Origin of the sequence: Ornithinimicrobium sediminis (genome assembly GCF_021272345.1) — a bacterium.
In the GTDB taxonomy this organism is placed as follows: Bacteria; Actinomycetota; Actinomycetes; order Actinomycetales; family Dermatophilaceae; genus Ornithinicoccus; species Ornithinicoccus sediminis_B.
The window spans coordinates 1-109,922 of record NZ_JAJSDQ010000007.1; the positions used below are offsets into that span (position 1 = coordinate 1).

The window sequence follows — 109,922 nt, forward strand, 5'->3', positions numbered from 1 at the left end:
CAGCACCTTGCGGGCCACCGGGGACAGCCAGTGGTTGGACGTGTGCTCCACACCAGCCAGCTCGTCATGCGTGCCAGTGGGAGTCTCAGGACGGTTCGTGGTTGCCATAACGGCATCAAATCCTCTGTGCGACAGGAGCGGGACCTTCCCGCTGACACCCACCCTCCCCGAACACCACCGGCCCCCACAGAGCACACCGTCCCCACCAGCACAGGACCAAGGTCCCGACTTCTCAGCGCCGCCGGACCAGCCGAGGTCGTGCTGCCAGCGTGGGACCTACCTGCCCGCAATCGGCTCTGCGGTCGGGCTGAGCAACATCTGGCGCTTCCCCTACGTCGCCGACGAGAACGGCCGCGGGGCGTTCATGCTCCCCTACCTCGTCGCGCTGCTCACCGCGGGCCTGCCGCTCCTGCTGCTCGACAATGGGCTGGGGCACCGCTCCACCGCGACCTCTGACCCCGACCGGTGGACTGCTCAGCCGTCGAGCAGGCCACGGATGTCGTCGGCGGTCAGCCCGCCGCCGGTGTACTCCCCCTCGTCCACGACCCTGCTGAACAGGTCACGCTTGCGCTGCTGCAGGGCCACGACCTTGTCCTCGATCGTGTCGCTGGAGACCAGGCGGTAGACCATCACCGGGCGCTCCTGGCCGATGCGGTGGGTGCGGTCGACCGCCTGTGCCTCGGCCGCAGGGTTCCACCACGGGTCGAGGATGAACACGTAGTCGGCCTCGGTGAGCGTCAGCCCGAAGCCCCCCGCCTTGAGGCTGATGAGGAAGACCGGGTCGTCACCCTCGCGGAACGCCGCGATGCGCCGGGGCCGGTCCCGGGTGCGACCGTCGAGGTAGCTGTAGCCGATGCCGGCCGCGTCGAGGCGCTCGCGCACCAGGCCCAGGAAGCCGGTGAACGAGCTGAACACCAGGGCCCGGTGGCCCTCGGCGGCCACCTCCTCCAGCTGCTCCAGCAGCGCCTCCACCTTGGCCGAGGCGCCCTTGCCGGCATACGCCTCGTCGACGAGCACCGGGTCGAGGCTGAGCTGGCGCAGCAGCGTCAGTGCCCGGAAGATGGCGACGCGGTGGCGGTCCATGTCCTCCAGCAGGCCCAGCACGCGCTGCCGCTCCCGCTGCAGGTGCTGGCCGTAGATGCGTCGGTGTGCTGGCGACAGCGCGATGTGCACCACCTGCTCCTGCTTCGGCGGCAGCTCCGGTGCGACCTGGTCCTTGGTGCGGCGGAGCAGGAAGGGCCGCACCCGCCGGCGCAGGGCCTGCAGCTGCTCCGGCGCCGCGCCCGTCTCGATCGGCCGGCGGTAGCGCTCGGCGAACACCTCCGGCCGCGGGAACAGCCCCGGGGCGGCCAGGGACAGCATCGCCCACAGGTCCATCAGGGAGTTCTCCAGCGGCGTGCCGGTGATGGCCAGCGTGAACGGCGCCCCGAGCCGCCGGGCCGCCTGGTAGGTGCGCGAACGGTGGTTCTTGACGAACTGCGCCTCGTCGAGCACCAGCCCGCTCCAGCGCAGCGCCTGGTAGTCGTCGGCCTCCAGCCGCAGCAGGGTGTAGGAGGTCACCACGACCTGTGCGCCGTCCACCGCCCCGGCCAGGCTGGTCCCCCGACGCCTCCCGGTCGCGGTCACCGGCACGACCCGCAGGCCGGGGCTGAACCGTGCGGCCTCCTCGACCCAGGTGCCGACGACGCTCGCGGGTGCGACCACCAGCAGCGGGTCGGCGAGCTCGCCCCGCTCGTGGGCGCGCACCGCCATGGCCAGGGCCTGCAGCGTCTTGCCCAGGCCCATGTCGTCGGCGAGCACGCCGCCGAGCCGGGCGTCCCACAGCATGGCCAGCCACTGGTAGCCCTGCTCCTGGTAGGGGCGCAGCGTCGCCTGCAGCCCGGCCGGCACCGCCGGGGCCTGCTGCTCGGCGGACCCCAGCAGACCGGAGACCGCCTCGCCCCACCGAGCGCTCTGCTGCTCGACGACGCCCAGGGCGACGAGCTCCTCCCAGAGCCCGACCTGGTAGCGGGAGACCCGCAGCGTGTCGCCGTCGGCGTCGCTCAGCTCACGGGCCTCCTCGATGAGCGCGCGGAGCGACGTGAGCTCGGGGCGGTCGAGGGGGAACCAGGTGCCGGAGTCGAGCAGCATCACCTCCTCCCCCCGGGCGAGGGCCGCGAAGAGCGGCGCGAACGGCACCTCCTGTCCGTCGACGCTCACGGTGACGTGCAGGTCGAACCAGTCACCCTGGTGCTCGTCGGTGTCGCGGGTCTCCAGGTGGACGACGGGTGCCTGCTCCGCCTCCTCGTAGGCCGGGGGCTCGCCGGTGACGTCGACGTGCACGTCCTCCCGGGCCTGGAGTGCGGGCAGCACCTCGGTGGTGAAGGTGACGGTGTCCATGCCGACGAGGGCGCTCTGCGGGCTGGGGTGCAGCGCGCCCGTGGCCGACCGGTGCCGCAGCCGCGGGAGGGCGTCCAGCTCGGTCAGGCCGGCCAGCAGGGCGTGCTCGTGCTCCAGGTCACGGGGCGGGTCGGTCGGACCGGGGGTCAGGCCCACCCGCACCTCGGCGGGCTCCGAGCCGCCGTGGGCGGGCACCTGGTAGGCGAAGCCCCACCGCAGCTCCAGGCGATGGCCGGGACGGTAGGTCGCCTCCAGGGTGAGCATCGTGGTGACGCCCTCGGGCAGGGCGACGCTGTCGTCCGAGGAGCCGACGGCCAGCCGGCGCGCCAGGACGGGGTAGTACAGCCCCAGGAACCGCGGCACGTCGGGGCCGGGCACCTCCACCGTGGTGCCGGCCTGCAGCAGCGCACCCAGGGCCGCCGGCGGTGGGGCCGCGAGCGGGGCCAGGGTGAGGGTGCCGTCGGCGCCCAGCACCGCCACCCCGTGGGCCGGGTCACCGAGCAGGAGCCTGGCCCCGACCGGGGTCGCCTCCCCCATGGCCAGCACCGGCCGCACGGTGAGCCCGTCCTCGTGCCGACGCACGTCGACCCGCACCTCGGCGGCGGAGGGCACCAGGGTCACCTCGGCGAGCCCGTCGCCGGCGGCCACCAGCGGTATGCCGACGAGCTCGCAGCGTCGCAGGAGCGGCCAGACCGCGGGGCCGAGGTCGTCGACCTCCACGTCGGGGCTGCCGTAGCCGTAGTAGCCCGCGGCGGTCGCGCGGTGCAGGGCGAGGATGTCGCCAAGCACCGCACGATGGTCGGGGCGGACGTCCGGCCGGCCCCAGCTGCGGGTGAGGTCCGACCAGCCGGCGCCCTGCCTGACCCAGGGCTTGTTGCGGCCCTCCCGCAGCGGCCGGATGCGCACCCGGCGTGCTGTCGTGCCGCGCGTGGGCGCCAGCGCGGTGACGAGCGAGACCTCCAGGCCCAGCCCGGGCAGACCGTCGGCCGCCGCCGGAGCACTCTGCACGAGGGGCGCCAGCATGCGCTCCCAGCCGCGCTCCTCGGCAGGCGTGTCCGCCTGCAGGGCCTCCCGGGCTGTGAGCAGCACCGCGGCGGTGTGCTTGCAGTCGAAGCCCACCGGGCAGCTGCACGACCCCGACCACCGCGGCACACCGGCGTCGTCCAGCAGCCGGACGACCGTCTGGTAGCCGGCCGGCCGGCTCCCCGACACCGTCGCGAGCAGCACCCGCCCCCGGTCACCCTCGACGAGGGTGCGCACGGCGCCGGTCACGGCATACCCCCGGGCGCGGCCCAGGCTCGCCTCACCCACGACGCGGCCGATGTCACGGTCGGTGAGCCGGCCCACCCACGTCGCTGCACTGACCTTGACTGCCACGCGGCCGACGCTACCGCCGGGCGCCGACAGGCGGGCGCACCGTCCACGATGCTGCACCTGACGGCCCCTGTGCCCGATCCGCGCTCCCGTGTCGGTCTCGAGGCGTGCACCCGAGCGCACATCGGTCACCCGCGGCCCTGCCCGGGGGCCGGCGGTCCTGCACGATGGGTCGTATGACGCTCCTGCTCACCGTGCTCGGTGCCGCCCTGGTCCTGCTCGCCCTGTGGGACATCTTCCACACCCTCTGGCACCCCCGCGGGTTCGGCTTCGTCGCCCGTGTCCTGTTCCGGGCGCTGTGGGCGGTGAGCCGCTGGTGGAACCGCCGCACCGGTCGGTCCAGCGAGCTCGCAGGCCCGGTCGGGCTGCTCGCCACGGCGATCGCGTGGGCCGCCGTGGTCGTGCTGGGCTTCGCGCTCGTCTACTGGCCGCACATGCCCGGCGGCTTCTTCTACGCAGCCCCGCCCCCGCCAACGGCAGACCTCTGGTCCGCGCTCTACCTCTCGCTGGTCTCGGTGACGACCCTCGGCTTCGGCGACATCGTGCCCGCCACCGACCCGCTGCGCATGCTCGTGCCGATCCAGGCCCTCATCGGCTTCGTGCTGCTCACCGCTGCGATCTCCTGGATCCTGCAGGTCTATCCCACGCTGGTGCGTCGGCGCAGCTTCGCACGCCGGCTCACCAGCATGGCCAGGACCGACACGCTCGAGGTCGTCCGCCACGGCGACGTCAGCGTCGCCTGCGCGCTGGTGGACGAGGTCAGCGTGGGGGTCACCACCGTCGAGGTGGACCTCATGCAGTACGCGGAGAGCTACTTCTTCCGGGAGAACGAGCCCACCCACTCCCTCGCGGCTACGCTGCCCTTCGTCTCGTCCCTGGGCGAGGCTGCCGCTGCCGCGGACGCGATGGAGGTGCGCCACGCCGGTGCCATGCTCGAGCTGGCCGTCGACAGCCTGGCCGCCACCCTGGCGGAGAGCTACCTCGACGGGCAGGACGACACCGAGCGGTCCTTGCTGGCCTTCCAGGAGGACCACCAGCAGCCGCGGGTCAGATGACCAGACCCAGCCGGTCCAGGGCGGGCACGAGCTCCTGCTCCTCGACCCGCAGGTGGTCGAGCAGCGCCACCGCGAGCGCCTCGAGCGCCTCGGCCACCGGCTGGACCTCCTCCGGGGTCCGTGCCTCGGGGCCCATCTCGACCAGCGCCACGTCCAGCTCACGCAGCAGCCCGCCGATCCGCACGTGGTCGGCGGTCAGGGCGTCGACGACGGGCTGCAGGCTGGGGTCGGCCTCGGCCAGGGCCGGCAGCATGTGGACGTCCTCGATGCCGTGGTGCCCGTGGACGAACCGGCAGTACATCGCGCAGAACGCACCGAACTGGCTGTAGGTGCGGCTCAGCTGGGAGTCCTGCACCTGGGCGCGCACGTCCTCCACCGGCACCTCCCCGGCCGCCAGCAGGCGGGCCGCGTGCCGCAGGGTGCCCAGCTCGTGACGCAGGTGGTCGTGGATCGCGACGAGGAACTCTCCGGAGCCACCGGGGACGGGGGTCACGCCCGCACCGTGCTCGTGTCCACCGCTCATGCCGGGCTCGTTTCTCTCACGGGACGACGCTGACCGGGATCTGCAGGACCCCTCCACTCCCCCGCACGCCTGACCCTACGACACGGCATACCCGGAACAGCACAGGCCTCCCCCGCGTTAGCGATCGGCATGACTTCCACCAGCCCCGTCACCGCACCCACGAGCACGGCCCCGCTGACCGTCGAGGTGTGGTCTGACGTCGTGTGCCCGTGGTGCTACATCGGCAAGCGCCGTCTCGAGGCAGCCCTCGACCGGCTCGCCCTGCCAGAGGTGCAGGTCGTATGGCGCAGCTTCCAGCTCGACCCGTCGGCCCCCCGGCCCGGTGAGCCGGGCCACGGGCAGAGTGTCGCCGAGCACCTGGGTGAGAAGTACGGCGGAGGCCGGGAGGCCGGTCTGCGGATGAGCGCCCAGATGACCGAGGTGGCCGCCGACGAGGGGCTGGTCTTCCGTCTCGAGGACGCCGGGCGGGGCAGCACCGTGGACGCGCACCGGCTGCTGCACCTCGCGGCCGACGTCGAGGCGCAGGGCGCTCCCGGCCTGCAGGACGCCGTGAAGGAGCGTCTCCTGCGTGCCTACTTCACCGAGGGCGCCGACGTGTCCGACCCCCGGGTGCTGCGCGGGCCGGCCGTGGAGGCGGGGCTCCCCGAGGTGCGCGTGGACGAGGTGCTGGGCTCCGACGAGTACGCCCACGACGTGCTGGCCGACCAGGAGCAGGCCCGGGCCTACGGCGCGAGCGGCGTCCCGTTCACCGTTGTCGACGGGCGCTACGGCATCTCCGGCGCCCAGCCCGTCGAGGTCTTCGTCGACGCTCTCACCCGGGCGCGCGCCGACCGCACCTCGGTCCTCGTGCCGGTCACCGCTGACGGCGGTGCCGAGGGTGGGTGCGGCCCCGACGGGTGCGCCGTCCCGGGAGCCGACCAGGACCGCTGAGACAGCCGGACCCGGTCAGGCCGTGCCGAGGTCGCGGCCGGACAGGCGCAGCACGCCGCGCAGCAGGGCGGAGTGGTCGAGGTCGCCGTCGCCGTTGGCGCGCGCCGAGGCCAGCAGCTGCGCGGTGAGCGCCGCGACCGGCATCACGACGCCCGCGTCCCGGGCGGTGTCCAGCACGATGCCCATGTCCTTGTGGTGCAGGTCGACCCGGAACCCGGGCCGGAACTCGCGCCCCGTCATCAGGGACCGCTTCTGCTCCAGCACGCGCGAGCCGGCCATCCCGCCGGCCAGCACGTCGAGCGCCACCTCGAGGTCGACACCCTGCGACTCCAGGAGCACCACCGCCTCGGCCAGCACCTCGACGTATCCGGCGACCACGAGCTGGTTGGCAGCCTTGACGGTCTGCCCGGCACCGCTGGGTCCGACCCTGAGGACGGTGCGCCCGACCGCGGCGAAGACCTCGGCGCTGTCGTCGAAGGCCTCCTGGTCACCCCCGACCATCACCGACAGCACACCGTCCACCGCACCCTGCTCGCCCCCGGACACCGGCGCGTCGAGCAGGCTCAGCCCGCGCTCGGCGGCCTGCGCGGCGAGATCGCGGGTCACGTCGGGACGGATCGTGGAGAAGTCGACGACCACCGTGCCCGGTGCGCAGTGCGCGAAGGCCCCCTCCTCGCCGGTGAGCACCTGGACGACGTCGGGGGTGTCCGAGACGTTCACGCACACGACCTGCGCACCCGCCACCGCCTCGGCGATGCTGCCGGCCTCCGTGCCGCCCGCCGCGAACAGCGCGTCGGCCTTGCCGGGGCTGCGGTTCCACCCACGCACCGTGTGACCGGCACGCTGCAGGTTGACCGCCATCGGGCTGCCCATGATGCCCAGGCCGAGATAACCGATCGTGCTCATCACGTGCTCCGTTCTGCAGGGACCATCCGTCACGACCACACTAGGTGCGGGCGCCGACACGCGACGGACGAGGAGGGGTGGCCATGATCCGGGTGGGCATCTCGGGCTGGCGCTACGCCCCCTGGCGCGGGGTCTTCTACCCGCCCGGACTCCCCCAGCGGCGCGAGCTGGAGTATGCCGCGCAGCGCCTGGGCAGCATCGAGCTCAACGGCTCCTTCTACTCCCTGCAACGGCCCAGCAGCTACCGCACCTGGGTCGAGCAGACACCGGAGGACTTCGTCTTCTCCGTCAAGGGCGGCCGCTTCGTCACGCACATGCTGCGGCTGCGCGGTGTCGAGACCGCCCTGGCCAACTTCTTCGCCTCCGGCCCGCTTGCGCTGGGCCCCAAGCTCGGCCCGGTGCTGTGGCAGCTGCCCGAGCGGCACCCCTACGACGCACAGGAGCTCGGCGCCTTCCTCGACCTGCTGCCCCGGACCACGGGGCAGGCAGCGGCGCTCGCCCGGCAGCACGACGCCCGGGTGGAGGGCCGGGCGTGGACCAGCACCGACCTGGACCGCCCGCTCGAGCACGTGCTCGAGGTGAGGCACCCCTCCTTCCGGACGCCGGACTTCCTCGACCTCCTGGCCCGGCACCGCGTCGGCGTCGTGGTCGCCGACACCGCAGGCCGCTGGCCGGCCTTCGACGCGGTGACCTCACCGGTCGTCTACGTGCGGCTGCACGGCGAGGAGGAGCTGTACGTCAGCGGCTACGGCGCCGAGGCCCTCGACCGGTGGGCCGACCGGGTGCGCGTCTGGGCTCGCGAGGCCGACGTCTACGTCTACTTCGACAACGACGTCAAGGTGCACGCACCGCACGACGCCATGGCGCTGGCCACCCGGCTGGGCGTGGGGCCGTCACCACCCGCGCAGGGCTGAGCGCGCCCGGCCGCCGGCCCCTTCCTCGACCACCGTTGTCACGGCATACGCAGGACTTTTGTCACTGCCGGGCACACACTCGGCGTGCCTAGGGTAGGAGGCACCACCACCCGCCGGCCGAGCCGGCGAGACCACTCGGAGGGGACGCAGTGAGCATCCAGGAGACCCAGGCACCGGTGCTGGTCGTGCGCGACCTGGTGCGCCGGTTCGGTGACCTCACCGCGGTGGACGGGGTGTCCTTCGCGATCGCTCGGGGAGAGACCTTCGGCCTGCTCGGACCCAACGGTGCCGGCAAGACGACCACCATCTCGATGGTCGCCGGGCTGATCCCCGCGGACGCCGGCACGGTCACGGTCGGGGGTGAGCAGATGAGCCCGCGCAGTGTCGCGCCGAAGCGTCTCATCGGCCTGGTCCCACAGGACCTCGCGATCTACCCCGAGCTCACGGCCCGGGAGAACCTCACCTTCTTCGGCCGGCTGCAGGGCATCGGCGGGGCCGCCCTGAAGTCACGGGTCGAGGAGGTGCTCTCTCTCATCGGGCTGGGTGAGCGGGCCAAGGAGGCGACGAAGAACTTCTCCGGCGGCATGAAGCGCCGGCTCAACATCGGCATCGGCCTGCTGCACCAGCCCGAGCTGCTGATCCTCGACGAGCCGACGGTCGGGGTGGACCCGCAGTCGCGCAACTCGATCCTCGAGTCGGTGGAGGCGCTGTCCGGCGAAGGCATGGCCGTGCTCTACACGACGCACTACATGGAGGAGGCGGAGCGGCTCTGCGACCGCATCGCGATCATCGACTCCGGGACGGTCCAGGCCGAGGGCACCCGCGACGAGCTGATCCGGCTCACCGGCGGTGTCGACCACATCCGGCTCGAGGGCAGCGGCGACACCGCCGCCGCGGCCACCCTGCTGCGTGAGCTCCCTGCGGTGCAGGCCGTCGACGCCGACCGGCACAGTCTCGTGCTCACGGTGCGCGACGCCCCGACCGCCGTCGCGGGCATCGTCAACGGGGCCACGAACGCGGGCATGTCGCTGGCCGACGTGCAGATCTCGCGTCCCGACCTGGAGTCGGTCTTCCTGCACCTCACCGGCAAGGCCCTGCGGGACTGAGCATGCGACAGCTCCTCACGATGACCGCCTCCGACCTGCGCCAGCGGGTGCGTGACCGCTCGGTCCTCATCTTCGCTCTCGTGGTGCCGCTGGCCCTCATGTACGTCTTCAACCTCGTCTTCGGCGGCATGACCGAGATCGAGCTGGAGCCCGTCACCGTCGCCGTCGCCGCACCCGCCGAGGACGAGCTGGCTCCGGTGCTGGAGGACGTGCTGACCCAGGTCGACGGTCTGGACGTGACGCTGCAGGAGGTGCCGGCCGACCAGGTGCGCAGCGTCGTCGACGCCGGCGAGGCCGGTGTCGGGGTTGTGGTGCCGGAGGGTTTCGGGGCCGCCGTCATGCAGGGGGAGGCTGTCACCGTGCAGGTCATCGAGGGCGACGGCACGGGGCTGGAGGCCGGTGTCGTCATCTCGGTGCTCGACGGGGTGCTCGCCCAGCTGACCGCCGCGACCGTCACCGCGACGGCTGCCGCCGGGTCGGGCCTGCCTCCCGAGCAGCTCGCCGAGATCGCCCAGGCGTCACTGGCGTCGGGGCCGCCGCTGGAGGTCACCGAGGGGCAGGCCGCCGACGAGCAGCTGGGCCCGGCCGCCGGCCTGGTCGCCGGGCAGACGGGTCTCTTCCTGCTCTTCACCGTCGGCTTCGGTGTGCTCGGCCTGGTCACCGAACGGGAGCAGGGCACGCTCGCCCGGCTGCACGCCATGCCGATGCGCCCCGGCCTGATCATCGCCGCCAAGGGTCTGGTGAGCTTCGTGCTGGGCGTCGTGGCGACCTCCGTGCTGCTCACCGTCGGTGGTCTGCTCTTCGGGGTGAGCTTCGGCTCCCCGGTCGCCGTGGCGGTGCTCGTCGTCTGCGTCGTCGCGGCCGCGACGTCCCTGATGTTCATCATCGCGCGGGTCGCGCGCACTGCCGAGCAGGCCGGCATCGCCCAGTCGATCGTCGCCCTCGTGCTCGGCATCGCCGGTGGCGCGTTCTTCCCCATCACGGGCACGGGTGCGCTGGCCCAGGTGCTGGACCTCAACCCGATCGCGGCGTTCACCCGCGGCCTGGGCATCACGGCCGGCGGCGGCGGGGTCGCGGACCTCGGGGTGCCGGTCGCCATCATGCTCGGGTTCGGCGTGGTGATGGTCCTGGTGTCCCGACTCGTCCCGGACCGGGGGGCCGCGCTGTGACCAGGGCGCTCGCCATCGCCGGGGTGGAGCTGCGTCGCTTCCTCAAGGACCGCTCCAACATCTTCTTCGTCTTCATCTTCCCGTTGCTGCTGGTGGTGGTCATCGGCGCACAGTTCGGTGGCGGAGGCTCCACCGGGCGGGTGGCCGTCGCCGCCGAGGACAGCACCCTGCGCACCGCCGTGGTCGAGGTGCTGGAGGACGACGGGCTCACGGTGACCTTCGCCGACGCCGAGGGCGTCCGCGAGCAGGTCGCCAGAGGCCGCACCGACGCCGGGGTGTTCATCGACGCCGCAGCCGCGACGGCCTACACCGCCGGTGAGGGCGTCCGCCTGGAGGTGGTGCCCTCCTCGCAGTCGCAGTCCCAGGCGACCATGCAGCGCATCCGCACCGCGGCGGAGGCGGTGCGGGTGGAGCAGGCGCAGGTCGTCGTCCTCACCGAGCGCGGCGTCCCAGCGGACGACGCCCAGACCGCGCTGGAGGCCGCCCGCGAGAGCGTCGCCGGACCCACGCTGCGGGTGGAGAGCGTCAACGAGATCCAGCAGGAGTTCTCCGGGCTCGGCCAGTTCGACCTCGGCGCCTCCTCACAGCTGCTGCTCTTCGTCTTCCTGTCCTCCCTGGCAGGCTCGGTGACGCTGATCCAGGCACGGCGTCAGGGGGTCATCGCCCGCACGCTCGCAGCCCCGGTCTCGACCGCCCAGGCACTGGGCGGACAGGCACTGGGACGCTTCGTCATCGCCCTGTTCCAGGGCTCATACATCATGGGGGCGACGGCGCTGCTCTTCGGGGTGGACTGGGGCAACATCTGGCTGTCGCTGACGGTCCTGACCGTGTTCAGCACCGTCGCCGCCGGAGCGGCGATGCTCGTCGGCGCCCTGATGGACAACGAGGGTGCCGCCTCCGGTGTCGGCATCGGTGCTGGGCTGGTGCTGGCCGCCCTCGGCGGCTGCATGATGCCGCTGGAGTTCTTCCCCGACACCATGCGCACCATCGCCAACATCACGCCGCACGCCTGGGCCTACGAGGCGTTCGCCGAGATCCAGCGGCAGGAGGGCACCCTCGCGGACATCCTGCCGCAGCTGGGCGTGCTGCTCGGCATGGCACTCGTGCTCCTGGCACTCGGGACCTGGGCCCTGCGGCGCAGCCTCGTCCGCTCCATGTGACGTGCCGACCCGCCCAGGGCGACGTGCGGACCCGCGGAGGCGGTCAGGAGCGGGCGTCCAGCATCTCCTGCATGCGTTCGATCTCGATGGCCTGCTTGGAGCTGATGTCGTTGGCCAGCTCCTCGGCGCGGGGGTCCAGGGCGCTGACCAGCACCGGCTGGGCCATCTCGATCGCCCCCTGGTGGTGGGCGATCATGTACGTCAGGAACTTGCGCTCGAAGTCCACCCCACGCGCCTCCTCGAGCAGGGACATCTGCGCCGGGGTCACCATGCCCGGCATGCCGGCGTGGCTGCTGTGCGCCCCGTGCTCCGACGTGGGCTCGACCGGCGGGACCTCGAGACCCCGGTCGGTCAGCCAGGTCTGCATGACCTCGATCTCCGGGGCCTGGCCGATGGCGATGCGCTCGGCGAAGACCTGGAGCTGCTCGTCCTCGGCACGGTCCTCCGCCAGCTGTGCCATCTCCAGGGCCTGCGCGTGGTGCGGGATCATCTGCTCCATGAAGACCACCTCGGCCTCGGTGTAGCCCCGACCGAGGACCTCCCCGGTCTCGCCCTGCTCGATGACCGTCGGCTCCTCCCCCGGTCGGCCGGGCTGGATGACCCGGGCGTCGGCGGTGAACGTCTCCGCGGTGGGGGTCACGCCGCGGTCGGCGACCTCCTGCTCGGGCCCACCACTGCTGCAACCGGCCACCAGCATCGCCGCCGCAACCATGAGCAACCCACGCCGAACACTCCCGCAGCCGCACGACATACGCACTCCTCGACTTGACCAACACTTGACCAAACGCTTGTAACATCTTGACGCAATGCGGTGTTACCGGCGTCACACTACACGCTAGGTTGAGGTGTCAACTTCCACCGCAGCACCACCAGGAAGGTGGGTCCCTTGCGATCACCACTCAGGAGATTCTCCGCCATGGCGGCGACGGGCGTGCTCGTCGCCGGCATGTCCGTCGGGCTGGCGTCCATCCCCAGCGCCGCGTCCGACGACGACGCCACGTCCACCACCACGGTCGACGCGGAGGCGGCCGAGGCCGCGGCCGCGTTCGACATCCTCGAGCCGGGCGAGACGGCCAGCACCGACAACCTCGAGCTCGTCGCCAACCTCCAGAAGCAGGAGCCGTTCGACACCGAGGGCGCCTACAACTCCGACATCGCCTTCCAGGGCAAGCACGCCTTCGTCGGCAACTACAACGGCTTCACCGTCTACGACATCAGCAACGCCAAGAAGCCGTCCATCGTCACCACGGTCGTCTGCCCCGGCGCGCAGAACGACATCACGGTCTACGGCGACCTGCTCTTCCTGTCGACCGACTCGGTGCGCAGCGACGACTCGTGCGACAGCACCACCGGTCAGGCCAACAACCCCACGATGTGGGAGGGCATGAAGATCTGGGACATCTCGGACATCGAGAACCCGGAGTACATCACGTCGGTGCGCACCGCCTGCGGCTCGCACACCCACACCCTCGTCCCGGACGGCGACAGCGTGCTGATCTACGTCTCGTCCTACAGCCCCAGCGTCAACAACGTCTACTGCCAGCCCCCGCACGACGCCATCAGCATCATCGACGTGCCGCTGGACAGCCCCACCGACGCCGAGGTCATCGACGTGCCGGTGCTCTTCCCCGGTGACACCGGCATCGCCCGCACCTCGGGCTGCCACGACATCACGGTCTACCCCGAGCTCGACCTGGCCGCCGGTGCGTGCATGGGCGACGGCATCCTGATGGACATCTCCGACCCGCGCAGCCCGGTCGTCACCGAGCGCGTGCGGGACATCGAGAACTTCGCCTTCTGGCACTCGGCGACGTTCAACAACGACGGCACCAAGGTCGTCTTCACCGACGAGCTCGGCGGCGGCGGCGGCGCGACCTGCCGTCCGGCCTTGCGTGCCAACCAGGGCGCGAACGGCATCTACGACATCGTCGACGGCCAGCTGGAGTTCCGCAGCTACTACAAGATCCCCCGCGAGAACACCACCACCGAGAACTGCGTCGCGCACAACGGCTCGCTGGTCCCGGTCAACGGCCGTGACGTCATGGTGCAGTCGTGGTACCAGGGCGGCATCTCGGTGTTCGACTTCACCGACTCCGCCAACCCGGTGGAGCTGGCCTGGTTCGACCGGGGCCCGCTGTCCGCCGACCGGCTCATCCTCGGTGGCACCTGGTCCTCGGCCTGGTACAACGGGCACATCTTCTCCAGCGACATCCAGCAGGGCTTCGACGTGCTCACGCTGAGCGAGCCGAGCCTGCAGAGCGCCAACGGCGTGAAGTACAAGGAGTTCAACGCTCAGACCCAGCCGTCCTACCAGGACGCGCCGGGCCAGTCGAAGGGCAAGAGCAAGGGCAAGGGCTGAGCAGCGCCACCGCCTGAGTGACGGAGCCCGGCACCCCACGGGGGTGCCGGGCTCCACCACGTCACGGCCTGTCGGGCACCCGGCAGTGCCACGCTGCGGGCTCGACCGTCCAGGTCCGCCGCAGACAGGGGCCGCTCACCTCACCGTCGGCGTTGACGTCGAAGGCCTCGTCCTGGCTCACTGCCTCGACCGTGACGACCCGGCCGCGCACGAGCGTGACGTCGTCGCGGCGGGTGTGCTCACCCCGCGAGAGGTCGCGCGCGAAGGAGACGCGGTCGGCTGCCCCCGTCACGGTCGCGACCATGACGTCGGCCAGCCCGTCGGTCGGCGAGGCCTGCGGGGTGACCGGGGTGCCTCCGCCGACCGACGACCCGATGCCCGTCGAGACCAGGAGGGTGCGCCGGGCACCGTCGACCACGACCTCGTCGTCCACGACCACGCGCAGGCGCCACCCGTCGCTGGTCAGGCCGGCGCGCACCGCTCCTGCCGCGTAGGCCGTGGCGCCCAGCAGACCCTTGACCTCGTCGGCGTGCCGGGTGGCCTCCGCGCCCAGGCCGGCGTGCACCACGTTGACGACGATGCCGCCGGCGTCGTCGCGCAGCAGGTCCATCGGCCGGAGGTGCCCACGCACGGCCACGCGGGCCGCGTCCTTCGGGTCCGTGGGCAGGCCGAGCGTCCGCGCCAGGTCGTTGCCGGTGCCCATCGGGACGATGCCGAGGGAGGCGACCTCGGCGAGGTCGCCCATGGCGTCGAGCTCGGCGACCACGGCATGCACGGACCCGTCCCCGCCCATCACCACGAGGTCGCGGCCCCGCGCGCCCGCGAGCGCCAGACGCAGACCACCCTCGTCCGGGACGACCACCTCGACGTCGGCCTCCTCCCGCAGCGCGGCCAGGACGGCCTCGACCGCCTCGTCGTCGGCGGATCCGGCGGCGGCGTTGGCGAGCACGAGAACGGGTGAGGATGCTGACATGGCTCCCAGTCTGCCTTCTCGCCCGCGCACGCTCGCATCGGCTCCGATGCTCGGGCCGTCAGGGCGCGCGACGCACGACAGGCTGCTCGCGGGCCGGCTCCTCGAGCACGCCTGCGGCACGCGCGAGCTCCACCGCCTGGTTGCGTGAGGTGGCGCCCAGCTTGCGGTAGATCGAGGCGGTGTGCGACTTCACGGTGTTGCGGGAGAGGAACAGGCGACCGGCGATGTCCCCCAGGCTCAGGCTCGTCGGCAGCAGCTCCAGGACCTTGCCCTCCGCTGCGGTCATCGTCCAGGGCCCGTCGGGCAGCACCTGCTCCGCGGCCTCGACCTTCGCACGCAGGACGGCGAGATAGGGCGCGGCACCGTTGTCCTCCGGCTCGTAGCGCAGGTGCTCGGTGACCTCCCGGAGCAGCTGGCGGCTCAGCGACCGGTCGCCGAGCAGCAGCGACGTCCGCAGCAGGGCGAGCCGGGCCAGGACGTTGAACCAGGGACCTCCCTCGCGGTAGCCGGAGAGGTGGCGCCGGGCGAGGTCGACGGCCTGGACAGCACCCTCCCGGTGGCCGGCACGGGCCTCGCTGAGCGAGTGCATCGACGCCACGAGAGCCGTGGTGGGGACCAGCTCTGCCTGCCGTTCGCGCAGGATCCGGTGCGCATGCTCCCCGGCTGTCGTGGCACGGGCGCGGTCGCCCGTGAGGTCGGCGAGGATGGCGCGTGCCCCCAGAGAGTTGGCCTGCAGCAACGGGGACTGCGCCATCTCGGCCTCGAAGGCGGCGTCGTCGAGCAGCGCACCGGCCCGCTCGTCACCGGTCAGGAACAGCAGCCCGCCCAGGGCCAGCGCGGCGATGCCACGCCAGGACCCCGGCGGGAGCCCGTCCACCGCCTGCTGCGCCAGGGGGACCAGCTCGCCGGCCGGGCGCTGCTCCAGCGTCGCGCGCACCGCCATCGAGCGCAGCCTCAGCGGGTCGTCCGCCGCTGCCTCCGCGTCCGGTGCCTCGACGATGCCGCGCAGCACGGAGGACCAGCGCAGTGCCCGCACCGCGTCCCCGAGGTGCAGGGCGTCCATCACCCCCAGCGAGGCGAGCGCGGCCGACGAGCGGACCACCTCCGGAGGCAGGGCACCGAGCCAGCGCCGGACCGTGCCGTGCAGGCCGGAGGTGTAGTAGGCCATCCCGTGCTCGGCCACCAGCGACCGGCACAGCTCCGTGTCGCCCGCGAGGCCCGCGTGGTCGAGGGCCAGGTCGATGTCGCCGTGTCGCTCCCACCACCTGGCCGCCCCCAGGTGGATCTCACGCCACCGGCGACGGTCCCGCTCCTGGAGCTCGGCCTCCAGGTGACCGGCGAGCAGGGGGTGCATGCGGTACCACTCCCCCCGCTGGTCCAGCGGGATGACGACCAGCCCGTCCCGGTGCAGGTCGCTCAGCCGCCCGCCGGAGTCCGGCCGGCCGGTGACCGCGTCGCACATCTCCGCGGTGAACCGGCGCAGGCAGGCGACCTCCCGGAGGAAGGCGGTGTCCTCCTCGCGGAGCTGTGCCCACTCCGAGCGCAGGTAGGAACGGACGAACCCGTCCGCGGCCACCTCGGTGACCGTCGCAGGGACCTGCCCGGGCCGCCGCGTCAGGGCCTGTCCCGCGAGCCGGAGGCCGGCCGGCCATCCCTCGAAACGCTCGCCGACGGCCGACAGCTCCTGCGGTGTGAGCCGGGCCCCCAGCCCGGCCAGGAGCCGTCCGGTCTCCTCCAGGGTGAGCGCCAGGTCCTGGGCTCCGACGTCCACGACCCCCGGGTGCAGCCGGAGACGGGCGACCGCACCGTCCAGCGGGTGGGCCCTGCCGACGAGCACCAGCGTGCAGGCGGACGGCAGGTGCTCGGCGACCATGTCGACGACGACCTCGGCCGGTGGGGAGGTGATGGTGTGCACGTCGTCGAGCACCAGCACGAACGGGGCGGTGCAGCCGGCCAGCGAGTCGGCCACGGCCCGCGCGAGGGAGTCGGCCACACCGTCGGCGTCCCGCGGGCCGCCCGGAGGTGCTGCGGCGTCGAGGTCGCAGATGCTGGTCATGGCCTCGCCGAGCGCCGAGAGCAGGGCGAAGGGGTCGTTGTCGACCAGCTCGAGGTCGACCCAGCCCACCGCGCGGGGGTCCGTTCCCACCCACCGGGACACGATGGTGGACTTGCCGTACCCGCCCGGGGCCAGCACGCGCAGCACGCGGCCTGCTGCGGAGCGGTAGAGGTCGTCGAGGCGGGTCCGGGCGATGATCGCGGGGTCGACGTCCGGCACGACGAAACGCGCGCGGTTGCGCAGTGCGACGGCCTGCTCCACGGCGCCCCCCTGCTCGACGTCCCGGCAATCCGCCAGGGATTGGTGCAGGTCAGTGTGCCACGGCAGGTCCGAGCAGGTCCACGGGCAGACCGTGGTCACGCGCCTTCACCCACACCGGGTGGTGCCGGCATACGGCTGCACCGGCAAGACTGCGGCCGGCGACGGCGCACCGCGGACGCCGCAGGCGCAAGGAGGTCTGCATGGGAGACGGCCCCGGACACGACCGGCAGGCTCGGGCGTCGAGGCCCGACGCTCGAGGCCGCACGATGTCGGCGCTCGTCTCGCCCTTCGACCACCTCCGACCCGGCCTGTGGCCGACCGGCGGCACGGCGAAGGGCCGCCTGCCGACGGCCCTGCTGCCCCCGGTCGACGGGCCCGGGGGGCACCCTCCCCCCACACCGGAGCACCTGCTGGCGGTGACCCGGTCGGTCACCCGGCTGGTCCTGGCGGACCCGTCCCTGGTCACAGAGGCGGCCCTTCTCGACGTGGAGCGCCTGCTCGCCGACGACGTCGTCACCTGGTCCCCGGCGCTGCACACCGGGTCGCGCGCCGCCCTCCTGGCGGCCCTCGCGGACGGTGACGACGCGGTCACCGACGTGCAGCTCACCGTGGTGGGCGAGGCTGTGGCGGGGACGACGGCCTACGTCGAGTGGCAGCTGTGCGGCAGGTTCGACAACGCCGGGTTCGTCAACGACGACATCCTCGTCGAGCCGTCCTGCGCGCCGGTGGTCTGTCCCGGGGTGCTCGTGCTGACCTTCGTGCGAGGCCAGGTGGCACTCATCCGGTGCTACTACGACGCACTGTCCCTGGTGGAGCAGGTGCTGCCTGCCGAGGGCCGGCTCGACCTCCGGCGCGGGCCCTCCGCGGGCTGACGCAGCGGCGGGCTACCAGGTCTGTCGCAGCAGACCGATGGTCTCCGACAGGTCCAGCCCGCGCCGCCGGGCCGCGTCCACCAGGGCACGGGCCGCGAGCAGCGTCTCGTCGGCCGCTGCGGCACCGGCGGGCGGCAGCACCACCGTGCCGTTGCGCCCCCGGGTCTCGACGTGCCCCTCGGCCTCGAGCTGCCGGTAGGCCTTGGCCACGGTGTGCGGGGAGACGGACAGGTCGGCCGCCAGCCGGCGCACCGTCGGCAGGCGGGTGCCGGGCAGCAGCGCCCCGTCCCGGACGGCGGCGACCACCTGGTCGCAGATCTGCTGGAAGGCCGGCGTCGAGCTCGCCGGTGCGACGGAGAACACGGCCCTCAGCTGATGATGCCGTGCATGGCGTTCCACCGCTGCGCCCCGCGGTAGGCGTCCCAGATGCCGTAGACCCAGAGCAGGAACGGCACCCAGACCAGGAACCAGCCGATGAGGACGAAGGTCAGCAGCCACACCCCGAGAGCCGTCACATAGGTGGTCCCCATGATCAGCAGGCCCTTGGCGAACTCCCCGTTGAGCATCGTGCCCAGCCCGCTGACGACGGCAGAGACCAGACCGTGCAGCGCCGGGTTCTTCGCCTGCACCTGCCGGTATGCCGGGACACGCTGGTGTGAGGTCATGCTCTCCCCCGCAGTGGTGACGGACGTCGTGCCGGCCAGCCTACCTGCGCAGTCACCCTCACAGGGCGATGACGAAGTGGCCCGGCCGGCGCTACCTTCACGACCATGAACGTCATCGGCACCGTGACGCCCACCGACATCGACCGCATCACAGGCAAGCTCTTCATGACCGAGGGTGACCGGGCACGGAACACCAGTGCCTTCTGGGTGCTGCTCGTCCTGTCCGCCGTCATCGCCTCCGCAGGGATCGTCGCCGACTCCACCGCTGCGGTGATCGGCGCGATGATCGTCGCCCCGTTGATGACCCCGATCCTCGGGACCGCGCTGGCGATCGTGCTCTCCGACCGCTCGCAGATGACGCGCTCGCTCGCCCTGGTGCTGGGAGGTGCGGTGACCGTCGTCGCGGTCGGCTTCGTGCTCGGCCTCCTGGTCCCGCTCGACGTGGTCGCCACCACCAACGGCCAGGTCGCCGGCCGGGTGAGCCCCCGGCTGGTCGACCTGGTGGCCGCCCTGGCGACGGGTCTCGTCGGCGCGTTCGCGCTGCTGCGCTCGGAGGTCTCCGACACGCTGCCGGGGGTGGCCATCGCGATCAGCCTCGTGCCGCCCCTGGCCGTGGTGGGGCTCACCCTGGAGTCCGGGGCCTACGACCAGGCGGCCGGGGCGCTGCTGCTCTTCGGCACCAACGTGGCTGCGATCATCGCCACCGGCACCCTCCTCATGCTGGTCGCGGGCACCCGGCATACGGCCCAGGAGCATGGCCAGCAGATCGGTGAGCTGCGCGGGCGGACCCTGGCCACGGTGGGTGCCCTCGTGGTCCTGGTGGCGGTGCCGCTGGGGCTCGGCAGCTGGAACGTGACCCAGGAGCAGCTGCTGGTCACCCGCTCACAGGGAGTCGCGGCGGAGTGGGCCGAGGCCGCCGGCTGGACCGTGACCGACGTGTCCCTGCGCCAAGGGGCGCTGCACGTCGTCGCGATCGGCAGACCTCCGGAAGCCTCGGAGGAGACCCTGCGTCAGGCGCTGGACCGGGACGGCCTCGCCGAGGTCGACGTGTCGGTGACACTCCTCTACGGCGGGTCCCGCGTCCTCACCGCCGACGGGGCGGAGGGCTGAGCACGTGAACCCCACCCTGGGCACGGTCCAGCCCCTCGCACAGGCCATCGCGAACGCCTCCACCTGGGGCACCGCGGAGTGGGTCGTCTTCGTCGGCACCTCCGTCGTGGCCCTGGACGTCCTGATCCGGGTGGTCGCCCCCGGCACGGTGCCCGCCAACCGGCGCCCCTCCTCCGGCATGGCCTGGGTCATCCTCATCCTCGTGGTGCCGTTCGTCGGCTTCCTGACCTGGCTGACCTTCGGGCGCACCTCCATCGGCCGGCGCCGCGACGAGCGGCAGGCGCAGGCCAACCGGGTCGTGCGCGAGCGGGTCTCCGACATCCTCGAGCCGGCGCTGGCCGAGGACGCCCCCGAGTACCTCGCGCCGGCGCTGCACCTCAACCGCCAGCTGGGGGCCTTCCCGCCGGTCAGCACGTCCGGGGCTGTCCTCTACAGCGACTACGACGGGTCCATCGCCGCGATGGCGGCGGCCGTCGACCAGGCCACGGACCGTGTCCACGTCGAGTTCTACATCATGGCCTGGGACAAGACCACCGAGCCCTTCTTCGCCGCCCTGGTGCGGGCGACCGAACGCGGTGTGCCGGTGCGGCTGCTGTTCGACCACCTGGGCACCCGCGGCCTCCCGGTCTACAAGGAGCTCAGGCGCAGGCTGGCGGAGACCAGCATCGAGTGGCACCCGATGCTGCCGCTGCGACCGCTGCGCGACATCACCCGGCGCCTGGACCTGCGCAACCACCGCAAGATCCTGGTCGTCGACGGCACGGTTGCCTTCATGGGCTCGCTCAACATGACCGAGCCCGGCTACAACAAGCCCAAGAACCACCGGGCGGGACGGAGGTGGGTCGAGCTGACCTGCCGGGTGGAGGGCGCTCTGGCACGGTCGCTGGAGGCGGTCTTCCTCACCGACTGGTACACCGAGACCGGTGAGGCCCTGTGGCCGGCCGTGCGCCCGGCCCCGCTGGTCGCCGACGAGCGTCCCGGCAGCCTCATCGGCCAGATCGTGCCCAGCGGCCCGGGCATCGTCGCCGAGAACAACCTGCGGCTGTTCACCACCCTCATCTACGGGGCGACGACGCGCCTGTCGATCACCAGCCCCTACTTCGTGCCGGACGAGTCCCTGCTGTATGCGGTGACGACCGCCGCCCAGCGCGGGGTCGACGTCGAGCTGTTCGTCGGTGAGGAGGGCGACCAGTTCATGGTGCACCACGCCCAGCGCTCCTACTACCGTGCCCTGCTGGACGCCGGGGTGAAGATCTACCTCTACGAGGCCCCGCTGGTGCTGCACTCCAAGCACTTCTCGGTGGACGACGACCTGGTCGTGCTGGGGTCGAGCAACATGGACATGCGCTCGTTCGCGCTCAACTACGAGGTGTCGATGCTGCTCGTGGGCACGGAGGTGGTCGACCAGATGCGCGCGGTCGAGGACGCCTACCGGGCCCGCTCACGGCTGCTGACCTCGGAGGAGTGGGACCGGCAGCCCTACCACAGCACCTACCTCGACAACCTCATGCGCCTCACGGCCGCGCTCCAGTGAGCCGGGACTCGACGCTCCCGTCGTCGTGGCCGCCGGGGTCTCAGTCCAGCTGTCCACCGGCGGCCACCGCGGCATACCAGTGGGCGCTGGCCTTGGGCGTGCGCTCGAGGGTGTCGTAGTCGACCCGGACGATGCCGAAGCGCTTGCTGTAGCCGAAGGCCCACTCGAAGTTGTCCAGCAGCGACCACAGGAAGTAGCCGCGCACGTCCGCCCCCTGCTCCATCGCGTCGTGGACCGCGTGCAGGTGGTCGCGCACGTACGCGATGCGGTCCTGGTCGTCGACGAAGCCGTCGGCGTCCGGACGGTCGGCGTAGGCCGCGCCGTTCTCGGTGACGAAGAGCGCCGTGCCGGCAGGACCGGTGTAGTCGCGCTGCAGCCGCAGGAGCAGGTGGGTCAGCGCCTCGGGCAGCACCTCCCAGCCCATGTCGGTGGTCGGCAGCCCGCGGGAGACCGTCGCGACGTGCTCCGACCCCGGGTTGGCCGACGGTGCGCCGGACCCGCGGGCCGAGCGGGCCGCTGCCGGTGCCTCCTCGGGAGCAGCGCCGGTCACGGCGTCGCCGAAGTAGTAGTTGACCCCGAGCACGTCGACCGGTGTCGAGATGGTCGCCAGGTCGCCGTCGTGGACGAGGTCCCCGGGCCACAGGTCGCGCACGTCCTCCAGCACGTCGGCGGCATACTCGCCGCGCAGGATGGGCTCGGCGAAGAAGCGGTTGGCGAGCCCGTCGATGCGGCGGGCGGCGTCCTGGTCGCCGGGGCTGTCGGGGTCGGCGGGCCGGATGTCGGTGAAGTTGAGAGTGAGCCCGAGCTCCAGCGAGGCGTCACGGGAGCGCAGCTCCTGCACGGCGAGGCCGTGGGCGAGCATCAGATGGTGTCCGGCCCGCAGGGCGTCCGTGCCGTCGGTGCGTCCCGGCGCGTGGTGACCGTTGCCGTAGCCGAGGAAGGCCGAGCACCACGGCTCGTTGAAGGTCGTCCAGTAGTGCACGCGGTCGCCCAGCGCGTCGTGCACGGCCCTGGTGTAGTCGACGAACCGGTGTGCGGTGTCGCGTGAGGGCCACCCGCCCGCGTCCTCCAGGGCCTGCGGCAGGTCCCAGTGGTACAGCGTGAGCCACGGCGTGACGCCCTGCTCGAGCAGCTCGTCGACCAGGCGCGAGTAGAAGTCGACCCCCGCGGGGTTGACCGGACCGCCGTCGGGCATGACGCGTGCCCAGGACACCGAGAAGCGGTAGGCACCGAGGTTGAGCTCGCGCATCAGGGCGACGTCCTCGGCATACCGGTGGTAGTGGTCGCACGCGACCGACCCGTCGTCCCCGCCGAGCACCGCCCCGGGCCGGCGTGCGAAGACGTCCCAGATCGAGTCGGTGCGCCCGTCCTCGGACCCGGCTCCCTCGATCTGGTAGGCGGCCGTGGCCGACCCCCACAGGAAGTCGTCGGGAAAGCTGACCGGTCCGGCCATCGTGGTGCTCCGTTCTGCTGGGTGTCCTCGCAGGGCTGGTCAGCGACCACTCTAGGCGTGACCACCGACGTCGGTGAGATGTCCGAATCGTTACATCCCCGTTACGTGACACAGCCCACAACCGCAACGCAAACGGTTACATTGTTGGGCATCCCTCACTGCCGAGGCGCCTCCCCGCCTTGGCCGACCAAGCGAAATGGAGGCGGGCACATGCCCTCACGCAAGACATCCCGTCGCTTCCTGGCCCTCACGGCCGGCATGGCGACGATCACTCTGGCTGCCTGCGGCGGGAGTGACGACGGTGACGACGGTGGCGACGCCGGCGCCGGCGCCGACGTGACCAGCAACGTCGACTGTGCTGCCTTCGAGGAGTACGGCGACCTGGAAGGCACCTCGGTCAGCGTCTACACCTCGATCATCTCCCCCGAGGACCAGCCGCACATCGACTCCTACGTGCCCTTCGAGGAGTGCACCGGTGCGACCGTGAACTACGAGGGCTCCCGTGAGTTCGAGGCCCAGCTGCAGGTGCGTCTCCAGGCAGGCAACCCGCCGGACATCGCCTACATCCCCCAGCCCGGTCTGATCCGGACGATCGCCGAGGGCTACCCCGACGTGATCCAGCCGGTCGGCGAGCAGGCCGAGGCCAACGTCGACGAGCACTTCGACGAGCAGTGGAAGGAGTACGGCACGGTCGACGGCAGCTACTACGGCGCTCCGCTCGGCGCCAACGCCAAGTCCTTCGTCTGGTACTCCCCGAGCATGTTCGAGGAGGCGGGCTACGAGATCCCGACCACCCTCGACGAGCTGATGGAGCTGACCGAGACCATCGCCTCCGAGCAGGAGTCGCTGCCCTGGTGCGCCGGCATCGAGTCCGGCTCGGCCACCGGCTGGCCGGCCACCGACTGGCTCGAGGACATGATGCTGCGTGTCAACGGTCCGGAGGTCTACGACCAGTGGACCAACCACGAGATCCCCTTCGACGACCCGCAGGTCGTGGAGGCCCTCGACGCCGCCGGGGAGATCCTGAAGAACCCCGACTACGTCAACGGTGGCCTCGGCGACGTCCGCTCCATCGCGACCACCGGCTTCGGTGACGCAGGCCTGCCCATCCTCGACGGCAACTGCTGGATGATGCGCCAGGCCTCGTTCTACCAGGCCAACTGGCCGGAGGACGTGACCGTGGCCGAGGACGGCGACGTGTTCGCGTTCTACCTGCCCAGCACGTCGGCGGACGACCAGCCGCTGCTCGTCGGCGGTGAGTTCACCGTGTCCTTCAGCGACCGTCCCGAGGTGGAGGCCTTCCAGGCCTACCTGACCAGCCCCGAGTGGTCCGACGTGAAGGCGCAGACCTCCGGCCCGGGCTGGGTCTCGGCCAACCGGGACATGGACCCGGCCAACCTGGAGTCGCCGATCGACCAGCTCTCCTACGAGCTGTTCGCCGACGAGAACACCGTGCTCCGCTTCGACGCCTCCGACCTGATGCCGGCCGAGGTCGGTGCCGGCACTTTCTGGAGCGCCATGACCGACTGGATCGCCTTGGACGAGAGCTCCGAGGACGTCCTGTCCGGTGTGGAGAGCAGCTGGCCCAGCGAGTGATCACCAGCGAGTGACGACAGCGGGGCGGGTGGTGAGCGCAGCAGTGCCTTCACCACCCGCCCCTGTCGGTCCCGGCGACCGCGACCGGGACGCTTCCACGCCTGACACCAAAGGAGGTAGGTAGGTGGATTTCCTTCTCACGGCCACGACACCTGGCCAGAAGTTCCTCGTCATGTTCATCGCGATCCTGTTGTTCGTTGCCGTCATGGGCATCGTCCTGTGGATCTCGGACCGTCCACGCATCCCCAGCTGGGTGACCGTCCTGGGCTTTCTCGCGCCCGCTGCACTGTTGCTTCTCTTCGGGCTGATCTATCCCGCGTTCCTCACGATCAGGGACTCCTTCCGGGACCGCAGTCGCAGCGACTTCATCGGGTTCGACAACTACGCCACGATCTTCAGTGATGCGGGCTTCCGCACCGTCCTGGTCAACACCGCGCTATGGGTCGTCCTGGTGCCGCTGCTGTCGGCCGGGTTCGGGCTCATGTATGCGGTGCTCGTCGACCGGGCCTTCGGCGAGAAGTTCGCCAAGACCCTGATCTTCCTGCCGATGGCCATCTCGATGGTCGGCGCGTCGATCATCTGGAAGTTCGTCTACGAGTTCCGCCCCAACCAGGCCGGCATCGAGCAGATCGGTCTGCTCAACCAGATCCTGGTGTGGATCGGGCTGGAACCTCAACAGTTCCTGCTCAACCCACCGACGAACAACTTCTTCCTGATCGCCGTCATGGTCTGGATCCAGTCCGGCTTCGCCATGACCGTGCTCTCGGCGGCCATCAAGTCCATCCCGGACGACATCATCGAGGCAGCCAAGATGGACGGCGTCTCCGGCTTCCGGATGTTCCGCTACGTCACGCTGCCCTCGGTGCGGCCGGCCGTGGTCGTGGTCATCACGACCATCGCGATGGCGACGCTGAAGGTGTTCGACATCGTGCGCACGATGACCGGTGGTCAGTTCAGCACCTCGATCGTGGCCAACGAGTTCTACGACCAGAGCTTCGTCTTCGGCCAGCCCGGCATCGGTGCGGCCCTGGCCGTGCTGCTCTTCGTGCTGGTGATCCCGATCATCCTCTACAACATCCGCCAGATGAAGCTTTCGGAGGAGCAGCGATGAGCAACGCACCTGTCACTCCCGACACCCCGGACGACCTGGTCGACAAGGGACGCAACCTCGACGAGGGCCCCGCCGGCACCCAGGTCAAGAGCACCAAGCAGCGCAAGCTCACGCGGGCGGAGCAGCGTGCGGTCGACGCCAAGACGCGGCTGGCCTCGCCCTGGGCCTCGGCGTTCGCCATCGTCATGGCGATCCTGTGGTCGATCCCGACCTTCGGGCTGTTCTTCAGCTCGTTCCGCCCGGAGCGCGAGATCAAGACCACCGGTTGGTGGACCTACTTCCAGAACCCGGGTCTGACCCTCGACAACTACGACGAGGTGCTGTTCGGGTCCTCGACCAACTTCGCCAACCTCTTCGTCAACACGGTCGTCATCACGCTCCCGGCGGTGATCATTCCGATCACCCTGGCGCTCCTCGCGGCCTACGCGTTCGCGTGGATCGACTTCAAGGGACGCAGCTGGCTGTTCGTCGGTGTGTTCGCCATGCAGGTCATCCCGATCCAGATCGCGCTGATCCCGCTGCTGACGCAGTACGTCAGCTGGGGCCTGGCCGGGTCGTTCTGGGTGGTCTGGTTGTCGCACTCGATCTTCGCGCTCCCGCTGGCGATCTTCCTGCTGCACAACTTCATGATGGACATCCCGCGCTCGCTCATCGAGGCTGCGCGGGTCGACGGCGCCGGGCACGTGAAGATCTTCTTCCAGGTGCTGCTACCCCTGCTGGTGCCGGCGATCGCCTCGTTCGCGATCTTCCAGTTCCTCTGGGTCTGGAACGACCTGCTCGTCGCGCTGACCTTCGCCGGCGGCTCGCCCAACGTGGCGCCGTTGACGGTCCGCATCGCCGAGCTCTCCGGCAGCCGCGGTGCCGACTGGCACCTGCTGTCCGCCGGTGCGTTCATCTCGATGATCGTGCCCGTCGTCGTGTTCCTCGGCCTCCAGCGCTTCTTCGTCCGCGGCCTGCTGGCCGGCGGCGTCAAGGGCTGAGCCCGGAGACGACATGAGCACCATCTCCGACGTGGCGCGGGCGGCCGGGGTCTCTGTGGCCACGGTCTCCCGCGCCCTTCGGGGCGTCAGCACGGTCAACCCCGCGACCCGGGAACGGGTCCTGCGGGCAGCGACCGAGCTCGACTACGTCGCCTCCCCGACGGCGGCCTCCCTGGCGTCCGGACGCACCCGCGTCATCGGCATCGTCACCCCCTTCCTCACCCGGTGGTTCTTCGCCACCGCGATCAGTGCCATCGAGAAGACCCTGCGGGAGTACGGCTTCCACGCGCTGCTGGTCGACCTCGAGGCCGACAGCGCCCTGCGCCGCCGCGAGCTCACCAACCAGATGCTGAGCAAGCGCGCCGACGGCTTCATCACGATCAACGTCCCGCTGCGCGAGGACGAGCTCGCCCTGCTCGACAAGCTGGGCCTGCCGGTGGTCGCGATCGGCAACCCCGTCGCGGGCTACCCCCTCATCCACATCGACGACCAGGCAACCGTGCGCACCGCCGTCGACCATCTCGTCGACCTCGGGCACTCGCACATTGGCTATGTCGGTGCGGTGCCCGCCGAGGCCGAGCACCGGCTGGTCCCCTGGAGCAGGCTCACGGGCTTCCGGGCCGTCATGGCCGACCACGGCCTGCGGGTGCACGAGGAGTGGGTCATCCCGTGCGACTGGTCGGCCCAGGACGCTGCCCGCCAGGCCGCGGCGCTGTTCCTCCACGACCCCGCACCGACCGCCGTCGTGGCCGGCAGCGACGAGATGGCCATCGGCGTCATGGCCGCTGCCACCGAGTCCGGGCACCGCGTCCCCGAGGACCTCTCGGTCATCGGCATCGACGACTTCGTGCTCGCCGACGTGCTGCGGCTCACGACCGTGCGTCAGGACGTCGTCGCGCAGGGCCGTGCGGCAGCGACGACGCTCCTGCACCAGCTGCTCTCCGGCAGTGCCGAGCCCTCCCCTGCGCTGCCTGCCGGGATGACCAGCGACGGCCGGCTCACCCTGGACACCACCCTGGTCAAGCGCCGGACGACCAGCAGGCTCCGGGGCACGGTCAGCTCGCACCCGCCCCTGCTGGGCACCCCCGCCGACCGCCCCTGACCCGTTGCCAGGGGTTTTGCCCCTCAGCCGCCCCGTTGCCAGGGCTTTCACACCCGCCCACCCCCGTTGCTAGGGGTTCTCCACCCGCGACGCCCCCGTTGCCAGGGGATCTCCACCCGGACCGGGACGCGTGCCCCGGCCTGTCGCAGGTGCAGACCGGCGTGGTGTTTCCCTCGCAACGCAGCACACCAGCGGGGATCTCCCTGGCAACACGGGTGAGGATGCCGGGATCTCCCTGGCAACGCGGGTGAGGATGCCGGATCTCCCTGGCAACGCGGGAGGGGAAGCCGGGGTCTCCCTAGCAACGGCGGCCGGAGACCCAGGTGGCACGGCAGCGCAGCGTGTCCCGTCGAGCACCGTCATGTCGGCCAAGGCCCCGGGACGCAGCTCGCCCAGCTCGGTGTGCCCCAGGGCACGGGCCGGGACAGCCGTGGCCGCACGCACCGCGGTCACCAGGTCGACCCCGACGGACACGGCGCGCCCGATCGACTCGTCCATCCTGGCCCCCGAGCCGGCAAGCACGCCGTCGGCACGCCTCGGGGGCTGCCCCTCCTGCACGACGAGGTCGACCCCGCCGAGGCGGTACTCCCCCGGCGGCATACCCGCCGAGGCGACGGCATCGGTGACGATCATGACGCGGCCGGGTGCGGCGGCGAAGGCCACCCGCACGGCGTCGGCGGCCACGTGGTGCAGGTCCACGATGAGCCCCAGGGTCAGCCGGTCGTCGGCCAGGGCTGCGCCCACCACCCCGGGTGCCCTGTGGTGCAGGGGGCTCTGCGCGTTGAAGAGGTGCGTCACCAGCCTCGCCCCGAGGTCGGCCGCACGGTGGACCGTCGCGGCATCGGCCTCGCTGTGCCCCAGCGACACCCGCACCCCGGCGTCGACGAGCGCCGTCACCGCTGCCTCCGCGTGCGGCAGCTCCGGGGCCAGGGTGAGGTAGCCCAGGTCCTCCCCACCGGCGTCGACCAGCAGCGCGACGCGTGGCGGTGTGGGCTCGCACAGCCACTCTGCGCGGTGGGCGCCGCTGCGCGTCGGTGCGAGGAAGGGGCCCTCGACGTGCGCGGGCAGCAGCCGGGCGCGCGGCCGGTCGTCCCGGGCGAGCTCGGCCCGGAGGGCGCGGTAGCGGCGCAGCCGGTCGGCCAGCTGCTCCACCGGCGCGGTGACGAAGGTCGGCACCCAGGCCGTGACCCCGGTCCGCGGCAGGCGCTGGGCGATGTCGGCCATCTCGGCGCCGCCGGCCTCGGCGACGTCATGGCCGAACGCGCCGTTGACCTGGGCGTCGACGAGCCCCGGCACGAGGATGCCCTCGTCGACGTGCTCGTCTGCCGTATGCGGTGGCGCGCCGTGACCGGTCGCGACGACCCGGTCACCGGCGATCCTCAGCCACCCCGGACCCGGTGCCTGACCCGCCGGGGCGTCGAAGAGGACGACCGCGCTCGCGCTGACGAGGCGGCTGGGGGCAGGGTGCACCCACAGGACACTATCCGGGTGCTGCCGTGCCCCATGGACCTGAGACACGGCAGCACCCGGACGGAGGGGGTCAGCTGTAGCGGCGCTCGCCGGCCTCGCGACGCGGCCGGTAGCTGGAGCGGCCACCGGTCGGACGGCCGCCACCGCGACCGCCCTGGCGGCCTCCGGGACGACCGCCCCGGTAGCCGGGACGACCACCCTGGCGGCGTGGGGGCCGCAGCACGTCGTCGAGGCGGGACTGCGGGATCACCTCGCCGGACGGCATACGGCCACCGGCGGTCTCGATCACGGCCTGGTCCTCCGGGCCCGCGTTGACCGGCCTGGCGTCCACTCCGGCCGCCTCGAGCATGCGGCTCAGCTGGCGCTTCTGGTGCGGCAGCGCGAGGGTCACCACGACACCGTCCTCACCGGCACGTGCGGTGCGGCCCGAGCGGTGCAGGTAGTCCTTGTGGTCCGCCGGCGGGTCCACCTGCAGCACCAGGCTGACGTCGTCGACGTGGATGCCGCGGGCCGCGACGTCGGTGGCCACCAGGACCGGGATCTCGCTGGCCTTGAACGCCTCCAGCACCCGGGTGCGCTGCGCCTGGTTCAGGCCGCCGTGCAGGGCAGCAGCGAAGACGCCGGACTCGCGCAGCTGCAGCGCGACGCGGTCGGCGCCGAGCTTGGTGCGCACGAAGACGAGGGTGCGGCCGGTGCGGTTGGCGATGGCCGCCGTGACCGTCTTCTTGTCGTGCGGGTGCACGAGGAAGACGTGGTGGTCCATCGTCGACACGCTGGCGCGCGCGTCGTCGGTGGAGTGGGTCACCGGATCGTGCAGGTAGCGTGCCGCGATCTTGTCGACGCCGTGGTCGAGGGTGGCGGAGAAGAGCAGGCGCTGGCCCGACTCGGGGGTCAGGTCCAGGATCTCCGAGATGGCCTCGACGAAGCCCATCTCGGCCATGTGGTCGGCCTCGTCCAGGACGGTGATGCGCACGTCCGACAGGTCGGCTGCGCCACGCTCGATGAGGTCGGACAGCCGGCCCGGGGTGGCGACCAGCACGTCGACACCCTCGTCCAGCGAACGCAGCTGCGGGGTGTAGGACATGCCGCCGGCGATCAGCTGGTGGCGCAGACGCATCGCCGACATGAGCGGCTTCAGCGCGTCCACGATCTGCATGGCGAGCTCACGGGTCGGCGTCAGGATGACGGCGTGCGGCTTGTGCGGCCGGGCGCGGTCCAGCTCGGCCAGACGGTGCAGGGCCGGGAGCCCGAACGCCATCGTCTTGCCGGATCCGGTCTGGCCGCGGCCGAGCAGGTCCCGCCCGGCGAGCGCGTCGGGGATGGTCGCGGTCTGGATCGGGAACGGGGTCGCGATGCCCTGGCGGGCGAGGGCGGCGACCAGGTCGCCGTGCAGCCCGAGGGCGGCGAAGCCGTTGTCCTCGGTGACCGGCACGGGGCCGGCGGCGGGACGGGTGGTCATCGGACGCTCCGTCCGGTCGGGGCGCGGAGTGCGCTGGGGGCGGTCGGTGCGCTCATGGCGGTTGGCCTCATGCTCTGCTCGGTCGCGACGGGAAGGACGTCGGTCGACGTCCTGGCGCTCGCGACGGTCGGGGCGACCGGCGAACTCCTCGCGGTGGGTGCGGAAGGTGTGCTCACGGTGCTCGGAGCCTCCGTCGCGGCGCCGGTCCTGGCGCTCGCTGCGGTGGCCACGGTCGAAGTCGTTGCGGCGGGGGGCGCCGCCGCGCTCGGGACGGTCGCCGGAGGAGCGACGCTGCTCACGGTCACCGTATGCCGGGCCCGAGCTGCGGTCGGCGAAGGAACGCGACTGGTCGCGGTCACCGGAGGAACGACGCTGCTCACGGTCACCGTATGCCGGACGCGAGCTGCGGTCGGCGGAGGACCGGGACTGGTCGCGGTCACCGTAGGAACGACGCTGGTCGCGGTCACCGAAGGAACGCGACTGGTCACGGTCACCGTAGGAACGACGCTGGTCGCGCTCACCGTAGGAGGGGCTCGTCGTGCGGCCGTCGCGGTAGGCACGGTCCTCGCGGGCCGCCTCGTCGCGGGCACGCCCGGACGGGCGGTGACCACGGGCCTGACGGGTCCCCTCGCTCCAGCGGGGTGACTTCGTGCGCTCGTCGCCGCCCTGCTGACGGCTCTGGTCGGGGGTGGGCTCGCCGCGCGACATCCGCGCCGCCTTCTTCTGGGCAGCGGTGTGACGGGGCTTCTTGGGCGCGCCGGAACGCGCGGGCTTCTTGGCCATGAGTGGCAGTGCTCGCTTCGGGTCGTCGAGGTAGGTGCGCCTCAACGCTTCGATGTGAGCGTGACCGGACCAACCCCCAGGCGCGTCTGTCGGCGCCCGATGGGCCGCGTGGATCGGATCGTCCCGCGGCGTTGGATGAGCCGCACTGTCGCAGTGCAGCCCCGCAAGGTTACCAGACCGTGATCATCGCTCCGAACCGGAGCCGAGCACCCGGGCGACCCTGACCTCGAGCTCCTCGAGCTGGGCGGTGACCGGCAGGTCCGTGTCGAGGACGTGCACGGTCAGCACGTCGCCCTCGAGGGCGACCGAGAGCGTGCCCGGCATGAGGCTGGTGAGGTCGGCGACCGCCACGCGCGGGAGACCGGCGGGCAGCGACAGCCGGTGCTCCACGAGGCCCGGTGCCAGGTCGAGGGGGCGGCTCAGGGCGCGTCGGGCGACGTCGACGCCGCCCGCGACCGACCGTCCGAGAAACCACGCCACGAGCTGGGCCAGCGCCCAGGCACGGCGGTGCGGCGGCCCCTGACGTGGCCGCGGCGGCAGCAGCCACAGGCTCGTCCCGGTCGCGAGCGGCACCAGCGCCACGGCATACGTCCATGTCGTCGGGTCCCCCTCGGTGAGGACCCACCACAGCACGACCATCAGCAGCACCCGCTCGAGAGCCCCGCGCACCAGCACCATGCTCACCACGCTCCCACGGCCAGGACGAGCAGGAGCACCGCCAGCAGCACCGCGCCCGAGACCTGCCAGCGCGCCAGCCCCGCGTCACCCGTGGCCGCGAGCGTCGTGGGTGACGGCGACCGGTCCGCCACGAACAGGCCGGCACGCCCCAGCACCTGCCGCGCACGCGCCACCGCCACCTCGACACGGCGCTCCAGGTGCAGCAGCCGGCGCACCATGGCCTCCTCCGGGACCAGCAGGTCACCCGGTGGCAGGAGCCGACCGTCCGGATGCGCAGCCCATGCCGGCAGCCGCTCCCGGGCTGACAGCCACCACCCCAGCCCCGCCAGCCCGAGCCCCAGGAGCACCGGCCACGCCGCGTCCCACAGGGTGACCGGCTCCAGGCCCGGCACCGACTCGACCGGCACCCAGCGCCCGGCCAGCAACCAGGTCAGCGTGATCCCACCGACGACGAGCACCGACCAGGCCACCAAGGTCGCCAGATCTCCCGGACGCTCGTCGCGCCTGCCCCGCAGCAGCAGCCAGCCGCCGCGTGCCAGCAGCAGTGTCGAGCCGGTCCCCACCAGCGGCAGCAGCAGGGCGAGGTCGACCCCGAGCACCGTCGCGGACCCGACGGACTGCTTGGCGGCATACTTCGCCACCGCTCCGCTGCTCAGCGGCGCCCCGGCGACCGCCAGGGCGGCGACGCCGAGCCCCACCAGCACCCAGGGACGCGCCGGACCGGCGCCGTGCGCCCGCCACACCCCCACGCCGAGGAAGAGCGCACCCTTGGCCAGGCCGTGGTGGACCGCGTAGAGCACGGCGGCCACGACGCACGCCTCCGCCAGGTCCGGCCTGGCCAGCGCGACCCCGACGAGCACGGACAGGAAGCCCATCTGGCTGATGCTGCTGTAGGCCAGCGCCACCTTGGGGTCTGCCTGGAGCAGACCCGCGGGCACCGCCAGGAACGCCCCGAGCACGGCCAGCACGACCAGGGTGGCCCCCCACCCGGGCATGGCCACCTCGCCCAGCGGCAGGTAGCGCAGCCAGCCGACCAGCCCGGCTTTGAGCATCGCACCGGACAGGACCGCGCTGGCCGCCGGCGGCGCCGCAGGGTGGGCCAGCGGCAGCCAGACGTGCAGGGGCACCGTGCCGGCCTTGACGCCGAAGCCGAGCAGCAACAGCAGCACGATCACGCCACGCGCCTCGGAGCCTGCCACCACGTCCGCGGCGTCCGCGACGAGCAGACCACCCTCCTGCACCACGAGCAGCAGGCCGGCGAGGATGAACATCTCACTGGCCACCGCCAGGACGATGTAGACCCGTCCCGCTCGCCGGGCCGAGGCGGTGTTCTCGTGCACGACCAGGCCGTATGCCGCGAGGCTCATCACGGTGAAGCACAGGTAGAAGGTCACCGTGTCGGCGGCGACGAAGACGCCTGCGTTGCCGACGAAGCTCATGAGCAGGAAGCCGCTGAGCACCGGGGCCCTGGTCGTGCGTCCGGGCCGCACCGCCACCAGCGCGACGCCGTAGAGCAGCACCGCGAGCAGCAGCAGCGGGCGGCCGAGCTCGTCGACCTCCAGGCGCGTGCCCAGGACCAGCCAGGGCACGTCGACCGCTCCGGCGCGCGGCCCGGCGAGCGCCAGCAGGCCGGCGGGCAGCACGGCCAGCGGTGCCCACCGCACGAGGGTGGTGCGCCCTCGTGCGGAGACCTCGCGCGGTCCGAGTCCCACGACGGCCAGCAGGAGCACCGTCGTCACGGGAGCGAGCACCGCCACCACCCACAGCGCACTCATCCGTAGCTCAGCTCCGCGATGAAGCGCGCCATGTCCAGGGGCGCGTAGGGCGCGGCGGCCAGCAGACCCGCTGCCAGGGCCAGAACGGCGGTGACCACGGCAGGCAGGAGCAGGGCCTTGGGCGCCTCGACCGCCGGCCGCTCACGTCGCTGCTCGACGTGCCACTGCACCCCCTCCTCGGGGGTCCGGAGCCACAGGGCGTAGACGACCGGCAGGAAGTAGGCGGCGTTGAGCAGGCTGCTGAGGACCAGCACCACGACGACCCAGGACTGCCCGGCCTCGATGGAGCCCAGGCCCAGCTGCCACTTGGAGACGAAGCCTGCCATCGGCGGCAGCCCGATCATGCCGAGCGCGGCGACGGTGAAGGCCGCACTGGTGAGGGGCATCCGGCGGCCCACCCCCGGCAGCTCGCTCACCTTGTGCAGGGAGAGCACCTCGGCGAAGAGCCCGGCGCAGAAGAAGAGCGTGATCTTCATCAGGCCCTGGTGGACGATGTGGACCACGCCGCCGGTCGTCGCGAGCACGCTCACCATCGAGACACCCAGCGTCACGTACGCCACCTGGCTGACGGTGGAGTAGGCCAGACGCCCCTTGATGCTGTCCTGGCGCAACGCCCGCACGGAGCCGTAGACGATGGTGACGCAGGCCAGCAGCATGAGCGGGAGAAGGACCCCCAGCGCCTGCGCCACCTCCGGGCCGTAGGTGTGGTGGACCAGCCGCACGATGCCGAAGACCCCGGCCTTCACCACGGCGACCGCGTGCAGCAGCGCGCTCACCGGGGCCGGCGCCACCATGGCCTTCGGCAGCCAGCCGTGCAGGGGCACCAGTGCCGCCTTCACGGCGAGCCCGGTGAGGATCGTGCCGAACACGAGCGTGGCCACCACCGGCTGCTCCTGCGCCAGGCGGGCGACCTCCTCCACGCCGCCGTCGGTGAACTCCACGGGCCCGACCAGGCTGGTCAGCCACGCGACGCCGAGGAGCAGCACCACGCCCCCGGTCAGGGTGTACGCAAGGTAGGTGCGAGCACCCGCCAGCGCCTCGGGGGTCTGGCGGTGGGCCACGAGAGGGTAGGTGGCCAGGGTGAGCAGCTCGTAGAAGATGAGGAAGGTGACCCAGTTGCCCGACAGGGCGATGCCGGTGGAAGCGGTGACGCACAGGCTGAAGAAGCCGAAGAAGCGGCTGCGGTGCGGCGCCTGCTCGAAGTAGCCGATCGCGAAGACGGTCGTGACCAGCCACAGCACCGCCGACAGCCCGGCGAAGAAGAGGGACAGCGGCTCGGCGCGCAGCACCAGGTCGATGCCGGGGACCAGGGTCGAGCGCCACTCCAGCCGGGTGCCCCCGACGACCGGCGGCACGAGCCAGATGACCAGGCCCACCTTGGCCAGCGCGCCGCCGAGGTTCAGCACGGTGCGCAGCCGCACCTGCTCCTCGCGCAGGAAGAAGATGAGCACCGCCGGCGTCAGGGAGGCCAGCAGCATGACGAGCGGGACGAGGTCGTTCTGGACGGGCACCTCCCCGGGGGTCACGGCAGGCTCCCCAGGACGGACCCGACCTCGACCAGGGCCAGCAGCTCGACCGAGCGCAGCCCCAGCGCCACCGCCAGCACGGCCAGCACCAGGGGTGCCACCACCATCCGGCGGGCCACCGGCCGCAGCTCGACCAGCTCGTCGGCGCGCTGCGGCTCGTCGAACATCGCCCGCAGTCCGGCGGCGGTGTAGGCGAAGGTCAGCAGGCCACCGACCAGCAGCACCGGCACCCACCACCACTGGCCCGCCGCCAGGGCGGCCTGCACCAGCTGCCACTTGCCGACGAAGGCCAGCGTCGGCGGCAGCCCGGCCAGGCACACGCCCGACAGGGCGAAGGTCATCGCGACCGCCGGCATACGGGTGACCGCGCCGTGCAGGTCGTCCAGCCGGTCGGAGCCGTGGGCCCGCGCCAGGGTGCCCGCGCTCATGAACATCGCCGACTTGGCCAGCCCGTGCGCCACCACCAGGGCGGCCACCCCTGACCAGGCCAGCCTCGCCGCGTCCGCCTCCGCCGCCCCGGCCGGCGCGGCCAGGCCGGGCACCGCCAGGGGCAGGAGCAGGAACAGGTAGCCCACCTGGGCCACCGTGGAGTAGGCGACCATGCGCTTGAGGTGGGTCTGGCGCAGCGCGACCACGGCGGCCCAGACGACACCGACCGCGCCGAGGACACCGACCAGGGTGGCCACCGCCATCGCGCCGTCCGCACCCGGGAGGCCGAACCACAGCCGCACCACGACGTAGAACGAGGCCTTGACGACCAGGGCCGACAGCAGCGGGCTCACGGCCGCGGGCGCACCCGAGTGCGCCGGCGGCAGCCAGGCGTGCAGCGGGAACAGCGCGGTCTTCAGGGCCATCCCGACGGTCATGAGGCTTAGGGCCGTGACCATGACCACCCCGCCCTCGAGCCGCTGCCCGGCGGTGGCGATGTCGAGGGTCGCGGTCTCGGCATACACCAGACCCACCCCGAGCAGGTAGGCCAGCGAGCCCAGCACAGCCACGAACAGGTAGCGCAGTGCGGCGGCCAGGGCCGCCGGACCGCCGAGGGCGACCAGGCCCACCGCGCCCAGGCCGACCAGCTCCAGGGCGACGTAGGTGTTGAACAGGTCGGCGGCGAGGTAGACCGCGTTGAGCCCCGCCCACAGCACCAGCCAGACCGGCCAGAACAGTGCACCACCACGGGCCGCGGCCGAGCCGGAGGCGTAGACGCTGACGAACGCACCGACCACACCGGTCAGCAGGACCATGAGGGCGCTGAGGCCGTCGGCCCGCAGCCCGATCCCCAGAGGGATGCTCCAGTCCCCCAGCGCCGCCTCCAGCACGCCGGAGCTGCCGACCTCCAGGGCCAGGAGCACCGACCCGGCCCCCAGCGCGAGGGCCACGACCAGCCCGACGCGCCCGGCAGCGCGCGCGGGCAGCAGTGCCGTCACGACGGCGGCCCCGAGGGGCACCAGCACCAGGGCGGCGAGCAGGTCACTCATGGCTCGCCTGCCGGTCCTGCTCGTCACGCTCGACCCGTCGCACCATGGCGAGCGCGAGGCCGGTGACGCTCACCGTGATGACGATGCCGGTCAGCACCAGGGCGTGCAGCACGGAGTCCGGCTCCTCGGGGTTGCTGCGGTAGGCCACGGCGACGAGCACCATGAGCACCCCGCTGCCGGCGACGTTGAGCGCCACCACGCGCCGCAGGTGGTCCCCCGTCAGCACCAGCCGAACCGTGCCGAGCACCGCCAGCCCGACCCCCAGCAGGAGGAAGACGTCGCCGTCCGTCACGGTTCCTCACCCCGCCCGGTCCCCGCGGCGGGGCGTCGACCGGCGACGAACAGGACCGCCAGGCAGGCGCCGATGCTCACGGTGAGGACCGCCTCGAGCAGCAGGATGACGGTGCCCTGCCACGGCTCCGCCAGCACCAGCCAGCCCTGGCCCAGGGCGACGGTGACGTAGCCCAGCGTCAGGAACGCGGCCAGTCCGACGAGGACCGCGGGCCGCAGCCACCGGCCCGTCGGCACCGCGAGACGTATGCCGCCGAGCCGGAGCAGGATCAGGGCACCGGCCAGGAGCGCCCCGGCCTGGAAGGCACCGCCGGGCCGGGACGACCCGGCGACCAGCAGCCAGCCGGCTCCCAGGACGATGACCGGCACCGCCAGGCGCACCAGCGCGTCCGGCACGGGCGAGGCGGCGCCGGGCGCCGGCACCGTCTCGAGCCTTCCGTCGCGGTGCAGCGACAGGACCACGACCACGGCCAGCGTCAGGACCGCGACCTCGAGCAGGGTGTCGTAGGCGCGGAAGGCGAGCAGGACGGCGGTGACCGGGTGGCTGACACCGCTGTCGTCGGTCCGGTCGAGGACGGTAGGCCCCAGCCCGGTCCCAGGCTCGACGGGACCTGCCTGCAACGCGGCCGCCCCGAGGAGCACGACCAGGCCGGCTCCGGCGACAGCACCGAGCAGTGGCATCAGCCAGCGTGGGCCCACCCGCCGGTCCGGGCCGCGCCGGGGTCGCTCGGTGACCGCGTCGAGCAGCAGGGCGCCGGTGACCCCTGCCGCGATCGCCGCCTCCGCCAAGGCCACGTCCGGCGCTCCCAGGCGTGCCCAGACCACGGCCAGCACGAGGCCGAAGACGAGGAACATCATCACCGAGGCCACACGCCCAGGCACGAAGAGAGCCAGCCCGGCACTGACCAGGACCGCCGTGACCAGCACGAGGTCGAGCACCAGCCCCACCGTCATGTCTGCTCCTCCGGGGCGTCACGCCCGAGCAGGTGGCTGCTGGTCGCCGCCGCGACGAGGGCCAGCGCCCAGATCAGGAGGAGCTTGGCGGCCTCGGCCACCGAACCGGCCTGTGGCACCAGGGCCAGGACGACCAGCCCGAGGCCGAGGTTGTCGGCCTTGGTCAGGGCGTGCAGGCGGGTGCGGAGGTCCGGGAAGCGCAGGAGGCCCAGCGTCCCCACCGCGAAGAAGGCGCACCCGGCCACCAGGAGCAGCCCGGTGAGCACGTCCAGGATCACGACCCACGCTCCTCGGCGGACACCCGCACCAGCACGACCAGAGCGGCCAGCGCGACCAGGGCCAGTGCAGTGTCCCGGAGGGCAGGAAGGTCCCAGGCGGTGCCCAGGACGACCAGCACGGCGACGCCGGTGGTCGAGAGCAGCAGCAGGGCCGTCAGCCGGTCGCGCGCCGTCGGCCCGCGGACGACCCGGACCAGCCCCACAAGGACCGTGCCGAGGAGGAAGACGGCGACCGCGACCAGCAGACCGTCGAGCACGGCATCAACTCCAGTGGCACACGGGGTGTCAGGGGGCGCTCCCACCCTAGGGATGTGGCTCTGACCTGCCAAACGGTCCTATCGTGGACCCATCTCACCGAAGGAGCCCTGATGACCCTGCCCCTGCGCGGCCTGCGCGCCCTTGTCGGCGTCGGCGCCCTGTCCGTCCTGCTGGTGACCGGGTGCGGGTCCGGGCAGGACGGGGAGCAGGCCGGCACCCAGGACGGAGCCCCGGTCACCGTGCACTCGCTCGAGGGCGAGGGCTACACCGCGCTGGTCCGGACCTCCGGTGCCGACGGCCAGGACGCGGGGCCGCTGACGGGCACGCTGGTCGTGGGGCCGGGCGACTGCCTGGCGCTGAGCGCGCAGGACCAGCCGCACCTCGTGGTCTGGCCCGAGGGCGCCGCCACGCTCGACGGTCAGCCGGGCATGACACAGCCCGGGCACGGTGAGATGCGGGTCGGCACCGACGTCACGATGGAGGTGCGGCAGGTCGACCTGACCGAGCTCGACGGCATACCGGAGCAGTGCCGGCAGGGGTTCGCCGAGACCGTGCTGGTCGTCGTCGACGAGTGAGGGTCCCCGGAGCCCCCGGGCGACGAGAGGACCCCGCGCCGGGAGGTGCCGTGCTCAGGCGTCGATGCGGTCGCGGTCGAGGTCGTGCGCGGAGTCGACGATGAAGTCCTTGCGCGGGGCGACGTTGGTGCCCATGAGCAGCTCGAAGACCTCCTCGGCCTTGGCGGCGTCGGCCATGGTGACCCTGCGCAGGGTGCGGTGCCGCGGGTCCATCGTCGTCTCCGCGAGCTGGTCGGCGTCCATCTCGCCCAGGCCCTTGTACCGCTGCATCGGCTGCTTGACCGTGCGTCCGCGCTTGGTCAGCGCGGCCATGGTGCGTCGCATCTCGGCCTCGGTGTAGGTGTAGATCATCTCCTTCTTGGCGCGCCCCGAGGCGTTCACCTCGAGCCGGTGCAGCGGAGGCATCGCGGCATACACCCGCCCCGCCTCGACGAGGGGGCGCATGTAGCGGAAGAAGAGCGTCAGCAGCAGGGTGCGGATGTGGGCGCCGTCGACGTCGGCGTCGGTCATGATGATGACCTTGCCGTAGCGCGCCAGGTCGAGGTCGAAGGAGCGCCCGGAGCCGGCGCCGATCACCTGGATGATCGCCGCGCACTCGGCGTTGTGGAGCATGTCCGAGACCGACGCCTTCTGCACGTTGAGGATCTTGCCGCGGATGGGCAGGAGCGCCTGGTAGTCGCTGGAGCGCGCGAGCTTGGCGGTGCCCAGGGCGCTGTCGCCCTCGACGATGAAGAGCTCGGAGCGCCCGGTCTCGGTGGTGCGGCAGTCGGCCAGCTTGGCGGGCAGGGTCGAGGACTCCAGGGCGTTCTTGCGGCGCTGCGTCTCCTTGTGCAGGCGTGCCGAGATGCGTGACTTCATCTCGGCGACGACCTTCTCCAGCAGCAGGGCGGACTGGGCCTTGTCCCCCCGCCGGGTCGAGGTGAGCCGCGCCGTGAGCTCCTGCTCCACCACCTTGGCCACGATCTGGCGGACCGCCGAGGTGCCGAGGACCTCCTTGGTCTGGCCCTCGAACTGGGGCTCGGCGAGCCGCACGGTGACCACCGCGGTCAGGCCGGCCAGCACGTCGTCCTTGTCGATCTTGTCGTTGCCGGCCTTGAGCCGGCGCGCGTTGACCTCGACCTGCTTGCGGAAGACCTTGAGCAGGGCCTGCTCGAAGCCGGCCAGGTGGGTGCCTCCCTTGGGGGTGGCGATGATGTTGACGAAGCTGCGCACCGTGGTGTCGTAGCCGGTGCCCCAGCGCAGGGCGATGTCGACCGCGCAGTCACGCTCGACCTCGGTCGAGGTCATGTGACCCTTGCTGTCCAGCACGGGCACGGTCTCCCGGAAGGTCGCCGACCCCTGCAGCCGCCAGGTCTCGGTGACCGCAGGGTCGATGGCCAGGAACTCGGCGAACTCCGCGATGCCGCCGTCGTGCTGGAAGACCTCCTCGTGCGGGCCGTCGGCTGCGGGAGTGTCCGGCAGGCCGCGCTCGTCCCGGATGACCAGGGTCAGCCCCGGCACGAGGAAGGAGGTCTGGCGGGCCCGGGTCACCAGCTCGGGGTAGGCGAACTCCGCCTTGGCGAGGAAGATCTGCGGGTCGGCCCAGTAGCGCACCCGGGTGCCGGTGACACCACGCCTGGCCTTGCCGCTGACCCGGAGCTCGCTGTTGCTCTCGAACGGGGTGAACGGCGCGTCGGGAGAACGCTCACCCGTGTCGCTGAACACGCCGGGCTCCCCGCGGCGGAAGCTCATCGCGTAGGTCTTGCCCGCCCGGTCGACCTCGACGTCGAGCCTGGACGACAGGGCGTTGACCACCGAGGCACCGACGCCGTGCAGGCCCCCGGACGCGGTGTAGGAGCCGCCGCCGAACTTGCCGCCGGCGTGCAGCTTGGTGAACACGACCTCGACCCCGGACAGTCCGGTGCGGGGCTCGGCGTCGACCGGGATGCCGCGGCCGTTGTCGCGCACCTCGACCGAGCCGTCCGGCAGCAGCACCACCTCGATGCGGTCGGCGTGACCGCCCAGCGCCTCGTCGACCGAGTTGTCGATGACCTCCCAGAGGCAGTGCATGAGCCCCCGCGAGTCCGTCGACCCGATGTACATGCCCGGGCGCTTGCGTACGGCCTCGAGCCCCTCCAGCACCTGCAGGTGCCGTGCCGAGTAGTCCGTGGCCACCGTGGAGCTCCTTCGTCGACGTCGTGCGGGGCGGGCGCTGCGGGCGCCTGTCCTCGCAGGTTAACCGAGGGCAGCGACAGACCCGGTCAGGCGCAGCGTCCGCCGGGTACGTCGGCTCACCCGGTCGGAGCGGCGGTGCTGGTCGTGACGTCCCCGTCCGGCGTGCGGCTCACCTCGGCGGCGGTGGACGGTGTGGCGGTGTCGACCGCCGCGTCCTGCGTCTCGACAGGGGCGGTCTCCGCCGAGGGGAGGTCGGGCTGCGACGACGTCGGCCCGGTCGGTGCCGGCGTGGTCTCGGTCGGTGCCGGAGTGGGGTCGGTCGGTGCCGGAGTGGGGTCGGGCTCGGAGACAGAGGGCTCCGGATCCGGCTCCGCCGTCGTCGGCTCGACCTGCTCCGTGGTCTCGTCGGTCCGCGCCGTGTCGGTGTGCAGGTCGACCGGCTGCTGCCAGGAGTGCAGCCGCCCTGCGTCCACCTCGAGGGAGGACGCCGACGCCAGCGCCCCTCCGAGGCCCACGGTGACGCCGGCCACGAGCACCGGCAGCAGGAACCGGCTACGCATGCTCGAGCTCCTTGTCCTGCTTCGGCTCCGCATGCTCCTCCGGGCGCCGGTTGAGCAGCATCACCGTCGTGAGGCCACCGACGATCGCGGCGAGGAACGGCGGGGACCGTAGCTCGGCGATCATGGTGCCGACGTTGGGAGCCGTCACCCACGCCTCCCCGAGCACCTCGTCGGTGCTGGGCGTCCAGTCGTCGACACGGTCCTTGTTGTCACCCTGCATGACGAACCCGTCGGTCCCTTCCCCCACGATGCGGTGGACGACGAGCGACCCGGCCCCGGGCTCTCCCTCGGGCACCGGGAAGGTGACGATGTCACCCACCTCGTATGCCGGGCGGTCACGGAGCACGACCAGGTCGCCGTCGTAGAAGGTGGGCTCCATGCTCTCCCCGCTGACCACGATGTAGGAGGCCGGACCGCCCAGAGCCACCGGGCGCAGGAACAGCACCCACCCGAAGGCAAGGACGCTGAGGACCAGCCACGGCACCGCCTTGCGCACTGTGGTCACCCTTCTGAAGCACATTGTGCCCGCCTGTCATGCATGGAGCGGTGGCGGCGCCTGCACGCCGCCACCGCTGTTGCCAAGCGTCAGCCCGAGATGGACACGCGAACGTTCTCGATGTCCTGGGCCTCCAGCGGGGTCGCGAAGTCCACGCGCTCAGAGCCGGCGGAACCGATTGTTGAGATGATGGCGTCGGCCCCGTCGATGTTGACGTAAAGCTCAGCACCCTCACACTCGCTGGCGATGTCGGACACGGTGAGCCAGTAGACAAGGGCGGGCTGGCCGACCGAGACGTCGTCCGTCTCAAGGGCCCAGGCAAGGTCGACGCCGTTCTCGTCACAGGTGGTCGAGGCGTCTCCCGTCTGCAGGGTCGCCCCGCTGTTGATGTCCAGCAGAGAGGCGGAGGCGAAGGCGAGGGTGGCGACGGCGGCGCCGCCGGCGAGGGCGGTGATGATGCGCTTCATGATGTTCCCTTTGTGAGTGCTGACGACGGGACCCCCCGTCGGGACGGCGTCAAGGTAGGAGCCGGACCGACCCTGACGCAACGTCACAGTGCGGTCACGAAGGTCACGAATCGTCTTCTCCTGTGGCGGTGGGCAGGCGCCGCTGCTAGGCGTGTCAGGGGCCGGTTGTCGTGCTCCCACGATCGCGTCCGGACCGAGACACTGCGACAGAACAACCCCTCCCCGATGCGCTGGCGGTGCCCAGCCCTGCCACCAGCTCCCCACCGGCTCATGAGATGGATCACACTGTCCGACACCAGCTGTCGCAGGCTTTGCGACACAGTGCGGCCCTCAGCCCTCCAAGGGGATCGCCACCACCGGCTCCGAGGTCGGCTGCTCGGAGCCGCCCTCGGGCTCCACACTCAGCGCCACGGCGGTGCTGCCCTCCGGGTCGCCCTCCAGTGCGGCGTCCGACGCAGGGTCGGCGACGACCCCCGCGGAGTCGATGACCCCGTCCTCCCGCACGAACCAGGCCTGGTACACCTGCCCGGCCGGAAGGTCCGGCAGGTCGGCCGCCTCGAGCACCGCACGGTCCTGCTCGGCCGAGGTCACGACGACCACGGGGACGCCGTCCAGCTCCGCCTCGTGGCGCACCGCGTCCTGGGCCTGCACCACCTGGTCGACAGCGGTGAGCTGCTCGTCGAACACCTGCCACACACCCCAGGCGCCCACGGCCACGAGGCCGGCCGCGGCCACGCCCCAGACCCACTGCGGACCGCGGCGGCGACGCAGCGGGCGGACCACGTCGGCCTCGGCCGCGACCTGCTCGAGCAGGCGCTCACGCACCCCTGGCGGCGGCGCCAGCTCATGCCCGTCGCTGAGGCCCACCACCGCCTCACGCAGGTCGGCCAGCTCGCGACGACAGTGCGCACAGGTCTCCAGATGGTCCTCGACCCGTGCGCGCTCGGCGTCGTCGACGGCGTCGAGAGCATAGGGGGCGAGCAGGTCGTCGACGTGCCCCTCGGTCTCGTTGCCGTTCATGCCCGACCTCCCATCTGATCCCGTAGTCTGCGCAGCCCGTCCCTGATCCGGGTCTTCGCCGTGCCCAGGGGCACCCCGAGCCGTTCGGACACCTCCCGGTGGGTCAGGCCCTCGAAGTAGGCCAGCTCGAGCGCCTCCTGGTGCGGAGGCCCGAGCTCCTGGACGGCGGAACGGACGGCCTGTCCCTGCATGCGGTGCTCGACCTCCTCCGCCGTCGGGTCCGGCGCGGGCCGGTCATGGCGTGATTCGTAGGCCTGGTCACGGTCGGATTGCGCCTGAGCCGAGCGGACCCGGTCGACCGCCCGGCGATGGGCCAGCGTGAGCAGCCACGACCGGGCGCTGCCCCGGGTGGGGTCGAAGGAGGACGCGGTGCGCCACACCTGCAGGTAGACCTCCTGCGTCACCTCCTCGGCCTGGGCGTGGTCGCGCAGGATGCGCACGACAAGGCCGTGGACCCGGGCGCCGGTGCTGTCGTAGAGCAGGGCGAAGGCCTGCTGGTCGCCGCCGGCGGTGGCCCTCAGCAGTTCGCCGAGGTCAAGGTCCGGGGGCGGTGACATGAGGCCATGATGAACCACCGTTACGCCGTGGGCAGAACCGGACACATATCGGCGCTGCGCGGCGTTGCCCCACCAGGTGACATGTTTGACTGGATGTCACCTCGGAAGGTCCCGCCGGGGCCGCCGAAGGAGATGGAGAGGAGCACAGACGTGAACGCCACCCTGGCACCTGAACTGACTGCCGCCGACCGCTGCGACCGCTGCGGCGCGCAGGCCTACGTCCGCGCTCGCCTGGCCGACGGACTCGAGCTGCACTTCTGCGCCCACCACGGGCGCCAGCACCTGGACAAGCTGCGCGGGCTCGGTGACGTGAAGATCACCGACGAGTCCCACAAGCTGCACCAGGACACGTCCTCGTCGGTCTGACCCGAAGGGCCCCGGCAGGGTCCCTGCCCCTGGCACACTGGCCGCCATGACATTCGTCGTGGCGGTCTGTGCCGTCGTGATGGCGGTCGGGCTGCTGGGCATCGTCGTGCCGGTGCTGCCCGGGCTGCTGCTGGTCTGGCTGTCGATCCTGGCCTGGGCACTGGTCGAGAGCTCGACCACCGGGTGGGTCGTCCTGGGCCTCACGTCCGTGCTGTATGCCGTCGGGATGGTGCTGGAGTTCCTGATCCCCGGACAGCGCATGCGCCGTGCCGGTGTGCGCACCAGCACCCTGGTGGTCGCGGTGGTCGTCGCGATCGTGATGGGGGTCGTGATCCCGTTCATAGGCTTCCTGATCGGCTTCCCCCTGGGGATCTACCTGGTGCAGCGCGTCCGCCGGTCCACGCACGACCACGCTTGGGAGGCGACCGTGCACGCGCTCAAGGCGGTGGGCCTCAACATCGTCATCGAGCTGGCCACAGCGCTGCTCATGATCAGCACCTGGGTGTTGGCACTGGTGCGGACCACCTGACGGCGACATCCTGGACGTGGCCGTCCTCGACGTCCTCGACGCAGCCGCCGCGCTCGCTGTGCCCTAGAAGGAGCTGCCTCCGCGGCGCTTGTCCCACCGGTGCTCGAGACGCTCCATGAACGTCCCGGAGGGACGCTGCTTCTTGCCCTTGCCGGCGGGCTTGCTCACCGAGCCGTCCTGCTGCACGGCGCCGATCTTGGGCGTCGGCCGGGGGGAGAACACCCATACGCCGCCGAGCACCATGGCACCGAAGCCGAGGCCACCGATCCAGATCATCTGCAGGGTGACACCGAGGACGACCAGCCCCAGCCCCGCGATGGCGACGAGCGCGCCCACAGCAGCCCGACGACGGGCCGCGGCTACCTGACCTGTGGACTTCAGGTTGGAGGCGAACCGCGGGTCTTCGGCGTAGAGCGCCTGCTCCATCTGCTCGAGAACACGCTGCTCGTGCTCGGAGAGCGGCACGGGGACCTCCCGGGTGGTTCGGGCGGACCGTCGTCAGACGGTCCGTCGGTGGGGTGACACAGTCGGCACATCTGACGGCTGTGTCCTTCTATGAGGATATGTCGAGAACGTACGAAGTACTACCCCATGTTCCCGCGGGCTCCGGACGAGTCCGGATGTCGCATCGCTCCGGCGCTCCGGCCGACCAGGCTGGCCGGTCTCACCGCACCGTGGCCGAAGCGGGACGTCGCCCGGTCCACCGCCCGCTCTGCGTCACGCCAGCCGTGCAGAGGCTCGTCCAGCCGGCCCTGCACCGCGGTGTGCTCGCTCTCGGTCAGCCCCTCGACCCGGACCCCCAGCAACCGGATGCGGACGCGCTGCAGCCCCAGCGAGGCGTAGGCACCGCAGGCCGCCGCATACACCTCGCGGCTGACGTCGGTGGGGGTCCGGAGCGTGCGGGACCGGGTGATGGTGGTGAAGTCGGAGAAACGGACGGTGAGCACCACCGTGCGCCCGAGCATCCCGGCGTGACGCATGCGGGTCGCGGTGCGGTCACTGAGGTGCAGCAGCTGACGCCGGATGACCTCCGGGTCGTCGATGTCGTGACCGAACGTCTCCGACGACCCCACGCTGCGCTCGACCCGGGCAGGGGTGACCCGGTCGGTGTCACTTCCCCAGGCCAAGGCGTGCAGGTGCTCCGCGGTGGCCTTGCCGAGGGCACGGCGCAGCGTGTCGGTCGGCAGGTGGGCGATATCGGCGACGGTGCGCAGACCGAGCCTGTGCAGGGCGGTCTCGGTCGCCTCCCCCACCCCCCAGAGCGCGCCGACGGGCATCGGGTGGAGGAACGGCACGACCCGGTGCGGCGGCACCATGCACACCCCGTCGGGCTTGGCGGCCCGCGAGGCCATCTTGGCGACGGCCTTGGAGGCCGCACCCCCGACCGAGCAGGTGACCCCCTGCTCGTCGGCGATGGTGTCGCGGATCCACCGGGCGATCTGTGCGGGCGACCCGAGACGGCGACGGGCTCCGGAGACCTCGAGGAACGCCTCCTCCATGGACACCGGCTCCACCCTGTCGGTCACCTCGGCGAAGACCGCCATGACCGCCTCGGACACCCGCCCGTAGCTGTCGTAGTCGGGCGGGACGACCGTGGCGGCCGGGCACAGCCGCCGGGCTCTGGCCATCGGCATGCCCGAGCGGACCCCGAACTCCCGGGCCGGGTAGGTGGCCGAGAGGACCACGCTGCGCCAGCCACCACCGATGATGACGGGCAGGCTGTGCAGGTCGGGGTGGTCCAGGAGCGACACGGAGGCGTAGAAGGCGTCCATGTCGACGTGGAGGACGGCACACTGCCGGTCGTCGACGTGGTCCTCGGCCGGCTGGTCCGGGAGGCCGGGTGGTCCGTCGCCCCTGCCGAGGGTGCCCGCAGGGTCGTGCAGGAGCGCGTCGGTCACCATCCCGAGCTCCCGGGGCTGGAGTGCCAGAGCTTGCCGACCGACCCGCGCACGTCTCCCCCGGCCGGGCCCACGTCCGCGTAGGGCGACTGGCGGAACCCGGAGGCGTGCACCATCACCCGTCGACCTCCGGGGTGGTCGACGGCTGCGACCTCGGCGAGCGCGGAACGCGAGGCCTGCTCCATCGCGTCGCGGACCGCCTCGATGCCCTCGGTGTCGTAGAGGTGGGCCAGGTGGGTCATCTCCCAGGCCCCGGTGGCCCGCACCGACCGGCCGCGAGGACCGGTGCGTCGGAGCACGCCGCGGACGACGAGCAGCCAGGAGTGGAAGACGGTGGCGGCGTAGGGGCCCTGTGCGTCCTCGAAGAACGTGGCGTCGCTGGGGCCGGTGCCGTCGTCGAGGGTGAGGAACACCACCCTGCGACCGGACCGGATCGGGGGCGTCTGGGTGGCCACCTTGGCGCCGGCGATGAGCACCTCGGCCTGGTTGCGACAGTGCAGGAGCCGGTCCGACGGGGTGACCCCGAGCGCACGCAGCATCGGCTGGTAGGTGGTGGTCACGTGCGCGCTGACGTCCATGCCGAGGACCTCGAGCTCGGCCAGGGTCTGCTCCTGGGGGGTCATCTCGGGCAGCCCGCTGCCCGTGTGCACCCGCGGCTCGTCGCCGAGGTCGAGCGCGAGCTGGGTCGGGGCGGCGGGACGGGTGTGCCAGCTGCGGGCGCCCCGGGCCTGCGCCGAGGTGCGCTCCGCCACCTCTCCCGCGGCGCTCGCGGTGCCCACCGCGTCGGCGGCACCGGCCGCGCGGACAGCGTCCGGGCCGGGAGGAGCCACGCGACGGCCACGAGCGCGACCGGAGGCGGTGCGTGACTGGCGGGTCCACCGCTCCAGCTCGGCGACGTGCAGGAGCAGGTCCCTGCGGGTCGGGCCCGACCGGCGCACCCCGCGGCCGGCGCCGACCCCGTGGAGCTCGTCGAGCCCGCCGGCCACCACCAGCCGTTCGACGACCGGTCGGCTCACCCGGGCCCGCTGCCAGAGGTCGGTCAGTGAGGCGAAGGGCTGTCCGGCGACGATCCGCGACACCTCCTCGTCGGTGATCCCCTTGACCTCCGCGAGGGACAGACGGATGCCGTAGTGCGAGGCGCGGCGCTCGACCCGTCCCATCTCCACCTCGACCCGGTCCCCCGGGCCGCCGTCCTTCTCTGCACGGTGCCGCGGCACCGGGTCGCAGCGCTCGACGCGGTAGGTCGCGCCGGAGGCGTTGACGTCGAGCCCGAGCACCTGGACACCCATGGTGCGGGCCTCGTCGAGGATCAGCCGCTTGGGATACATCCCCGGGTCGTGGGTGAGCACCCCGGCGAGGAACGCCGCCGTGTGATGGGTCTTCAGCCATGCCGACTGGTAGGTCGGCAGCGCGAACGCTGCCGCGTGCGCCTTGCAGAACCCGAAGGAGGCGAACGACGCGAGCACCCTCCAGATGCGTTCCACGTCCTCCGGTGTGTAGCCCCGCGCGGCCGCCGCGGGACGCCACCACTGCTCGACCTGCTCCTGCCCGTGAGGGCTGCCCATCGCCCGGCGGACCTCGTCGGCCTGGGCCAGGCTCACCCCGGTCGTCTCGGCGACGATCTGCAGCACCTGCTCGTGGAAGACGACCACCCCGCACGTGCTGCGCAGCGCAGGGACCAGCGTGGGGTGGAGGTACTCCGGGGCGCCCCAGCCCTGCCGCGCGTGCAGGAAGGGCCGGATCATGTCGGACTTGACCGGCCCGGGACGGAACAGGGAGATGTCGATGATGATGTCCTCGAAGGTCTCCGGTGCGAACTTGCCGACCAGCTCACGTTGCCCGGGTGACTCGATCTGGAAGCAGCCCAGGGTGCGGGTGGACTGGATGAGCGCGAACGTCGACCCGTCGTCCAGGGGCACCTGGTCCTGGTCGTCGAGGTCGACGTGGAGCCCGTCGACCCGCTCCACCTCGGCGACGGCATGGGCCATGGCCGACTGCATCCGGATGCCGAGGACGTCAAGCTTGAGCAGGCCGAGCTCCTCGACGTCGTCCTTGTCGAACTGGCTCATGGGGAAGCCCAGCCAGCTGGCCTCGACCGGTGTGCGGTCGAGCAGCCCGGTGTCGGACAGGATGACCCCGCACGGGTGCATCGCGATGTGCCGGGGCAGGCCGTCCAGACCCTCCACGAGCTCGAACAGCATCTGCATCCGGGGCGCGTCGAACCCGAGCCGGCGCAGCTCCGGCAGGTCCTGGACGGCTGCGCGGGCGTCCTTGGCCCGGATGTGCGGGAAGGCCTTGGCGATGACGTCGATCTCGCCCGGTGGCATCCCGAGCGTGGCGGCGACGTCACGGATGGCGTGCCGGACGCGGTAGGTCTCCATCATCGACACGCAGGTGACCCGTTCGGAGCCGAACCGCTCGAGGATGCGCTCGTAGATCTCGGTCCGCCGGGCCGACTCCACGTCGATGTCGATGTCGGGCAGCTGCGCCCGCAGCGACGAGCAGAAACGCTCCATCAGCAGGTCGTGCCGGACGGGGTCGACGCCGCTGATGCCGAGGAGGTAGGTGACCAGGCTCCCGGCCCCGGAGCCGCGCGCAGCGACCCGCACACCCTGCTCCCGGATCAGGTCACACACCTGGGCGACGGTCAGGAAGTAGGTCGGGTAGCCCAACCCGGCGATGACACCCAGCTCCTCGTCGAGACGCCGCTGGACCTGCTCCAGGTGAGCACGCGACCCGGTGGGGTAGCGCCGGTGGACCGCAGTCCGGCAACGCTCGGTGAGCACCTGCTGGGCCTGACCGATACCGGTGACCCCCAGCACCTCCGGCTCGGGCAGGTGGACCGCGCCGATGCCCAGGTCGGACCGTGCGTCCTGATGACACTGCTCGGCCACGCGCAGCGTCTCCTCCAGCAGGTCGTGGGCCCGGGCGCCCGGCCCGGCGGCGTCGGCGACCTGCCGGGCCACCGCCACCATGTCGGCGGTGCCGGCGAGGTGCCCTGCCGTGCTGACCCGGTCGAGGTGACGCTCGTCCAGAGGCACCATCCGCCGGGCGGCGTCCAGCACGTCGACCACCCGTGCCTCGGGCACCGTGGCGTGCCGGACCCAGGCGCTGAGCACGGCGGGAACACCACGCTCCTGGGCCAGGCCCCACATCCGGGCGGCGTGGGTCAGGCTCGCCGGGGTGTGCGGCGGACCGCCGTGACAGACGACCTCCACCCGCACCGTGTCTGCGGGCAGCACCCGCAGCCACCGGTCCAGCAGCGCACGTGCACGTTCGCGACGCCCGTGCAGCACGGCCCGGCCGACGTCGGAGTCAGGGCCCAGCATGAGCACGACCGGAGGGATGTCGTCGACCGGCACGGCAGCGCGGGACAGGAGCTCCGGCGAGGTCCGGGGGCTGCCGCGCTCTCCCGCCAGGTGGGTGTGCGTGACGAGCCGGCACAGCCGGGACCATCCGACACCCGGGGCGAGCCCGGCCTGCTGGCCCCGGGCCAGCACGGTGACCCGCGGGTGCTGGTCGTCCACGAGGGCCCCGCCCTTGACCGGGTGCGCCCGCCCGCGGGGTGGTGCCCCCTGGTCTCCGGCCAGCGCCAGGTCCACGCCCAGCACCGGGGCGATGCCGGCGTCGCGACAGGCCCGGACGAAGCGCACGGCGCCGTAGAGGCCGTCGCGGTCGGTCAGCGCCAGGCTCGGCTGACCGAGCGCAGCGGCCCGCTGCACCAGGGCCTCAGGGGCACTCGCCCCGTAGCGCATCGACGAGCTGGAGGCCACGTGCAGGTGAGCGAACCCCTCCTCCACGCCGGCTCACCGCACGCCGGTGGCGACGAGCCCTGCCGGCAGCGGCTCCGCTGCCGGCAGGTGCAGGGCGGTCCGGACGATCTCCAGGAACCGCTCACCCTGACGGACCAGGTCGTCGGCGTCACGCCGGCTCACCGACTCGCTGCCGCGCTCGACGGCGAGCCGGCGTCGCCCGGAGGCGGCGTAGAGCACCGCCCACTCCGTCAGCTCCGGGGCAACGGTCGGCAGCACCTCCCACACGCTGCGAGGCCGAGAGCGGCGGGAGGGCAGCGTCCGCGCCGCGATGAGTGCCGAGGCCGCCCGCAGGGCCGCGAGATGGGCCTGGGTGTAGCGCTCGGCGGGTGTCGGGCTGTGACAGGCCTGCAGCAAGCCCTCCCGTGCCCGGTCGAGCAGGTCCAGCACCGTGGACGTGCCCGCAGCACCTGTCCCCGATGTCGTGCCGGATGTCCGTGTGGTCGTGCTCATCTGTCCGTCTCCCTCGTCTCGTCGCCCATGGTGTGTCCGGTCCCTGCCGGGTGCGTGCTCAGTCGGCCATCCGCACCAGCTGCCAGTGCTCGCCCTCGGCGAGGTCGTACACCCCGATGCCCTGGTGCCGTCCCGCCGAGGCCTCCACCCGCCATACCCGGTGCTCCAGGACCTGCTGCACCGCGGTGTCCTCGTCCTCCCACGCGGAGCGCCACCAGGGCAGGCGCTGGGTCCAGTGCGCCACCACCGCATGCACCACGTGGACCCTGCCCCTCCAGATGAACGCGGTCGGGACCGCGCCACCGGCACCGAGACGCTCCGTCGACTCCGGCAGACGACCCAGCAGGGGGTCACCCACCTGGACCTCGACGCGCTCGTGGTACTGCCGGCTCATCGCCCTCACCCCTTCGCACCTGCTCCGCATCATCGAACCTGTGTTCGATACGAACGAATGTACGACACCCCACCGACAGGGTGTCAACACCCCCTGCGCACCGGACGCCGAACGGACCCCGGGGCCGTGGGAGGCGGGCCAGGACCCCGTTAGGCTCGGAGGCGACCGCCCTTCCTCTCAGGAGACCCTGTGCCCCCGAGCGATCCACCCCGTGCCGAGCAGGTCGAGACCCTGCCCGGAACCGAGCGCCTGCACCCCCTCGACGGGGTCGACCTGCGGCGACGGGTCCAGCAGGCCCTCGACGAGCACGTCGCGCGCCAGCGTGAGGTGCTGGCCGAGGTCGGCGCCCCCGTGACCGAGCTGGTCGACGCGGTGGCGGACCTGCTCTCCGGCGGCAAGCGGCTGCGGGCGGCCTTCCTGTACTGGGGCCACCGCGCCTTCAGTGACGACGACTCGCCGGCCCTGGTGCGGGCGGCGAGCGCCATGGAGGTCTTCCAGGCCGCCGCCCTGCTGCACGACGACGTGATGGACAACAGTGACCTGCGCCGCGGACGGCCTACCGCGCACCGCGCCTTCACCACCCGGCACGCCGAGGCCGGGTGGGCCGGCGGCTCGGCCGAGTTCGGGCAGGCCGCGGCGATCCTGGCCGGGGACCTGTGCCTCAACTGGTGCGACGAGATCTTCGCCGGCTCCGGCCTCCCCCCGGAGCAAACCGCCCGGGCCCGTCCGGTCTTCGACACCATGCGCACCCAGCTCATGGGCGGGCAGTACCTCGACGTCCTGCAGTCGGCCCGGGACTGGACGGCTCTGAGCCATACCGAGCGCATCGCCCAGTGCCGCACGGTCATCCGCTACAAGAGCGCGAAGTACTCCGTCGAGCACCCGCTGCTCATCGGCGCGGCGGCGGCGGGCGCACCCCCGGAGTCGATGGCGTCGCTCTCCCGCTACGGCCTGGCCCTGGGCGAGGCCTTCCAGCTGCGCGACGACGTCCTGGGGGTCTTCGGTGACCCGGCAGCCACCGGCAAGCCCGCCGGGGACGACCTCAGGGAGGGCAAGCAGACCGTGCTCATGGCGCACGCTCTCGAGCACGGCAGCGCGGCAGACGTGACGGTGCTGCAGGGGTCGCAGGGACGCCCGGACCTCACCGAGGTCGAGGTCGAGGCCTGCCGGGACATCCTGCGCCGCAGCGGCGCCCTGGCGCTCACCGAGGAGATGATCGACGCGGGGTGCACGCAGGCGTGCCACGCGCTGGAGGCCGTCGCCGGGCTGCGGGCTCAGGGGCGTGCGGCGCTGGAGGACCTGGTCGCCATCAGCACGGCCCGGGCCACCTGAGCACGGCCCCGGGAGACCAGCTCACCCGGCCGGGACTCACCACGCGGTCTCCTGGGCCCGCCTGCGGACCTCGGTCTTGTTGCCCGTGCGCAGCGAGCCGATGGCGCTCCCCCCGGCGAGGCTGTCGTCCGCCCTGTGCAGCCACTCGATGATCTCGCCGTCGTCCATGCCGCTGTCGGTGAGCACGGTGATCGTGCCGCGCAGGTGCTTCAACGGCCCTTCGGGGGTCACGAAGGCCGCCGGCACCATGAGCGCCCGGTGCGGCCCCCGCCGCACCCCGACCAGCTCCCGCTCCTGGATCCAGGTCTTCACCGTCGGCAGGCTCGCGCCGGTGACCTCCATGATGTCGGGCACGGCCAGCCACGCGTCGTCCGGAATTACATCGGTGTCGTTTACCACATTATCTAGTCTTTCATACGGATCGACACGCCGTCGATGTGGCGCATGTCCGTGATCTTCGGTACTGTCCCATCCGTCACACAGGCAACGCTGCCGTACGCACGACGCGGTAGCCACACCTGTCACTCGGGGAACGACATCTCACCTACCACCGAAGGGACGCCATGAGTCCGCTGCCGGCTGCTCTGCCCCCGTTCGACGTCCCTGCCCCCGCTGCCGCCCATGCCGCGGTCAGCACCGGCCCGGCGGCTCTCGCCTCGACTCTCGCCACCGAACGGACCTGGACCAGCTACACGGTCCGCCCGGGCGACACCCTCTACGACATCGCGGAGGCGCGCGGCACCACGGTCCAGGCCCTGGTCGCCCGCAACTCGCTGGCCCAGGGCGGCCGCTGGCTGACCCCCGGGCAGCGGCTCAGCGTCCCCGGCAAGGCCAGCTCCAGCTCGGACACCTCGTCGCAGTCGAGCACGACCACCAGCAGGAGCAAGGGCGCCACCGTCACCGTGCGCCCCGGCGACACCCTGTCGCACATCGCGCTGCAGCACGGCGTCAGCGTGCGGGACATCATGAAGGCCAACAGCGTGACCAACCCGCGGCTGATCTTCCCGGGTCAGAAGCTCACGATCCCCGGCACCGAGAGCTCCTCGTCCTCGCGCAGCAAGGACACCTCCTCGTCCCGGAGCAGCTCCTCCGGCTCGAGCAAGAGCAGCACCAGCAAGAGCAGCACCAGCAAGAGCAGCAGCAAGAGCACGAGCAAGGGCGCCACCGTCACCGTGCGCCCCGGCGACACCCTGTCGCACATCGCCGCCCGCCACGGGATCTCCCTGTCCGCCCTGCAGTCGGCCAACCCCGGCCTGGACCCCCGACGTCTCTGGGTAGGCCAGAAGGTCGTCGTGCCGGCAGGCTCCTCGTCCTCGTCCTCGTCCGGCACGGTGACGCGCCCCTGGACGCCCGCGACCATCGGCGACACCAAGAAGGGCGAGAAGGTGCAGGACACCTTCCTGCACTACACCTACAGCTCCGCGGTGGCCCGCTCGGCCGCTGCCAACCGGGAGTACCTCGCCGAGGTGCCGGTGCCCTCACGGGCGGAGACCAAGAAGCTCATCACCGACACGGCGCGGCGTCATGGTGTCGACCCCAAGCTCATGCTGGCCCTGGCCTACCAGGAGTCGGGCTGGAACCAGCGGGCGGTCTCCCCGGCCAACGCGATCGGCATCATGCAGGTCATCCCGACCTCTGGCGAGTGGGCCTCGATGCTGATCGGTCGGGACCTCAACCTGCTCGACCCCCAGGACAACGTCACCGCCGGGGTGGTCATCATGCGGGCGCTGCTGCGCTCGGCCTCCACCGAGCAGAAGGCCATCGGTGGCTACTACCAGGGGCTGGCCAGCGTCAACCGGCACGGGCTGTTCTCGGACACCAAGCACTACGTCGCCTCGATCCGGGCGCTGCGCGACCGGATGTGAGACCCCGCAGGTCCCCGGATCTGCCAGCAGGTCTTCGTACACTCGCGATGTGAGCACCGCGACCCCTCCTGCGATCGACCGCGTCGTCGACGGTCGCTACCGGGTGGACGCGCACCTGGCCGAGGGCGGGATGGCCTCGGTCTACCGCGCTCACGACCTGCGCCTGGACCGGCCCGTCGCGCTCAAGGTCATGCGCCCGGACCTGGCCCGGGACGCCGACTTCGTGACCCGCTTCCGTCGCGAGGCCCGCGCGTCCGCCCGGCTCTCGCACCCGCACGTCGTGTCCGTCTTCGACCAGGGCGAGGACGGCGACATCGTCTTCCTCGCGATGGAGCTGGTCGAGGGACGCACGCTGCGCGAGGTCGTCGCCGCCGAGGCGCCCCTGTCGACGCGGCGCGCGACCGAGATCGTGGACCAGGTCCTCCAGGCGCTCGCGGCGGCGCACCGGGCCGGCATCGTCCACCGCGACATCAAGCCGGAGAACGTCCTCGTCAGCAGCAACGGCCCGGCCAAGGTCGCCGACTTCGGGCTGGCCCGCGCGGTGACGGCAGGCACGACGAGCCGCACCACCGACCTGCTGTGGGGCACGGCGGCGTACCTCTCCCCCGAGCAGGTGGAGCACGGCCGCTCCGACGAGCGCACCGACGTGTATGCGGTGGGCCTGCTGCTCTTCGAGCTGCTCACCGGTGTCAAGGCGTTCGCCGGGGAGAGCCCGGTGCAGGTGGCCTTCCAGCACGTGCACGGCGAGGTCGCCCGTGCCTCCGACCTGGTGTCGACCGTGCCGGCCGAGATGGACGCCCTCGTCCGGCACGCCACCGCCACCTCCCCCCAGCAGCGGCCCGCCGACGCCGGGGAGCTGCGACGTGAGCTGCACCGGGCGGTCTCCCAGCTCTCCGACGCCGAGCTCGACGCCACCCCGCGCACCGTCCCGCAGGAGCGCACGGAGCGCATCGACCTGCGTGCCGACGCCACACGCCCCGTGCACCACGCCACGGCCGTGGTCCCGGTGCAGACGCCCCGGCGGGAGGGCACCTACGCCCGCACCACCGGCAACCGTGTCGCCGCTGCCCCGGCCCCGGTCCCGGTCCCGGGTGGACGCGACGCCCGTGCCGGGGGTCCACGGCGCCGGCTCGGGGCGTTGCTGACGGTCCTGCTGCTGCTCATCGGCGTGGGTGGTGCCGCGACGGCGTGGTACTTCAGCGCCGGGCCGGGCATCCACTCCCCGGTGCCCACCCTCGTCGGGCTGTCCCAGGGCCAGGCGGTGCAGGCCCTGCAGAGCCAGGACCTCGGGGCCGAGGTTGTCCAGGACTACTCCGAGACGGTGCCGGCGGACACCGTGCTGGAGGCCTCCGAGAAGCCGGGCACCTCGGTGCGGCACGGGACGGTGGTCACCCTCACCGTCTCCCAGGGCCCCGAGCGGTATGCCGTGCCGGCGGTGGTCGGCAGCACGCTGGAGCAGGCGCAGGCGGCCCTGGAGGAGGCCAACCTGGCCCTGGGCGAGACGACCGAGCGGTTCGACGAGGCCGTCCCGGCCGGGCAGGTCATGTCGGCCGAGCCGGCCGCCGGTGAGCCGCTGCCGCCGGGCACGTCGGTCGACCTCGTGGTCAGTGCGGGTCGGGAGCCGGTCGAGGTGCCGCAGGTCCGCGGCGCGACCGAGGGCGAGGCCCGGGCGACCCTCGAGGACGCCGGCTTCGTGGTGCAGGTGGAGGCCGAGCGGGTCACCGACGACGAGGTCGCCGAGGGCTCGGTGAGCGCGCAGACCCCGTCGGAGGGCACGGCCTTCCGTGGGGACACCGTCACCCTCACCATCTCGGAGGGCCCCGAGCTGGTGACGGTGCCCCGGCTCATCGGCATGTCGTGGCCGGAGGCGGAGTCGCTGCTGGGCGACCTGGGCCTGGAGGTCGTCCGCGAGGAGATCGCCGGCGGGTTCTTCGACACGGTGCGCTTCCAGAGCATCGAGGAGGACGAGGAGGTGCCGGTGGGCACCGAGGTCGTCCTGACCGTGCTCTGAGCTCAGTCGCGGTAGGCGTAGCGCTCCTCGCGCTCGACCCTCCCGCGGGGGTGGTAGCCGTGCTGCTCCCAGTAGCCCCGGGGTGTCGTGTGGTGGTAGTCCATCGCCAGCACCCACTTGGGGCCCTTGAACGCATAGAGGTGCGGCAGCACGATGCGCGCCGGCCAGCCGTGCTCGGGGGTCAGCGGCTCTCCGTCCAGGTGCGTGGCCAGCAGGGCCGAGGGGTCGTCGAGGTCGGTCAGGCGCACCGCGGCGCTGTAGCCGTAGGCCGCCGAGAAGAGCACGTGCTCGACCCCCGGCTCCGGCGGGGCCAGCCGCACGATCTCGGCCAGGGGCACACCCGACCAGGTCAGCCCCGCCACGCTGACCTTCGAGACGCAGTGCAGGTCCGAGTGCACCGTGCGGCGCGGCAGGTCCTGCAGCGTCGCCCAGTCGACGACGGTCTGGCCACCGTCCTCGGTCGCACCGCCCACCGTGAACGACCAGCGGTCCAGGTGCAGCCGCGGCACCCGGCCGTAGTGCATGGGCACCAGGGCCGGGACGTAGCGCTGACCCGGGGGCGATGCGTCCTGGCTCACGTCGGGCCCTCACGCACCATCTCGGCCAGCACCCCGGCCGCGTGGTCGCTCTGCTCCTGGGTGACGTCGAGGTGCCAGACCAGACGCACCTGGCTGGGCCCGGTCGCGAACCCGAGCACGCCGCGCTGGGCTGCCACCGCCACGAAGTCCGGCGCCCGCCAGCCGACCGCGCCGACGTCGAGCACGAGGATGTTGGTCGGCACGTGGTCGGGGTCGACGACCTCGGGGCGGGCGTCGTGCACCGCTCGGGCCGCCTGGGCGGCGCGGGCGTGGTCCTCGGCCAGCCGCTGCACGTGGTGGTCGAGGGCGTGGAGGCCGGCCGCGGCCAGCAGCCCGACCTGGCGCATGCCGCCGCCGAAGCGCTTACGCCATACCCTCGCCTGGCTGACCATCTCGGCGGACCCGACCAGCACCGACCCGACGGGCGCGCCGAGCCCCTTGCTCAGACACACGGACACCGTGTCGGCACAGGCACCGTAGTCGGACAGCGCGACCCCGGTCGCGACGTGGGCGTGCCACAGGCGGGCACCGTCCAGGTGCACCGCGACCCCCCGCTCCCGCGCCAGGCGGGCCACCTGCTGCATCGCCTCCAGCGGCTGGACGGTGCCGCCACCGAAGTTGTGCGTGTTCTCCAGCACGACACAGGCGGTGCTCACCAGGTAGGGCCCTGCCTGGGGGGCCATCATCCGGGCGGGCTGCTCTGGGTCCAGCAGGCCGCGCGGTGCGTGCCAGCTGCGGCTGGTGATGCCCGACAGGACCGCCGCGGCACCCATCTCGGCGCGCAGCACGTGCGCCAGCTCGTCGCTGAGCAGCTCCTGTCCGGGCTGCACGTGGTGGCGCACCGCGAGCTGGCCGGCCATCGTGCCGGTGGGGGTGAACAGCCCCGCCTCGTGGCCCAGCAGGCCGGCCACCCGCTGCTCGAGCACCGCGACGGTCGGGTCCTCGCCGTAGACGTCGTCGCCCACGAGGACCGACTCGGCGACCATGGCCTCCCGCATGGCGCGGGTGGGCCGGGTCAGGGTGTCCGAGCGCAGGTCGGCGGTCGGCATCAGCGCGTGCCCTGCTCCAGCATCTCGGCCACCTGGAAGGCCATCTCCAGGCTCTGCTGGTGGTTCAGGCGTGGGTCGCACAGCGTCTCGTAGCGCAGCCCGAGGTCGTCCAGGTCGACGGCGTGCGAGCCCCCGACGCACTCGGTGACGTCGTTGCCGGTCAGCTCCACGTGGATGCCGCCGGGCCAGGTGCCGACCTGCCGGTGGGCCTCGAAGAAGCCGCGCACCTCGGCGACGACGTCCTCGAAGGCCCGGGTCTTGTAGCCGCTGGGAGAGGTGAAGGTGTTGCCGTGCATGGGGTCGCACACCCAGGTGACGTGGTGGGCAATCTCCCCCACCGAGGTCAGCAGCTCGGGCAGCAGGTCACCGATGCGCTGCGCGCCCATCCGGGTGATGAAGGTCAGCCGGCCGCGGACCCGGTCGGGGTCCAGCAGGTCGACCAGCCGCAGCACGTCGTCGCGGGTGGCCGTCGGGCCGAGCTTGACCCCGATCGGGTTGTGCACCCGCCGGACGAAGTCGATGTGCGCCCCGTCCAGGTCACGGGTTCGCTCGCCGACCCAGACGAAGTGCCCCGAGGTGGTGTAGGGGTTGCCGGTGCGCGAGTCGCGGCGCACCATGGCGCGCTCGTAGTCGAGGACCAGCGCCTCGTGGCTGGCGTAGAGCTCCACGCGCCGCAAGGTCTCCGCGTCGGCGGCGCCGGAGGCCTCCAGGAAGCGCATCGCACGGTCGATGTCGCCGGCCATCTGCTCGTAGCGGGCCTGGGCCGGCCCGGACAGGAAGCCCTTGTTCCACATGTGCACACTGCGCAGGTCGGCGAACCCGCCGTCGGTGAAGGCCCGCACCAGGTTGAGTGTCGCCGAGCTCGCGTGGTAGGCGCGCAGCAGCCGCTCCGGGTCGTGGGCGCGGGCCCGCTCGGTGAACTCGAAGCCGTTGACCATGTCACCGCGGTATGCCGGGAGCGTCACCCCCTCACGGGTCTCCTCGTTGGAGGAGCGCGGCTTGGCGAACTGGCCGGCCAGCCGCCCGACCTTCACGATCGGCATACCGGCCCCGTAGGTGAGCACGACGGCCATCTGCAGGATCGTCTTGATCCGGTCACGGATGTTGGGGCCGGTGACGCCGGAGAGCGTCTCGGCGCAGTCACCGCCCTGAAGGACGAAGGCCTTGCCCTGCGAGGCGAGGGCCAGCCGGTCGCGCAGCGCGTCGCACTCGCCGGCGAAGACCAGCGGCGGGTAGTGCGACAGCGTGGTGAGGACCTCGGCGAGCGCGGCGGGGTCCGGCCACTGCGGCTGCTGCTTGGCCGGGAGGTCCGGCCAGTCGAGCACGTGGCCTACGGGGACGGCGGTGACGTCGGAGTGCACCCGACCATCGTAGGAGCGTGGCAGGGGTGCTCGTGTCACTCGGTGCCGGTCGGACGCTCACGAGGCACCGGCACGGACTGCTCGTCCGCCTGCTCCTCGAACTCCTCGTCCCTGTCCTCGTCGTCCCGGCCGAAGCGCTGCGACAGCCCGGTCGTCACCTGGTGCGTGGTGTCGCGCACCTGCTCGCGGGCCTGGTCCACACCCGCCCTGGCCTGCTCACGGGCCTGGTCCACCCCCGCCCGGGCCTGGTCGACGGTGGCTCGCGCCCGCGCGGCCACCCGCTCCTTGATGGTGGCGGCGTACTCGTCGACGTACTGCTGCCCCGAGAGCCGGGCCAGCTCGTACATGACCTCGTCGGTGATGGAGCGTAGGACGAAGCGGTCCTCCTCCATGCCGGCGTAGCGGGAGAAGTCGAGCGGGCGACCGAAGCGCACGCCCACCGGGTGCAGGTTGGGGATGGCCTGGCCGGTGGGCTGGGCCTTGTCGGTGTCGATCATGGCCACCGGGATGACGGGCACCCCGGCCTCCAGCGCCATCCGCGCCACGCCCGTCTTGCCCTTGTAGAGCTTGCCGTCGGGTGAGCGGGTGCCCTCGGGGTAGATGCCGAACAGCTCTCCCCGGCGCAGCACCTTCAGCCCCTGCTTCAGGGCGGCCATGCTCGCCTCGCCGCCGGAGCGGTCGATCGGGATCTGGCCCGCGCCGGTGAAGAACATCTTCGTGGCCCAGCCCTTGACGCCCTTGCCCGTGAAGTACTCCATCTTCGCGGGGAAGGTGATGCGCCGCGGCACGACCAGCGGCAGGAAGATGGAGTCGGAGAAGGACAGGTGGTTGCTGGCGAAGATCGCCGCACCCTTGGTCGGGATGTGCTCCGCGCCCTCGACCTTCGGCCTCCACAGCACCCGGACCACGGGTCCGACGAGGATCATCTTGAGCAGCCAGTAGATCACGTCGGGCCTCCTCACCTCTGACCGCCGAAGCCTACGCCACACGGCGTGCGGTAGCACCCGTGACAAGATCGGAGGCATGCAGACCATGTCCGGGGTCGAGGAGTTCCACAGCATCGGCAGCGGCACCCGTGCCCGCACCGGTGTGCTGGTGGTCCACGGCATCACGTCGACCCCCCAGGGCATGGGGCCGGTCAGCGCGCACCTCGCCGAGCTGGGGTATGCCGTGAGCGCCCCGGTGCTGCCCGGTCACGGCACGTCGGTGGCGGACATGCTCCCCACCCGCTACGCCGACTGGCTCGCCCGGGTCGAGGACCGGGCCGAGCAGCTGCGCCTGCGCTGCGACCGGGTCGTGGCCGTCGGCATGAGCCTGGGCGGGGCCCTGGCCACCGACCTGGCTGCCCGCCGCCCCGACCTGGTCGACGCCCTCGTGCTGATCAACCCCGGGTTCGGCTCCGAGGACCCGCGGCTGCGGCTGCTGCCGGTGCTCAAGCACGTCATGCCCACGTTCCCCGGTCTGGCCGACGAGATCCGCAGGCCGGGTCCGCCCCGCGAGCTCGCCTACGAGCGCCTGCCGCTCAAGGCCTTCGCCAGCCTGGTCGAGCGCTGGCCGGGCCTGCGGGAGGACTTCGCGAAGGTCACCCAGCCGGTCCTGCTGTTCCGCTCCGCCTACGACCGGGTCGTGCCCCCGAGCGCCGCCCGTGCCTTCCTCGAACGCGTCGGCAGCGAGGACGTCACGGAGGTCTGGCTGCGCGACTCCGGGCACGTCGCCACCCTCGACTACGACCAGGCCGAGCTGCTGCGGCGCACGGCCGCCTTCGTCGCGCGGATCGGCGAGGAGCCATGAGCGGCTCCGCGGGTCGGCCCGGCGAGGAGGAGCCCTCCTCGGACGACATCGACCGCCGGTTCTCCGAGATCGTGGCCGGGCTGCGCAGCACGCCCCCGCACACCGACACGAGCCCCGACCCGGAGGTGACCGACACCGGTGCGGACCCCCGGGTGGACGACACCGGCGCGGGCCGTCGGGAGGGCCCTGAAGACGACCGCCCGGAGCAGGACACCGACGGCCGGCGTCCGCAGGACGAGGGCCCGGAGCCGTCCACCGTCCCCTTCAGCGGCAGCGGGTACGGCGTGCCTCCCGGTGGCGTCGCCGGCAAGCCCGCACGGTGGCGGGAGAGCGAGGAGGTCGAGGAGGACGACCACTTCGTGCCCCCGCCTCCCCCGCCGCTGCCGGCGGGCGACCTGCACTTCTGGGCCATCGTGGTCGGCCTGACCGTCGGCCCGCTGCTGCTGGTGCTGAGCAACGCGCTCCCGGTGCTGGACGAGGACTGGGGCTGGGTCGGCATCGGCCTGGCCGTCGCCGGCTTCGTGCTGCTCGTGCTGCGCCAGCCGTTCCGGGACCGCGAGGACGACTGGGGCGCCCAGGTCTGAGGAGCCCTCGGCTGCCTACAGCACCAGGTCCGCCCAGACCGGCAGGTGGTCGGACGCCGCCCGGAGCGCCGCGGCGTCCAGCGCGACCGGCTGCTGCGGGGCCGGGCGCACACCGCGCGAGGCGAAGACCGCGTCGATCGTCCGGTGCGGACGCGCCGAGGGGAAGGTCGGTCGCAGCGGTGTGACCAGGGTGAGCTCCTCGGCGAGGACCTGCCAGGCGTCACCGTGCTGGTCCTCGTTGAGGTCGCCTCCGACGACCCACGGCAGCCCACCCAGCAGCGGGTCCACCCGCAGCTCGGACAGCACCTGCCGGGCGTGCTGCCGGCGCCGGTCCGGCAGCAGCGGCAGGTGGAGGCTCACCGCGGCGAAGGCCGGCCCGCCGGGGCGGGCCACCCGCACCGCCGTGTAGCTGCGCGGGTTGCCCAGCAGCTCGACGGGCAGCGACCTGTCCTGAGCGGGGTCGGCGACGACCCGGGGCCCGACCAGCACGGACGTGCCCGAGAGAGCTCGGGTGCGGCCCGCCCATCGCAGGCCGCAGCGGTGGGCGAAGGACCTCACCCGGGGTGCCGAGAGCGGATGGCGCGGGACCTCCTGCAGCAGCAGCACGTCGGGGTCGAGGTCGCGCACGACGGCCACGGCGGCGTCGGTGTCGTCCTGCAGCGCCCGGAGGTTGTAGGACGCCACCCGCACCGCCCGCTGCTCCGTCGAGCGGTGGCTCACGTCGACCCGGCGCCGGGGAGCGCGTGGTCGGCCCGGGCGAGGTCCGCGGCACCGATCAGCCCGGCCCACGGGCCCAGGCTCGCCGCACGCACGGGGGCCGTCGGCCGGTGCCCGCGCCCGGTGAGATGGCGGGTGAGGCTCTCGCGAGCGGGCCCCAGCAGCAGCTCGCCGGCGGTGCTGACGCCACCGCCGACGACGATGGTGCCGGGGTCGAGGGCGGCGACCAGGTTGGCCAGGCCCAGCCCCAGCCACTCGCCGACGTCGGCCACGATCTCCCGGCACGCCTCGTCGCCCTCACGGGCCAGCTCGGTCACGTCCTCCCCGCGCAGCAGCTCGACCCGGCCGCCGCAGCGCGCCGCCAGCGCCGCGACATACGGTCCTCCCGCCTGCAGCCGCTCGCGCGCCTCGCGCCGCAGGGCCGAGCCGCTGGCGTACTGCTCCCAGCAGCCCCGGTTGCCGCACTCGCACCGCCGGCCGTGCGGCACCACGACCATGTGGCCGTACTCCCCGGCCATGCCGTGACGGCCGCGCTCGACCCTGCCGTCCATGACGAGGCCCCCGCCGATGCCCGTGCCGAGGTTGACCATGAGCAGGCGCGGCTCCCCCGCCCCGGCGCCGAAGCGGAACTCGGCCCACGCCGCGGCGTTGGCGTCGTTGTCGAGGGTCACCGGCAGCCCGAGCCGGTCGCGCAGGCGGGAGCGCAGCGGCTCGTCCCGCCAGGACAGGTGCGGGGAGAAGACGACCGTGCCCCGGTCGGCGGACACGAACCCTGCTGCCCCGATGCCGACGCCCACCACCGGCCGGTCGACCACGAGGGGGTGGCGCAGGACCGACTGCACCTCGGCGACGATCAGGTCCTCGACGACACGCGGTCGGGTGCTGCGCCCCGGCGTCTCCCGGCGCACCTCTGTGACGACACGACCCTGGTCGTCGACCGCACCGGCAGCGACCTTCGTGCCGCCGATGTCGACCCCGACGGCCAGCGCCGCCGGCCCGGCATGGACGGTGCCCAACGGCTCAGGAACGGGCGCGCAGCGCGGCGAGGTCGGCGGCGCCGATCATGCCGGCGTCGTTGCCCAGCCGGGCCGGGACCATGGGCGGCTCGGGACGGTGCCCCCGGCCGGTGAGCTGGCGCTGGAACGCCGCACGGGCGGGGTCGAGCACCAGGTCTCCGGCGGCGCTGACACCGCCGCCGACGACGATCATGTCGGAGTCGAGCACCGCGATGAGGCTCGCCACACCCTCACCGACCCACCGCCCGAGGTCCTCCAGCAGCTCGCGGGCGGCCTGGTCACCGTCCTGGGCGGCCTCGGTGACCATCTGGCCGGTGAGCCGGTCGGCGTCACCCCCGCAGCGCGCCTCGAGCTCGGCGGCGTGCGGGCTGCCGGCGCGCACCATCTCACGGGCCTCCCGCACCAGGGCCGAGCCGCTGGCGTACTGCTCCCAGCAGCCCCGGTTGCCGCAGCCGCACCGGTGGCCGTCGGGCACGACCCGCATGTGCCCGATCTCGGCAGCCATGCCGTGCGCGCCGCGCAGCACCTGGTGGCGGCTGATGATGCCGCCGCCGACGCCGGTGCCCAGGGTGACCATCACCATGTCGTCGACGTCGCGCGCCGCGCCGAAGCGGAACTCACCCCAGGCGGCGGCGTTGGCGTCGTTCTCCAGCAGCACCGGCATGCCGGTGGCCTCGCGGATCCGCTCGGCCAGCGGTTCGTCGCGCCAGGCCAGGTTGGGCGCGAAGAGCACCACGCTGCCGGTGACGTCGATGAAGCCGGCGCACGCGACCCCGACGCCCAGCACCTCGCCCGGTCCGTGCCGTTCGCGCAGCTCCTGGACGACGGCCGCGATCGCGGTGGCGATGGCCCCGACGTCCTGGGCGGGGGTCTCCCTGCGTGCCTGGTGCAGGATGCGGCCCTGCTCGTCGACGGTGCTGGCCGCGATCTTGGTGCCACCGACGTCGACGCCGATGGAGACGCTCATGGGGTCTCTCCTTCAGGGGTGGCGGGATGGACCTGCAGCACCCGCTCCCGCAGGGAGGTGAGGGAGCTGGTGACCACCATCTGCTCGACCTTGCGCCGCAACGCTCCCAGCATGGGCACCTTCGGCCGCAGCGTCAGCCGGTAGGTCACCAGCGTGCCGCTGGGGGACGAGGTGATCGTGTAGGAGCCCACGAGGTCGCGCAGCGTCCGGGCCTCGACCATCTCCCAGGACAGGGAGCCGGTGCCGTCGTGGGCGATGTGCCAGTCGTAGTCGAGGACGTAGGTGTCCTTGATCATGCCGGTGTCGAGCTCGAACCGGACGCGGTCGGGCCAGCCGTCGCCCTCGGTCGAGAGCACCTCCACCTGCTTGACCTCCCGGTTCCACGAGGCGTACGCCGGGAAGTCGGCGAGCACCTCCACCACGTGAGGCGCCGGGGCAGGGATCTGCATACTGGACTCGGTCCGGTCAGGCATGGCCGCAGCGTATCGGTCCGGGGCGACCCGTCACCCGGGCGAGCGGTGCGGCGGCGGCTAGAGTTGGCTCCTGCACCCCTACCGGAGAGCCAGGAGGCACTCGTGCAGGACATCGTCGTCCCCCCGTTGGTCCCCGCCACGACGGAGGGCAACCTCTCCGACCTGCCCCACGGGTGGGCCGAGCGTGAGCCGAGCAGGGTCCTCCTGCGTGTGAAGGAGGGCAGCGACTGGCGCGACGTCACCGCCACGGAGTTCACCGGCCAGGTGCGTGCGCTGGCCAAGGGCTTCGCTGCGGCCGGCATCGAGGTCGGCGACCGGGTCGGCATCATGAGCAAGACGCGCTACGAGTGGACGCTGTGCGACTTCGCGCTGTGGACCGCCGGAGCAGTGCCGGTCCCCATCTACGAGACCTCCTCGGCCGAGCAGGTGCAGTGGATCTGCTCCGACTCCGCAGCCGTGGCCCTCGTCGTCGAGGACGCCGCGCACGCCTCGCTGGTGACCGAGGTCCGCGACCAGGTCCCCTCGCTGCGCGACGTCTGGCAGGTCGACACCGGCGCGCTCGACGAGGTGGTCGCCGCGGGCGCCGAGGTCTCCGACGAGGACATCGAGGCCCGCCGGGCCGCCGTCGACCGCACCGCCCTGGCGACGGTCATCTACACCTCCGGCACGACCGGGCAGCCCAAGGGCTGCGAGCTCACGCACGACAACTTCATGGCCCTGGCGGAGAACACCACCGAGCGGCTCAAGGAGGTCGTCTGCGCACCCGGGGCCAGCACCCTGCTCTTCCTGCCGCTGGCCCACGTGTTCGCGCGCTTCATCGAGGTGCTCGCCCTGACCAGCGGCTCGGCCCTGGGCCACACCCCCGACCCGAAGACGGTGGTCGACGACCTGGGCGGCTACAGGCCGACCTACATCCTGTCCGTCCCGCGGGTCTTCGAGAAGATCTACAACTCCTCCGAGCAGAAGGCCGAGGCCGCCGGCAAGGGCAGGATCTTCCGGTGGGCGGCCACGGTGGCCGGCGACTGGAGCCGCGCCCAGGACACCGGCGGTGCCGGTCCGTGGCTGCGCGCCCAGCACGCCCTGGCCGACCGCCTCGTCTACGCCAAGCTGCGGGCCGCCCTCGGTGGGCGCGCGCAGTATGCGGTCTCCGGCGGGGCCGCCCTCGGCGAGCGGCTCGGACACTTCTTCCGCGGGGTCGGCCTCGTCGTGCTCGAGGGCTACGGGCTCACCGAGACGACGGCGCCGAGCAACGTCAACACCCCCGACCTGACCAAGATCGGCACCGTCGGCCGGCCGCTGCCGGGTGTCGGGGTCCGGATCGCCGACGACGGCGAGGTGCTGGTCAAGGGCAACAACATCTTCCGCGCCTACCACAACAACCCCGAGGCGACGGCCGAGGCGATCCGCGACGGGTGGTTCCACACCGGCGACCTGGGCGAGATCGACGACGACGGCTTCCTGCGCATCACCGGCCGCAAGAAGGAGATGCTCGTCACCGCCGGCGGCAAGAACGTCTCGCCGGCCGTGCTCGAGGACCGGCTGCGGGCCAACCCGCTGATCTCCCAGTGCATGGTCGTCGGTGACGGCCGCCCCTTCATCGCCGCGCTGATGACCCTCGACGAGGAGATGCTGCCCGCCTGGGCGGCCAACAACGAGCTCGAGGGCATCACCGTGGAGGAGGCCCGCACCAACGAGAAGGTGCTGGCCGAGATCCAGCGTGCGGTCGACAGCGCCAACAAGGCGGTGAGCCGCGCCGAGTCCATCCGCAAGTTCGAGGTGCTCGACGGCGACTTCACCGAGGCCAACGGCTACCTCACCCCGTCCATGAAGCTGCGTCGCAACCGGGTCATGCACGACCTGTCGCACCACGTCGAGGCTCTCTACAGCGACTGATACCAGGTCCGGCCGGCCGCGGTCCGGTTCCTTCGCTCAGGCAGGGGCCAGGTCGGGCCAGGCCGCGGTCCGGTTCCTTCGCTCAGGCAGGGGCCTGGTCGGCCCACCACGCGGACCAGGCCCTCAGCAGGTCCTCGTCGGTCCGGTCCAGGGCCTGCCGGGTGCCCTCGTCGAGGCTGCCGCTGTCGGCGACCGCGCGGTGCCACCGGGGCACGGCCTCGTCCCCGTGCTCGGCGGCGACCACGAGACACACGGACCAGGCGGCGGCGTACGTCGCCCACCGACCGCCGGCGGCCCCGGGCTGCGGCCAGCGGGCCGGTGGGTCCGCCGCGAGCTGCCGCCACGCCTGCCCGGCCACCAAGGACGGGTCGGCGGACCCCGACCGGTGCGCGGTGAACTCGGCCGTGCCCTCCCGCAGCCACCAGGGCACCTCGGCCTCAGGCTGCGCCAGATGGGTCACCTCGTGCGTGACCACGGCCTGCCGTCCCTGCGCGGTCAACCGTTCCCACGCCCCGGGGTGGACGACGACGGTCGTGACCCCACCTCGGCTCACGAGGCTGGCTGGGATCTCGGTCTCCTCCGCGGGATGTCCGGTGACGGCCGCCCAGCGCGCCGTGTCCCCGGGAAGGTCCAGGCGCACCGGCCGGGCGACGGTGCCCTCGCCCCAGAGGTCCTCCACGAGGCCGACCGCACGCTCGGCATGGTCGCGGTAGGCGGTGACCTGCTGCACCGGCGCACTGCCGGTGACCAGCACCGCCGGCTCACGGCTGCAGCCGGAGGTCGCGAGCAGCGCGGCAGGTGAGAGCAGGGCCGCCCTCAGCAGCACCCGCCGGGAGGGCTCCGCAGCCACGCGTGGACCCAGCCTCACGCAGACAGCGTAGGCAGCCTGTGCGCGGACGTCGTCACCGCGGGTCGGTGAACCGGTCCCCCGCACCCTGGGCCGGGATCAGCCCGCGTCGGACCAGAGCTGTCGGGAGCGGGTGGCCGTGACACCCGCGGCGTCCAGTGCGTTGACCATGCCGGCGCGGACGAACACGTCCACCGCGGCCCACTCCGCGTCGTCCGGTTCCAGGCCCTCGGCGGCCGGTGGCAGCCCGGTGGTCGTCGGCGGGTCCGCCCGTGCGACGGGTGCTGGTCGCCCTCCACGGCCCCGGCCGCCGGGGACCGGGTCCTCCAGCCACTGCCGTGCCACGACGGGCACGAAGCAGTCCCCGCACATCCGCCCGCGGACCGGGCAGGTCTGGCAGTCGATGATCGTCATCCGATCTCACCTCCTCCATGTGGTGTGCCGACGACGCTAGGGGGCGGCACCGACAGACCCCCGCGACGTCGGACCGCCTTCGGCGTTCCGCGACATGCCGAGCCGGCGCGCAAGGTCTGTCGGCGCCCCGGCATACGGTCCAGGACATGAGCACCACCACGGCCGGGCACCCCGTCGCCGAGCACCCTGTGGCCGACCACGGCGTCGCCGGGCTTCCCGCTGCGGGGTGGGGCGCTCCCGCCGCGGTGCAGCAGTCCTTCGACGACCTCGGGCTCGCGCTGTCCGAGGTCACGTTCGTGGTGGTCGACCTCGAGACGACCGGGGGCTCCCCCTCCGACTGCCACATCACCGAGATCGGGGCGGTGAAGGTGCGCGGCGGCACGGTGCTGGGCGAGTTCCAGACCCTCGTGCGCCCGGACACGCCAATCCCGGCCTTCATCACGCTGCTCACCGGCATCAGCAACGCCATGGTCAGTGACGCCCCCCGCATCGAGAGCGCGCTGCCCGCCTTCCTGGAGTTCGCTTCGGGCTCGGTGCTGGTCGCCCACAACGCGGGCTTCGACATCTCCTTCCTCAAGTCGGCCACCGCCCGGACGGGGCGCCCCTGGCCGGGCTTCACGGTGCTCGACACGGTGCGGCTGGCCCGCCAGCTCGTGCACAAGGACGAGGCACCCAACCACAAGCTGGCGAGCCTGGCCCGTCTGTTCGGGGCCGAGACCACCCCCGACCACCGCGCCCTGCACGACGCACGGGCCACGGTCGACGTGCTGCACGGCCTCATCGGACGGGTCGGCAACCTGGGCGTGCACACCCTCGAGGAGCTGTCGAGCTACTCCTCCAGGGTGACACCGGCGCAGCGCGGCAAGCGGTTCCTGGCCGACCGGATGCCCTCGGCCCCCGGGGTCTACGTCTTCAAGGACCAGCGCGGGCAGCCGCTCTACGTGGGCACCGCCACCGACCTCCGCCGGCGCACGCGCACCTACTTCACCGCCTCCGAGACCCGCAGGCGGATGGCCGAGATGGTGGGCCTGGCCGAGTCGATCACACCCATCGTGTGTGCCACCCGCCTGGAGGCGCAGGTGCGCGAGCTACGGCTCATCGCCGAGCACAAGCCGCGCTACAACCGTCGCTCCCGGCACCCCGAGCGGGCCCTCTGGCTGAAGCTGACCGCGGAGGCCTTCCCCCGGCTCTCCGTCGTCCGGCAGGTGCGCGACGACGGCGCCACGTATGCCGGCCCGTTCGGCAGCCGCGCCGCCGCCGAGCAGGCCATCGCGGCCGTGCACGAGGTCATCCCCCTGCGCCAGTGCACCGGACGCCTGGCGCGACACGGTGGAGGGACCTCGTGCGTGCTCGTCGAGCTGGGACGCTGCGGGGCACCGTGCACGGGCCTGCAGAGCGTGGAGTCGTATGCGGAGGTGGCCGAGCGTGCCCGCCAGGCGCTCACCGGCGACTGCGGCGCCGTGCTCTCCCAGCTGCGGCAACGGCTCGGCGACCTCGCCGCGCAGGAGCGCTACGAGGAGGCGCAGGCCCTGCGTGACCGGATGCTGGCCCTGGTCCGGGCCGCCGCGCGGGTGCAGCGCCTCGCTCCCCTGGCCAGCGCCCCCGAGCTGGTCGCTGCTCAGCGCCTCGAGGGCGGCGGCTGGGAGGTGGTGTGCGTCCGGCACGGCCGGCTCGCGGGCACCACCACGACACCACGGGGGGCCGACCCGATGCCCTACATCGAGGCGATGCGGCAGACCGCCGAGGTCGTGGCCCCGCCCCTCGGGCCGGAGCCTGCCGCGCACCCCGAGGAGACCGAGCTGGTGCTGCGGTGGCTGGAGACCCCGGGCACCCGTCTGGTCGACCTCGACGGTCACTGGACCTGCCCGGTCGGCGGTGCGGCGGCCGCACGCGCCGACCTCGAGCCGCTGGCACGCCACTGGAGGGTCGTGGACGGGACGACCCCCGGCACGCCGCGTCCCCTGGAGCGACCCGCAGGGGCGCTGGTGGCTACAGTGAGCGGGTGATTTCCGCCATCGTGTTGATCAAAGCCGAGGTCGCTCGGATCCCCGAGGCCGCCCAGGAGATCGCCGAGATCGAGGGCATCAGTGAGGTCTACTCGGTCACCGGCGACATCGACCTCATCGCCGTGGCGCGGGTGCGAGCCCACGAGGACTTCCACGACGTGATCGCCGACCGCCTCAACAAGGTGCCCGGGGTGCTGGAGACCAGCACGCACATCGCGTTCCGCACCTACTCCAGCGAGGACCTGGAGGCCGGTTTCGCGCTCGGCCTCGACGAGGAGTAGCCCCGGCTCAGTGCGTCGCGGCGACCCAGGCGTCGACCAGCAGTCGGGCCCGGCCCTCGTCGACCGCCGCCGCCGCGCGCTGCATACCGGCAGCGACCCGCGCGTGCAGCTCCTCCGAGCTCGTCGGGGCAGCAGCTCCGCTCTCCCCGTCGGCGACCACGGCCAGCGCCAGGCCGCTGTTGAGCAGCACCGCGTCGCGCACCGGGCCGCGTGCCCCCGCGAAGACGTCACGAGCCACCTGGGCGTTGAACTCGGCGTCCTCCCCCTGCAGGGCCGAGACCGGGTGCGGCCCGACACCCAGCGCGACGGGGTCCAGGCTCAGCTCGGTGACCTCGCCACCGGCCACCCACCACACGTGCGAGCTGGTGGCCGGGGTCAGCTCGTCGAGGCCGTCGTCCCCACGGAAGACCGCCGCCCGGCGGCCCCGGGCCGCGAGCACCCCGGCCATGAGCGGCGCCATGCGCCGGTCGCTGACGCCGATGGCGCTGTAGGTCGGCTGTGCCGGGTTGGTGAGCGGTCCCAGCAGGTTGAACGCCGTGGGGATGCCCAGCTCGCGGCGCACCGGCGCCGCATGCCGCATCGAGGGGTGGAAGGTCTGGGCGAAGCAGAAGGTGATGCCGCACTCCCCCACGACCTCGGCCACCCGCTGCGGGGTGAGGTCCAGCCGCACGCCGATGGCCTCGAGCACGTCGGCGGCGCCCGAGCGCGACGAGGCGGCACGGTTGCCGTGCTTGACGACCGGCACCCCCGCTGCGGCCGCCACGACCGAGGACATCGTCGAGATGTTGACCGTGTGCGCGCGGTCACCCCCGGTCCCGACGATGTCGAGGGCGGGTCCGGACACCTCGAAGCGGTGGGCGTGCTCAAGCATCATGTCGGCGAGCCCGCGCATCTCCTCGACCGTCTCGCCCTTGGCGCGCAGCGCCGTGAGGAACGCCGCCAGCCTGGCCGGTGAGGCCTCCCCGCTCATCACCTGGTCCATCACCCAGGAGGTGTCCGACGCGTGGAGGTCCTCCCCCGCCAGCAGGCGGGTCAGGACCTCGGGCCAGGTCGTGGTGGCGGTCACCGTGCGAGGCGGACGACCGCAGCGGCCAGCGCCGCCGGGTCGAGCGGGTGCGGCACGACGCCGTCGGCCTGCGACCACGCTGCGAGCCACCCGTCGTTGGGGCGTCCGGTCAGCACGAGGACCGGCGGGCAGTCGAAGCGCTCGTTCTTGAGCTGGCGGCACAGCCCGAGGCCGCCGTACGGCTGGGCCTCGCCGTCCAGGATGAGCAGGTCGAAGGCCGCCTCCTCCAGGGCCAGCTCGACACCGGGAGCCGTAGCGCACTCGTGCCAGCGGTCGACCAGCACGTCCGGGGACGGCGAGGAGCCCACACCCAGACGCACCGCGTCACGGGTGGACCTGTCGTCGCTGAACAGCAGGACGCTGATGCGGCGCAGACCGGCGGTCTGCTCGGTCGTGGTCGAGACGGTCATGAGTCGATGCTACCCACCGCGGGGCGCCCCAGGCCGCATCACCCGGCCGCGCCCGGTGCAGGACCATCGGTGCTGCTGGGAGACCTGGCGCCGTCGGAGGGTCGGGTGCCCCTCGTTCAGGGGCGTGGGTCATAATGTGGAACGTGGCGACGACTTCAGCAGTGACAGCAGGCTCCCCATCGTCGGGAGCCGTCGTGGCCCAAGGGCCGGCGACCCGACCCGACATGGTGGCCGTGGGCACGATCGTGTGGCTTTCGAGCGAGATCATGTTCTTCGCCGGCCTGTTCGCGATGTACTTCACGATCCGCTCCGTGGCTCCGGACCTATGGGCCGAGCAGACCCAGCTGCTGGACGTGCCGTTCGCGCTGGTCAACACCACGATCCTGGTGATCTCGTCCGTCTGGTGCCAGCTGGGTGTGTTCAAGGCCGAGCAGGGGGTCCCCAGCCGCACCGGCGGCCTGCTGGAGCTGGGCAAGTGGGGCATGCGCGAGTGGTACGTCCTGACCTTCATCTTCGGCTCGGTCTTCATCGCCGGCCAGGTCTACGAGTACGCACACCTCGTGCAGGAGGGCGTCACGCTCTCGTCCAGCCCCTACGGATCGGTCTTCTACATGACCACCGGCTTCCACGGGCTGCACGTCCTGGGCGGTCTGATCGCCTTCCTCCTCATCATCGGCCGCAGCTTCACGGCCAAGCGCTACACCCACGCCCAGGCCACCGGTGCCGTCGTCACGTCCTACTACTGGCACTTCGTCGACGTGGTCTGGATCGCCCTGTTCCTGACGATCTACGTGCTGCGGTGACGCCGGTGCGCGCCAAGACCACGTGCCTTGACCTGTACATCCACGACGTGAGGACCGCCGAGTGAAGACGCTGGCCGCCCGACGACGCAGCCCCATCGCGCTGCTGGTCCTGCTCCTGCTGGGGCTGACCATGACCGGCACGGCCTACGCCGTGTTCCAGCCCAAGGCCGCTCCCGGCACCTCGGCGACCACGGTGTCCGCCGAGGACATCGAGGAGGGACGTCAGCTCTTCCTGGCCAACTGCGCCAGCTGTCACGGCACCAACGCCGAGGGCAACGCCCCGGCCGGCCCCTCCCTGGTGGGTGTGGGCGCCGCCGCCGTGGACTTCCAGGTGGGCACCGGCCGTATGCCGCTCGCGGCCCCCGGCGTCCAGGCGCCGGCCAACCGTGACCAGGTGAACTTCACGTCCGAGGAGATCACCCAGATGGCGGCCTACGTGGACAGCCTGGGCCCCGGCCCGGCCGTCCCCGACGCCCAGTGGCTCGACCTCGAGGGCGCCGACATCGCCAACGGCGGCAAGCTCTTCCGCACCAACTGCGCCATGTGCCACAACTCCGCGGGCACGGGCGGTGCACTGACCCGCGGCAAGTACGCCCCGACGCTCATGGGCGTTGAGCCGGTCCACATCTACGAGGCCATGCTGACCGGCCCGCAGTCCATGCCGGTCTTCAACGACGACAACCTCACTCCCCAGGAGAAGGAGGACGTCATCGCGTTCATCGTCGACATGGACCAGGGCGGCACGGCCTACGGCGGTCACCAGATGGGATCCATCGGTCCTGCCGGCGACACCTTGTTCATCTGGACCATCGGCATCGGCCTGCTGATCGCGGCTGCGGTCTGGCTCGGCAGGAAGGCGGCCTGACATGGCGGACAGCTCGGACTACAAGACCGACGACACCCCGGTGCGCCAGGGCGCCGACGCCGCGCCGCCCGCCAGGACCGACGGGCTCCCCGAGCGCTTCGAGAACCCCGGCCTGCCTCCGCACGTGCCACGCCGGGCCGACGTCGACGAGGCCGCGGCCAAGCGGGCCGAACGCCAGGTCGTCGCCATGTTCGCGCTCTCCGCGCTGGGCACCCTGGGCTTCATCGTGGCCTACTTCGTCGTCCCTGCGGACGCCCGCGGCACCGTCGTCGGCATCGGGGAGATGAACCTCTACCACCTGGCCCTCGGGCTGACGCTGGCGGTCTCGCTCAGCGGCATCGGCTTCGGCGCCGTGCACTGGGCCAAGACGCTCATGCCCGACAACGAGGTCATCGAGGAGCGCCACCCCCAGGCGTCCTCCGACGAGGACCGCGAGGGCGCGGCCGCCATCCTGCGCTCCGGGTGGGAGGGCTCCCAGCTGGGCCGCCGCCCGCTGATCCTGCAGAGCGCCGCGGGCGCCCTGGGGCTGTTCGCCGTCCCGCTCGTCCTCCAGGTCGCCGGCAGCCTCGGCCCGCTGCCCGGCAGAGAGCTGTACGACACCAACTGGCGCCGGGGGCTGCGCCTCATGATCGACCCGAGTGGCACGCCGATCCGCGCTGCGGACGTGACGCTGGGCTCGGTGTTCCACGTCATGCCGGAGGGCTGGGTCGGCGAGGAGGCCGAGGAGGAGCTCTCGGCAGCCGCCATCCTGGAGGCCAAGGCCGAGGACCAGGTCATCCTGGTGCGGCTGGACCCGGCGCTGATCCAGAGCGAGAAGCAGCGCTCCTGGGGCGTCGACGGGATCGTGGCCTACTCCAAGGTCTGCACGCACGTGGGGTGCCCCGTGGCGCTCTACGAGCAGCAGACGCACCACCTGCTGTGCCCCTGCCACCAGTCCACCTTCGACATGACGCGGGACTGCGAGGTCATCTTCGGCCCCGCACGGCGGGCCCTGCCCCAGCTGCCGATCACGGTCGACGACGAGGGCTACCTGATCGCGGACGACAGCTTCCAGGAGCCTGTCGGTCCGAGCTTCTGGGAGAGAGAGCGTGGATGAGATGACGACCAGCCGAGTGCCCCAGGGCGCCGACGACCTCCGTTCGGACGGAGCGACCACCACGACGGCGGACCAGTCCGCCGCCACAGGTGCGGACAGGCCGGCCCTCCCCCCGCCCATCGTGTGGTCCGACGAGCGTGTCGGCACCGCCAAGGGCATGCGCTTCCTGCTCAAGAAGGTGTTCCCGGACCACTGGTCGTTCCTCCTGGGTGAGGTGGCCATGTACTCCATGGTCATCTGCCTCATCACCGGCACGTTCCTGACCTTCTGGTTCATCCCGAGCATGGGCCACGTCACGTATGACGGGTCGTACGTCCCCCTGAAGGGCGTCGGGATGAGCGAGGCCTACGCCTCCACGCTGGACATCTCCTTCGACATCAAGGGTGGTCTGCTGATCCGGCAGCTGCACCACTGGGCCGCCCTGCTCTTCATCGTCGGCATCGCTTTGCACGTGGCCCGCGTCTTCTTCACCGGCGCCTTCCGCAAGCCCCGTGAGATCAACTGGGTCATCGGGTCGGTGCTGAGCCTGCTGGCCATCATCGAGGGCTTCGCCGGCTACTCCCTCCCGGACGACCTGCTCTCCGGCACCGGCATCCGTGCCATGGCCGGGTTCATGCAGTCCGCACCGGTCATCGGCAGCTACATGACGTTCTTCGTCTTCGGTGGCCCCTTCCCCGGCGAGATGATCATCCCCCGGCTCTACATCGCGCACGTGCTGCTCATCCCTGCGCTTCTCGTGGGGTTGTTCACCGCCCACATCGTGCTGGTCGCGGTGCACAAGCACACGCAGTACCCCGGGCCGGGCCGGACCAACAACAACGTCGTGGGCTTCCCGCTCATGCCGGTCTACATGGCCAAGGCCGGTGGCTTCTTCTTCATCGTCTTCGGCATCACCGCGCTGATCTCGGCACTGGTGACCATCAACCCCGTCTGGGTCTACGGTCCCTACGACCCGACCCAGGTGACGGCCGGCTCCCAGCCCGACTTCTACATGTGGTTCTCGGACGGTGCGCTGCGGCTGCTGCCGGGCTGGCTGGAGTTCACGCTGTTCGGCTTCACGTTCGGCATGAACATCTTCCTCGGCTCGCTGCTCCTGCTGCCGCTGGTCTGGATCCTCCTGAGCCTCTATCCCTTCCTGGAGGCCTGGGTCACCGGAGACAAGCGCGAGCACCACATCCTGGACCGTCCCCGCAACGCCCCGGTCCGCACGGCCATCGGCGCCGCGGCGATCTCGATGTACCTCGTGCTGGCGCTGGCCACGGTCAACGACATCCTGGCCATCAAGCTGGGGCTGTCGATCAACGACATCACCGTCACGTTCCGGGCGGCGTTCTTCCTGCTGCCGGTCATCGTGTTCTACATCGTCAAGCGACTGTGCATCTCGCTGCAGCGGGCCGACCGCGACCGGGTGCTGCACGGCACCGAGACGGGCCGCATCGTGCGCACCCCCGAGGGTGAGTTCTACGAGGTGCACGAGCCGCTGGACCCGTACACCCGCTGGACCCTCGTGCAGCACGACCCGATGCTGCCCCTGTCGCAGAGGGAGCAGGACGAGGTCGACGAGCACGGTGTGCGTCGGCCCCGGCCGGTCACGCACGGTCTGCGTCGCGCCCTGTCGGACTTCTACTTCCGCGACCAGGTGCAGCCGGTCACACCGGCCGAGCTGGCTGCGGCGCAGTCGCACGGCGAGCACGACGCCCTCGAGTCCGCGCCCACACCTCAGCTCGGCGAGCCGGTCTCGGCCGTCCCCGGTGAGCGAGCGGCGCTGCGCAACCGCGAGGACTGAACCCGTCCTTCACAGGAGGTGCTGCCCCGTCCCGGTCCGCCGGGGCGGGGCAGCGTCGTCTGACCTGCACTCCCCGGCGAACGAAAGGGCTGACCCGCGATGAGTGAGGACCTCGGCCTGCTGACCCCCGAGGAGTTCGAGGACGCCATCGCCGACGCCCTCGACATGGTGCCGCCGGCCCTGATGGACAAGCTCGACAACGTCGTCTTCCTCGTCGAGGACGAACCCCCGCCGGAGGACCCCGAGCTGCTCGGGGTCTACGACGGCGTGCCACTCACCGAGCGGGCCGAGGCGTGGGGCGGTGCGCTGCCCGACCGGATCACGGTCTTCCGCGGTCCGCTCACCCGCATGTGCGAGGACCGTGAGGAGCTCCTCGACGAGATCGCCATCACCGTGGTGCACGAGATCGCTCATCACTTCGGCATCGAGGAGGACCGTCTCCACGAGCTCGGCTGGGGCTGAGTTGCTCGGGAGTTTGCACCCTTCCCCACCCCGTTGCCAGGGAGACTGCACGCTTCCCCACCCCGTTGCCCGGGAGTTCCCACCCCTCCGCGGGCGGTGCCGGATGGTGCACGCCCACCGAGGCCACTGGCCGGCACGGGAGCTCCTTCGTCCCCTTACCCGAGACGACCCGTCTGGGGACGCCGCGACGTGGAGCCCGCGTGCAGCGCGATGGTGCCCGCGTCGAGCTCGATCCCCAGCATGATCAGCATGCCCCGGGACCGAGTTATGGGCCTACCCTCGGTCATCACGGGCAGGAGCACGGGAACGAGCACCCCAGGACCTGTGATCGAGGGCCGTGGCCTTGGGCGAGGACCACACCATGGCGTGGCGGGTCAGGCAGCCCGCGGCGGAGCCGCCGGACAGACGTCCCCGCTGGTGTCCGTTGCCGCTCCGCGAGCACCCGAGGCATTTCCCGACCATCAACCCCGCCGGCGACCTGGAGAAAGCGCTAACTCCCTAGCTGTACTGACCGGGGACGTTGGTTGAGTGGGTGTGATCCGTTGATCTGATCAGTGACAGATGAGGGCCTCCTGCGGTGGAGTGGAACTTCCTAGGTATCCGCTCCGAGAACAGGAGGCCCTCATGTCCCACGCTAACGCTGCCCTGACCCCGCGGGCCCGGTTGCGCGTCGCCCAGCTCGTCGTCGACCAACACGTCCCGATCAGTGAGGTCGCGGCCAGGTTCCAGTGCTCCTGGCCGACGGTGAAGCGCTGGGCGGACCGGTACGCGGCCGGGGAGCCGATGAGCGATCGTCCCAGCCGGCCCCGGTCGATGCCGGGCAAGACCTGCCCGGCCACCACGAAGCGGATCGTGTCGCTGCGGCTGCGCAAGCGGATCACCCCGGTGCAGCTGGCCGCCGCGGTGGCGTCGCACCCTCGACCGCCCACCGGGTGCTCGTGCGATGCGGGTTGAACCGGCTCTCCCATGTGGACCGGGCCACCGGGGAACCGGTGCGCCGGTACGAGCACGAGCACCCCGGTGACCTGCTGCACGTGGACGTCAAGAAGTTCGGCAACATCCCCGACGGCGGCGGGTGGCGCTTCGTCGGCCGCGCCCAGGGCGGGAAGAACCGGGCGGCCACGCCGGGCAAGCCCAGAAGCAAGCACCACAACCCCAAGATGGGGCACGCGTTCGTGCACACCGTCATCGATGACCACTCCCGCATCGCCTACGCCGAGGTCCACAACGACGAGACCGCGGCCACCGCGGTCGGGGTGCTGACCCGGGCGGTGGCCTGGTTCGCCGCCCGCGGCATCACCGTGAACAGGGTGCTGTCGGACAACGGCTCGCCCTACGTCTCACACCTGTGGCGTGACACCTGCGCCCAGCTGGGCATCAAGCACTCCCGGACCCGACCCCGCCGACCGCAGACCAACGGGAAGGTCGAACGCTTCCACCGGACCATGGCCGACGGGTGGGGCTACGCCCGCTGCTACGCCTCCGAGCACGAACGCCGCCAGGCCCTGCCAGGATGGCTCCACGAGTACAACCACCACCGACCCCACACCGCCTGCGGGAACCGCCCACCCATCACCCGCTTGACCAACCTGTCCGGTCAGTACACCTAGCAACGCGCTTGGGGAGGGCGCTAACTCCCTAGCAACGCGCTTGGGGAGGGTGCAAACTCCCGAGCAACGCGGGTGGGGCGGGTGCAAACCCCCTGGCAAGGGCTAGACGGCCTTCTCACCGTGGAAGTACTCGAAGGTCCAGCCCAAGGTGGCCAGCGCCGCGAACGGCGCCGCGATGATGAACAGCCACCAGCCGACGGCCACGCCCAGGAAGAGCGCCGCCGACGCCAGGCCCAGCCACAGCGGCCACCACGAGTGCGGGCTGAAGAAGCCGTAGTCACCGGCCTGCTCGGCGATCTCGCCGTCCAGCCTGTCCTCCGGGCGCTCGTCCAGCTTGCGGGCCGTGAGCCACAAGTAGAACGCGACGAACGCACACAGCCCGCCTGTGAGCGCAAGGCCGACGATGCCGACCCACTCCGTGCCACCGGTGAACCAGGCGTAGATGACCGTCATCACGGCGAAGAACGGGATGAGCAGCCCGAACAGCTTGATCTCGACGTTCATGCGTGTGCTGCCTCTCGCTCAGACGTGCGGGTTGCCACGGGTGCCACCGGTCTCGGTGCCCTTGCGTCCGGCCTGGTCGGTGTCGGGGCCTCCGAGCAGCTCCTCCATGACTCCCTTGTCGGGCTCGGGCGACTCCATCGTGGCCACGTTGGGGTGGTGCAGGTCGAAGGCGGGACGCTCCGAGCGGATCCGCGGGATCGTCGTGTAGTTGTGCCGCGGCGGCGGGCAGGAGGTCGCCCACTCCAGGGACATGCCGTAGCCCCACGGGTCGTCGACCTCCACCTTGGGGGTCTGGAACGACTTCCACACGGCATACAGGAACGGCAGCATCGACACGGCCAGCACAAACGAGAAGACCGTGGAGATCTGGTTGAGGAGGGTGAAGTCGTCCTCGGGCATGTAGTCGGCATAGCGACGCGGCATGCCGTAGACACCCAGCCAGTGCTGCACCAGGAACGTGCCGTGGAAGCCGATGAACAACAGCCAGAAGTGCCACTTGCCCAGCGTCTCGTCAAGCATGTGCCCGGTGAACTTCGGCCACCAGAAGTAGAAGCCGGCGAACATCGCGAACACCACGGTGCCGAACACCACGTAGTGGAAGTGCGCCACGACGAAGTAGGAGTCGGTGAGGTGGAAGTCCAGCGCGGGGCTGGACAGGATGACGCCGGTCAGACCGCCGAAGAGGAAGGTCACCAGGAAGCCGATCGCCCAGATCATGGGCGTGGCGAAGACCAGGGTGCCGCGCCACATCGTGCCGATCCAGTTGAAGAACTTCACGCCCGTGGGCACCGCGATGAGCATCGTCATGATGGCGAAGAACTCCAGGAGCACGGCACCTGTGGCGTACATGTGGTGCGCCCACACGGCCATGGAGAGAGCCGCGATGGCAATCGTGGCGAAGACGAGGGTCTTGTAGCCGAACAGCGGCTTGCGGCTGAACACCGGGATGATCTCGGAGATCAGACCGAAGAAGGGCAGCGCGATGATGTAGACCTCGGGGTGACCGAAGAACCAGAACAGGTGCTGCCAGAGCATCGCCCCACCGAAAGCGGGGTTGAAGATCTGCGCGTCCAACATCCTGTCGGCGGCCATGCCGAACAGCGCGGCCGCCAGCACCGGGAAGACCATGAGCACGAGGATCGAGGTCACCAGGACCGTCCAGGTGAACATCGACATTCTGAACATCGTCATGCCAGGTGCGCGCATGCAGATGATCGTCGTGATGAAGTTGACAGCACCCAGGATGGTGCCGAAACCACCCAGTGCCAGACCCATGACCCACAGGTCACCGCCCAGACCCGGGCTGTGCGCTGCGCCCGCCAGCGGCTGGTAGGCAAACCACCCGAAGGAGGCCGCACCGGAGGGGGTCAGGAAGCCCGCGCCGGCGATGAGACCTCCGAAGAGGTAAAGCCAGTAGGCGAACATGTTGAGCCTCGGGAACGCCACGTCGGGCGCTCCGATCTGCAGCGGCATGAGCGCGTTGGCAAAGGCGGCGAACAGCGGTGTCGCGAAGAGCAGCAGCATGATCGTGCCGTGCATCGTGAACATCTGGTTGTACTGGTCAGGGTTGTCCACGACCTGCAGACCCGGGACAAACAGCTCCGCGCGGATGACCAGCGCCATCAGACCACCGAGCATGAACCACGCCATCGCGGTGATGAAGTAGAGGTTGCCGATGACCTTGTGGTCGGTCGTGGTCATCCAGGTGACCATCAGCTTGCCGAGGTTGCGCTTCGGCTGCCGCGGTGTGCCGGGGTCGGGGTAGACGCGCGTCTCGGGTCCGACGATCGTTGCCATTAGTTGCTCCCCTGGGACACGCGCTCGTCGTCACCGGGGACGTAGACGCCTTCGTCCTCGTCCGGGTAGAAGGACTTGCGCTGCGGGTCGTCGTACAGCGGGTAGAGGTTGAGGTCGTTGCTCAGCTGACCTGAGGAGCCGGCGGCCTCGAGGTCGGTGACGAACTGGTCGTACTCGCCTTGTGGCACGACCTGGACCCGGAACAGCATCTGGGAGTGGTAGGCGCCGCACAGCTCCGCGCACTTGCCGGTGAAGGTGCCTTCCTCCGTGGTGACCACCTGGAAGCTGTTGACCCGACCGGGGATCATGTCGAGCTTCTTCATGAAGCCGGGCACCCAGAAGGAGTGGATGACGTCCCGCGAGGTCAGCACGAACTCGACGCGGCTGTCGACCGGGAGGACGATCGTCGGCAGGGTCTCGAACAACCCCTCCTCGCCGTCGCTCAGCCCGGAGGCCTGCACGCCCTCGATGTACACGTTGTCCTCGATGTAGTTGGCGTCCCAGGACCACTTCTTGCCGATGACGTTGACCGTGACGTCGGGCTCCTGGTCTGAGCTCAGCACCTCGTTCTGCACCTCCACGGTCTTGCCGAAGAGCACCGCCACCATGAGCACGGGCACGATCGTGTAGAGGATCTCGATGGGCACGTTGTAGCGGATCTGCGGTGGCAGCGCCTGGTCCTCGTGCCGGCGGCGGTAGGCCACCATGCACCACAGAATGAGGCCCCACACCAGCACGCCCACCGCGAGAGCCGCGATCCAGGCGCCGTTCCACAGGGTGATGATCGCCGGGCCGTCCTCGGTGATGGGCTCGGGCATGTAGCCGCGTTCGAGGGCCGTGCCGCAGCCGGACAGCAGCAAGGCCGCTCCGGCCACCATCGTCATCATGGGCCAGTTGCGGCCGCGTCGGCGCTGAGCCGTTTCACCACGCCGTTGCAAAGCACACCTCACAGAGTCCACCGGTCAAGACTCGTCCAGCCTACCCCGGCCGGTCAGCCGTTCACCGCTCGGGTCCGGCCGTGTCCCGGGCGGTTCCGGCCAGCGATGCGGGCCGGTGACGACCGCCCCCACCAGCGAGAGGTATGCCGCGCGGCTCACGTCGCGCACGCCGAGGGTCGCCAGGTGGTCGGTGCGCCACTGCACGTCGACGACCCACGGCTCGGCCCCGCTGCTCTCCTCCAGGTGGCGGACCAGCCCGACGAGTGCTGCCTTGGAGGCGTCGGTGGCCCGGTGGAACATCGACTCCCCGGCGAACAGCCCGCCGATGCCGACCCCGTAGAGGCCGCCCACGAGCCGCCCGTCCTGCCAGGTCTCCACCGAGTGGGCCCAGCCCAGCCGGTGCAGGCGCAGGTATGCGGAGGCGATCTGGGGCGTGATCCACCGGCCGTGCCTGGCGGGGTCGGCACACTGGCGCACGACCTCCTCGAACGCGGTGTCGACCCGGGTCTCCAGGTGGCGCATCGACCGGCGCAACGAACGGCTGACGTGCAGGTCACCGGGCAGCAGCACGCCTCGCGGGTCGGGCGACCACCAGCCGACGGGCGCGGCGCCGTCCTCCCCCAGGCCCATCGGGAAGAGCCCGTGCCGGTAGGCACGCAGCAGTGTGCCCGGCGCCAGGTCGGCGCCGACGCCGACGAGGTCCTCCCCCGGCTCGGCCTGCGCCACACTCAGCTGCCACGGGCTCGCGGGCGGTTCGATCGGCATACGGCTCAGCGGTCGTGCCCGAGATGAGGCTCGATCTCCGCAGCGGCCTCCTCGCCGTAGGTGCGGCGCAGCCGGCCCAGGACGTCGTCGCGGGTCATGTCGTACTCCTGCGTGCCGACGGTCTCCAGCACGTAGGACGCCATGACGGCACCGACCTGTGCCGAGCGCTCGTGGCACAGCCCCCAGGCCAGCCCGGACAGGAAGCCCGCCCGGAACCCGTCGCCCACCCCGGTCGGGTCGACCCGGGGCACGTCGGTGACCGCGCCGACGTGGACCGGCTCGGCGCCGGCGCTGTAGACACTGCAGCCGTCCTTGCCCCGGGTGATGACGCGGGTGCGCACGCGGCGCTGGATCTCCTCGGCGTCCCAGCCGGTCTTGCGCTCGGTGAGGTGGGCCTCGTAGTCGTTGGTGACGAGGTAGGTCGCGCCGTCGACGAGCCGCCGGATGGAGGCGCCGTCCATGACGTTGAGCTGCTGGGAGGGGTCGGCGGCGAACGGCAGCCGCCGGGTGCGGCACTCCTCGCTGTGCCGCAGCATCGCCTGCGGGTCGTCAGGGCTGATCATCACCAGGTCCAGGCCGCCGACGCTGTCGAGGATCGGCCCCAGCTCGATGTTGCGCGCCTCGCTCATCGCCCCGGAGTAGAAGCTCGCGATCTGTGCCATGTCCTCGTCGGTGGTGACGATGAAGCGCGCGGTGTGCCGCACCTCCGAGACGAGCACGTGCTCGCACACGACGCCGTGCCGCTCCAGCCAGGAGCGGTAGGAGGCGAAGTCCTCCCCCACCGCGCCGACGAGCAGCGGTCGGTGGCCGAGCTTGGCCATGCCGAAGCAGACGTTGGCGGCGATCCCGCCGCGGCGCACCTGCAGGTCGTCGACCAGGAAGGAGACGGAGATCTTGTGCAGCTCCTCGGGCACCAGCGACTCGGCGAACCGCCCCTGGTAGGTCATCAGGTGGTCGGTCGCGATGGACCCGCAGACGGCGAACTTCATGGCGGCAAACCTATCCGACGACGACGCCCGCCCGGCCGGTCGCAGGACCGGCGGGGCGGGCGTGGTGTCGACCCGTGAGGGGCCGGCTCAGCTGAAGGAGTCGCCGCAGGCGCAGGAGCTGCCCGCGTTGGGGTTGTCGATGGTGAAGCCCTGCTTCTCGATCGTGTCGGCGAAGTCGATGGTGGCGCCGTCGAGGTAGGGAGCACTCATCCGGTCGATGACCACCTCGACACCGTCGAAGTCACGCACCAGGTCGCCGTCGAGGGTGCGCTCGTCGAAGTAGAGCTGGTAGATCAGGCCGGAGCAGCCGCCGGGCTGCACGCCCACGCGCAGGCGGAGGTCGTCACGGCCCTCCTGCTCGAGCAGGCTCTTGACCTTGCCCGCAGCCAGGTCGGTCAGCACCACACCGTGGGCGGCGTCGGTGCTGCTCTGGGTGGTGTGGGTGTCCTGAACGCTCATGCGGTGCAATCCTGTCGTCTCGGGGGTGGTGCTGCGGGTGGAACGCCTGAGCGCGCCGAGGTTGTTCCCGCCGGGCACCAGCCTACGCCTCGGTCGGCGGGGGTGCGGCCGGCGGCGGGGTCGGGGCGGGTGACCAGGTGCGCGCCACCCGGGCTGCCAGGCCGGACAGGTCCTCACCGTCGCGCACGGCGTAGGTGCCGCTGATCCCCAGGGCCATGCCCTCGCGCCGGCCGACCATCACCTCCCTGGCCAGCACCACGGAGGGCGCGGCCACGTCGAGGGCTGCGCTCGCCGTCTCGGCCACCACGCCGTCGTGCACGGTGTGCCAGTCGTAGACGTCGGTGCCCAGCACCACCAGCGCACCGGCGAGCCGCTCACGGACGCCCAGCTCGTCCAGCAGGAGCCGCGCCCCGGGCTCGGTGCGGGCGCCGAGCCGCTGCACGGCATACCCCACCCCTCCGCCGAGGCCCGCGCCGGGCTCGCGCTCCGGCTTGCGCCGCAGACCCGAGAGCAGGTCCTTGGGTGGCGGCAGACGGCGGTCGACGAGCTCGACGAGCGCCCCCATCCCGCGCTCGAGCTCCTGCGTGAGCTCGACGTCCAGCCCGTGCTCTGTGCCGAGCGTCGCGCTCGCGCCGTGGAAGCCGGTCAGCGGCAGCTCGGTCGCGGCGGCGAGCACCAGCCGCGTGCCCGACCAGTCGGCGCGGACGTCGGCGAGGCCGGCCAGGTCCTCACCGGCGCCCAGGGCCACGAGCAGGCCCCGCCCGCCGTCGTGGGTGGCCAGGTCGCCCACCCCGAGCACGACCCGGTCGGCCCCCGCGCCGCGGGCGGCGAGCAGCAGCTCACCGACCCCCGCGCTGCTCAGGGTCTGGGGGTGCAGCAGGGCGCTCTCGGCGACCAGGTGCCGTCCGGCGGCGTGGGCGGCGTCCAGGTATGCCGTGCGCACACCGTCGCGCTCACGCGTCACGATCTGTGCGGGCACCTCCCCGCCGGCCGGTCCGTGGACGACGACCGGCGTGGCCCGGCTGCCGGGCACGGCGGCGACGGCGTCGGCGAACCCCGGGCCCCCGTCGGACAGCGCCCAGGCCTCGACGTGGTCGTGCGGTGCCTGGCGCTGCCACCCCTGGCTGAGCCGGGTCGCGGCGAGCGCCGCACCCACCTGGTGGCCGAACCTGTCGGACACGACGACGACACGCATCGGCGCCTCGTCTCAGACGTACTGCATCTGCATGGCCTGGCGCACCTCGTCGAGCGTCTGCTCGGCGACGGCGCTCGCACGGGCGTTGCCCTGGGCCAGCACCTGCAGGAGGTATGCCGGGTCGGCGGCCAGCTCGGCACGGCGCGCCCGGATGGGGGCGAAGTGCTCGTTGACGGCCTCGGTCACGACCTTCTTGAGGGCGCCACCACCGCCGTCACCGATCTCCTGGGCGACCTCGTGCGGCTCGCGACCCGAGGCGAGCGCGGCGAGGAGCACGAGGTTGGACACCTCGGGGCGGCGCACCGGGTCGTAGGTGATGTGGCGGTCGGAGTCGGTGACGGCCTTCCTGAGCACCTTGGCCGTGGTGTCGGCGTCCATGCCCAGCTCGATGGTGTTGCCCCGTGACTTGCTCATCTTCTGGCCGTCGGTGCCCAGCAGGTTGGTGGCCTGGGACAGCAGGGCCTCGGGGGTCGGGAAGACGGGGCGGTCGGCGTGCACCCGCCCGTAGCGCTCGTCGAAGCGGCGGGCGACGACCCTGGCCTGCTCCAGGTGCGGCAGCTGGTCCTTGCCCACGGGCACGAGGTTGGCCTTGCAGAAGAGGATGTCGGCGGCCTGGTGCACGGGGTAGGTGAGCAGCAGGCCGGACATCGGGCGGCCCCCGGTGGCCTCGAACTCCGCCTTGACCGTCGGGTTGCGCCGCAGCTCGGAGTCGGTGACCAGGGACAGGAAGGGCAGCATCAGCTGGTTGAGCGCCGGCACGGAGGAGTGCGTGAAGATCGTCGTCCGCTCGGGGTCCAGGCCCACGGACAGGTAGTCGGCGATGAGCGAGAGCACCCGGTCACGGATGGCCCCCACGGCGTCACGGTCGGTGATGACCTGGTAGTCGGCGACGACCAGGAAGGTCTCCACCCCCTTGCGCTGCAGCACCACGCGGTTGGCGAGCGTCCCGAAGTAGTGGCCCAGGTGCAGGTTGCCGGTCGGCCGGTCTCCCGTCAGCACCCGGAAGCGCCCGGGGTCGGTCTCGATCTGTGCCTCGATCTGCGCCGAGCGGGCCACTGTGCGCTGCAGCGAGGCCTCGGACGAGGAGTCGGCGAGAGCCTGGGCCGCGCTGTCGTCGGCGCCGGACGGCGAAGGGACGGACAACGGCGACGATGACGAGGTGCTGGTGCTCATAGTGGCGCCACAGTACTGGCTCCTTCCTCTGACCCCCGTCCTCGCATGATCGCTGCAGGTCGGCCGTACCGCCGACGCGCTTTAGCCGCTACGATGGCGCCTGTCGGACAGTGCGCAGGGGTCCGTGCCGTTCCGTGTCGCCGAGATCAGAGTGGATCTCGGCGCGTCATCCTGCGACAAGGCGCTGAATCGCTTGACGGGTCTGTTATGTCACGCGAGGATGACTTCCGTTGTTCCACATCGCACCCTCAGGGGGACCACCCGTGACCACTCCATCCTCGTCGCCTCGCCCAGGCCGGCGCACTCTCGTCAAGGGCGCGGCTTGGGCCGCGCCAGCTGTGGCGGTGGCTTCTGCAGCCCCTGCCTACGCACAGTCCCCTCCGCCGGACTGCTTGGACGTGGCCTTCAGCGGCGACAGCTGCAAGTGCCCTGGACAGGGTCAGAACGACTTCAGCTACAACCTCTCGGTCTGCTTCACGAACACCTGCCCAGCCGGTTCGGACCCGATCACGGTCACGGTGCTCCGCCTCGTCAGCAACTCTGGTGTGACGCTCTGTCCGACTGAGTCCGAAGTCCTGGTCATAGCCCCGGGGGCGACGGTGTGTACGGCTACGCGGTGGTACTTCTCCGCGAACAGCGCGAACTTCATCGACGTGGTCTACAGGATCGGCGACGGACCCGAGACCAGCACGCCCGGTCAGGGTCTTGCCTCACCCCCCGACTGCGGCACCCAGGAAGGCCAGGCCTCCTGCGAGGATGCGCCGGAGTCCTGCGTTCCCTGACCCGTCAGACCTCGCCAGCTGACCCGACATAGCGAAGGGCCGCCACCGGAGAGATCCGGTAGCGGCCCTTCGTCATGTCCGGTCAGCGGTTGAGCAGCGGGTTGGCACCGGTGACCCGCTCGGCCTCGGAGACCGGCCCGGGTGCCGTGCCGTCGCCGAAGGGCGAACCACCCAGCCCCTCGCGGCCGTGGGGGCTCAGCCACGGGGCGAGCTCGGGCCCGGCCGGGACCACCCCGGTCGGGTTGATGTCCAGGTGCGTGGCGTAGTAGTGCGCCTTGATCTGGTCGAAGTCGCAGGTGTCGCCGAAGCCGGGGGTCTGGAAGAGGTCACGGGCGTAGGCCCACAGCACCGGCATCTCGCTCAGCGTGGAGCGGTTGCACTTGAAGTGGCCGTGGTAGACGGCGTCGAAGCGCACCAGGGTCGTGAAGAGCCGGATGTCGGCCTCGGTGATGTGGTCGCCCACGAGGTAGCGCCGGGTCGCGAGACGCTCGGAGAGCCAGTCCAGCCGGGCGAACAGCTGGTGGTAGGCCCGCTCGTAGGAGGCCTGCTTGCCGGCGAAGCCGCACCGGTAGACCCCGTTGTTGACGTCCTCGTAGACGAGCTGGGCCACCTCCTCGATCTCCGCGCGCAGGTGCTCCGGGTAGAGGTCGGGAGCACCGTCACGGTGGTGCGCGGTCCACTGGGTGGAGAAGTCCACCGTGATCTGGCGGAAGTCGTTGGTGACGACCTGGCCGGTGGCGATCTCCACGACGGCCGGCACGGTGACCCCGGGCCGGTAGCCGTCGGGTCGCGCCTCGTAGGCGTCCTTGAGCCGCGGGACCCCGAGCACGGGGTCGACCTCGCCGGGGTCGAGGTCGAAGGTCCAGCTGTCGGCGTCGTGCACCGGGCCACAGATGCCCATGGAGATGGCGTCCTCCAGGCCCAGCAGACGCCGCACGATCGTCGTGCGGTGCGCCCACGGGCAGGCGCGCGCCACCACGAGCCGGTAGCGGCCCGGCTCCACGGCATACCCGTCGGGCGTGCCGTCGGCGGTGATGCGCGTGTTGATGTAGCGGGTGTCCCGCTCGAAGTCCTCTTCCACGTAGCTGCCTGAGCTCATCGTCGGTCGCCTTCCGTCGTCATGGCGCCGAGCCGCTCCAGCAGCACGGCCTCGGCCAGGCACACCCGCTCGAACTCGCGGACGTCCAGGCTCTCGTTGGGTGCGTGGGCGCGGGTGTTGGGGTCACCGACGCCGGTCACCAGGATCGCCGCGTCGGGGAACTGCTCGGCGAAGCTGGCGACGAACGGGATCGACCCGCCCACGCCGATCTCGACCGGCTCGACACCACCCCAGGCGTCGGCCAGCGCGGCGCGTGCCTGCTGCTGCACCATGCCGTCGCTGCCGGCCATGAAGCCGGCGCCCTCGTCCTCGAGCTCGACGACCACCTCGCACCCCCAGGGGGCACGGGCCAGCAGGTGCTCGCGCAGCGCCTCGTATGCCGTGCGCGGGTCCTGGTCGGGGTGGATGCGCATGGAGAGCTTGGCGCGCCCGACGGGGGTCATCAGGTTGGCTGCCTTGGCCACCGACGGGGCGTCGATGCCGATGACGGTCATCGACGGCTTGGTCCACATCCGCGACAGCAGCGAGCCGGTGCCGATGGTGTGCACCCCTGCGGGCAGGCCGGTCTCCGCGCGCAGGTCGTCCTCGGTGAACTCCAGGTCGGCGGCCTCGGAGCTGAGCAGACCGGGCACCGCGACGTCACCCTGCTCGTCGTGCAGCGTGGCCAGCAGCCGGCACAGGGCGGTCAGCCCGTCGGGCACCGGCCCCCCGTGCAGCCCCGAGTGCAGGCCGTGGTCGAGCGCACGCACCTCGACCACCACGCCCACCAGGCCCCGCAGCGTGGTGGTGAGGGCCGGCACCCCCACCTTCCAGTTCATGGAGTCCGCCAGCACGATGGCGTCGGACTGCAGGGCCTCGTGATGGGCCGCCAGGATCTGCGGCAGGCCCGCGGACCCGATCTCCTCCTCCCCCTCCACGAACACGGTCACCCCGACCGGGGGCCGGCCGTGATGGGCCCGCAGCGCGGCGACGTGCGCCATGACGCCGGCCTTGTCGTCGGCGATGCCCCGCGCAAAGATGCGGCCGTCGCGCTCGGTGGGCTCGAACGGCGGGCTGTCCCAGTCGGCGTCGTCGCCCGGGGGCTGGACGTCGTGGTGCGCGTAGAGCAGGACGGTCGGTGCACCCTCCGGGCCGCGCAGGTGGCCGATGACCGCGGGGCGGCTGCCCTCACGCACGATGCGCACCTCCATGCCTTCGGCGCGCAGCAGGTCGGCCACGGCCAGCGCGCTGTCGTCGACATGGCGCTGGTCGAAGGACTCGCGCGACACCGACGGGATGCGGGTCAGCGACTCCAGGTCCTCGCGCACGGCGGGCATCAGGTCGCTGATCCGACGGGTGATCTCGGCCAGCCGGTCGGGGTCGAGGTCGGTGGTGTGCGGGCTCGGGACGGCGTCGTCGGTATGTGTCACGTCACCAACCCTACCCAGGAGTACCGCATACAGTAGGGCGGTGCCGTCCCGCAAGCAGACCGAGAGTGAACCCGTGAGCGAGCCCGTCGTCCAGACCACCGAGACCCAGGCCCCCGGCAAGAAGGGCCGGCCCACGCCCAAGCGCAAGGACCAGGAGGCGGCCAACCGGCGCCCGCTCGTGGTGGACAGCAAGAGCATGAGCCGCGAGGAGAAGGCCCGCCGCAAGGCCGAGCGGGCCAAGGCGCGCGACGCGATGCTGCGGGGCGACGAGAAGTACCTGGGCCAGCGTGACCGCGGGCCGTACAAGCGGTTCCTGCGCGACGCCGTCGACCGTCGGTGGAACATCGGCGAGATCCTGCTGCCGGTCATGCTGGTCATCCTGGCCGGCTCGCTGGTCAACATCCCCGGCGTGCAGCTGGCGATGTTCGGCGCCGCCTACGCCCTCATCGCCTTCGGTCTCATCGACTCGGTGCTGCTGTGGCGCCGCACCAAGGCGAAGGCCACCGAGGTCTTCGGGGAGGAGCCGCCGCGGGGCTCGGCGTCCTACGTCGTGCTGCGGGCCTTCCAGATGCGCATGTCGCGGGTGCCGCGCCCGGCCGTGCAGCGCGGCTCGGAGCTCCGCCGCCGCTGACGCAGCGCCGCCCCCCACCGCGTTGCCAGGGAGTTTGCGCCCCTCCCCACCGCGTTGCCAGGGAGTTTGCATCCCGTCCGACTGTTCTGCCAGGGAGTTTGCGCCCGGTGAACCCCGGTTCCCTCCAGTCTCCGGCGGCTCGGGCTCACACGTCACGGGGACGCGCTCACTGCAGCGGAATCTCCCTAGCACCACGAGTGGGCGTACCAAATCTCCCTCGCAACGCGAGTGGGCGTGCCGGGAACTCCCTCGCAACGCTCAGGGGGGCGGGGCCAGGCTCATCGGCCCGTAGACGACCTCGTCGCCGTAGCGCAGCGTCACCTCGGCGACACCGGCGTCAGCCAGCGTCTGCCACTCCTCGGTCAGCCAGGCCTCGGCCTCGGCCTGGTCCGGGAACCCCCGACCACCCAGCGCCGGGTCGGTCATCGGCTCCCCGTGGGCGTCGGTGCAGGTCCAGGAGTATGCCGTGTCCATGCCGCCAGCGTAGGACAAGGGCACGGCCGGGGAGCGACTATCCTGCAACCACCATCAGGTCTCGGGCACACAACGGAAGTGACGCGCATGACGACAACCCTGGTCCTCGGAGCGGAGCGCAGCGGCAAGTCTCGGTATGCCGAGTCGCTGCTGGCCGCACACCCGGAGGTCACCTTCGTGGCCACCGGACCGACCCCGGGACCCACGGACGCCCCTGACCTGGCCCACTGGATCCGTCAGCACCAGGACGACCGGCCGGCGGGCTGGAAGACCGTGGAGACGCATGACCTGACCCGCGCGATGCTCAGCTCGCGCCACCCCGTGCTCATCGACGACCTGGGCTGCTGGGTGCAGGGCGTCATCGAGGACATCAAGGGCTGGGGCAGTCCCGTGCGCACGCACGAACGGCTGGTCGAGCGGGTCGACGAGCTCGTCGTCGCCTGGCGTCACCTGCCCTTCGACGTCGTGGCCGTCAGCCCGGAGACCGGGTGGGGCCTGCCCAGCCGCTCGTCCAAGGAGCGCCTGCTGCGTGACTCCCTGGGCTACGTGAACACCCGACTGAGCCGTTCGAGCCACAAGGTGCACCTCGTCGTGGCCGGCCGGGTCATCGACCTCAGCAACGCCCCGACCGTGCCTCCGGCCCCCTGACCGCTGCGCGGTCAGCCGCTCTTGGTGTTGACCTGGACGAACGGCGGCTTGGTCACCGTGGCCGCGATGCTGCGGCCACGCACGTCCACCCCCACCTCGTCACCCTCGCTGACCGACCGCTCCAGCAGCGCGAGCGCGATGCCCTGCTTCAGGGTGGGCGAGAAGGTGCCCGACGTCACCTCGCCCACGACCTGGCCCTCGCTGTCGAGCACGGCACACCCGGGGCGCGGGATGCCCCGCCCGGTGACCAGCAGACCGCGTGAGAGCCGGGAGTCCTTGGCCGCACGCTGCTGCTGCAGGGCCTCCTTGCCCCAGAAGGTGGGCTTGTCCCAGCCCACGGCCCATCCGGTGCGTGCCATGACCGGCGTGATGTCCGGCCCGAGGTCCTGACCGTGCAGCGCATACCCCATCTCGGTGCGCAGGGTGTCGCGGGCGCCCAGCCCGCACGGGAGCCCGCCTTCCTGCCCGGCCGCCTCGACGAGTGCGTCCCACACAGCACCGGCGTCGTCCCAGGACGGCACGAGCTCGTAGCCCCGCTCGCCGGTGTACCCCGTGCGGCACACCCGCACCGGCCGGCCCTGCCACTCGGCGTCCACGAAGCTCATGAAGTCGTGGTCGACGGGCAGCCCCAGCGCCTGGAGCACCTCGTCGCTGCGCGGCCCCTGGACGGCCAGCACGGCGTACGACTCGTGCAGACCCTCGACCCTGACCCCCTCGGGAGCGGCGGCCTCGAGCAGCCGCACCACCCCGGTGGTGTTGGCGGCGTTGGGGATGAGGAAGACCTCCTCGTCCGAGACGAGGTAGGCGATGAGGTCGTCCACGACGCCCCCGTCCTGCGCGCAGCACATCGTGTACTGCGCCTGGCCGGGGCTGATGCGCCCGAGGTCGTTGGTGAGGCAGGCGTTGACGAAGTCACGGGCACCTGGCCCGCGCACCACGGCCTTGCCGAGGTGGGACACGTCGAAGACACCCACCCGCTCCCGCACCGCGGCGTGCTCGCGCACGACCCCTCCCCCCGGGTACTCGATCGGCATCGACCACCCGCCGAAGTCGGCCATCTTGGCCTGGAGGGCGAGATGGCGGTCGTGCAGCGGCGACGTCTTCGTCGTGGTCTCACTCATGGCACCGACTGTAGTGCGCACCTGGGACAGGGGCCCGGTGGCCCGTCGGGCCTGTGGAGGCCGGGCGGCGTGTGTCGTGGGTCGCGGATAGTCTCGGGGCAGACCTGACACTCTCCCGAAAAGAGGACACCACTTCATGGCTCGATCACAGACCCCCCTGTCGTTCTCCGACTCCCAGCCCGCCTCGGCCAAGGTCGACGCCATGGTGCTGGGCAGCACCTCCTCCGGTGACGGCGCCGCGCTGCTCGAGGGGCACGGGCTGGCCCGGTCCGCCGCCGGCGCGGTGCAGGAGGCGCTGCGAGGAGTCGGCGCCGAGGGGGGCGCCGACGAGGTCGTCAAGCTGGCCGGGGTGGCCGGCGTCACCGCTCCGCTCGTGCTCGTCGTCGGCACCGGGAAGCGCCCCTCCTCGAGCCGCGGCTCCCAGCGCCCCGCCGACACCGAGCGCCTGCGTCGCGCCGCCGGTGTGGCGGCCCGCGCCCTGGCCGGCAAGGAGTCGGCCGTCTTCGCGCTCGGCCCCACCGAGCCCGAGGGCATCGCGGCCGTCGCCGAGGGCGCGCTGCTCGGCAGCTACGCGTTCCAGACCTTCCACGGCGTCGGCAAGCAGGAGAAGGCCAAGGCGCCGCTGGCCGAGGTGGTGGTGCACGGGCTGAAGGGGCGCTCGCGGGAGGCCAAGGCGCTCGCCGAGCGGGTCCGGTCGGTCACCGACGCGGTGCACTACGCCCGCGACCTCGTCAACACCCCGCCCAACGTGCTCTACCCCGAGTCGTTCGCCACCTCGGTCACGCAGCGGGCGGCCAAGAGCAAGGTCAAGGTCGAGGTCTGGGACCCCGACACGCTGGCCAAGGAGGGCTGCGGGGGCATCCTCGGGGTCGGCCAGGGCTCGGGCCGCGGGCCGCGCCTGGTCACGATGACCTATACGCCCTCGCGCGCCAAGGCGCACCTGGCGCTGGTCGGCAAGGGCATCACCTTCGACTCCGGTGGCCTGTGTCTCAAGCCCGCCGCGTCGATGGTGACGATGAAGCTCGACATGGCCGGGGCCGCCGCCGTCGCGGCTGCGGTGCTCGCCGTCGCCGAGCAGGAGATCCCGGTGCAGGTCACCGCCTACCTGTGCCTCGCCGAGAACATGACCGGCGAGCTGGCTCAGCGCCCCGGTGACGTGGTCACCATGCGCGGGGGCCGCACCGTGGAGATCATCAACACCGACGCCGAGGGCCGTCTCGTCATGGCCGACGGCCTGGCCCTGGCCTCGGAGCAGCAGCCCGACGCCATCGTCGACATCGCCACGCTCACCGGCGCGTGCGTCATCGCCCTGGGCGAGCGCACGCTGGGCGTCATGAGCAACGACGAGCAGCTCACCGCCCGTGTCCAGGCCTGTGCCGGTGCTGCCGGTGAGGCAGCTTGGCCGCTGCCGCTGACCGAGGAGATCCGCCCCTCGATGGACTCCCCCGTCGCCGACCTCAAGCACACTGGCGAGCGGGCAGCCGGGGCCATGGTGGCCGCGACCTTCCTGAGCGAGTTCGTGGGCAAGGACTCCTCAGGTGACCCGCTGCCGTGGGCGCACCTGGACATCGCCGGGCCGGCCTTCAACGACAAGTCCCCGCACGGCTACACCCCGAAGGGGGGCACCGGCTCCGGGGTGCGTGCGCTCATCGAGCTGGCCCGCAGCTACGCCGGCTGAGCACGGCCACACGCACACGGGGCGTGACCGTCAGGATCTGCGAGATCCGACGGCCACGCCCCGTGGCGCTTCCGGTGCGGGTGGTCAGCCGCTCTTGCGGCGGAACATCTGCTGCGCGCCGCTGGTCTTGGCCGAGCGGGCGCCCTCCACCTTGCCGTGCTCGGAGTGGTCCGAGACGTCGGTGCCGCCGTGAGCGTGCTTCTTGGACAACGCCTCGCGGAACTTCCGCTTGACGTCGTCGGCCACCTCCGGGCGCTCGTGATCGGTCATGGCACCACCTCCTTCGTTCGGTGCAGTCAGCCTCTCACCGCACCGAGGTGGGTGCCACCACTTTTCGCACCGGTGCGCTCAGCTGCCCTCACGCTGGCGCCGGCTCCACTCCCTCATCCGCGAGGGGTAGCCGGTCTGGTTGACGTCGTAGACCGGGATCGACAGGTCGCGGCAGACCCGGAAGCCGGCCTGGGGTGTGCCCACCGCGCGGCGGGTCCACTCGCCGTCGTGCGCGACGAGCACCAGGGTGGTGGTGCTGATGTTGGTGGCCGGCTCGACATACCCCTCCACCCCGCGACGGGTGCGGCCGAACTCCTCGGCGTGACGTCGCACCGAGGCCAGGTCGACGGTCATGTCAGGGCCGTCGGTGCGGCCCGGGGGGCGTCCGGGACCGGCCGGAGGAGCACTCGCGCCACGCCGGCGCCATCGCTGCAACCACGTCATACCGACCGAGGTTAAACCCTCTCCCCCACAGACCCGCCGTCAATGACAAGATGCTCCGTATGCAGTCAGAGTCACCGTCCGACCAGACCTACGACCTCGTCATCCTGGGAGGGGGCAGCGGCGGCTACGCCTGCGCACTGCGCGCGGCCGAGCTCGGCCTGAGTGTGGCGCTGGTGGAGGAGGACAAGCTCGGCGGCACCTGTCTGCACCGCGGGTGCATCCCCACCAAGGCCCTGCTGCACACCGCCGAGGTGGCCGACGCGTCCCGCGAGAGCGAGAAGTTCGGCGTGCGGGCGACCTTCGAGGCGATCGACATGGCGCAGGTGCACGCCTACAAGGACGGCGTGGTCTCCCGGCTGCACAAGGGGCTGCAGGGCCTGGTCAAGGCCGCGAAGATCGACTACGTCGAGGGCACGGGGCACCTCAGCTCGGCCACCACCGTGCAGGTCGGCGAGCGCACGGTCACCGGTCGTCACGTGGTGCTGGCCACCGGCTCGTACGCCCGCACCCTGCCCGGCCTGGAGGTCGGCGGCCGCGTGGTCACCAGTGAGCAGGCGATGAGCCTGGACAGCGTGCCCGACCGCGTGGTGGTGCTGGGTGGAGGGGTGATCGGGGTCGAGTTCGCCTCGATCTTCCGCTCGTTCGGCTCCGAGGTGACCGTGGTCGAGGCGCTGCCGCGGCTGGTCGCGGCCGAGGACGAGGCCGTGTCCAAGCAGCTGGAGCGTGCCTTCCGCAAGCGCGGCATCAGGGCCCGCACCGGGGCCCGTTTCGAGGGGGCCACGCAGAGCGACGACACGGTCACGCTCACCCTCGAGGGCGGCGACACGATCGAGACCGACCTGCTGCTCGTCGCGGTGGGCCGCGGCCCCCGCACCGAGGGCACCGGCTTCGCCGAGGCCGGTGTCGCGATGGACCGCGGGTTCGTCACCACCGACGCGCGCCTGCGCACCAACCTGCCGGGGGTGTATGCCGTGGGAGACATCGTGCCCGGCCTGCAGCTGGCGCACCGCGGCTTCGCCCAGGGCATCTTCGTGGCCGAGGACATCGCCGGCCTGGAGCCGACACCCATCGACGAGACCGGCATCCCCCGGGTGACCTACAGCGACCCCGAGATCGCCTCGGTGGGCCTGACGGAGGCCCAGGCGCGCGAGAAGCACGGGGCGGTCTCGACGTACGAGTACAACCTGGGCGGCAACGGCAAGTCGCAGATCCTCGGCACGGCCGGCTTCATCAAGCTGGTGCGCGTCGAGGACGGCCCCGTCGTCGGTGTCCACATGGTCGGCGCCCGCATGGGTGAGCAGGTCGGGGAGGCCCAGCTCATCTACAACTGGGAGGCCCTGCCCGACGAGGTCGCGGGCCTCATCCATGCCCACCCCACGCAGAACGAGGCCCTCGGCGAGGCGCACCTGGCGCTGGCCGGCAAGCCGCTGCACGCACACTCGTGAGTCCCGCTGTGACTCGCTGCACAATTCACCCGACGCACAACTAGACTGCCAACCCCCGGACGAGGAGACGTCGAGAATGTCTGAACGCGTGAGCATGCCGGCCCTGGGTGAGTCCGTCACCGAGGGCACGGTCACCCGCTGGCTGAAGAGCGTGGGCGACCAGGTCGAGGTGGACGAGCCCCTGGTGGAGGTCTCGACCGACAAGGTCGACACCGAGATCCCCTCCCCCGTGGCGGGCACCCTGCAGGAGATCCTGGCCGACGAGGACGACACCGTCGAGGTCGGGGGCGACCTCTGCGTGATCGGTGAGGGCGAGGCCGAGCCGAGCGACTCCTCCGGCGAGGACGACGCGGACACGGGCGACGCAGACGAGGGTGACGACGAGGAGGGTGGCAGCGACGAGGCCGGCCAGGCCGAGGAGGAGCCGGCCGAGAAGGCCGCGCCGCAGGAGAAGGCCGACCAGGCAGAGGAGTCCGCCGACGAGGCCGTCTCCGAGGACACCGACGGTGGCAAGCAGTCCTCCGGTTCGTCCGGTGGGGGCGGGGGCGACGGTGAGACCGTGACCATGCCGGCGCTGGGCGAGTCGGTGACCGAGGGCACCGTGACCCGCTGGCTGAAGTCCGAGGGTGACGAGGTCGAGGTCGACGAGCCCCTGCTGGAGGTCTCGACCGACAAGGTCGACACCGAGATCCCCTCCCCCGTCGCGGGCGTGCTGAGCAAGATCCTGGTGGACGAGGACGAGGTGGTCGAGGTCGGCGGTGACCTGTGCGTCATCGGCGGCGAGGCCGGCGGGGGCTCCGGGGGAGACTCCGCGTCCGAGGAGAAGCCGGAGCAGGAGGAGCAGCCCGAGGCCGACGAGGACGAGGACGACCTCGCCTCCGAGCAGCGTCTGCAGGACGAGGCCGGCGAGGAGGCTGCGGCGAAGTCCGAGGCCCCCGGCTCCCAGGACAAGGAGAGCGACGAAGAGCCGAAGGACAAGGAGCCGAAGCAGGAGAAGCCCAAGGAGGAGCCGAAGCAGCAGGCTCCCAAGGACGAGCCCAAGCAGGAGCCCAAGGACGAGAAGAAGGACGAGCCCTCCGGCGACACCGGCAAGGACGTCAGCGCCTACGTGACTCCGCTCGTGCGCAAGCTGGCTGCGCAGCACAACGTCGACCTGTCCTCGCTGGAGGGCACCGGCGTCGGCGGTCGCATCCGCAAGCAGGACGTGATCGACGCCGCCAAGAAGGCCGAGGCCGCCGCGAAGGAGCCCGAGCCCGCCGCCGCTCCCGCCAAGGAGGAGAAGCCCGCCGCATCGGCACCGGCTGCCTCCCCCGACGTGGCTGCCAAGCGCGGCAAGAGCGAGAAGATGTCGCGCCTGCGCAAGGTCATCGCCACGCGCATGGTCGAGTCGCTGCAGACCAGTGCCCAGCTGACCACGGTGATCGAGGTCGACGTCACCAAGGTGGCCCGGCTGCGGGGCAAGCACAAGAACGACTTCTTCGAGCGCGAGGGCGTGAAGCTCTCGTTCATGCCGTTCTTCGCGATGGCGGCCGTCGAGGCGCTCAAGCAGCACCCCAACGTCAACGCCAGCGTCGACGGCGACCAGGTCGTCTACCACGCGCAGGAGAACCTGGGCGTGGCCGTCGACACCGAGCGAGGGCTGCTCGTGCCGGTGATCAAGGACGCCGGTGACCTCAACATCGCCGGGCTGGCCCGCAAGATCGCCGACCTGGCCGAGCGCACCAGGACCAACAAGATCACCCCGGACGAGCTCGGGGGCGGCACGTTCACGCTGACCAACACCGGCAGCCGGGGCGCGCTGTTCGACACCCCGATCCTCAACCAGCCTCAGGTCGGCATCCTGGGCACCGGCGCTGTGGTGCGCCGCCCGGTGGTCGTCGTGGACGAGGACGGTGGCGAGACGATCGCCATCCGCTCCATGGTCTACCTGGCCCTGACCTACGACCACCGTCTGGTCGACGGTGCCGACGCGGCACGCTTCCTCGGGACCATGAAGGAGCGCCTCGAGGAAGCCACCTTCGAGGTCTGAGCCGCACCCCATCCCTAGGAGCGCACGTCACATGAGCGAATCACCGGCGGCACAGCGCACCGTGGCCATCACGGGCGCTTCGGGGATGATCGGCTCGGCGCTGTCCGAGGCGCTGCGGGAGCGCGGCGACCAGGTCCTGCACCTGGTGCGCCGCGCCCCGCGCGCCGAGGGCCTGCCGGCCGGGGTCACCGAGGCCGAGTGGGTGCCCGACGAGCGCAGGCTCGACCCTTTGCTGCTGGACGGGGTGGACGCCGTGGTGCACCTCGCCGGCGCAGGCATCGGAGACCAGCGGTGGACCAAGGAGCGCAAACGGGAGATCCTCCGGTCGCGGGTGGACGGCACGACCGCGGTCTCGGAGGCGGTGGCCGCTCACGGCTCCCGCGTCCGCCTGGTCTCCGCGTCTGGGGTGGGCTACTACGGCGACCGAGGTGCCGACGTGCTCACCGAGGAGTCGAGCCTGGGTCAGGGGTTTTTGGCCGAGGTGGTCCGCGACTGGGAGGCCGCCACGTGGCACGCGGAGCAGGCAGGAGCCCCGGTGGTGCACGCCCGGAGCGGGATCGTGCTCGCCCCGCAGGGTGGCGCCATGGCTCGTCTCATGCCGCTGGCCAAGGCGGGACTGGCCGGACCGCTGGGCTCGGGCAAGCAGTTCTGGGCCTGGATCACCCTGCGTGACGAGGTGCGGGCCCTGATGTTCCTCGTCGACCGTCCCGACATCACCGGCGCGGTCAACCTCGCCGCGCCCACACCCGAGTCGCAGTCGACGGTGGTCAAGGCCCTCGGTGAGGAGCTGCACCGCCCGACCGTGCTGCCGGCCCCGACCATCGCCCTGCGCCTGGCCCTGGGACAGATGGCCGGGGAGATCCTCGGCAGCCAGCGGGCCCTGCCGACGGTGCTGAGCGATGCAGGCTTCACCTGGGAGCACCCCGACCTCGACGCCGCCATGGAGTGGCTCGTGCAGGCGCAGAAGGACGCCAAGGACGGACGCGGCACGACGGAGAAGGGCTCCGAGGGGTCCCACGAGGACGTCGCCGAGGTCGAGTAGGACCGCACCCGGAGTCGACGGGGACCGGCACCCGGACGTGCGCACCGGCCGGGTGCTCCTGGCGGGCCGGTCAGCAGGTTTTCAGCCCCACGACCAGATGCGCCACCGGCCATCGGCCCGGCGCAGCTCCCAGGTCACCTCCTCCTCCACCGCTGGTGTCTCCTGTATGCCGTCGCGCGTGCTGATCTGCAGCGGTGCCCGCTCGACCACGCCGGAGACTCGCAGACGGCCGTCCTCCTCGCCTCGGGTGTCCGCCGAGACGACCCGGAAGCCCACGTCGGCGTAGTCGATCCGCTCCGCCGCCGCGAGCTCCAGGTCGGCGGTGTCGGCGCCCAGTGCCGGGGAGCCGGAGGCCAGCGCGGCCCGCAGGCGCCCCGGGTCTCCGGACTCCCAGGCCAGCGCCCGCGCGTCCACCAGCTCCTGCATGAGGGACACCGGGTCGGGCTCGTCGTCCACGACGGGGTCGAGCACGCCGGCACCAGGTGCGCTGGGCTCGACGGACACCGACGACGTCGATGCGGACGCCGACGCAGACCCCGTCCCGGCCCCCGGCGATGCCTCGGCCGCCGGGGCTGTCGGCGCCGCGGGCGCCAGCGGCGCCACCCTGTCCTGCGCCTCGCCTGAGGGCCAGCTGGTGACGGCGACGCCCAGGCAGCCGACCGCCACCGTCACGAGCAGCACCGCGGCACCGGCCCACAGGGGTCGCCGCCGACCGGTGCCTCCGTGCTCCGACGTGCCACGAGCCGACCGGTGCCGCGGCAGGTGGCTGCGGCGACCGACCTGCTCGACGGCGTCGGCCTCGTCGTCGGCCCGGGCCGCCGCGCGCAGGCGGCGGGTCAGACCCAGGCCGGGGTCGGCGTCCGGGGCCACCTCGATGGGCTCCGGCGGTGCGAGGGCGAGCACAGCCACCGCGACCTCCTCGGCGTCGGGCCGGTCCTCCGGCTCGGGCGCCAGGCACCGCTGCACCAGGTCGCGCGCGGCGTCGGGCAGCTCCGGTGCCAGGTCGGCGAGGTCGGCGCGGGTGCCCACCCAGCCCGGCTGCTCCCCGCTCAGGCAGAGCCAGGCCAGGGCCCCCAAGCCGTACACGTCGGCCTCCGGCCCCGGCGGGAAGCCCTCGACGACCTCCGGGGCCACCATCCCGTCGGTGCCGTGCACGGCGTCGAGGCGCTCCCCCACGAGCCGGGACACCCCGACGTCGGCGAGCATCGGCATACCGTCGGAGAGGAAGAGCACGTTGCCGGGCGAGACGTCGCCGTGCACGACCCCCACGCGGTGCAGGTCGGCGAGTGCACCCGCGACGGGTGAGAGCAGGGTCACCAGCTCACCGAGGCTCAGCAGGCGACGGGCGGCCAGGACCTGGGCCAGCGAGCCCCCGGCGGCGAACTGCACGGCCAGGCCCAGGCCGGCGGGCCGTCCCTGCGGGTCCGGCAGCGGCACCACGTCGTAGAGGTGCAGCAGGTGCTGGTGCCGGACCCGGGACAGCACGGCCGCCTCGCGCAGCGCCGTGCCCAGGTCGCCGTCGCGGGCTCGGACGACCTTCAGCGCCACCAGCAGGTCGTCGGCGCGGCGCCGGGCACGCCAGACCTCACCGCTCGCGCCGCTGCCGACCCGCTCCAGCAGGGAGTATCCCGGCACGACCGGCCCCTCGACGCCATCCCACAGCTTCATCGGCAGCCCCTGTGCCCTCGGCAGCGGCCCCGTCAGCCGCTGAGTGGCCTCAGCCTGCCGCGACCCGGCCGTCCGCTGCAGGATCTGTCCACAGGCAGGCTCAGGCCGGCCCGACCCCCGGGGTCACGACCCGCTCGACCTGGCCGTTGTCCGCACAGTGGCGGGCGGCGTCGAGCACCGCAAGCACGTGCACCGCGTCCTCGGGGTCGACCGGCATCGCCGCCTGCACCGCAGCCACCCCCTGCTCGGCCAGCGCCACCGCCTGCCGCACCGCGACGTAGAAGTCCACCTGTCCGTGCGGGGCCGCGGCGACGGGACGCCGCTGCTGCCCGTCGTAGAGCCAGCCGCAGTGGCCGTCCTCGTCGTCGAGCTCGCGCAGCCCGCCCGGCTCTCCCTCGACACCACCGACGAGGTAGGACCCGGCCGTCCCCATCACCCGCCACCGCGGGCCGGGCGCCGCCGACAGCCCGGTCACGCCGAGGTGGCTGACCACCCCGGAGCCGTGTGTCAGCGACAGGAACGCCTCGCTCTCCGCCACCGTCCCCCGGGCCGCCAGCTCGGCATACACAATCTCCACCGGGCCGAAGAGCTGCACGACCGCGTCGACGGTGTGCGCGTGCAGGTCGAGCAGCACCCCACCGCCCTGGTCGGCGCTCTCACGTCCGCGCCAGCCGTCGTGTGGACCCGAGAGCCAGCGTTCCCAGCGCATCTCCGCCCGCACGACCTCGCCCAGCTCGCCCGACTCCACCAGGGCGGCGAGGGTGCGGACGTCGGGGTCGTAGCGACGGTTCTGGAAGACGGTGAGCGCCGCCTGGTCGCGGGCCGCGTCGACCAGCTCCATCGCCTGCGCCGAGTCCGGCGCGATCGGCTTGTCCACCACGACGGGCAGCCCGGCCTCGATGGCGGCGCGTGCCTGCTCGACGTGCGCTCCGGTGGCGGTGGCGACGACGACCACGTCCGCGGCCAGCGCGCCGGCCGCCACGGCCTCCAGCGCCGTCGCCAGGTCGGGGTATGCCGTGGCGCCGGCCAGGTCCTGCTCCACCTGCGCGACCCGCTCGGGGTTGCCGGTGACCACCCCGGTGATCCCGAAGCCGGCCTGCTGCAGCAGCGGCCCGTGGATCCCGCGCCCGGCGGAGCCGTAGCCCACGAGGAGGGCATGGGCGGGGGCAGCGGGGTCCGAGGGCATACGGCCGATGCTAGGTGCCCAGGGTGCCCGTAGGCTGGAGACATGCGCGTGGAGCTGCTCGGGTTCGACCCCGACTTCGTGGACTATCGGCAGGCCTGGGACCACCAGCGGGAGGTGCACGCCAAGGTCGCCTCCGGCGAGCTTGCCGACACCGTGCTCCTGCTGGAGCACGCGGCGGTCTACACGGCCGGCAAGCGCACCGAGCAGCACGAGCGCCCGATGGACGGCACCCCTGTGGTCGACGTCGACCGGGGCGGCAAGATCACCTGGCACGGTCCGGGCCAGCTCGTGGGCTACCCGATCGTGCGGCTGCCCTCCCCCGTGGACGTCGTGGCACACGTGCGTCGCCTGGAGGACCTGATGATGGCCGTGTGCGCCGAGGTGGGCGTGGAGACTGAGCGGGTGGACGGACGCAGCGGCGTCTGGGTGCGCGCCGACGAGCGCGGCCCGGACCGCAAGATCGGGGCGATCGGCGTGCGCGTCAGCCAGGAGGTGACGATGCACGGCTTCGCCCTCAACGTCGACTGCGACCTGGGCTGGGCCGACCCGATCGTCCCGTGCGGCATCGCCGACGCCGGCGTCACGTCGCTGTCCGTCGAGCTGGGCCGTGACGTGAGGGTCGCCGAGGTGCTGCCGCTCGTGACCGGCCGTGTGGACCTCATCCCCGCCCTGCGCCCCTCACCCTCGGTGGCGTGACACCGGCCTGCCCTCACCCGGAGAGGCGGCACCACCGCATACCGGATGAGGGTCGGCGCGACAAGGGGCATAGTCTGGTCGGACGTCGTGTTGACGCACGCGACCCCTGAGCACTGCCGACAAGGAGCTGTCTGTGACCGTCGCACCCGAGGGACGACGCATGCTGCGGGTCGAGGCCCGCAACAGCGAGACCCCGATCGAGCGCAAGCCGTCCTGGATCCGCACCACCGCCAAGATGGGCCCGGAGTACACCGCGCTCAACGGCCTGGTGAAGGGTCAGGGCCTGCACACGGTGTGTCAGGAGGCGGGCTGTCCCAACATCTTCGAGTGCTGGGAGGACCGCGAGGCGACCTTCCTCATCGGCGGCGAGCAGTGCACGCGGCGCTGTGACTTCTGCCAGATCGACACCGGCAGGCCGGCCGACTTCGACGCCGACGAGCCGCGCCGGGTCGCCGAGTCGGTGCGTGAGATGGAGCTGCGCTACGCGACGATCACCGGGGTGGCCCGCGACGACCTCGACGACGGCGGCGCGTGGCTGTATGCGGAGACCATCCGCCAGGTGCACGCCCTCAGCGAGGGCACCGGCGTAGAGATCCTCATCCCCGACTTCAACGGCGTGCCCGAGCTGGTCGGCCAGGTCATCGACGCCCAGCCTGAGGTGTTCGCGCACAACGTGGAGACGGTGCCGCGCATCTTCAAGCGCATCCGCCCGGCGTTCCGCTACGAGCGCTCCCTCGACGTCATCACGATGGGCCGCGACGCCGGTCTGGTGACCAAGTCCAACCTCATCCTGGGCATGGGCGAGGAGGACCACGAGATCGAGCAGGCGCTGCGCGACCTGCACGAGGCCGGCACGGACCTGCTCACGATCACGCAGTACCTGCGCCCCTCCCCCCGGCACCACCCGGTGGAGCGCTGGGTGAAGCCCGAGGAGTTCGTGCACTGGAGCGACCGCGCCACCGAGATCGGCTACAAGGGCGTCATGGCCGGTCCGCTGGTGCGCAGCTCCTACCGTGCAGGGCGGCTCTGGGCGCAGGCGATGCTGCGCAGCGGGCGGACGATCCCCGCGCACCTGCAGCACCTGGCCGAGAAGGCCGAGTCCCCGGCGCGGCAGGAGGCCGCGTCATTGGTGGCCCGCGCCGCCGCCAACGTATCCTGACGGGCATGGCTCGCAGCACTTCGACATCCGGCTCCTCCGCAGCGTCCCCCGGCACGGGAGGTCGTCGGCGGTTCGGGCGTCGCCGGCCGAAGGACCCCAACAAGCCGGGTCGCTTCGCGCAGATGAAGTCGGTCTACACCATGACCCGCAAGCAGGACCCTGCTTCGGTCTGGTGGATGGCCCTGGCGTTCTTCGGCGTCCTGCTGCTGGCCCTGGTCATCGGCATCTGGCTCGACCAGGTCATCTACGTGCTGATCATCGGCCTGCCGCTCGCCTTCCTCGCCGCCACGGTCGTGCTGAGCCGGCGCGCCGAGAACGCAGCCTTCGCCCAGATCGAGGGCCAGCCCGGCGCGACCGCGGCGGTGCTCGGCTCGCTGCGCCGCGGCTGGTTCTTCGACCAGGAGCCCGTCGCCGCCGAGATGGGCGGCAAGGCCCGTGGCATGCGCGACCTGCACAACGCTGCGATGGTCTTCCGGGCGGTCGGCCGGCCCGGGGTGGTGCTCATCAACGAGGGTCCGAAGGGTCCTGCCCAGCGGCTGTCCGAGTCGGAGAAGCGACGCACCCTGCGCGCCACCGGCGAGGCTGTGCCGGTGCATGTCATGCGGGTGGGCAAGGGCGAGGGCGAGGTGCCGCTGCAGCAGCTCACCCGCCGCATGAAGAAGCTGGACAAGAAGATCAGCAAGGACGAGGCCATCGCCGTGCAGCGCCGGCTCAAGGCCATCGGCAACACCAAGCCCCCGATGCCCGCGGGTGTCGACCCTCGCAAGGCCCGGGTCGACCGTCGCGCCATGCGCGGCCGCTGAGCCACCATGGACACATCACCCTCGGCCCCACCTACCGAGTCGGTCCCCTGACTCCGTCAGCCGCGATCCGGTCCTCCGCACCGGCTCACTCGGTCATCTGACCCCGTCGGCTGCACCGGGTTCGCCGCCTGGCGATGCCTGGATGGTCCTCTCCCCGACGCTGCGCCTCTGCCCCGGCATCGGGGGCAGCTGCCCCCGATGCCGGGGCAGCTGTGCAGTGCCGACGAAGGGCCCCCGTGCGGGGAGGCTCGGCCGGCCAGCAGGGTCCTGTCGGCACACGACAGTGGCGGCGGGTCAGCGTGAGCGGACGATGACGGTGCGGGCGGCCTTGTCGTGCAGACCCCGGTTGTCGTTGTCCGGGACGAGCGCGGGCAGCACCAGGCACAGCAGCACCGTGCGGATGGTGCCAGCGGCGAAGCCGGGCGGGCCCGCCAGGGGCGAGAGCTCCGCGGGCCGCAGACGGTGCACCGCCAGACCCATCACGCGGTGCCCGATGGTGGTGCCCACCGTGCTCACGAGCAGCACGTTCTCGACGGCGAAGATGGCCAGCGGCACGAAGGCCGCCCAGCCCCCCGCCCCCCACTCGACCCCGAACACGGCGAAGGCGATGAGCTGGCAGAGCAGCCAGTCGATGAGCACGGCGACGAACCGTCTGCCGAACGTGGCGACCGAGCCCGAGCCGCCGTCCGGGAGGCCGAGACGGTCGCCGGGGTATGACGTGTCCTGGCTCACACGGTGAGGGTAGCCTCACGTAACACTGACGAAACACCCGGGTGATGGTGGAGAAACGGACGCTGCCTAGGCTCGGTGCGAGAGGCCACCCCGCTGGCCCTACTGCCACTCTCAGGAGGATTGATGTTCAGCAGTGCAGAAGAGGTGCTCGCCTTTATCAAGGACGAGGACGTCAAGTTCGTCGATGTGCGTTTCTGTGACCTGCCCGGCGTGATGCAGCACTTCAACGTGCCGGCCGACACCTTCGACCAGGAGGCCTTCGACACCGGTCAGATGTTCGACGGGTCCTCCATCCGTGGCTTCCAGGCGATCCACGAGTCCGACATGAAGCTCATCCCGGACCCGCGCACTGCATACCTGGACCCCTTCCGGACGCAGAAGACGCTCATCATGAACTTCTCCATCGTCGACCCCTTCACCGACGAGCCCTACGAGCGTGACCCGCGTCAGATCGCAGCCCGCGCGGAGGAGTACCTGCGCTCCACCGGGATCGCGGACACCGCGTTCTTCGGTGCTGAGGCGGAGTTCTACGTCTTCGACGACGTCCGGTTCTCCACCTCGGCCAGCGGCGGCTACTACCACATCGACTCCGTGGAGGCGGCCTGGAACACCGGCCGCGCCGAGGAGGGCGGCAACCGTGGCTACAAGACCCGCTACAAGGGCGGCTACTTCCCCGTGCCGCCGGTCGACCACATGGCCGACCTGCGCGACCAGATGGTCACCAACCTTGGTGAGGTCGGCCTGCAGGTCGAGCGTGCGCACCACGAGGTCGGCACCGCAGGCCAGCAGGAGATCAACTACAGGTTCAACACCCTGCTGCAGTCCGGCGACGACGTGATGAAGTTCAAGTACGTCATCAAGAACACCGCCTGGGCCGGCGGCAAGACCGCGACCTTCATGCCCAAGCCGATCTTCGGCGACAACGGCTCCGGCATGCACACCCACCAGTCCCTGTGGAAGGACGGCGAGCCCCTCTTCTACGACGAGTCCGGCTACGGCGGCCTGTCCGACGTGGCGCGGTGGTACATCGGCGGCCTGCTCAAGCACGCCCCCTCGCTGCTGGCCTTCACCAACCCGACGATGAACTCCTACCACCGCCTGGTGCCCGGGTTCGAGGCGCCGGTCAACCTGGTCTACTCGGCCCGCAACCGCTCCGCCTGCGTGCGCATCCCGATCACTGGGGCGTCGGCGAAGGCCAAGCGCGTCGAGTTCCGCGTGCCTGACCCCTCGTCCAACCCGTACCTGTGCTTCGCGGCGCAGCTCATGGCGGGCCTGGACGGCATCAAGAACCGCATCGAGCCCCCGGAGCCGGTGGACAAGGACCTCTACGAGCTGCCCCCGGCCGAGCTGGAGAACATCGACCAGGTGCCGGCCTCGCTACCGGCCGTCCTCGACTCCCTCGAGGCCGACCACGCCTACCTCACCGAGGGCGACGTGTTCACCGAGGACCTCATCGCGGCCTGGATCGACTACAAGCGCAAGAACGAGATCGACCCGATCCGCCTGCGCCCGCACCCGCACGAGTTCGAGCTCTACTTCGACATCTGATCGGGACAGCGGCTTGACCTGGGCATACGCGCAGGGCTAGCCGGATGTGCGCACAATCGGTGCACAAGAGACCTCCCGGGCTGCCATGGCTCTGCCGACGGCGGCTCGGGAGGTCTCGTCCTTGCTGGGAGCATGTGGCCGTAGACGTTGAGGGTGGTGGTCGCGTTGGCGTGCCGCATCCGGGCCTGTACCACCGTGACGTCCAGCCCTTCGGAGATGAGCAGCGAGGCGTAGTAGTGGCGCAGGTCGTGGAACCGGAACCGGGGGTCCAGGCCCGGGACGTGCTCCCGCGCTGTGCCGGGCAGACGATGCCGGGCCCGTCATGCCTCAGGCTGTGTTGTCGAGGATGAGCCGGACTGCGTCATCTGGTGCGTCCCACTGGGGAAAGTGTCCGCACCGCTCGAACCAGTGCAACACCGCGTCCGGGAAGGCCGCTTCGGCGCGCGAGGCCTGTCGGGGCAGGGTCACCAGGTCGCGGCGACCCCAGCCGATGGTGGCCCGACCAGGCAGGGTGCCGGCTGGGGCCCCTGCCTGCTTGGGCCCCTTCGTCAAAGCGTCCATGGCGGGGCCGGTGGCCGGCGCCTCTGCCAGCCCGCGCAGGTCCGGCAGCACAGTGTCGGCGGAGAGTGCCCAGGGCCGGGCGGAGAACTGCGCGAGTAGTGCTGTTCGCGTGACCGGATTGCCCAGCATCGTGGGCAGCACCGCGTGCAGCGCCCTGACGAGCTTGATGGAGGGCCGCAGCGTGGCGCCGAAGACGGCCAGTTCGCGATCGTTCCAGAAGCCGCCCGGGTCCAGGGCGACGGTGTCTCCGCCGACCCCGCGGCGGGCGAGCTCGAGCACTATCCGGCCGCCCATGGACTGGCCGGCGGTGGAGACCGTGCCGAGCCCCTGCTCGTGGATGAAGTCCGCGACCGCGTCGGTCAGGGTCGCGACCGAGACCTCGCCGGTCAGCGGTGGGGTCTCGCCGAAGCCGGGCAGGTCGACCGCGATGACCTCGCGTCGGGCAGCCAGTCGGTCGAGGATCGGGGTCCACGACTGCAAACCCGCGCCAAGACCGTGTATGAGCAACAAAGGGCTGCCGCTGCCGCGCCGAACGTGATTCAACACCATGGGTCGAATGTTATGGGCCGTGATCCTCTGCCACGACCGTCGGTTCGGCTCGGCGTGCGGTTTCCGCAGGAACGGGTACGCGCACGCGTCGAGGTCATCGAAGCCGAACCCACCGACGTCGTCGACCGACTGCACGTCGGAGACCTCCAGGCTGGCCTGAGAGGACCTGGCGGCGCGTCACGTTCTGCGTCGCGTGCCGCGGCCGTCATGACGAGGCTGGTGAAGAACCTCCCCCGACTCGGCGTACGGAGACGCCTCCGGAAGCAACACATCCCTTAGTTGGTGCTGTCGACCAGGGTGGCGTAGGCGACGATGTTGTCGCGGTAGCCCACGGTGCCGCCGTCCCATTCGCCGCCGCAGGTGATCAACCGTAGTTCCCGCCCGGTGGAGGCGTAGATCTCCACGGTGGGGAGGTCGTCCTTGGGGTAGTGGGCTACGCGGTCGACGCGGAAGACGGCTGTCGTGCCGTCCTGCCTGTCGATGAGTATCTCGGCGCCTTCGGGCACGCCGGTGAGGTCGAAGAACACGGCCGGGCCTTCGTGGGAGTCGACGTGGCCGGCCATGACGGCGGCGCCCAGGTCACCGGGGGCAGTCCCCCACGAGAACCACCCGACCAGGTCAGGGTCCTCGGGCACCTCGAGGACTCCGTCAGCGTCCAGCCCCAGGTGCAGCAGGGTGGTGTCGACATCGATGGAGGGCACACGCAGCCGGACGGGAGCGGCGGCGCTCTCACGGGAGGTGCGGGCCTCGCCCGACACGGAGTCGCGGTTGAGCACAGGTTCCGAAGAGCCGCCGCCTCGGGTGTCCCCAGGCGAGGCGTCGGGCGCTACGGCCGTCAAGGGCGCCTGTGGGGGTGGTGGTTGCTGAGTCGCTGCGGCCACCCCGATGAGGCTCAGGCCGAGGACGAACAGGACCGTGGCGGTCACGGGCGCCAGGAGACGCCGGTGACCGCCACGGGTGCGGTGCTTCCCGGACGGGCCGCCGCCCTGGACCCCTGGCGCCTTCATAGGCGCAGGGTCCGGGACG

The 109,922-nt window shown here is 71.8% G+C and carries 104 protein-coding genes and 2 pseudogenes; 43 read left to right on the forward strand and 63 right to left on the reverse strand.

Annotation, left to right across the window (positions count from 1 at the left end):
- Positions 1–151: 151 nt before the first annotated feature.
- Positions 152–439 (forward strand): annotated as a pseudogene (locus tag LVO85_RS14070) (sodium-dependent transporter); the annotation flags it as partial.
- A gap of 35 nt (positions 440–474) precedes the next feature.
- Here the strand turns inward: LVO85_RS14070 and LVO85_RS16860 are convergent.
- Positions 475–3,756, reverse strand: coding sequence for a DEAD/DEAH box helicase (locus tag LVO85_RS16860; protein WP_332875443.1), 3,282 nt, complete (start codon positions 3,754–3,756; stop codon positions 475–477).
- Between the two features lie 173 nt (positions 3,757–3,929).
- Between LVO85_RS16860 and LVO85_RS14090 the strand changes: the two genes are divergently transcribed.
- Entirely contained in the window at positions 3,930–4,808 is an 879-nt protein-coding gene (locus tag LVO85_RS14090; RefSeq protein ID WP_232748130.1) for a potassium channel family protein, read from the forward strand.
- On the opposite strand, the gene LVO85_RS14095 is transcribed toward LVO85_RS14090, so the two are convergent.
- Positions 4,801–5,331: a hemerythrin domain-containing protein gene (locus tag LVO85_RS14095; RefSeq protein WP_232748131.1), complete on the reverse strand. Its 531-nt coding sequence runs from the start codon at positions 5,329–5,331 to the stop codon at positions 4,801–4,803. The two genes, LVO85_RS14090 and LVO85_RS14095, sit on opposite strands and share 8 nt — an antisense overlap.
- A 129-nt stretch (positions 5,332–5,460) precedes the next feature.
- Here LVO85_RS14095 and LVO85_RS14100 point away from each other — a divergent pair, with 129 nt between their 5' ends.
- Positions 5,461–6,261: a DsbA family oxidoreductase gene (locus tag LVO85_RS14100; RefSeq protein WP_232748132.1), complete on the forward strand. Its 801-nt coding sequence runs from the start codon at positions 5,461–5,463 to the stop codon at positions 6,259–6,261.
- Positions 6,262–6,276: 15 nt separating this feature from the next.
- On the opposite strand, the gene LVO85_RS14105 is transcribed toward LVO85_RS14100, so the two are convergent.
- A complete protein-coding gene (locus LVO85_RS14105) occupies positions 6,277–7,167 on the reverse strand; it encodes an NAD(P)-dependent oxidoreductase (RefSeq protein WP_232748133.1) in 891 nt (296 codons plus the stop codon).
- A gap of 83 nt (positions 7,168–7,250) precedes the next feature.
- On the opposite strand from LVO85_RS14105, the gene LVO85_RS14110 reads away from it, so the two are divergent.
- The 4 genes from LVO85_RS14110 to LVO85_RS14125 all read left to right on the forward strand — a co-directional run bounded on the left by LVO85_RS14110 (position 7,251) and on the right by LVO85_RS14125 (position 11,516).
- Positions 7,251–8,081, forward strand: a complete 831-nt coding sequence (locus LVO85_RS14110) for a DUF72 domain-containing protein (protein ID WP_232748134.1) — start codon at positions 7,251–7,253, stop codon at positions 8,079–8,081.
- Positions 8,082–8,230: 149 nt separating this feature from the next.
- Positions 8,231–9,187 carry an ABC transporter ATP-binding protein gene (locus tag LVO85_RS14115; protein WP_232748135.1) on the forward strand — a complete coding sequence of 319 codons (957 nt, stop codon included), beginning with the start codon at positions 8,231–8,233 and terminating at the stop codon, positions 9,185–9,187.
- 2 nt (positions 9,188–9,189) lie between these two features.
- Positions 9,190–10,356 carry an ABC transporter permease gene (locus LVO85_RS14120; RefSeq protein ID WP_232748136.1) on the forward strand — a complete coding sequence of 389 codons (1,167 nt, stop codon included), beginning with the start codon at positions 9,190–9,192 and terminating at the stop codon, positions 10,354–10,356.
- A complete protein-coding gene (locus LVO85_RS14125) occupies positions 10,353–11,516 on the forward strand; it encodes an ABC transporter permease (RefSeq protein ID WP_232748137.1) in 1,164 nt (387 codons plus the stop codon). The genes LVO85_RS14120 and LVO85_RS14125 overlap by 4 nt, the downstream gene beginning before the upstream one ends.
- 43 nt (positions 11,517–11,559) lie before the next feature.
- On the opposite strand, the gene LVO85_RS14130 is transcribed toward LVO85_RS14125, so the two are convergent.
- Positions 11,560–12,228 (reverse strand): DUF305 domain-containing protein, encoded by a 669-nt coding sequence (locus LVO85_RS14130; protein WP_232748138.1) that lies wholly within the window; start codon positions 12,226–12,228, stop codon positions 11,560–11,562.
- 204 nt (positions 12,229–12,432) lie between these two features.
- On the opposite strand from LVO85_RS14130, the gene LVO85_RS14135 reads away from it, so the two are divergent.
- Positions 12,433–13,875, forward strand: a complete 1,443-nt coding sequence (locus LVO85_RS14135) for an LVIVD repeat-containing protein (RefSeq protein ID WP_232748139.1) — start codon at positions 12,433–12,435, stop codon at positions 13,873–13,875.
- 61 nt (positions 13,876–13,936) lie between these two features.
- On the opposite strand, the gene LVO85_RS14140 is transcribed toward LVO85_RS14135, so the two are convergent.
- Positions 13,937–14,848, reverse strand: a complete 912-nt coding sequence (locus LVO85_RS14140; protein ID WP_232748140.1) for a diacylglycerol/lipid kinase family protein — start codon at positions 14,846–14,848, stop codon at positions 13,937–13,939.
- 58 nt (positions 14,849–14,906) lie between these two features.
- Positions 14,907–17,264 carry a LuxR C-terminal-related transcriptional regulator gene (locus LVO85_RS17100; protein ID WP_232748141.1) on the reverse strand — a complete coding sequence of 786 codons (2,358 nt, stop codon included), beginning with the start codon at positions 17,262–17,264 and terminating at the stop codon, positions 14,907–14,909.
- Between the two features lie 101 nt (positions 17,265–17,365).
- Here LVO85_RS17100 and LVO85_RS14150 point away from each other — a divergent pair, with 101 nt between their 5' ends.
- The gene (locus LVO85_RS14150) at positions 17,366–18,037 is read left to right on the forward strand and encodes a nuclear transport factor 2-like protein (protein ID WP_232748142.1); all 672 of its coding nucleotides are present in this window, start codon (positions 17,366–17,368) and stop codon (positions 18,035–18,037) included.
- Between the two features lie 12 nt (positions 18,038–18,049).
- Here LVO85_RS14150 and LVO85_RS14155 read toward each other — a convergent pair whose 3' ends face one another.
- Both LVO85_RS14155 and LVO85_RS14160 read right to left on the reverse strand, forming a co-directional pair.
- Positions 18,050–18,400, reverse strand: coding sequence for a GntR family transcriptional regulator (locus LVO85_RS14155; RefSeq protein WP_232748143.1), 351 nt, complete (start codon positions 18,398–18,400; stop codon positions 18,050–18,052).
- Positions 18,401–18,405: 5 nt separating this feature from the next.
- Entirely contained in the window at positions 18,406–18,702 is a 297-nt protein-coding gene (locus tag LVO85_RS14160) for a hypothetical protein (RefSeq protein WP_232748144.1), read from the reverse strand.
- A gap of 105 nt (positions 18,703–18,807) precedes the next feature.
- Between LVO85_RS14160 and LVO85_RS14165 the strand changes: the two genes are divergently transcribed.
- Together LVO85_RS14165 and cls are read left to right on the forward strand one after the other, a co-directional pair.
- On the forward strand, positions 18,808–19,812 hold the full coding sequence (locus LVO85_RS14165) for a DUF389 domain-containing protein (RefSeq protein WP_232748145.1): 1,005 nt from the start codon (positions 18,808–18,810) through the stop codon (positions 19,810–19,812).
- Between the two features lie 106 nt (positions 19,813–19,918).
- Positions 19,919–21,346, forward strand: a complete 1,428-nt coding sequence (cls, locus tag LVO85_RS14170) for a cardiolipin synthase (RefSeq protein WP_408637700.1) — start codon at positions 19,919–19,921, stop codon at positions 21,344–21,346.
- Positions 21,347–21,386: 40 nt separating this feature from the next.
- On the opposite strand, the gene LVO85_RS14175 is transcribed toward cls, so the two are convergent.
- On the reverse strand, positions 21,387–22,799 hold the full coding sequence (locus LVO85_RS14175) for a GH1 family beta-glucosidase (protein ID WP_232748147.1): 1,413 nt from the start codon (positions 22,797–22,799) through the stop codon (positions 21,387–21,389).
- 210 nt (positions 22,800–23,009) lie between these two features.
- Here LVO85_RS14175 and LVO85_RS14180 point away from each other — a divergent pair, with 210 nt between their 5' ends.
- The 4 genes from LVO85_RS14180 to LVO85_RS14195 all read left to right on the forward strand — a co-directional run bounded on the left by LVO85_RS14180 (position 23,010) and on the right by LVO85_RS14195 (position 27,588).
- Entirely contained in the window at positions 23,010–24,395 is a 1,386-nt protein-coding gene (locus LVO85_RS14180) for an ABC transporter substrate-binding protein (protein ID WP_232748148.1), read from the forward strand.
- Between the two features lie 124 nt (positions 24,396–24,519).
- Entirely contained in the window at positions 24,520–25,506 is a 987-nt protein-coding gene (locus LVO85_RS14185) for a carbohydrate ABC transporter permease (RefSeq protein ID WP_232748149.1), read from the forward strand.
- Positions 25,503–26,486 (forward strand): carbohydrate ABC transporter permease, encoded by a 984-nt coding sequence (locus LVO85_RS14190; protein ID WP_232748150.1) that lies wholly within the window; start codon positions 25,503–25,505, stop codon positions 26,484–26,486. The genes LVO85_RS14185 and LVO85_RS14190 overlap by 4 nt, the downstream gene beginning before the upstream one ends.
- Positions 26,487–26,499: 13 nt before the next feature.
- Positions 26,500–27,588, forward strand: coding sequence for a LacI family DNA-binding transcriptional regulator (locus LVO85_RS14195; RefSeq protein WP_232748151.1), 1,089 nt, complete (start codon positions 26,500–26,502; stop codon positions 27,586–27,588).
- Positions 27,589–27,657: 69 nt separating this feature from the next.
- Here LVO85_RS14195 and nagA read toward each other — a convergent pair whose 3' ends face one another.
- The 10 genes from nagA to LVO85_RS14245 all read right to left on the reverse strand — a co-directional run bounded on the left by nagA (position 27,658) and on the right by LVO85_RS14245 (position 38,537).
- On the reverse strand, positions 27,658–29,058 hold the full coding sequence (gene nagA / locus LVO85_RS14200; protein WP_232748152.1) for an N-acetylglucosamine-6-phosphate deacetylase: 1,401 nt from the start codon (positions 29,056–29,058) through the stop codon (positions 27,658–27,660).
- Positions 29,059–29,128: 70 nt separating this feature from the next.
- Positions 29,129–31,345 (reverse strand): DEAD/DEAH box helicase, encoded by a 2,217-nt coding sequence (locus LVO85_RS14205; protein WP_232748153.1) that lies wholly within the window; start codon positions 31,343–31,345, stop codon positions 29,129–29,131.
- A gap of 138 nt (positions 31,346–31,483) precedes the next feature.
- Positions 31,484–31,978, reverse strand: coding sequence for a Na+/H+ antiporter subunit E (locus LVO85_RS14210; RefSeq protein WP_232748154.1), 495 nt, complete (start codon positions 31,976–31,978; stop codon positions 31,484–31,486).
- Between the two features lie 2 nt (positions 31,979–31,980).
- A complete protein-coding gene (locus tag LVO85_RS14215) occupies positions 31,981–33,753 on the reverse strand; it encodes a proton-conducting transporter transmembrane domain-containing protein (RefSeq protein ID WP_232748155.1) in 1,773 nt (590 codons plus the stop codon).
- Positions 33,750–35,279: a complex I subunit 5 family protein gene (locus LVO85_RS14220; RefSeq protein WP_232748156.1), complete on the reverse strand. Its 1,530-nt coding sequence runs from the start codon at positions 35,277–35,279 to the stop codon at positions 33,750–33,752. The genes LVO85_RS14215 and LVO85_RS14220 overlap by 4 nt, the downstream gene beginning before the upstream one ends.
- The gene (locus LVO85_RS14225) at positions 35,276–36,757 is read right to left on the reverse strand and encodes a complex I subunit 5 family protein (RefSeq protein WP_232748157.1); all 1,482 of its coding nucleotides are present in this window, start codon (positions 36,755–36,757) and stop codon (positions 35,276–35,278) included. The genes LVO85_RS14220 and LVO85_RS14225 overlap by 4 nt, the downstream gene beginning before the upstream one ends.
- Entirely contained in the window at positions 36,750–37,049 is a 300-nt protein-coding gene (locus LVO85_RS14230; protein ID WP_232748158.1) for an NADH-quinone oxidoreductase subunit K, read from the reverse strand. Before LVO85_RS14230 ends, LVO85_RS14225 begins: the two co-directional genes overlap by 8 nt.
- A complete protein-coding gene (locus LVO85_RS14235; RefSeq protein ID WP_232748159.1) occupies positions 37,046–38,002 on the reverse strand; it encodes a hydrogenase subunit MbhD domain-containing protein in 957 nt (318 codons plus the stop codon). The genes LVO85_RS14230 and LVO85_RS14235 overlap by 4 nt, the downstream gene beginning before the upstream one ends.
- Entirely contained in the window at positions 37,999–38,280 is a 282-nt protein-coding gene (locus tag LVO85_RS14240; RefSeq protein WP_232748160.1) for a monovalent cation/H(+) antiporter subunit G, read from the reverse strand. The genes LVO85_RS14235 and LVO85_RS14240 overlap by 4 nt, the downstream gene beginning before the upstream one ends.
- Complete coding sequence (locus LVO85_RS14245) at positions 38,277–38,537, reverse strand: hypothetical protein (protein ID WP_232748161.1); 261 nt, start codon at positions 38,535–38,537, stop codon at positions 38,277–38,279. Before LVO85_RS14245 ends, LVO85_RS14240 begins: the two co-directional genes overlap by 4 nt.
- 111 nt (positions 38,538–38,648) lie before the next feature.
- Between LVO85_RS14245 and LVO85_RS14250 the strand changes: the two genes are divergently transcribed.
- Positions 38,649–39,113: a hypothetical protein gene (locus LVO85_RS14250; protein ID WP_232748162.1), complete on the forward strand. Its 465-nt coding sequence runs from the start codon at positions 38,649–38,651 to the stop codon at positions 39,111–39,113.
- Between the two features lie 54 nt (positions 39,114–39,167).
- Here LVO85_RS14250 and LVO85_RS14255 read toward each other — a convergent pair whose 3' ends face one another.
- From LVO85_RS14255 to sigK, 6 genes are all read right to left on the reverse strand, one after another.
- Complete coding sequence (locus LVO85_RS14255) at positions 39,168–41,267, reverse strand: DNA gyrase/topoisomerase IV subunit B (RefSeq protein WP_232748163.1); 2,100 nt, start codon at positions 41,265–41,267, stop codon at positions 39,168–39,170.
- A gap of 116 nt (positions 41,268–41,383) precedes the next feature.
- On the reverse strand, positions 41,384–41,827 hold the full coding sequence (locus LVO85_RS14260; RefSeq protein WP_232748164.1) for a hypothetical protein: 444 nt from the start codon (positions 41,825–41,827) through the stop codon (positions 41,384–41,386).
- Positions 41,820–42,332 (reverse strand): signal peptidase I, encoded by a 513-nt coding sequence (locus LVO85_RS14265; RefSeq protein WP_232748165.1) that lies wholly within the window; start codon positions 42,330–42,332, stop codon positions 41,820–41,822. The genes LVO85_RS14260 and LVO85_RS14265 overlap by 8 nt, the downstream gene beginning before the upstream one ends.
- An 80-nt stretch (positions 42,333–42,412) precedes the next feature.
- Positions 42,413–42,790: a hypothetical protein gene (locus LVO85_RS14270; RefSeq protein ID WP_232748166.1), complete on the reverse strand. Its 378-nt coding sequence runs from the start codon at positions 42,788–42,790 to the stop codon at positions 42,413–42,415.
- Positions 42,791–43,120: 330 nt separating this feature from the next.
- Positions 43,121–43,810 (reverse strand): anti-sigma factor, encoded by a 690-nt coding sequence (locus LVO85_RS14275; protein WP_232748167.1) that lies wholly within the window; start codon positions 43,808–43,810, stop codon positions 43,121–43,123.
- Entirely contained in the window at positions 43,807–44,367 is a 561-nt protein-coding gene (sigK, locus tag LVO85_RS14280) for an ECF RNA polymerase sigma factor SigK (RefSeq protein ID WP_232748168.1), read from the reverse strand. The genes LVO85_RS14275 and sigK overlap by 4 nt, the downstream gene beginning before the upstream one ends.
- Positions 44,368–44,517: 150 nt before the next feature.
- On the opposite strand from sigK, the gene LVO85_RS14285 reads away from it, so the two are divergent.
- Positions 44,518–44,733: a DUF7455 domain-containing protein gene (locus tag LVO85_RS14285; protein ID WP_232748169.1), complete on the forward strand. Its 216-nt coding sequence runs from the start codon at positions 44,518–44,520 to the stop codon at positions 44,731–44,733.
- 46 nt (positions 44,734–44,779) lie between these two features.
- Positions 44,780–45,262 carry a DUF456 domain-containing protein gene (locus LVO85_RS14290; protein WP_232748170.1) on the forward strand — a complete coding sequence of 161 codons (483 nt, stop codon included), beginning with the start codon at positions 44,780–44,782 and terminating at the stop codon, positions 45,260–45,262.
- Between the two features lie 63 nt (positions 45,263–45,325).
- Here the strand turns inward: LVO85_RS14290 and LVO85_RS14295 are convergent, their stop codons facing one another.
- The 5 genes from LVO85_RS14295 to LVO85_RS14315 all read right to left on the reverse strand — a co-directional run bounded on the left by LVO85_RS14295 (position 45,326) and on the right by LVO85_RS14315 (position 51,819).
- On the reverse strand, positions 45,326–45,727 hold the full coding sequence (locus tag LVO85_RS14295; protein WP_232748171.1) for a DUF3040 domain-containing protein: 402 nt from the start codon (positions 45,725–45,727) through the stop codon (positions 45,326–45,328).
- A gap of 119 nt (positions 45,728–45,846) precedes the next feature.
- On the reverse strand, positions 45,847–47,163 hold the full coding sequence (gene dinB, locus LVO85_RS14300) for a DNA polymerase IV (protein ID WP_269813547.1): 1,317 nt from the start codon (positions 47,161–47,163) through the stop codon (positions 45,847–45,849).
- Positions 47,157–50,960, reverse strand: coding sequence for a DNA polymerase III subunit alpha (locus LVO85_RS14305; protein ID WP_332875444.1), 3,804 nt, complete (start codon positions 50,958–50,960; stop codon positions 47,157–47,159). Before LVO85_RS14305 ends, dinB begins: the two co-directional genes overlap by 7 nt.
- A 6-nt stretch (positions 50,961–50,966) precedes the next feature.
- Positions 50,967–51,425: an SAV_6107 family HEPN domain-containing protein gene (locus LVO85_RS14310; RefSeq protein ID WP_232748172.1), complete on the reverse strand. Its 459-nt coding sequence runs from the start codon at positions 51,423–51,425 to the stop codon at positions 50,967–50,969.
- Positions 51,426–51,483: 58 nt separating this feature from the next.
- Entirely contained in the window at positions 51,484–51,819 is a 336-nt protein-coding gene (locus tag LVO85_RS14315) for a DUF6504 family protein (RefSeq protein WP_232748173.1), read from the reverse strand.
- Between the two features lie 189 nt (positions 51,820–52,008).
- On the opposite strand from LVO85_RS14315, the gene LVO85_RS14320 reads away from it, so the two are divergent.
- Positions 52,009–53,151, forward strand: a complete 1,143-nt coding sequence (locus tag LVO85_RS14320) for a polyprenyl synthetase family protein (RefSeq protein ID WP_332875445.1) — start codon at positions 52,009–52,011, stop codon at positions 53,149–53,151.
- Positions 53,152–53,187: 36 nt separating this feature from the next.
- Here the strand turns inward: LVO85_RS14320 and LVO85_RS14325 are convergent, their stop codons facing one another.
- On the reverse strand, positions 53,188–53,550 hold the full coding sequence (locus tag LVO85_RS14325) for an Rv2175c family DNA-binding protein (RefSeq protein WP_232748174.1): 363 nt from the start codon (positions 53,548–53,550) through the stop codon (positions 53,188–53,190).
- Between the two features lie 164 nt (positions 53,551–53,714).
- Between LVO85_RS14325 and LVO85_RS14330 the strand changes: the two genes are divergently transcribed.
- Positions 53,715–55,016, forward strand: a complete 1,302-nt coding sequence (locus LVO85_RS14330) for a LysM peptidoglycan-binding domain-containing protein (protein ID WP_232748175.1) — start codon at positions 53,715–53,717, stop codon at positions 55,014–55,016.
- Positions 55,017–55,065: 49 nt separating this feature from the next.
- Positions 55,066–57,027 (forward strand): Stk1 family PASTA domain-containing Ser/Thr kinase, encoded by a 1,962-nt coding sequence (gene pknB, locus LVO85_RS14335; protein ID WP_232748176.1) that lies wholly within the window; start codon positions 55,066–55,068, stop codon positions 57,025–57,027.
- A gap of 2 nt (positions 57,028–57,029) precedes the next feature.
- On the opposite strand, the gene LVO85_RS14340 is transcribed toward pknB, so the two are convergent.
- The 4 genes from LVO85_RS14340 to LVO85_RS14355 are packed head-to-tail and all read right to left on the reverse strand — an operon-like array spanning position 57,030 to position 60,962.
- Positions 57,030–57,605 (reverse strand): molybdopterin-dependent oxidoreductase, encoded by a 576-nt coding sequence (locus LVO85_RS14340; RefSeq protein ID WP_232748177.1) that lies wholly within the window; start codon positions 57,603–57,605, stop codon positions 57,030–57,032.
- Positions 57,602–58,654: a threonine aldolase family protein gene (locus tag LVO85_RS14345; protein ID WP_232748178.1), complete on the reverse strand. Its 1,053-nt coding sequence runs from the start codon at positions 58,652–58,654 to the stop codon at positions 57,602–57,604. The genes LVO85_RS14340 and LVO85_RS14345 overlap by 4 nt, the downstream gene beginning before the upstream one ends.
- Complete coding sequence (locus tag LVO85_RS14350; RefSeq protein WP_232748179.1) at positions 58,654–60,015, reverse strand: class II 3-deoxy-7-phosphoheptulonate synthase; 1,362 nt, start codon at positions 60,013–60,015, stop codon at positions 58,654–58,656. Before LVO85_RS14350 ends, LVO85_RS14345 begins: the two co-directional genes overlap by 1 nt.
- A 35-nt stretch (positions 60,016–60,050) precedes the next feature.
- A complete protein-coding gene (locus LVO85_RS14355) occupies positions 60,051–60,962 on the reverse strand; it encodes a 1-acyl-sn-glycerol-3-phosphate acyltransferase (protein ID WP_232748180.1) in 912 nt (303 codons plus the stop codon).
- Positions 60,963–61,038: 76 nt separating this feature from the next.
- Here LVO85_RS14355 and LVO85_RS14360 point away from each other — a divergent pair, with 76 nt between their 5' ends.
- Together LVO85_RS14360 and LVO85_RS14365 are read left to right on the forward strand one after the other, a co-directional pair.
- Positions 61,039–61,806, forward strand: coding sequence for an alpha/beta hydrolase (locus LVO85_RS14360; RefSeq protein ID WP_232748181.1), 768 nt, complete (start codon positions 61,039–61,041; stop codon positions 61,804–61,806).
- On the forward strand, positions 61,803–62,390 hold the full coding sequence (locus LVO85_RS14365; protein ID WP_232748182.1) for a hypothetical protein: 588 nt from the start codon (positions 61,803–61,805) through the stop codon (positions 62,388–62,390). The genes LVO85_RS14360 and LVO85_RS14365 overlap by 4 nt, the downstream gene beginning before the upstream one ends.
- A gap of 15 nt (positions 62,391–62,405) precedes the next feature.
- On the opposite strand, the gene LVO85_RS14370 is transcribed toward LVO85_RS14365, so the two are convergent.
- From LVO85_RS14370 to LVO85_RS14385, 4 genes are read right to left on the reverse strand one after another with little or no spacing between them, the layout of a single operon-like run.
- On the reverse strand, positions 62,406–63,110 hold the full coding sequence (locus LVO85_RS14370) for an endonuclease/exonuclease/phosphatase family protein (RefSeq protein WP_232748183.1): 705 nt from the start codon (positions 63,108–63,110) through the stop codon (positions 62,406–62,408).
- The gene (locus LVO85_RS14375) at positions 63,107–64,123 is read right to left on the reverse strand and encodes an ROK family glucokinase (RefSeq protein ID WP_232748184.1); all 1,017 of its coding nucleotides are present in this window, start codon (positions 64,121–64,123) and stop codon (positions 63,107–63,109) included. Before LVO85_RS14375 ends, LVO85_RS14370 begins: the two co-directional genes overlap by 4 nt.
- A 4-nt stretch (positions 64,124–64,127) precedes the next feature.
- A complete protein-coding gene (locus tag LVO85_RS14380; RefSeq protein WP_232748185.1) occupies positions 64,128–65,090 on the reverse strand; it encodes an ROK family glucokinase in 963 nt (320 codons plus the stop codon).
- The gene (locus LVO85_RS14385) at positions 65,087–65,563 is read right to left on the reverse strand and encodes an SRPBCC family protein (protein WP_232748186.1); all 477 of its coding nucleotides are present in this window, start codon (positions 65,561–65,563) and stop codon (positions 65,087–65,089) included. Before LVO85_RS14385 ends, LVO85_RS14380 begins: the two co-directional genes overlap by 4 nt.
- 102 nt (positions 65,564–65,665) lie before the next feature.
- Here LVO85_RS14385 and LVO85_RS14390 point away from each other — a divergent pair, with 102 nt between their 5' ends.
- Positions 65,666–67,456: an AMP-dependent synthetase/ligase gene (locus tag LVO85_RS14390; RefSeq protein WP_232748187.1), complete on the forward strand. Its 1,791-nt coding sequence runs from the start codon at positions 65,666–65,668 to the stop codon at positions 67,454–67,456.
- An 82-nt stretch (positions 67,457–67,538) separates the two neighbouring features.
- On the opposite strand, the gene LVO85_RS14395 is transcribed toward LVO85_RS14390, so the two are convergent.
- The gene (locus tag LVO85_RS14395) at positions 67,539–68,324 is read right to left on the reverse strand and encodes a hypothetical protein (protein WP_232748188.1); all 786 of its coding nucleotides are present in this window, start codon (positions 68,322–68,324) and stop codon (positions 67,539–67,541) included.
- A 78-nt stretch (positions 68,325–68,402) separates the two neighbouring features.
- Entirely contained in the window at positions 68,403–68,717 is a 315-nt protein-coding gene (locus LVO85_RS14400; protein WP_232748189.1) for a hypothetical protein, read from the reverse strand.
- Positions 68,718–68,863: 146 nt separating this feature from the next.
- On the opposite strand from LVO85_RS14400, the gene LVO85_RS14405 reads away from it, so the two are divergent.
- Both LVO85_RS14405 and LVO85_RS14410 read left to right on the forward strand, forming a co-directional pair.
- Positions 68,864–70,723 (forward strand): DEDD exonuclease domain-containing protein, encoded by a 1,860-nt coding sequence (locus LVO85_RS14405; protein ID WP_232748190.1) that lies wholly within the window; start codon positions 68,864–68,866, stop codon positions 70,721–70,723.
- The gene (locus LVO85_RS14410; RefSeq protein ID WP_232748191.1) at positions 70,720–71,004 is read left to right on the forward strand and encodes an Lrp/AsnC family transcriptional regulator; all 285 of its coding nucleotides are present in this window, start codon (positions 70,720–70,722) and stop codon (positions 71,002–71,004) included. The genes LVO85_RS14405 and LVO85_RS14410 overlap by 4 nt, the downstream gene beginning before the upstream one ends.
- 7 nt (positions 71,005–71,011) lie before the next feature.
- On the opposite strand, the gene trpD is transcribed toward LVO85_RS14410, so the two are convergent.
- Together trpD and LVO85_RS14420 are read right to left on the reverse strand one after the other, a co-directional pair.
- Positions 71,012–72,070 (reverse strand): anthranilate phosphoribosyltransferase, encoded by a 1,059-nt coding sequence (gene trpD / locus LVO85_RS14415; protein WP_232748192.1) that lies wholly within the window; start codon positions 72,068–72,070, stop codon positions 71,012–71,014.
- Positions 72,067–72,480, reverse strand: a complete 414-nt coding sequence (locus tag LVO85_RS14420) for a PleD family two-component system response regulator (protein ID WP_232748193.1) — start codon at positions 72,478–72,480, stop codon at positions 72,067–72,069. The genes trpD and LVO85_RS14420 overlap by 4 nt, the downstream gene beginning before the upstream one ends.
- 134 nt (positions 72,481–72,614) lie before the next feature.
- Here LVO85_RS14420 and ctaE point away from each other — a divergent pair, with 134 nt between their 5' ends.
- The 6 genes and pseudogenes from ctaE (at position 72,615) to LVO85_RS14450 (ending at position 79,102) form a co-directional block, all read left to right on the forward strand.
- Positions 72,615–73,283 (forward strand): aa3-type cytochrome oxidase subunit III, encoded by a 669-nt coding sequence (gene ctaE / locus LVO85_RS14425; RefSeq protein ID WP_408637698.1) that lies wholly within the window; start codon positions 72,615–72,617, stop codon positions 73,281–73,283.
- Positions 73,284–73,344: 61 nt separating this feature from the next.
- Positions 73,345–74,148 carry a cytochrome bc1 complex diheme cytochrome c subunit gene (qcrC, locus tag LVO85_RS14430; protein WP_232748194.1) on the forward strand — a complete coding sequence of 268 codons (804 nt, stop codon included), beginning with the start codon at positions 73,345–73,347 and terminating at the stop codon, positions 74,146–74,148.
- 1 nt (position 74,149) lies between these two features.
- Positions 74,150–75,244 carry a cytochrome bc1 complex Rieske iron-sulfur subunit gene (qcrA, locus tag LVO85_RS14435; protein ID WP_232748195.1) on the forward strand — a complete coding sequence of 365 codons (1,095 nt, stop codon included), beginning with the start codon at positions 74,150–74,152 and terminating at the stop codon, positions 75,242–75,244.
- 1 nt (position 75,245) lies between these two features.
- Positions 75,246–77,030, forward strand: coding sequence for a cytochrome bc1 complex cytochrome b subunit (gene qcrB, locus LVO85_RS14440; RefSeq protein ID WP_232748196.1), 1,785 nt, complete (start codon positions 75,246–75,248; stop codon positions 77,028–77,030).
- 99 nt (positions 77,031–77,129) lie between these two features.
- Positions 77,130–77,492 (forward strand): metallopeptidase family protein, encoded by a 363-nt coding sequence (locus LVO85_RS14445; RefSeq protein ID WP_232748197.1) that lies wholly within the window; start codon positions 77,130–77,132, stop codon positions 77,490–77,492.
- 624 nt (positions 77,493–78,116) lie between these two features.
- A pseudogene (locus LVO85_RS14450) lies at positions 78,117–79,102 on the forward strand (IS481 family transposase).
- A gap of 102 nt (positions 79,103–79,204) precedes the next feature.
- On the opposite strand, the gene LVO85_RS14455 reads toward LVO85_RS14450, so the two are convergent.
- The 8 genes from LVO85_RS14455 to trpS all read right to left on the reverse strand — a co-directional run bounded on the left by LVO85_RS14455 (position 79,205) and on the right by trpS (position 86,922).
- The gene (locus LVO85_RS14455; protein WP_232748198.1) at positions 79,205–79,606 is read right to left on the reverse strand and encodes a cytochrome c oxidase subunit 4; all 402 of its coding nucleotides are present in this window, start codon (positions 79,604–79,606) and stop codon (positions 79,205–79,207) included.
- An 18-nt stretch (positions 79,607–79,624) separates the two neighbouring features.
- Positions 79,625–81,403, reverse strand: coding sequence for an aa3-type cytochrome oxidase subunit I (ctaD, locus tag LVO85_RS14460; protein ID WP_408637699.1), 1,779 nt, complete (start codon positions 81,401–81,403; stop codon positions 79,625–79,627).
- The gene (gene ctaC / locus LVO85_RS14465) at positions 81,403–82,290 is read right to left on the reverse strand and encodes an aa3-type cytochrome oxidase subunit II (RefSeq protein ID WP_232748199.1); all 888 of its coding nucleotides are present in this window, start codon (positions 82,288–82,290) and stop codon (positions 81,403–81,405) included. Before ctaC ends, ctaD begins: the two co-directional genes overlap by 1 nt.
- 75 nt (positions 82,291–82,365) lie before the next feature.
- Positions 82,366–83,106, reverse strand: a complete 741-nt coding sequence (aat, locus tag LVO85_RS14470) for a leucyl/phenylalanyl-tRNA--protein transferase (protein ID WP_232748200.1) — start codon at positions 83,104–83,106, stop codon at positions 82,366–82,368.
- A gap of 5 nt (positions 83,107–83,111) precedes the next feature.
- Positions 83,112–84,095, reverse strand: coding sequence for a carbohydrate kinase family protein (locus LVO85_RS14475; protein ID WP_232748201.1), 984 nt, complete (start codon positions 84,093–84,095; stop codon positions 83,112–83,114).
- Between the two features lie 87 nt (positions 84,096–84,182).
- On the reverse strand, positions 84,183–84,554 hold the full coding sequence (locus LVO85_RS14480; protein WP_232748202.1) for a HesB/IscA family protein: 372 nt from the start codon (positions 84,552–84,554) through the stop codon (positions 84,183–84,185).
- An 82-nt stretch (positions 84,555–84,636) separates the two neighbouring features.
- On the reverse strand, positions 84,637–85,749 hold the full coding sequence (locus tag LVO85_RS14485) for a glycerate kinase (RefSeq protein ID WP_232748203.1): 1,113 nt from the start codon (positions 85,747–85,749) through the stop codon (positions 84,637–84,639).
- A 12-nt stretch (positions 85,750–85,761) separates the two neighbouring features.
- On the reverse strand, positions 85,762–86,922 hold the full coding sequence (gene trpS, locus LVO85_RS14490; RefSeq protein ID WP_232748204.1) for a tryptophan--tRNA ligase: 1,161 nt from the start codon (positions 86,920–86,922) through the stop codon (positions 85,762–85,764).
- A gap of 344 nt (positions 86,923–87,266) precedes the next feature.
- On the opposite strand from trpS, the gene LVO85_RS14495 reads away from it, so the two are divergent.
- Positions 87,267–87,704 carry a hypothetical protein gene (locus LVO85_RS14495; protein ID WP_232748205.1) on the forward strand — a complete coding sequence of 146 codons (438 nt, stop codon included), beginning with the start codon at positions 87,267–87,269 and terminating at the stop codon, positions 87,702–87,704.
- Between the two features lie 82 nt (positions 87,705–87,786).
- Here the strand turns inward: LVO85_RS14495 and LVO85_RS14500 are convergent, their stop codons facing one another.
- Positions 87,787–88,803, reverse strand: a complete 1,017-nt coding sequence (locus LVO85_RS14500) for a glutathione S-transferase family protein (RefSeq protein ID WP_232748206.1) — start codon at positions 88,801–88,803, stop codon at positions 87,787–87,789.
- The gene (locus LVO85_RS14505) at positions 88,800–90,119 is read right to left on the reverse strand and encodes a dipeptidase (RefSeq protein WP_232748232.1); all 1,320 of its coding nucleotides are present in this window, start codon (positions 90,117–90,119) and stop codon (positions 88,800–88,802) included. Before LVO85_RS14505 ends, LVO85_RS14500 begins: the two co-directional genes overlap by 4 nt.
- A 166-nt stretch (positions 90,120–90,285) precedes the next feature.
- Between LVO85_RS14505 and LVO85_RS14510 the strand changes: the two genes are divergently transcribed.
- Entirely contained in the window at positions 90,286–90,843 is a 558-nt protein-coding gene (locus LVO85_RS14510) for a DUF3043 domain-containing protein (RefSeq protein ID WP_232748207.1), read from the forward strand.
- A gap of 258 nt (positions 90,844–91,101) precedes the next feature.
- Here the strand turns inward: LVO85_RS14510 and LVO85_RS14515 are convergent, their stop codons facing one another.
- A complete protein-coding gene (locus tag LVO85_RS14515) occupies positions 91,102–91,317 on the reverse strand; it encodes a hypothetical protein (protein WP_232748208.1) in 216 nt (71 codons plus the stop codon).
- 87 nt (positions 91,318–91,404) lie between these two features.
- Here LVO85_RS14515 and LVO85_RS14520 point away from each other — a divergent pair, with 87 nt between their 5' ends.
- A complete protein-coding gene (locus tag LVO85_RS14520; protein ID WP_232748209.1) occupies positions 91,405–91,965 on the forward strand; it encodes a bifunctional adenosylcobinamide kinase/adenosylcobinamide-phosphate guanylyltransferase in 561 nt (186 codons plus the stop codon).
- Positions 91,966–91,976: 11 nt separating this feature from the next.
- Here the strand turns inward: LVO85_RS14520 and gcvT are convergent, their stop codons facing one another.
- Entirely contained in the window at positions 91,977–93,086 is a 1,110-nt protein-coding gene (gcvT, locus tag LVO85_RS14525; RefSeq protein WP_232748210.1) for a glycine cleavage system aminomethyltransferase GcvT, read from the reverse strand.
- A 136-nt stretch (positions 93,087–93,222) separates the two neighbouring features.
- Between gcvT and LVO85_RS14530 the strand changes: the two genes are divergently transcribed.
- Positions 93,223–94,764 (forward strand): leucyl aminopeptidase, encoded by a 1,542-nt coding sequence (locus LVO85_RS14530; RefSeq protein WP_232748211.1) that lies wholly within the window; start codon positions 93,223–93,225, stop codon positions 94,762–94,764.
- Positions 94,765–94,848: 84 nt separating this feature from the next.
- Here the strand turns inward: LVO85_RS14530 and LVO85_RS14535 are convergent, their stop codons facing one another.
- Together LVO85_RS14535 and LVO85_RS14540 are read right to left on the reverse strand one after the other, a co-directional pair.
- Positions 94,849–95,034, reverse strand: a complete 186-nt coding sequence (locus tag LVO85_RS14535) for a DUF5302 domain-containing protein (protein ID WP_232748212.1) — start codon at positions 95,032–95,034, stop codon at positions 94,849–94,851.
- A 78-nt stretch (positions 95,035–95,112) separates the two neighbouring features.
- Positions 95,113–95,388: a hypothetical protein gene (locus tag LVO85_RS14540; RefSeq protein ID WP_232748213.1), complete on the reverse strand. Its 276-nt coding sequence runs from the start codon at positions 95,386–95,388 to the stop codon at positions 95,113–95,115.
- Between the two features lie 149 nt (positions 95,389–95,537).
- On the opposite strand from LVO85_RS14540, the gene lpdA reads away from it, so the two are divergent.
- From lpdA to LVO85_RS14555, 3 genes are all read left to right on the forward strand, one after another.
- The gene (lpdA, locus tag LVO85_RS14545; protein ID WP_232748214.1) at positions 95,538–96,923 is read left to right on the forward strand and encodes a dihydrolipoyl dehydrogenase; all 1,386 of its coding nucleotides are present in this window, start codon (positions 95,538–95,540) and stop codon (positions 96,921–96,923) included.
- Between the two features lie 76 nt (positions 96,924–96,999).
- Positions 97,000–98,952: a 2-oxoglutarate dehydrogenase, E2 component, dihydrolipoamide succinyltransferase gene (gene sucB / locus LVO85_RS14550; RefSeq protein WP_232748215.1), complete on the forward strand. Its 1,953-nt coding sequence runs from the start codon at positions 97,000–97,002 to the stop codon at positions 98,950–98,952.
- Between the two features lie 31 nt (positions 98,953–98,983).
- Entirely contained in the window at positions 98,984–99,994 is a 1,011-nt protein-coding gene (locus LVO85_RS14555; protein WP_232748216.1) for a TIGR01777 family oxidoreductase, read from the forward strand.
- Between the two features lie 81 nt (positions 99,995–100,075).
- On the opposite strand, the gene LVO85_RS14560 is transcribed toward LVO85_RS14555, so the two are convergent.
- Positions 100,076–101,662 (reverse strand): serine/threonine-protein kinase, encoded by a 1,587-nt coding sequence (locus LVO85_RS14560; protein WP_232748217.1) that lies wholly within the window; start codon positions 101,660–101,662, stop codon positions 100,076–100,078.
- Positions 101,663–101,762: 100 nt separating this feature from the next.
- Positions 101,763–102,848 (reverse strand): Gfo/Idh/MocA family protein, encoded by a 1,086-nt coding sequence (locus tag LVO85_RS14565; protein ID WP_232748218.1) that lies wholly within the window; start codon positions 102,846–102,848, stop codon positions 101,763–101,765.
- Between the two features lie 42 nt (positions 102,849–102,890).
- Between LVO85_RS14565 and lipB the strand changes: the two genes are divergently transcribed.
- The 3 genes from lipB to LVO85_RS14580 all read left to right on the forward strand — a co-directional run bounded on the left by lipB (position 102,891) and on the right by LVO85_RS14580 (position 105,506).
- Positions 102,891–103,544: a lipoyl(octanoyl) transferase LipB gene (lipB, locus tag LVO85_RS14570; RefSeq protein WP_232748219.1), complete on the forward strand. Its 654-nt coding sequence runs from the start codon at positions 102,891–102,893 to the stop codon at positions 103,542–103,544.
- Positions 103,545–103,677: 133 nt separating this feature from the next.
- Positions 103,678–104,703 (forward strand): lipoyl synthase, encoded by a 1,026-nt coding sequence (gene lipA / locus LVO85_RS14575; RefSeq protein ID WP_232748220.1) that lies wholly within the window; start codon positions 103,678–103,680, stop codon positions 104,701–104,703.
- Between the two features lie 5 nt (positions 104,704–104,708).
- The gene (locus tag LVO85_RS14580) at positions 104,709–105,506 is read left to right on the forward strand and encodes a DUF4191 domain-containing protein (RefSeq protein ID WP_232748221.1); all 798 of its coding nucleotides are present in this window, start codon (positions 104,709–104,711) and stop codon (positions 105,504–105,506) included.
- 294 nt (positions 105,507–105,800) lie between these two features.
- On the opposite strand, the gene LVO85_RS14585 is transcribed toward LVO85_RS14580, so the two are convergent.
- Complete coding sequence (locus tag LVO85_RS14585; protein ID WP_232748222.1) at positions 105,801–106,238, reverse strand: RDD family protein; 438 nt, start codon at positions 106,236–106,238, stop codon at positions 105,801–105,803.
- 123 nt (positions 106,239–106,361) lie between these two features.
- Here LVO85_RS14585 and glnA point away from each other — a divergent pair, with 123 nt between their 5' ends.
- Positions 106,362–107,786 (forward strand): type I glutamate--ammonia ligase, encoded by a 1,425-nt coding sequence (glnA, locus tag LVO85_RS14590; RefSeq protein WP_232748223.1) that lies wholly within the window; start codon positions 106,362–106,364, stop codon positions 107,784–107,786.
- On the opposite strand, the gene LVO85_RS14595 is transcribed toward glnA, so the two are convergent.
- From LVO85_RS14595 to LVO85_RS14605, 3 genes are all read right to left on the reverse strand, one after another.
- A complete protein-coding gene (locus LVO85_RS14595; RefSeq protein WP_332875447.1) occupies positions 107,771–108,091 on the reverse strand; it encodes a tyrosine-type recombinase/integrase in 321 nt (106 codons plus the stop codon). The two genes, glnA and LVO85_RS14595, sit on opposite strands and share 16 nt — an antisense overlap.
- A gap of 22 nt (positions 108,092–108,113) precedes the next feature.
- Positions 108,114–109,031, reverse strand: a complete 918-nt coding sequence (locus LVO85_RS14600) for an alpha/beta fold hydrolase (RefSeq protein WP_232748224.1) — start codon at positions 109,029–109,031, stop codon at positions 108,114–108,116.
- Positions 109,032–109,171: 140 nt separating this feature from the next.
- Positions 109,172–109,822, reverse strand: coding sequence for a class F sortase (locus tag LVO85_RS14605; protein WP_232748225.1), 651 nt, complete (start codon positions 109,820–109,822; stop codon positions 109,172–109,174).
- Between the last annotated feature and the right edge of the window lie 100 nt (positions 109,823–109,922).

Excerpts from the sequence above, each read along its gene's own strand:
- LVO85_RS14090 (WP_232748130.1), top strand. The coding sequence starts at position 3,930 with ATGACGCTCCTGCTCACCGTGCTCGGTGCCGCCCTGGTCCTGCTCGCC.
- LVO85_RS14160 (WP_232748144.1), bottom strand. The coding sequence starts at position 18,702 with ATGACCTCACACCAGCGTGTCCCGGCATACCGGCAGGTGCAGGCGAAG.
- LVO85_RS14500 (WP_232748206.1), bottom strand. The coding sequence starts at position 88,803 with ATGAGCTCAGGCAGCTACGTGGAAGAGGACTTCGAGCGGGACACCCGC.
- LVO85_RS14270 (WP_232748166.1), bottom strand. The coding sequence starts at position 42,790 with ATGAAGCGCATCATCACCGCCCTCGCCGGCGGCGCCGCCGTCGCCACC.
- qcrA (WP_232748195.1), top strand. The coding sequence starts at position 74,150 with ATGGCGGACAGCTCGGACTACAAGACCGACGACACCCCGGTGCGCCAG.
- LVO85_RS14530 (WP_232748211.1), top strand. The coding sequence starts at position 93,223 with ATGGCTCGATCACAGACCCCCCTGTCGTTCTCCGACTCCCAGCCCGCC.
- LVO85_RS14210 (WP_232748154.1), bottom strand. The coding sequence starts at position 31,978 with ATGGTGCTGGTGCGCGGGGCTCTCGAGCGGGTGCTGCTGATGGTCGTG.
- LVO85_RS14130 (WP_232748138.1), bottom strand. The coding sequence starts at position 12,228 with ATGGTTGCGGCGGCGATGCTGGTGGCCGGTTGCAGCAGTGGTGGGCCC.
- aat (WP_232748200.1), bottom strand. The coding sequence starts at position 83,106 with ATGCCGATCGAACCGCCCGCGAGCCCGTGGCAGCTGAGTGTGGCGCAG.
- LVO85_RS14195 (WP_232748151.1), top strand. The coding sequence starts at position 26,500 with ATGAGCACCATCTCCGACGTGGCGCGGGCGGCCGGGGTCTCTGTGGCC.
- LVO85_RS14165 (WP_232748145.1), top strand. The coding sequence starts at position 18,808 with ATGAACGTCATCGGCACCGTGACGCCCACCGACATCGACCGCATCACA.
- LVO85_RS14110 (WP_232748134.1), top strand. The coding sequence starts at position 7,251 with ATGATCCGGGTGGGCATCTCGGGCTGGCGCTACGCCCCCTGGCGCGGG.
- LVO85_RS14290 (WP_232748170.1), top strand. The coding sequence starts at position 44,780 with ATGACATTCGTCGTGGCGGTCTGTGCCGTCGTGATGGCGGTCGGGCTG.
- ctaC (WP_232748199.1), bottom strand. The coding sequence starts at position 82,290 with ATGATGACGATGGTGGCCGGAGCGGCCTTGCTGCTGTCCGGCTGCGGC.
- LVO85_RS14580 (WP_232748221.1), top strand. The coding sequence starts at position 104,709 with ATGGCTCGCAGCACTTCGACATCCGGCTCCTCCGCAGCGTCCCCCGGC.
- LVO85_RS14555 (WP_232748216.1), top strand. The coding sequence starts at position 98,984 with ATGAGCGAATCACCGGCGGCACAGCGCACCGTGGCCATCACGGGCGCT.
- LVO85_RS14420 (WP_232748193.1), bottom strand. The coding sequence starts at position 72,480 with ATGACCGTCTCGACCACGACCGAGCAGACCGCCGGTCTGCGCCGCATC.
- sigK (WP_232748168.1), bottom strand. The coding sequence starts at position 44,367 with ATGTCACCGCCCCCGGACCTTGACCTCGGCGAACTGCTGAGGGCCACC.
- LVO85_RS14365 (WP_232748182.1), top strand. The coding sequence starts at position 61,803 with ATGAGCGGCTCCGCGGGTCGGCCCGGCGAGGAGGAGCCCTCCTCGGAC.
- LVO85_RS14480 (WP_232748202.1), bottom strand. The coding sequence starts at position 84,554 with ATGAGCGTTCAGGACACCCACACCACCCAGAGCAGCACCGACGCCGCC.
- LVO85_RS14310 (WP_232748172.1), bottom strand. The coding sequence starts at position 51,425 with ATGAGCACGACCACACGGACATCCGGCACGACATCGGGGACAGGTGCT.
- LVO85_RS14345 (WP_232748178.1), bottom strand. The coding sequence starts at position 58,654 with ATGCCGACCGCCGACCTGCGCTCGGACACCCTGACCCGGCCCACCCGC.
- lpdA (WP_232748214.1), top strand. The coding sequence starts at position 95,538 with ATGCAGTCAGAGTCACCGTCCGACCAGACCTACGACCTCGTCATCCTG.
- dinB (WP_269813547.1), bottom strand. The coding sequence starts at position 47,163 with ATGGTGACCGACGCGCTCCTGCACGACCCTGCGGGCACCCTCGGCAGG.
- LVO85_RS14535 (WP_232748212.1), bottom strand. The coding sequence starts at position 95,034 with ATGACCGATCACGAGCGCCCGGAGGTGGCCGACGACGTCAAGCGGAAG.
- LVO85_RS14505 (WP_232748232.1), bottom strand. The coding sequence starts at position 90,119 with ATGCCCGCCGTGCGCGAGGACCTGGAGTCGCTGACCCGCATCCCGTCG.
- LVO85_RS14250 (WP_232748162.1), top strand. The coding sequence starts at position 38,649 with ATGACCCTGCCCCTGCGCGGCCTGCGCGCCCTTGTCGGCGTCGGCGCC.
- LVO85_RS14560 (WP_232748217.1), bottom strand. The coding sequence starts at position 101,662 with ATGAAGCTGTGGGATGGCGTCGAGGGGCCGGTCGTGCCGGGATACTCC.
- LVO85_RS14260 (WP_232748164.1), bottom strand. The coding sequence starts at position 41,827 with ATGCGTAGCCGGTTCCTGCTGCCGGTGCTCGTGGCCGGCGTCACCGTG.
- LVO85_RS14275 (WP_232748167.1), bottom strand. The coding sequence starts at position 43,810 with ATGAACGGCAACGAGACCGAGGGGCACGTCGACGACCTGCTCGCCCCC.
- LVO85_RS14540 (WP_232748213.1), bottom strand. The coding sequence starts at position 95,388 with ATGACCGTCGACCTGGCCTCGGTGCGACGTCACGCCGAGGAGTTCGGC.
- LVO85_RS14135 (WP_232748139.1), top strand. The coding sequence starts at position 12,433 with ATGGCGGCGACGGGCGTGCTCGTCGCCGGCATGTCCGTCGGGCTGGCG.
- ctaD (WP_408637699.1), bottom strand. The coding sequence starts at position 81,403 with ATGGCAACGATCGTCGGACCCGAGACGCGCGTCTACCCCGACCCCGGC.
- LVO85_RS14380 (WP_232748185.1), bottom strand. The coding sequence starts at position 65,090 with ATGAGCGTCTCCATCGGCGTCGACGTCGGTGGCACCAAGATCGCGGCC.
- gcvT (WP_232748210.1), bottom strand. The coding sequence starts at position 93,086 with ATGAGTGAGACCACGACGAAGACGTCGCCGCTGCACGACCGCCATCTC.
- LVO85_RS14180 (WP_232748148.1), top strand. The coding sequence starts at position 23,010 with ATGCCCTCACGCAAGACATCCCGTCGCTTCCTGGCCCTCACGGCCGGC.
- LVO85_RS14455 (WP_232748198.1), bottom strand. The coding sequence starts at position 79,606 with ATGAACGTCGAGATCAAGCTGTTCGGGCTGCTCATCCCGTTCTTCGCC.
- LVO85_RS14175 (WP_232748147.1), bottom strand. The coding sequence starts at position 22,799 with ATGGCCGGACCGGTCAGCTTTCCCGACGACTTCCTGTGGGGGTCGGCC.
- qcrB (WP_232748196.1), top strand. The coding sequence starts at position 75,246 with ATGACGACCAGCCGAGTGCCCCAGGGCGCCGACGACCTCCGTTCGGAC.
- LVO85_RS14385 (WP_232748186.1), bottom strand. The coding sequence starts at position 65,563 with ATGCCTGACCGGACCGAGTCCAGTATGCAGATCCCTGCCCCGGCGCCT.
- LVO85_RS14100 (WP_232748132.1), top strand. The coding sequence starts at position 5,461 with ATGACTTCCACCAGCCCCGTCACCGCACCCACGAGCACGGCCCCGCTG.
- trpS (WP_232748204.1), bottom strand. The coding sequence starts at position 86,922 with ATGAGCACCAGCACCTCGTCATCGTCGCCGTTGTCCGTCCCTTCGCCG.
- LVO85_RS14190 (WP_232748150.1), top strand. The coding sequence starts at position 25,503 with ATGAGCAACGCACCTGTCACTCCCGACACCCCGGACGACCTGGTCGAC.
- sucB (WP_232748215.1), top strand. The coding sequence starts at position 97,000 with ATGTCTGAACGCGTGAGCATGCCGGCCCTGGGTGAGTCCGTCACCGAG.
- LVO85_RS14520 (WP_232748209.1), top strand. The coding sequence starts at position 91,405 with ATGACGACAACCCTGGTCCTCGGAGCGGAGCGCAGCGGCAAGTCTCGG.
- LVO85_RS14330 (WP_232748175.1), top strand. The coding sequence starts at position 53,715 with ATGAGTCCGCTGCCGGCTGCTCTGCCCCCGTTCGACGTCCCTGCCCCC.
- glnA (WP_232748223.1), top strand. The coding sequence starts at position 106,362 with ATGTTCAGCAGTGCAGAAGAGGTGCTCGCCTTTATCAAGGACGAGGAC.
- LVO85_RS14105 (WP_232748133.1), bottom strand. The coding sequence starts at position 7,167 with ATGAGCACGATCGGTTATCTCGGCCTGGGCATCATGGGCAGCCCGATG.
- LVO85_RS14405 (WP_232748190.1), top strand. The coding sequence starts at position 68,864 with ATGAGCACCACCACGGCCGGGCACCCCGTCGCCGAGCACCCTGTGGCC.
- LVO85_RS14485 (WP_232748203.1), bottom strand. The coding sequence starts at position 85,749 with ATGCGTGTCGTCGTCGTGTCCGACAGGTTCGGCCACCAGGTGGGTGCG.
- LVO85_RS14215 (WP_232748155.1), bottom strand. The coding sequence starts at position 33,753 with ATGAGTGCGCTGTGGGTGGTGGCGGTGCTCGCTCCCGTGACGACGGTG.
- LVO85_RS14225 (WP_232748157.1), bottom strand. The coding sequence starts at position 36,757 with ATGAGTGACCTGCTCGCCGCCCTGGTGCTGGTGCCCCTCGGGGCCGCC.
- LVO85_RS14140 (WP_232748140.1), bottom strand. The coding sequence starts at position 14,848 with ATGTCAGCATCCTCACCCGTTCTCGTGCTCGCCAACGCCGCCGCCGGA.
- LVO85_RS14475 (WP_232748201.1), bottom strand. The coding sequence starts at position 84,095 with ATGAAGTTCGCCGTCTGCGGGTCCATCGCGACCGACCACCTGATGACC.
- LVO85_RS14445 (WP_232748197.1), top strand. The coding sequence starts at position 77,130 with ATGAGTGAGGACCTCGGCCTGCTGACCCCCGAGGAGTTCGAGGACGCC.
- LVO85_RS14150 (WP_232748142.1), top strand. The coding sequence starts at position 17,366 with ATGGGAGACGGCCCCGGACACGACCGGCAGGCTCGGGCGTCGAGGCCC.
- LVO85_RS14515 (WP_232748208.1), bottom strand. The coding sequence starts at position 91,317 with ATGGACACGGCATACTCCTGGACCTGCACCGACGCCCACGGGGAGCCG.
- LVO85_RS14360 (WP_232748181.1), top strand. The coding sequence starts at position 61,039 with ATGCAGACCATGTCCGGGGTCGAGGAGTTCCACAGCATCGGCAGCGGC.
- LVO85_RS14120 (WP_232748136.1), top strand. The coding sequence starts at position 9,190 with ATGCGACAGCTCCTCACGATGACCGCCTCCGACCTGCGCCAGCGGGTG.
- LVO85_RS14095 (WP_232748131.1), bottom strand. The coding sequence starts at position 5,331 with ATGAGCGGTGGACACGAGCACGGTGCGGGCGTGACCCCCGTCCCCGGT.
- ctaE (WP_408637698.1), top strand. The coding sequence starts at position 72,615 with ATGTGGAACGTGGCGACGACTTCAGCAGTGACAGCAGGCTCCCCATCG.
- LVO85_RS14315 (WP_232748173.1), bottom strand. The coding sequence starts at position 51,819 with ATGAGCCGGCAGTACCACGAGCGCGTCGAGGTCCAGGTGGGTGACCCC.
- lipB (WP_232748219.1), top strand. The coding sequence starts at position 102,891 with ATGCGCGTGGAGCTGCTCGGGTTCGACCCCGACTTCGTGGACTATCGG.
- LVO85_RS14235 (WP_232748159.1), bottom strand. The coding sequence starts at position 38,002 with ATGACGGTGGGGCTGGTGCTCGACCTCGTGCTGGTCACGGCGGTCCTG.
- LVO85_RS14565 (WP_232748218.1), bottom strand. The coding sequence starts at position 102,848 with ATGCCCTCGGACCCCGCTGCCCCCGCCCATGCCCTCCTCGTGGGCTAC.
- LVO85_RS14400 (WP_232748189.1), bottom strand. The coding sequence starts at position 68,717 with ATGACGATCATCGACTGCCAGACCTGCCCGGTCCGCGGGCGGATGTGC.